This window comes from Mesorhizobium sp. C089B (assembly GCF_030323125.1).
GTDB lineage: Bacteria > Pseudomonadota > Alphaproteobacteria > Rhizobiales > Rhizobiaceae > Mesorhizobium.
The window spans coordinates 2529205-2644547 of the sequence record NZ_CP100469.1 but is presented as its reverse complement, the minus strand read 5'-3'; the positions used below and the strand labels follow the sequence as shown (position 1 = coordinate 2644547).

At 63.2% G+C, this 115343-nt stretch carries 95 protein-coding genes and 4 pseudogenes (2 of these 99 only partly in view); 65 read left to right on the top strand and 34 right to left on the bottom strand.

The window, feature by feature from the left end; genetic code table 11:
- The 11 genes from NLY44_RS13205 to NLY44_RS13155 form a co-directional block, all read left to right on the top strand.
- Positions 1-5144, top strand: partial view of an RHS repeat-associated core domain-containing protein gene (locus NLY44_RS13205; protein ID WP_286457381.1) — the 3' portion only. It extends 1054 nt beyond the left edge of the window; only the last 5144 of its 6198 coding nucleotides appear in the window; its start codon lies beyond the left edge, outside the window; its stop codon occupies positions 5142-5144.
- The gene (locus NLY44_RS13200; RefSeq protein WP_023696285.1) at positions 5144-5896 is read left to right on the top strand and encodes a tetratricopeptide repeat protein; all 753 of its coding nucleotides are present in this window, start codon (positions 5144-5146) and stop codon (positions 5894-5896) included. Before NLY44_RS13205 ends, NLY44_RS13200 begins: the two co-directional genes overlap by 1 nt.
- Positions 5897-6552: 656 nt before the next feature.
- A complete protein-coding gene (locus tag NLY44_RS13195) occupies positions 6553-7473 on the top strand; it encodes a PilN domain-containing protein (protein WP_023712159.1) in 921 nt (306 codons plus the stop codon).
- A gap of 2 nt (positions 7474-7475) precedes the next feature.
- On the top strand, positions 7476-8069 hold the full coding sequence (gene gspM / locus NLY44_RS13190; RefSeq protein ID WP_023687875.1) for a type II secretion system protein GspM: 594 nt from the start codon (positions 7476-7478) through the stop codon (positions 8067-8069).
- A complete protein-coding gene (locus tag NLY44_RS13185) occupies positions 8066-8629 on the top strand; it encodes a hypothetical protein (RefSeq protein WP_023687876.1) in 564 nt (187 codons plus the stop codon). The genes gspM and NLY44_RS13185 overlap by 4 nt, the downstream gene beginning before the upstream one ends.
- 346 nt (positions 8630-8975) lie before the next feature.
- Complete coding sequence (locus NLY44_RS13180; protein WP_050588881.1) at positions 8976-9812, top strand: hypothetical protein; 837 nt, start codon at positions 8976-8978, stop codon at positions 9810-9812.
- Positions 9809-11452, top strand: coding sequence for a GspE/PulE family protein (locus tag NLY44_RS13175; RefSeq protein WP_023804873.1), 1644 nt, complete (start codon positions 9809-9811; stop codon positions 11450-11452). The genes NLY44_RS13180 and NLY44_RS13175 overlap by 4 nt, the downstream gene beginning before the upstream one ends.
- Positions 11452-12669 carry a type II secretion system F family protein gene (locus NLY44_RS13170; protein ID WP_023804874.1) on the top strand — a complete coding sequence of 406 codons (1218 nt, stop codon included), beginning with the start codon at positions 11452-11454 and terminating at the stop codon, positions 12667-12669. Before NLY44_RS13175 ends, NLY44_RS13170 begins: the two co-directional genes overlap by 1 nt.
- Positions 12666-13136 carry a prepilin-type N-terminal cleavage/methylation domain-containing protein gene (locus tag NLY44_RS13165; protein WP_023687880.1) on the top strand — a complete coding sequence of 157 codons (471 nt, stop codon included), beginning with the start codon at positions 12666-12668 and terminating at the stop codon, positions 13134-13136. Before NLY44_RS13170 ends, NLY44_RS13165 begins: the two co-directional genes overlap by 4 nt.
- The gene (locus NLY44_RS13160; protein WP_245263733.1) at positions 13133-13477 is read left to right on the top strand and encodes a PulJ/GspJ family protein; all 345 of its coding nucleotides are present in this window, start codon (positions 13133-13135) and stop codon (positions 13475-13477) included. The genes NLY44_RS13165 and NLY44_RS13160 overlap by 4 nt, the downstream gene beginning before the upstream one ends.
- Entirely contained in the window at positions 13474-14181 is a 708-nt protein-coding gene (locus NLY44_RS13155; protein WP_023804876.1) for a type II secretion system protein GspJ, read from the top strand. Before NLY44_RS13160 ends, NLY44_RS13155 begins: the two co-directional genes overlap by 4 nt.
- A gap of 46 nt (positions 14182-14227) precedes the next feature.
- Here the strand turns inward: NLY44_RS13155 and gspG are convergent, their stop codons facing one another.
- From gspG to NLY44_RS13125, 6 genes are all read right to left on the bottom strand, one after another.
- Positions 14228-14680 carry a type II secretion system major pseudopilin GspG gene (gene gspG / locus NLY44_RS13150; protein ID WP_023712152.1) on the bottom strand — a complete coding sequence of 151 codons (453 nt, stop codon included), beginning with the start codon at positions 14678-14680 and terminating at the stop codon, positions 14228-14230.
- Positions 14680-15174, bottom strand: a complete 495-nt coding sequence (locus NLY44_RS13145) for a prepilin peptidase (protein ID WP_023804877.1) — start codon at positions 15172-15174, stop codon at positions 14680-14682. Before NLY44_RS13145 ends, gspG begins: the two co-directional genes overlap by 1 nt.
- Entirely contained in the window at positions 15171-17297 is a 2127-nt protein-coding gene (gspD, locus tag NLY44_RS13140) for a type II secretion system secretin GspD (RefSeq protein WP_023804878.1), read from the bottom strand. Before gspD ends, NLY44_RS13145 begins: the two co-directional genes overlap by 4 nt.
- A 75-nt stretch (positions 17298-17372) precedes the next feature.
- Positions 17373-17642, bottom strand: coding sequence for a hypothetical protein (locus tag NLY44_RS13135; RefSeq protein WP_286457374.1), 270 nt, complete (start codon positions 17640-17642; stop codon positions 17373-17375).
- Between the two features lie 239 nt (positions 17643-17881).
- Complete coding sequence (locus NLY44_RS13130; RefSeq protein ID WP_286457373.1) at positions 17882-18316, bottom strand: hypothetical protein; 435 nt, start codon at positions 18314-18316, stop codon at positions 17882-17884.
- Positions 18317-18602: 286 nt separating this feature from the next.
- Positions 18603-24644: an RHS repeat-associated core domain-containing protein gene (locus NLY44_RS13125; RefSeq protein ID WP_286457372.1), complete on the bottom strand. Its 6042-nt coding sequence runs from the start codon at positions 24642-24644 to the stop codon at positions 18603-18605.
- 432 nt (positions 24645-25076) lie between these two features.
- Here NLY44_RS13125 and NLY44_RS13120 point away from each other — a divergent pair, with 432 nt between their 5' ends.
- Positions 25077-26606 carry an MDR family MFS transporter gene (locus NLY44_RS13120; RefSeq protein WP_023804882.1) on the top strand — a complete coding sequence of 510 codons (1530 nt, stop codon included), beginning with the start codon at positions 25077-25079 and terminating at the stop codon, positions 26604-26606.
- A 69-nt stretch (positions 26607-26675) separates the two neighbouring features.
- Positions 26676-27512, top strand: coding sequence for an amidohydrolase family protein (locus tag NLY44_RS13115; RefSeq protein WP_023804883.1), 837 nt, complete (start codon positions 26676-26678; stop codon positions 27510-27512).
- 49 nt (positions 27513-27561) lie between these two features.
- On the opposite strand, the gene NLY44_RS13110 is transcribed toward NLY44_RS13115, so the two are convergent.
- A complete protein-coding gene (locus NLY44_RS13110) occupies positions 27562-28347 on the bottom strand; it encodes an SDR family NAD(P)-dependent oxidoreductase (protein WP_031201491.1) in 786 nt (261 codons plus the stop codon).
- Between the two features lie 83 nt (positions 28348-28430).
- On the opposite strand from NLY44_RS13110, the gene uxuA reads away from it, so the two are divergent.
- The 5 genes and pseudogenes from uxuA to NLY44_RS13085 form a co-directional block, all read left to right on the top strand.
- On the top strand, positions 28431-29615 hold the full coding sequence (uxuA, locus tag NLY44_RS13105; RefSeq protein WP_023681202.1) for a mannonate dehydratase: 1185 nt from the start codon (positions 28431-28433) through the stop codon (positions 29613-29615).
- Positions 29616-29817: 202 nt separating this feature from the next.
- Positions 29818-31107: a D-arabinono-1,4-lactone oxidase gene (locus NLY44_RS13100; protein ID WP_023729469.1), complete on the top strand. Its 1290-nt coding sequence runs from the start codon at positions 29818-29820 to the stop codon at positions 31105-31107.
- Positions 31104-32276 carry an alanine racemase gene (locus NLY44_RS13095; RefSeq protein WP_023804885.1) on the top strand — a complete coding sequence of 391 codons (1173 nt, stop codon included), beginning with the start codon at positions 31104-31106 and terminating at the stop codon, positions 32274-32276. Before NLY44_RS13100 ends, NLY44_RS13095 begins: the two co-directional genes overlap by 4 nt.
- Before the next feature lie 79 nt (positions 32277-32355).
- Positions 32356-34068 carry an aldehyde dehydrogenase family protein gene (locus NLY44_RS13090; protein WP_286457367.1) on the top strand — a complete coding sequence of 571 codons (1713 nt, stop codon included), beginning with the start codon at positions 32356-32358 and terminating at the stop codon, positions 34066-34068.
- A 103-nt stretch (positions 34069-34171) separates the two neighbouring features.
- Positions 34172-35799: pseudogene (locus NLY44_RS13085) on the top strand (FAD-binding dehydrogenase); the annotation flags it as partial.
- Positions 35800-36006: 207 nt separating this feature from the next.
- Here the strand turns inward: NLY44_RS13085 and dgoD are convergent.
- Both dgoD and NLY44_RS13075 read right to left on the bottom strand, forming a co-directional pair.
- Entirely contained in the window at positions 36007-37155 is a 1149-nt protein-coding gene (dgoD, locus tag NLY44_RS13080) for a galactonate dehydratase (protein ID WP_023804888.1), read from the bottom strand.
- Positions 37156-37162: 7 nt separating this feature from the next.
- A complete protein-coding gene (locus NLY44_RS13075) occupies positions 37163-37852 on the bottom strand; it encodes a FadR/GntR family transcriptional regulator (protein ID WP_245259915.1) in 690 nt (229 codons plus the stop codon).
- Positions 37853-38097: 245 nt separating this feature from the next.
- Between NLY44_RS13075 and NLY44_RS13070 the strand changes: the two genes are divergently transcribed.
- From NLY44_RS13070 to NLY44_RS13055, 4 genes are all read left to right on the top strand, one after another.
- Entirely contained in the window at positions 38098-39087 is a 990-nt protein-coding gene (locus tag NLY44_RS13070; protein ID WP_023668118.1) for an arabinose ABC transporter substrate-binding protein, read from the top strand.
- 70 nt (positions 39088-39157) lie between these two features.
- Positions 39158-40669, top strand: a complete 1512-nt coding sequence (araG, locus tag NLY44_RS13065) for an L-arabinose ABC transporter ATP-binding protein AraG (protein ID WP_023804889.1) — start codon at positions 39158-39160, stop codon at positions 40667-40669.
- Between the two features lie 11 nt (positions 40670-40680).
- Positions 40681-41631, top strand: a complete 951-nt coding sequence (gene araH, locus NLY44_RS13060; RefSeq protein WP_023804890.1) for an L-arabinose ABC transporter permease AraH — start codon at positions 40681-40683, stop codon at positions 41629-41631.
- Between the two features lie 24 nt (positions 41632-41655).
- Positions 41656-42435, top strand: coding sequence for an SDR family oxidoreductase (locus NLY44_RS13055; protein WP_023804891.1), 780 nt, complete (start codon positions 41656-41658; stop codon positions 42433-42435).
- Between the two features lie 62 nt (positions 42436-42497).
- Here the strand turns inward: NLY44_RS13055 and NLY44_RS13050 are convergent, their stop codons facing one another.
- Positions 42498-43445, bottom strand: a complete 948-nt coding sequence (locus NLY44_RS13050) for a GlxA family transcriptional regulator (protein ID WP_023685300.1) — start codon at positions 43443-43445, stop codon at positions 42498-42500.
- Between the two features lie 86 nt (positions 43446-43531).
- Here NLY44_RS13050 and NLY44_RS13045 point away from each other — a divergent pair, with 86 nt between their 5' ends.
- The 7 genes from NLY44_RS13045 to NLY44_RS13015 all read left to right on the top strand — a co-directional run bounded on the left by NLY44_RS13045 (position 43532) and on the right by NLY44_RS13015 (position 50666).
- Positions 43532-44239, top strand: coding sequence for a DJ-1/PfpI family protein (locus NLY44_RS13045; RefSeq protein WP_023691357.1), 708 nt, complete (start codon positions 43532-43534; stop codon positions 44237-44239).
- A gap of 121 nt (positions 44240-44360) precedes the next feature.
- The gene (locus NLY44_RS13040) at positions 44361-45095 is read left to right on the top strand and encodes a FadR/GntR family transcriptional regulator (protein WP_023668124.1); all 735 of its coding nucleotides are present in this window, start codon (positions 44361-44363) and stop codon (positions 45093-45095) included.
- Complete coding sequence (locus NLY44_RS13035) at positions 45092-46288, top strand: PLP-dependent transferase (protein ID WP_023691355.1); 1197 nt, start codon at positions 45092-45094, stop codon at positions 46286-46288. Before NLY44_RS13040 ends, NLY44_RS13035 begins: the two co-directional genes overlap by 4 nt.
- A gap of 26 nt (positions 46289-46314) precedes the next feature.
- Complete coding sequence (locus NLY44_RS13030) at positions 46315-47592, top strand: ABC transporter substrate-binding protein (protein ID WP_023804892.1); 1278 nt, start codon at positions 46315-46317, stop codon at positions 47590-47592.
- A 231-nt stretch (positions 47593-47823) separates the two neighbouring features.
- Positions 47824-48747: a carbohydrate ABC transporter permease gene (locus NLY44_RS13025; RefSeq protein ID WP_023685296.1), complete on the top strand. Its 924-nt coding sequence runs from the start codon at positions 47824-47826 to the stop codon at positions 48745-48747.
- On the top strand, positions 48747-49595 hold the full coding sequence (locus tag NLY44_RS13020; protein WP_023691354.1) for a carbohydrate ABC transporter permease: 849 nt from the start codon (positions 48747-48749) through the stop codon (positions 49593-49595). Before NLY44_RS13025 ends, NLY44_RS13020 begins: the two co-directional genes overlap by 1 nt.
- A 3-nt stretch (positions 49596-49598) precedes the next feature.
- Complete coding sequence (locus NLY44_RS13015) at positions 49599-50666, top strand: ABC transporter ATP-binding protein (protein WP_023736032.1); 1068 nt, start codon at positions 49599-49601, stop codon at positions 50664-50666.
- A 72-nt stretch (positions 50667-50738) separates the two neighbouring features.
- Here NLY44_RS13015 and NLY44_RS13010 read toward each other — a convergent pair whose 3' ends face one another.
- A complete protein-coding gene (locus tag NLY44_RS13010) occupies positions 50739-51581 on the bottom strand; it encodes an AraC family transcriptional regulator (protein ID WP_081727386.1) in 843 nt (280 codons plus the stop codon).
- Between the two features lie 247 nt (positions 51582-51828).
- Between NLY44_RS13010 and NLY44_RS13005 the strand changes: the two genes are divergently transcribed.
- The 6 genes from NLY44_RS13005 (at position 51829) to NLY44_RS12980 (ending at position 60819) form a co-directional block, all read left to right on the top strand.
- Positions 51829-53295 carry an alpha-glucosidase/alpha-galactosidase gene (locus NLY44_RS13005; RefSeq protein WP_023804894.1) on the top strand — a complete coding sequence of 489 codons (1467 nt, stop codon included), beginning with the start codon at positions 51829-51831 and terminating at the stop codon, positions 53293-53295.
- Between the two features lie 98 nt (positions 53296-53393).
- Positions 53394-55505: an ABC transporter substrate-binding protein gene (locus NLY44_RS13000; RefSeq protein WP_023725460.1), complete on the top strand. Its 2112-nt coding sequence runs from the start codon at positions 53394-53396 to the stop codon at positions 55503-55505.
- A 99-nt stretch (positions 55506-55604) separates the two neighbouring features.
- Positions 55605-56612: an ABC transporter permease gene (locus NLY44_RS12995; protein WP_023668135.1), complete on the top strand. Its 1008-nt coding sequence runs from the start codon at positions 55605-55607 to the stop codon at positions 56610-56612.
- Positions 56613-57749 carry an ABC transporter permease gene (locus NLY44_RS12990; protein ID WP_023687914.1) on the top strand — a complete coding sequence of 379 codons (1137 nt, stop codon included), beginning with the start codon at positions 56613-56615 and terminating at the stop codon, positions 57747-57749.
- A gap of 10 nt (positions 57750-57759) precedes the next feature.
- Complete coding sequence (locus NLY44_RS12985) at positions 57760-59427, top strand: ABC transporter ATP-binding protein (protein ID WP_023804896.1); 1668 nt, start codon at positions 57760-57762, stop codon at positions 59425-59427.
- A gap of 21 nt (positions 59428-59448) precedes the next feature.
- A complete protein-coding gene (locus tag NLY44_RS12980) occupies positions 59449-60819 on the top strand; it encodes an alpha-glucosidase/alpha-galactosidase (protein ID WP_031201500.1) in 1371 nt (456 codons plus the stop codon).
- 29 nt (positions 60820-60848) lie between these two features.
- On the opposite strand, the gene NLY44_RS12975 is transcribed toward NLY44_RS12980, so the two are convergent.
- A complete protein-coding gene (locus NLY44_RS12975) occupies positions 60849-62495 on the bottom strand; it encodes an acetolactate synthase large subunit (protein ID WP_023804898.1) in 1647 nt (548 codons plus the stop codon).
- Between the two features lie 275 nt (positions 62496-62770).
- Here NLY44_RS12975 and msuE point away from each other — a divergent pair, with 275 nt between their 5' ends.
- Complete coding sequence (gene msuE / locus NLY44_RS12970) at positions 62771-63331, top strand: FMN reductase (RefSeq protein WP_023744532.1); 561 nt, start codon at positions 62771-62773, stop codon at positions 63329-63331.
- Positions 63332-63491: 160 nt separating this feature from the next.
- Here msuE and NLY44_RS12965 read toward each other — a convergent pair whose 3' ends face one another.
- The gene (locus tag NLY44_RS12965) at positions 63492-64523 is read right to left on the bottom strand and encodes a hydroxyacid dehydrogenase (RefSeq protein WP_023668143.1); all 1032 of its coding nucleotides are present in this window, start codon (positions 64521-64523) and stop codon (positions 63492-63494) included.
- Positions 64524-64755: 232 nt separating this feature from the next.
- Positions 64756-65673: a pca operon transcription factor PcaQ gene (gene pcaQ / locus NLY44_RS12960; RefSeq protein ID WP_023804900.1), complete on the bottom strand. Its 918-nt coding sequence runs from the start codon at positions 65671-65673 to the stop codon at positions 64756-64758.
- Positions 65674-65765: 92 nt separating this feature from the next.
- Here pcaQ and pcaD point away from each other — a divergent pair, with 92 nt between their 5' ends.
- From pcaD to pobA, 6 genes and pseudogenes are all read left to right on the top strand, one after another.
- Positions 65766-66575 (top strand): 3-oxoadipate enol-lactonase, encoded by an 810-nt coding sequence (gene pcaD / locus NLY44_RS12955; protein ID WP_023733160.1) that lies wholly within the window; start codon positions 65766-65768, stop codon positions 66573-66575.
- Positions 66568-66981 (top strand): 4-carboxymuconolactone decarboxylase, encoded by a 414-nt coding sequence (gene pcaC / locus NLY44_RS12950; RefSeq protein WP_023733159.1) that lies wholly within the window; start codon positions 66568-66570, stop codon positions 66979-66981. The genes pcaD and pcaC overlap by 8 nt, the downstream gene beginning before the upstream one ends.
- Positions 66971-67726 (top strand): protocatechuate 3,4-dioxygenase subunit beta, encoded by a 756-nt coding sequence (gene pcaH, locus NLY44_RS12945; RefSeq protein ID WP_023733158.1) that lies wholly within the window; start codon positions 66971-66973, stop codon positions 67724-67726. Before pcaC ends, pcaH begins: the two co-directional genes overlap by 11 nt.
- Positions 67726-68256 (top strand): annotated as a pseudogene (gene pcaG / locus NLY44_RS12940) (protocatechuate 3,4-dioxygenase subunit alpha); the annotation flags it as partial. The gene pcaH and the pseudogene pcaG, both read left to right, overlap by 1 nt.
- A 99-nt stretch (positions 68257-68355) precedes the next feature.
- The gene (locus NLY44_RS12935; protein ID WP_023804901.1) at positions 68356-69408 is read left to right on the top strand and encodes a 3-carboxy-cis,cis-muconate cycloisomerase; all 1053 of its coding nucleotides are present in this window, start codon (positions 68356-68358) and stop codon (positions 69406-69408) included.
- Positions 69408-70579 (top strand): annotated as a pseudogene (gene pobA / locus NLY44_RS12930) (4-hydroxybenzoate 3-monooxygenase). Before NLY44_RS12935 ends, pobA begins: the two are co-directional and overlap by 1 nt.
- A 13-nt stretch (positions 70580-70592) precedes the next feature.
- Here the strand turns inward: pobA and pcaF are convergent.
- Genes pcaF through NLY44_RS12915 form a run of 3 tightly spaced genes read right to left on the bottom strand, consistent with a single transcriptional unit; the run spans position 70593 to position 73442 of the window.
- Positions 70593-71798: a 3-oxoadipyl-CoA thiolase gene (gene pcaF / locus NLY44_RS12925; protein ID WP_031201502.1), complete on the bottom strand. Its 1206-nt coding sequence runs from the start codon at positions 71796-71798 to the stop codon at positions 70593-70595.
- A gap of 1 nt (position 71799) precedes the next feature.
- Complete coding sequence (locus NLY44_RS12920; protein WP_023804903.1) at positions 71800-72588, bottom strand: CoA-transferase subunit beta; 789 nt, start codon at positions 72586-72588, stop codon at positions 71800-71802.
- The gene (locus NLY44_RS12915) at positions 72585-73442 is read right to left on the bottom strand and encodes a CoA transferase subunit A (RefSeq protein WP_023804904.1); all 858 of its coding nucleotides are present in this window, start codon (positions 73440-73442) and stop codon (positions 72585-72587) included. Before NLY44_RS12915 ends, NLY44_RS12920 begins: the two co-directional genes overlap by 4 nt.
- A gap of 116 nt (positions 73443-73558) precedes the next feature.
- Here NLY44_RS12915 and NLY44_RS12910 point away from each other — a divergent pair, with 116 nt between their 5' ends.
- From NLY44_RS12910 to NLY44_RS12855, 12 genes are all read left to right on the top strand, one after another.
- The gene (locus NLY44_RS12910) at positions 73559-74329 is read left to right on the top strand and encodes an IclR family transcriptional regulator domain-containing protein (protein WP_023804905.1); all 771 of its coding nucleotides are present in this window, start codon (positions 73559-73561) and stop codon (positions 74327-74329) included.
- Between the two features lie 206 nt (positions 74330-74535).
- Positions 74536-75261: a GntR family transcriptional regulator gene (locus NLY44_RS12905; protein ID WP_023804906.1), complete on the top strand. Its 726-nt coding sequence runs from the start codon at positions 74536-74538 to the stop codon at positions 75259-75261.
- A 3-nt stretch (positions 75262-75264) separates the two neighbouring features.
- Positions 75265-76299 carry an ADP-ribosylglycohydrolase family protein gene (locus NLY44_RS12900; protein WP_023804907.1) on the top strand — a complete coding sequence of 345 codons (1035 nt, stop codon included), beginning with the start codon at positions 75265-75267 and terminating at the stop codon, positions 76297-76299.
- Complete coding sequence (locus NLY44_RS12895; RefSeq protein ID WP_023804908.1) at positions 76296-77270, top strand: PfkB family carbohydrate kinase; 975 nt, start codon at positions 76296-76298, stop codon at positions 77268-77270. The genes NLY44_RS12900 and NLY44_RS12895 overlap by 4 nt, the downstream gene beginning before the upstream one ends.
- A gap of 33 nt (positions 77271-77303) precedes the next feature.
- The gene (locus NLY44_RS12890) at positions 77304-78365 is read left to right on the top strand and encodes an ABC transporter substrate-binding protein (RefSeq protein ID WP_023687931.1); all 1062 of its coding nucleotides are present in this window, start codon (positions 77304-77306) and stop codon (positions 78363-78365) included.
- Between the two features lie 66 nt (positions 78366-78431).
- Positions 78432-79301 carry an ABC transporter permease gene (locus tag NLY44_RS12885; protein WP_023804909.1) on the top strand — a complete coding sequence of 290 codons (870 nt, stop codon included), beginning with the start codon at positions 78432-78434 and terminating at the stop codon, positions 79299-79301.
- Complete coding sequence (locus tag NLY44_RS12880) at positions 79301-80089, top strand: ABC transporter permease (RefSeq protein ID WP_023804910.1); 789 nt, start codon at positions 79301-79303, stop codon at positions 80087-80089. Before NLY44_RS12885 ends, NLY44_RS12880 begins: the two co-directional genes overlap by 1 nt.
- The gene (locus tag NLY44_RS12875; protein ID WP_023804911.1) at positions 80089-81153 is read left to right on the top strand and encodes an ABC transporter ATP-binding protein; all 1065 of its coding nucleotides are present in this window, start codon (positions 80089-80091) and stop codon (positions 81151-81153) included. Before NLY44_RS12880 ends, NLY44_RS12875 begins: the two co-directional genes overlap by 1 nt.
- Positions 81154-81254: 101 nt before the next feature.
- Positions 81255-82343: a Gfo/Idh/MocA family protein gene (locus NLY44_RS12870; protein ID WP_023804912.1), complete on the top strand. Its 1089-nt coding sequence runs from the start codon at positions 81255-81257 to the stop codon at positions 82341-82343.
- A 54-nt stretch (positions 82344-82397) separates the two neighbouring features.
- Complete coding sequence (locus NLY44_RS12865) at positions 82398-83312, top strand: sugar phosphate isomerase/epimerase family protein (RefSeq protein ID WP_023804913.1); 915 nt, start codon at positions 82398-82400, stop codon at positions 83310-83312.
- Between the two features lie 16 nt (positions 83313-83328).
- Positions 83329-84423, top strand: coding sequence for a fatty acid desaturase family protein (locus NLY44_RS12860; RefSeq protein ID WP_023804914.1), 1095 nt, complete (start codon positions 83329-83331; stop codon positions 84421-84423).
- An 85-nt stretch (positions 84424-84508) separates the two neighbouring features.
- A complete protein-coding gene (locus NLY44_RS12855) occupies positions 84509-85312 on the top strand; it encodes a 3-methyl-2-oxobutanoate hydroxymethyltransferase (protein ID WP_023682254.1) in 804 nt (267 codons plus the stop codon).
- On the opposite strand, the gene NLY44_RS12850 is transcribed toward NLY44_RS12855, so the two are convergent.
- Both NLY44_RS12850 and NLY44_RS12845 read right to left on the bottom strand, forming a co-directional pair.
- Positions 85313-86821 carry an HAL/PAL/TAL family ammonia-lyase gene (locus tag NLY44_RS12850; protein ID WP_023714825.1) on the bottom strand — a complete coding sequence of 503 codons (1509 nt, stop codon included), beginning with the start codon at positions 86819-86821 and terminating at the stop codon, positions 85313-85315.
- On the bottom strand, positions 86818-87819 hold the full coding sequence (locus NLY44_RS12845) for an ornithine cyclodeaminase family protein (protein ID WP_023682252.1): 1002 nt from the start codon (positions 87817-87819) through the stop codon (positions 86818-86820). The genes NLY44_RS12850 and NLY44_RS12845 overlap by 4 nt, the downstream gene beginning before the upstream one ends.
- Positions 87820-87929: 110 nt before the next feature.
- Here NLY44_RS12845 and NLY44_RS12840 point away from each other — a divergent pair.
- From NLY44_RS12840 to NLY44_RS12810, 7 genes and pseudogenes are all read left to right on the top strand, one after another.
- Positions 87930-89362 (top strand): annotated as a pseudogene (locus NLY44_RS12840) (DHA2 family efflux MFS transporter permease subunit).
- A 272-nt stretch (positions 89363-89634) separates the two neighbouring features.
- A complete protein-coding gene (locus NLY44_RS12835; protein WP_023682250.1) occupies positions 89635-90621 on the top strand; it encodes an ABC transporter permease in 987 nt (328 codons plus the stop codon).
- A gap of 60 nt (positions 90622-90681) precedes the next feature.
- Entirely contained in the window at positions 90682-91707 is a 1026-nt protein-coding gene (locus NLY44_RS12830) for a sugar ABC transporter substrate-binding protein (RefSeq protein WP_023668177.1), read from the top strand.
- A 78-nt stretch (positions 91708-91785) separates the two neighbouring features.
- A complete protein-coding gene (locus tag NLY44_RS12825; RefSeq protein ID WP_023690776.1) occupies positions 91786-93909 on the top strand; it encodes an ABC transporter permease in 2124 nt (707 codons plus the stop codon).
- On the top strand, positions 93906-94949 hold the full coding sequence (locus NLY44_RS12820) for an SMP-30/gluconolactonase/LRE family protein (protein ID WP_023687941.1): 1044 nt from the start codon (positions 93906-93908) through the stop codon (positions 94947-94949). Before NLY44_RS12825 ends, NLY44_RS12820 begins: the two co-directional genes overlap by 4 nt.
- Complete coding sequence (locus NLY44_RS12815; RefSeq protein ID WP_023687942.1) at positions 94949-96445, top strand: sugar ABC transporter ATP-binding protein; 1497 nt, start codon at positions 94949-94951, stop codon at positions 96443-96445. Before NLY44_RS12820 ends, NLY44_RS12815 begins: the two co-directional genes overlap by 1 nt.
- Before the next feature lie 248 nt (positions 96446-96693).
- Positions 96694-97101, top strand: a complete 408-nt coding sequence (locus NLY44_RS12810; protein ID WP_023687943.1) for a carboxymuconolactone decarboxylase family protein — start codon at positions 96694-96696, stop codon at positions 97099-97101.
- A gap of 45 nt (positions 97102-97146) precedes the next feature.
- Here NLY44_RS12810 and NLY44_RS12805 read toward each other — a convergent pair whose 3' ends face one another.
- From NLY44_RS12805 to NLY44_RS12750, 12 genes are all read right to left on the bottom strand, one after another.
- Complete coding sequence (locus tag NLY44_RS12805; RefSeq protein WP_023687944.1) at positions 97147-98034, bottom strand: amidohydrolase family protein; 888 nt, start codon at positions 98032-98034, stop codon at positions 97147-97149.
- Complete coding sequence (locus NLY44_RS12800; protein WP_023804918.1) at positions 98034-99170, bottom strand: vWA domain-containing protein; 1137 nt, start codon at positions 99168-99170, stop codon at positions 98034-98036. Before NLY44_RS12800 ends, NLY44_RS12805 begins: the two co-directional genes overlap by 1 nt.
- Positions 99171-99404: 234 nt before the next feature.
- Positions 99405-100286, bottom strand: a complete 882-nt coding sequence (locus tag NLY44_RS12795; protein WP_023687947.1) for an AAA family ATPase — start codon at positions 100284-100286, stop codon at positions 99405-99407.
- Between the two features lie 7 nt (positions 100287-100293).
- Positions 100294-101298, bottom strand: a complete 1005-nt coding sequence (locus tag NLY44_RS12790) for a xanthine dehydrogenase family protein molybdopterin-binding subunit (protein ID WP_023804919.1) — start codon at positions 101296-101298, stop codon at positions 100294-100296.
- Position 101299: 1 nt separating this feature from the next.
- The gene (locus NLY44_RS12785; protein ID WP_023687949.1) at positions 101300-102667 is read right to left on the bottom strand and encodes a xanthine dehydrogenase family protein molybdopterin-binding subunit; all 1368 of its coding nucleotides are present in this window, start codon (positions 102665-102667) and stop codon (positions 101300-101302) included.
- 11 nt (positions 102668-102678) lie between these two features.
- Positions 102679-103161, bottom strand: coding sequence for a (2Fe-2S)-binding protein (locus tag NLY44_RS12780; RefSeq protein ID WP_023673043.1), 483 nt, complete (start codon positions 103159-103161; stop codon positions 102679-102681).
- A 60-nt stretch (positions 103162-103221) separates the two neighbouring features.
- Positions 103222-104016: an FAD binding domain-containing protein gene (locus NLY44_RS12775; protein ID WP_023687950.1), complete on the bottom strand. Its 795-nt coding sequence runs from the start codon at positions 104014-104016 to the stop codon at positions 103222-103224.
- A 16-nt stretch (positions 104017-104032) separates the two neighbouring features.
- Positions 104033-104476 (bottom strand): SRPBCC family protein, encoded by a 444-nt coding sequence (locus NLY44_RS12770; RefSeq protein ID WP_023687951.1) that lies wholly within the window; start codon positions 104474-104476, stop codon positions 104033-104035.
- Positions 104477-104587: 111 nt separating this feature from the next.
- A complete protein-coding gene (locus NLY44_RS12765) occupies positions 104588-105415 on the bottom strand; it encodes an AraC family transcriptional regulator (RefSeq protein WP_023687952.1) in 828 nt (275 codons plus the stop codon).
- Positions 105416-105565: 150 nt separating this feature from the next.
- Positions 105566-106336 (bottom strand): SDR family oxidoreductase, encoded by a 771-nt coding sequence (locus NLY44_RS12760; protein ID WP_023804920.1) that lies wholly within the window; start codon positions 106334-106336, stop codon positions 105566-105568.
- A 39-nt stretch (positions 106337-106375) separates the two neighbouring features.
- Positions 106376-107374: an ABC transporter permease gene (locus NLY44_RS12755; protein WP_023673048.1), complete on the bottom strand. Its 999-nt coding sequence runs from the start codon at positions 107372-107374 to the stop codon at positions 106376-106378.
- Positions 107375-107415: 41 nt separating this feature from the next.
- Complete coding sequence (locus tag NLY44_RS12750) at positions 107416-108156, bottom strand: ATP-binding cassette domain-containing protein (RefSeq protein WP_023682237.1); 741 nt, start codon at positions 108154-108156, stop codon at positions 107416-107418.
- 467 nt (positions 108157-108623) lie between these two features.
- Between NLY44_RS12750 and NLY44_RS12745 the strand changes: the two genes are divergently transcribed.
- A complete protein-coding gene (locus NLY44_RS12745; protein ID WP_023673050.1) occupies positions 108624-109613 on the top strand; it encodes a sugar-binding protein in 990 nt (329 codons plus the stop codon).
- A gap of 179 nt (positions 109614-109792) precedes the next feature.
- Positions 109793-110575, top strand: a complete 783-nt coding sequence (locus NLY44_RS12740; protein ID WP_023804921.1) for a FadR/GntR family transcriptional regulator — start codon at positions 109793-109795, stop codon at positions 110573-110575.
- 19 nt (positions 110576-110594) lie between these two features.
- Here NLY44_RS12740 and NLY44_RS12735 read toward each other — a convergent pair whose 3' ends face one another.
- Positions 110595-111533, bottom strand: coding sequence for an NAD(P)-dependent oxidoreductase (locus NLY44_RS12735; RefSeq protein WP_023690788.1), 939 nt, complete (start codon positions 111531-111533; stop codon positions 110595-110597).
- 118 nt (positions 111534-111651) lie between these two features.
- Between NLY44_RS12735 and NLY44_RS12730 the strand changes: the two genes are divergently transcribed.
- Positions 111652-112542, top strand: a complete 891-nt coding sequence (locus NLY44_RS12730) for an NAD-dependent epimerase/dehydratase family protein (RefSeq protein ID WP_023739923.1) — start codon at positions 111652-111654, stop codon at positions 112540-112542.
- Between the two features lie 118 nt (positions 112543-112660).
- The gene (locus NLY44_RS12725; RefSeq protein WP_023729409.1) at positions 112661-113437 is read left to right on the top strand and encodes a FadR/GntR family transcriptional regulator; all 777 of its coding nucleotides are present in this window, start codon (positions 112661-112663) and stop codon (positions 113435-113437) included.
- 139 nt (positions 113438-113576) lie between these two features.
- On the opposite strand, the gene NLY44_RS12720 is transcribed toward NLY44_RS12725, so the two are convergent.
- Both NLY44_RS12720 and NLY44_RS12715 read right to left on the bottom strand, forming a co-directional pair.
- The gene (locus NLY44_RS12720) at positions 113577-114683 is read right to left on the bottom strand and encodes a Gfo/Idh/MocA family protein (protein WP_023804923.1); all 1107 of its coding nucleotides are present in this window, start codon (positions 114681-114683) and stop codon (positions 113577-113579) included.
- A gap of 32 nt (positions 114684-114715) precedes the next feature.
- On the bottom strand, positions 114716-115343 hold the 3' portion of the coding sequence (locus tag NLY44_RS12715; protein WP_050588879.1) for an ATP-binding cassette domain-containing protein. It continues 209 nt past the right edge of the window; only the last 628 of its 837 coding nucleotides appear in the window; its start codon lies beyond the right edge, outside the window; the stop codon is at positions 114716-114718.

Here is a 115343-nt window from a genome sequence, read left to right as displayed (position 1 = left end):
GGTTTCATTACGAGACGCGGCCCGATACGATCCTGATGGGCAATGGGCGCGACATCTCCGAGACGACCCTACGCATCAAGTCGATCAGTGTCTGGACCAGCAACGTGCTGCGCAGTGCCTACAAGCTGACCTACGACCAGGCGCCGTTTTCCAACACCTCACGGCTCACCGCCGTCACCCGTTACGGCACCGATGCGACCGTTGTACCCGACGGCACGATCTCTGGCGGATCGTCGAAGTCGCTCGGCCAAATGGTTTATCAGAACACTGATGGCGTTTATTCAACGATCAATGCGCCAATTTACGGATCTCAGACATTACCCGGATCACATCCGCAAAGCGTTGGAGACTTGAACTTCGATGGCCGCGACGAAGTATTCGGAGAATCTGATCAGACGACGACCAGACATTCGGGAGGACATGAGGGCGACACTACGACAACCAAAACATTTTACGAAAACACATACCGTTTTGGCCCTACCGGTGCTCCTGCCGGCTCGAATTCATTGACGATAGCCGCACATTCAATCACGAATAGTCCTGACGATGACGTCGGCATCTTTGCTCAGCCCGGTCGCTTTATTGCGACAAAACCGACGGAAGATTTTGGCTTTTCGATAACGACTAGCACGATGAATGGAGCCACTGGCCATGTAACCACGTCGCGCACCCAGTCGATTGGAATCACAGATACTCTGCTTGCGTTGACAAAGGCGAATTGCGATCCATCTCCTCCAGCAGGCTATCAGGCCGTTTGCGATGGACTCCCGGATATTCCGTCCGGATCTTCACCCCGTCCCTCAGTCATCGCAGACGGTGATGGCGATGGCATTGACACCGCCAATCACGTCGGTGGCGGTGAACCCAGAACAGTAATCGGTGTCGGCGACTTCCTGGGCAACGGCAAACAGCAGCCATTCTTTTGGGGTAGCGGCGGAACGGCACGGAAGGGAACGCTTTCGAGCGGCGTCTGGCAGAAAAGCGGACCATCCTTCAGTATCAGCTGCCCGGCACAGGAATCTCAAACCTCCGGCATGTGTGTGTTTGCCGATCTCAATGGCGACGGGGCAACGGATGTTTTCCGCTTCGGCGGTAGCGGCGTCGCGGTCTGGCTATCGACGGGCGTCGGCTTCAAGAGTTACTCGATTTCCTCGATGTCGGGAACATCTGCCATCCTGCGTGACTTCGACAATGACGGGCGCACGGATGTCATCACCATAGACGGCGCGCTGAACCTCCCGCAGCAGTGGAGGGTCGACACGGTCAGGATTTTCTCGCTTCGCCCGTCTTCGACGGCGATGACGCCGGTACAGTTCACGCTGCCTGCGACAGCGAAAGCAGGTACGGTCATCGGCGATTTCAACGGCGACGGCCTGCCGGACTTCACCAACTACAGCAGCATGTTCATCTCGAATGCCGGCACCGGCAATCCGAACCTGTTGAAGCAGATTGTGACGGAGCTCGGCGGCACGGTTGCGGTCGAGTATTCGCCTTCCTCGACCTGGGCGAACAATTACCTGCCGCAGGTCGTGCACGCGGTGACGAAGCTGTCGGTCAGCGATGGCCGGGGCCAGACGGCGGTGAGCATGTACGCCTATGCCGGCGGCAAATACGATCCGGCGGCGCGCAAGTTCCTGGGCTTTGCGTCGATCGTCGAGACAAAACCGCTTGCCAATGGCGAGACGGCGCCGTCGAAGATCGAGACCACCTACCGGCAGGATCTGGCGAGCTACGGCCTGCCGTCGCTGACGGTGTGGAAGGATGGTGCCGGCACCGTGCACAAACAGGTGGCCGAGACGTACGTCGTCAACACGGCGGCAAAACCCTATACGGTGCAAAACACGGCGACCGATACGACGCTGACCGAGAACATCAGCCGCACCTTGCGGGTCCAGCGCTGGTTTGATGCTTACAACAACATCATCAGCATGAAGGACTATGGTCGCACCGATGTCAGCGGCGACGAGACCTGGACGGAGCGTTTCTTTTCGCCCAACACCAGCGCTTATATCGTCTCGGCCTTGATTGCCGAGCGCACGCATGCCGGGCTGACCAGCACCGACCCCTATGTCAGCTACAAGCACAATTACTATGATGGCAGCACCGATGTCTGGGCGGTGCCGACCAAAGGTAACCTGACGTGGGTACAGACCTTCAGCGATGTCACTACGGGCAAGACCGTCAGCCAGTATTTTGCGTATGATACCTATGGCAACAAGGTCTCTGCCGCCGACAGTCTCGGCCACAAGACCGAGTGGGACTACGACGCGACCTATCACCTCTATCCGGTAACGGAACGCGCGCCGAAGTATTTTGCGACGGGCGGGCAAACAGCCGACACGCGCTTTGTCTCGACGGCCACCTACAATACCACCTGCGGCCTGCTGGCGACGAAGACCGACTTCAACGGCCTGGTCAAAACCTTCACCTATGATCCGTTCTGTCGCCTCTACCAGGTCTCGCAGAGCGTCACCGGCGCCTATGCCAAGGCGCGCTTCGAGAACGAGGGCAATCCGGCGACCCAGGCGCTGGTCAAATACACGCCGTTGCCCAATGGCGCCGGCGAAGACTTCACCCGCTCCTACTATGACGGGCTCGGCCGGGTCTATCGTGTCGAAACCCCCGGAGAGACGGCGGCGGGCGCCAAACGCATTGCCGAGACCGACTACGATCTGCGCGGCAATGTCCTGCGCACCGCCTTCCCGCGCTTTGTCGGCGAGACCGCGCAATGGACCACCAACAGCTACGACTGGGCCGACCGGCCGGTGAAGACCGTCAATCCTGACACAAGCCAGCGCAGCTACCTCAACGAACTAGCCACCGCCGCGACCACGACGCCGCGGCTGAACGCCGTGACGACGACCGACGAGCTTGGTCATCAGACCAAGACAGCTTGGTCGACCCGCGGCGATGTCGCGGGCGTGGCTCGCGACTTCGCGGGACTTCAGCTTGCGGAAACTCGCACCTACGACGTGCTCGGCCGCCTGATCGGCGTCACCGATCCCGGCGGCTCAAACTGGACCTACACCTACGACATGGTCGGCAATCGGCTGACGGCGTCCGATCCCGATCTCGGCACATGGTCCTACACCTACGATGCCGCCAACCGGCTGGTCAGCCAGACCGATGCCAGGGGCACGGTCACGACGCTCAGCTACGACCAGATGGACCGGCTGACGCTGAAGACGGCAACGGCGCCGGGTGGCAGCCCAGTTGTGCTCACCCAGAACACCTATGACCAGGCGGCTCCAAGCTATTGGTACAATATCGGCCAGCTCACCACCTCGACCAACGCGACAACGACGCACAGCTACAGTTATGACGGGTTTGGCAAGCTCGGCTGGCACGACACGACCATTGCCGGCCTGATGCACACCACGGTCGATATCCACGACGGGTCCGGCCAGACCATCCTGAAGAATTACAAGCCGGGCGAGCTGTGGTTCGGCGACTGGGACCACCGCCTGCAATACAGCGCCGGCAACAGGCTCGTCTCCGCCCCGGGCTTCATCACCTCGACGCTCTATGAGGCCGATGGGCAGACCAGGGAGATCACCTACGCGAATGGCGTGAAGACTGCCTTCACCTATTCGCCGACCCGCCGCTGGCTGACGCGCGTCACCACGTCCAAGGGCGCCACCGTCCTGCTCGACGATCAGTATGCGCGCGACGCACTCGGCCGCATCACCACCATCACGGGGCGGACACCCTCCGACAGCTGGAATTATGGCTACGACAATGCCGACCGGCTGATCTGGAGCACCAACCTGGGCAACGCCGTGCTCAGCGAGCAATTCGTCTATGCCGCCAACGACAATCTGACCTCACGCTCGCGTGTGGCCGGCACCTATGTCTATCCCTCGGCGAGCGCGGCTCGTCCGCATGCGCCGGTCACGGTCGGCGCCAATGCCATGACCTATGACGCCAATGGCAATCTGACCTCCGATGGCAGTCGTACGCTGACCTGGGACGAAGCCAACCGGCTGAAGACCGTCACGCTGGCCGCCAACACCGTCAACCTCAGCTACGGTCCCGACGGTGCGCGGGTGAAGAAGGCCTCGGCCTTCGCCACCACGCTCTATCCCGACGCTTCGGTCGAGATCAATCCGGCGACGCCGGGCGCAGAGATATACACCAGATATCCGCATCCCGACATCAAGGTGACCGGCACGACAAAGGCCTTCCTGCACCGCGACCACCTGGCCTCGGTGCGCATGGTTACCGATGCCTCAGGCAATATCGCCGAGGCCACCAACTACGCCACCTATGGCGAGCGTCTCAACACCGGCTTCCAGACGCAGAAGAGCTATATCGGCGAGCGCTTCGATCCCGAGACCGGGCTGCTCTATCTCAACGCACGCTACATGGATCCGGTGCTCGGGCGTTTCATCTCACCCGATGATTGGGATCCGACGAAAGAGGGTGTTGGCACCAATCGATATGCGTATGCTCAGAATGATCCGGTGAATAAGGCAGACAACAACGGCCATGTTGCCGCGACACCGTCATCTGACAAAGCCGCAAAGGACAGAGCAGAGCAGAGGGCACTTGAGAAGCGTGCCGAAGCCATAAGAATGCACCGTGGTGGTTTCTTCGATCTCCACAAAGATCCGTACGAACGTTTGAATCCTAGGGTTGCTGATGAGGTGCAGCGCCAGGCTGAATTGAGCGCTTCAGGAAAGGTGGAAACTCGTGACGAGGTGTTTGCGGCAATACCGGGTGGTGCGCCTATCAGAGCAGGCGCACTACTCGGCGCCGAGGTATTTGGTGGTAAACTGGCGATTAGGGAAGGAGGAGCAATTATCGGGAGCTATACTCCATCAGTGGGCCTCAAGTTTGGGACAACACCGTTTGGCGATGAGGCGCACATCGCTGTTGGAGCGATGCTGCGTGGGAAACTAGAAGCTCAGGGTGTGACAGGTATCATTGATCGAACTGCTCCTGGTCTGAAAGGTGTGGATTTGTCGGTTGATCCCAGCTACGCGAAGCAGCTTGGCTTTGAGCATATCGAGATTAAGCCGAATACCGCTAGCGGGCTGCGAGCCTTCAGCAGCCAGGTGGGGCGTTGGGGCTACAACCCGTCTTCCGTCCGCGCGGTAACCTATGATGCTAACGGGAATATCCGAGGAGGGTTTGATTTCTAATGTCAGCACTTGATCTCCTTTTAGCGGGTCGCTTTGACGAAGCGGTCAGAGCATTTAGAGAGATAATCGTTGCAGAGCCGAATGATATCGGGTGGATCGATGGATTGGCAAAATCCTATTGCGGGACAGGAGATTATACAGCAGCGCTTCCTCTTCTATACCAAGTAGATTCCTATCAGAAGAAGAACACTCCGGATGCTCCAGGGCAACAACTACAAATAAGCGCAGCTTATTGGTGTCTTGATGATCGCGCTCGGGCGATCGAGCTCACTCGTGAGCTGTGTGCTGGCATTGTGGATCGATCAATAGGCATGGCGCCCGACCTGGCTGGTGGTGCGACCTTCGGACTTGTCCTGCACTACATGGCCCTGACGACGGGTGACGATGCCACCCGCGACTACGCGTTTGAATACCTACGCAAGCTGAACGTTAAATACAACAAGCGCCCGACGCTGTTCCGCTACCCGGTTCAGACCGTGAAACAAATGCTGGGAGAGATCGCCTTCGAGGATGCGCTGGAAGGTGCGACGAAGGAGCGAAACCTGGCTGCGGCCTTTCGGGCTGCTGATAGCAATCGTTCAATCAAGTTAGCGCTCGGAGTTGCACTGTTCCACGATGGCGCGTTGCGCCGAGTTTCGGGCGACGAGACGGGCTGCATGGAGCGGATGCAGCAGGTTTTCGATATGGGATACCAGACGGAACCCGTTCGCTGGTATCTCGCTCGGCATGAGGTTTTAAGAACCGAAAGATAAAAGCAATGGCTCACCTGCGGGGGTAAACTGTTCCCTGCTCACCATTGTTTAGGGAGGTGGCGAATTACGCTGACAGCGCACTCTAGGAATTACCGGGAACTACGGTGACAGGATTACGGTGACAGTGCACTTTTTGTTGCCTATCCGATAACACCTGTGCTCAGGTCAACCCCATGTCCCGTCTTGCCCGTATAGTCGTCTGCCGCATCACGTCACCCAGCGTGGCAACGGGTGCGCCAAGGTGTTTTTCACGGCGAAAGATTATGCGCTCTACAAGAACCTACGGGCGGCGCATTGCCGGCTTGCCGATGTCGGTATCTGGGCATGGTGCCTGATGCCTAACCATGTGCATCTGATCCTGACTCCGGCCGACCCTGATTGCCTGCGGCGTTCACACCAAGCCAACAAAAGCTGTGGCTAATCAGCCCTCCGCAATCTCGCTGATATCCCCGTCACACCAGCCCCTGTAATCTCAGTGCGAAAACCCTCGGCTTAGAATCAACCGGGGCAGGGTGGGGCGTGGCGGCATTGAGTGCGCAATGTCTGGATTTCCGGGACTGGTGGCTCGAGGAGCTGCGAGGGGCGCGGCTTTCGCCTAGAAAAAGCAAGCTTCTAGCGGCGACTGGATCGTCAGCCTGGCGGATGACGGCATTCGTGTGCGCGAGGCCGGGGCGCCGGAGTTTCAGTCGATCCCGCTGGCGCTGACCGCCTCTTCGGATGAGATCCTGGCGCTGCTGCAGGGCGGGGGCCGGGTCAGGCGGCCGCGCTTCGATGTCGTGATCCAGCCGGGGCTGTTCCTGACCCGGCAGCTGGCGCCGCGGCTTCTGCCGGTCCGGCAGGCGCGCGACATGGCCGAGCTCGACCTTCTGGCCGCGACGCCGCTCGATCCGGCGCAGGTGCATGTCGTGTTTGCCAGGGATGCCGGGGCTAGGCCTGCCAGGCAAGACAGCACCTACCACGTCGTCAAGGGCAAGACGCTTGCCGCGGTGCTGGATGCGGTGCGCCGCGCCGGCGGTTCGGTGCGCAGCCTGTCGCTGGCGCAGCCCGGAGAGACGCTGCGCGCCGATCCGCTCAGCCTGGCCGCCATCTGGCCGCCGACGGCGCGCGACCGGCGCAAGCGCAGCACCTGGATCGCCGCCTGTTCGGCGCTGGCGGCAGCGCTGCTGATCACCTTCGTCCACGCGCATTGGCTGATCTGGCAGGCCGATGGCGAACTGGACGCGCAGATTGCGGATGCGCAGGTGTTGGCCAAGACGGCACGCGCGTCGCTGCAGAAGCGCCAGGCCGGCATCGAGCGGGTCGAGAAAATCCGCCAGGAGAAGAAGACGACGGCGTCGCTGGTGCGGGTCTGGGCCGAACTCACGCATCTGCTTCCCGACACGGCCTGGCTCACCGATCTCTCGGCCAAGGGCGACGATCTGACCATCACCGGCTTTGCCACCTCGGCGGCCGAACTGATCCAGCCGATCGATGCCTCGCCGCTGTTTTCGGCGCCCGAATTCGCCTCGCCCGTGGTTAAGGTGCCCGGACAGGACGGCGAACATTTCACCATTTCGGCCAAGATCGGAGCGCTCTGACGATGCTCTCCGCCATCCTCAACACCAGCCCGCCGCTGCGCCGCCTGATCGCGCTGGCGCTGGCAGCGGTTGCGGCGTGTCTCTGTGCCTGGCTGGTGTTCGCGGCGTTGGACAGCGTCGCCTCGGCGCGGGCCGGGATCGAGGACAAGCGCGCGCTGCTCGGCCAGCTGCAAAACGTGGCGGCGCTGGCCAAGCGCCTCGACGGCGACACCGGCCCGGTGGAAGCGGCCAATCCCGAATTCCTCACCGGCGAGAGCGAGGCGATCATTCGCGGTGCGCTGCAGAAGCGGCTGAACGCCATCGCTGCCGCCAATGGCGTCAGCGTGCTGTCGGCCGGCAACGCCCCGGTGCTGAGTGAAGGCGGCGTCGATTTCATCGGGCTGCGGGTCAATCTGTCGGGGCCGCTGGAAGGCATCCACAACGCCGTGCTCGCCCTCGAAACCTCGCTGCCGGTGCTGTTCATCCGCGAGGCGACGCTGCGCACCACCGATGTCAGCCCTGCCGCGGGACGGATGGGCGACCCTGAGCTGTCTGCCGAGATCCTGTTTTACGGCCCGCTGCAGACGCAAGCTGCGCCCGGCGGGGTCAAGCCATGAGCGGGAAGTTTGCGGGCCTGGCGATTGCGGGGGGTATCGCGGTTCTCGTGCTGGTCAATGTCGCGCTCTACAACACGCCGGTCGACATCTCGCCGATTGCCTCCGGCAAGGGGCATGATGGCGGCCCGGCATCTGCTGCGGGCGCGCTGCAATTTCCCGAGGCCGGCGATTTCAGCGAGACGTTCCAGCGGCCGCTGTTCACGCCGATGCGGCGCAAGATCATACCGCCACCGCCAGCGCCGCTGCCGGTGGAGGTTGCCGTGGCACCTGTCGAACAGGCGCCTCCGCCGGTGGACGTCGCGCCGGCGGCCGCGCCATCGCTGCTCGGCATCAGCATTCAGGGCGGAGCGGGAAAAGCGCTGTTGCGCGTCGCCGGCAAAGATGAAGCGCTCTGGTATGCCAGTGGCGAGACCGTCGACGGCTGGACGGTGTCAGTGATCGACAAGGACCAGGCCGTGCTGGAGCGCGACGGCAAGGTGGCGCGCATCCCGCTGCATCCGCCATGGACGAACCCGCCGCCGGCCCCGCCGCCGCCCCCGCCACCTGAGCCGGAACTATGAGCGGGCGCATGTTTGCTGAGGTTGGCAGGGCAATCGCGTATGGCGACGCCAGCCCCCCACTCCGGCCGCTGCGCGGCCACCTCTCCCCATGTCCATGGGGGAGAGGAAACCCAAGCCTTTCGAGGCTGCGACCTCGGTGGTTAGCATTTCCTCTTCCCCCACGAATGTGGGGGAGAGGTGGCTCGGCGAAGCCGAGACGGAGTGGGGGAGCGCCATATGCGTTTGCCCTGCTCCTCCTTGTGGGGAGGGATCAAGGGCGGGGGTATTCGTAAAGCGCAAAGCTCTCCCAGCCGTAGGGGACGACAGCGCCAGCGCCGGCTTTTCGCTGGTTGCTGTACTGGTGTTCATGCTGATCGTCTCGGCCATCGTCGTTCCCTTCGCCGTCACCGCCAAAACGCGGCTGATGATTGCCAACAACGAGCTGGAGCAGGAGCGCCTGTCGCTGCTTGCCGAGGGTCTCGGCAATGTGGTGGCGAGCGAATTGACCGGCGACCAGGTCACTGAAAAGCTGCCGCTGGATTCCACGCCAGCCGCGTGCCGGTCGGGACAATACAGCTTTGTCCTGCGCGTCCAGGATCACGCCGGGCTGATCGATCTCAAGGCCGCCGACGACCGCCTGCTGGGGCTGGGCTTCGCCGCGCTCGGCTTCGAGCAGCAGATGGCGGACGAACTGGCAAAGGCCGCGATCCGGTTTCGCGACAGCGCCAAATTGTTCGCCGGCCTGCCCCAGGCCAGAAGCCCGGTCGGGCCGCCCGAGGACAAGCAGGCGCCGTTCGAATCCGTATCCGAGCTGCAGGAATTTTCTGCACTTGCGCAAATCCCGCTGCGCAGCCTGCAGGGCATTTTCACCGTCAACTCCAAGCGCGGCACGGTCAGCGCCGATCGGGCGCCGCGCCGGCTGCGCGCTGTTCTCGTCGGCGGCCCCAACGCATCGGTCGTTGCGGGCGCGAGCGATGTATCGGCCTACACGGTTGAAATTGTTGTCAGGCTAGATGGCTCCGGCATCACAGGCGAGGCCGGCTTCATCATCGAGAAATCCCAGGCAGGCCCGGTGCCATTCTCGCGCGTCTCGCGCAGCCCGGCCGGCGATGCCACAGCACTGCCGGCAGCCGCGGTCACCGTAGGCTGCGAGGCGCTGTTCGGCACTGAAGCCGCGCAATTGCTGGCGAGGTGGGGCGCATGAACGCTTCCGTCCAGGCCAAGGGGATCGAGGCGTTTCTCACCTTTCTCGAAGGCGAGAAAGTGCTGACCGCGCATGCCGCCCAGCGCGCCCTCGGCGCGTCGCGAACATCCGGCCATCCGTTCGATACGGTGATGACCGAACTCGGGCTGATCGGCGAGCAGGAGCTTGCCAACAGCCTCAGCAGTTACCTTGAAGCGCCGACGCCGGTGGATGTCCCCGACCAGGTCAGCGCCGACATGCTGGCCGGGGTGCCGCTCGCCTATCTCAAGGAAAACGCCATCCTGCCGCTGCAGATGGACGCCGAGCGGCTGGTCGTCGCCGTCGCCGATCCGTTCTCGTCGGCCACCATCGACGCGCTTGCCTTCCACTACGAGCGGACGGTTTCGCTGCGGATCTTGCCAAGGCGCGTGATTGCCGAATGCATCGACCGCATCGAGCAATCGGCGCTGGCGTCCGTCTCCAATAGCGGTGCTACCGGCGAGATCATGGATTTCGGTCCTGACGATCTCGAACGGCTGAAGGATTTCGCCCGCGAGGCGCCAATCGTGCGCTTCGTCGCCGAGACCATCCACAAGGCGGTCGATGCCAGGGCCACCGACATTCACATCGAGCCGCTCGAGGATCATGTCCGCATCCGCTTCCGCCATGACGGCATGCTGTCCACCGTCGACACCGCCTCAATTGCGATGCTGTCGGGCATCTCAACGCGGATCAAAATCCTGTCGCGGCTCAACATTGCCGAACGCCGCCTGCCGCAGGACGGGCGCATGCGCATTGCCGTGCGCGGCAGGGATATCGACCTGCGCGTCTCGGTCATCCCGTCCATCCATGGCGAAGCCATCGTGCTGCGCATTCTCGACCGCGCCGGGGTCGAGCTGAAGCTGGAGAAGCTCGGCTTCGACAGCGCCGCGCAAGCCAAGATCCGCTCCATGTCGCAATCGGCCAACGGCATCGTGCTGGTCACCGGGCCGACCGGCAGCGGCAAGACGACGACGCTCTATTCGATCCTTGCCGAACGGTCGCGGCCGGACGTCAAGATCTTCACCGTCGAGGATCCGGTGGAATACCGCATGGCCGGGATCACCCAGCTGCAGGTCAATCCGGCGATCGACCTCGACTTTGCCGCGGCCCTGCGGTCGATCCTGCGCCAGGACCCCGACATCATCCTGCTCGGCGAAATCCGCGACCGCGAGACGGCGCAGGTCGCGGTGCAGGCAGCACTGACCGGGCATCTGGTGTTCTCGACGCTGCACACCAACAGCGCGGCGGGCGCGTTGACACGGCTGCGCGACATGGGCATCGATGGTTACCTGCTGGGCGCGACGATCCGCGGCGTCATCGCGCAGCGGCTGCTGCGCCATGTCTGTCCGGCCTGCCACGGCGTTGAGCCGCCCGGTTCGCCCTGCCGCACCTGCAATGGCTCGGGCTATAGCGGGCGCACGGTGACCTACGAAATGCTGCAGGTTTCGCCGCGCATTGCCGAACTGATCGACCAGGGCGCCGGCGAAATGGAGATCGGCCGCATAGCCGCGCAAGACGATCTGGTGCCGATGTCGATCCATGCCACAGCGCTTGCCCGCTCCGGGGTTACCACGATGGACGAGGTCCGCCGCGTCATCGATCTCGCGGGGGATGGCTGATGCCGGCCTTTGCCTATCGCGCCTATCTCGTCGACGGCAGCACGGAGAGCGGCGTCCTCGATGCCTCGACCAAGCAGGAGGCCGCCCGCAAGCTGGCGCAGCAAGGGCGCCGTTCCTATCACCTCGCCCCGGTAAGCAGCGACAGACCGCAGTTGCGCCTGCCGGGGCGAAGCGCGCTGACCTTTACCCGGAAGGTCGATCTCAGCCGGCTGTTTTCCGAGCTGTCGGTGCTGCTCAACGCCGGCTTCACCGTCGACCGCGCCCTCGGCGCGGTCATCGCCGGCGAGGCGAACCGCCAACGGCGCCAGCAGCTGCAATCGGTGCTCGATCTCACCACGGGCGGGCGGCCGATCGCCGAGGCCTTTGCCGCCCTGCCGGGCATCACCTCCGATGTCGCGGCACTTCTCGCCAGCGGTGAGCGCAGCGGCAAGATGGCCTATATCTGCCAGCGGCTGGCCGACACGTTCGAGGCCACCGCCAAGCGCCGCGCGGCAATCGGCGAGGCACTGGCCTATCCGGCCTTTCTGCTTTCGGTGATGAGCGGGGCGCTGGTCATTCTGGCGACCGTGCTGGTGCCGGCGCTGGAGCCGATCTTCGAGGGCTCATCCGCGCCCAAGCCGTTCACCATGAAGATGCTGTCGGTCTTCGGCACGGTGTTCCGCGACTACCCCTTCGTCTTCCCGCTGGCGGCAGTGCTCGGCCTTTTGTCCTATCTCGTGCTGTCTCGCTCTGCCGGCGCCAGAAAACAGTTCTCGCACGCGGTGTTGAAGATACCGCTGATCGGCGCGCTGGTCAGGGATGCCGTCATCGCGCGCTACCTTGAAACGCTGGCCTTGCTGCTCGGCAATGGCGTGGCGATGACCGAGGCGCTTGGGCTCGCCGCCAATGTGTCGAGGCAGAGCTCGCTGGCAGCAAGCTTTGCCTCGATCGAGGACAATGTCGCCAACGGCGCCCGCCTGCACGGCGCGGTCGTCAAGGCGGGGATTTTCGATCATGCGACGATGTCGCTGGTGTCGCTCGGCGAAGAGGCGAACGCGCTGCCGGTGGTGCTGGATCGCGCCGCGAAAATGCTGCAGCTGACGCTGACGCGGCGGATCGACACGGTGCTGAAGCTGCTGACGCCGGCGCTGACGATTTCGCTTGGCTTCCTCGTCGGCAGCCTGGTCATTTCGGTGATGACCACGATCCTCTCGATCAACGATCTGGCGCTGCAATGACCGCCGCCGCCGCGAAAGCCAGCCAGCAGGCGGAGGCCGGATTCACCCTGGTCGAAATGCTGGTGGTGCTGGCGATCATGGCGCTCATGGCGGCCATCGCCGCACCCGGGCTGGTCAGCCACTACCGCAGCAAGAGCCTGGAGACGCTGGCCGGCGAGATCACCATGCGGCTGCGCCTGTCGCGCACCTCGGCCATTGCCACCGCGCGGCCGAGAGAGGTCCTCGTCGATCTCGGCGCCCGCACCATTCGCTTTGGCGAGCGCGATGTTTTCGCATTGCCGGATGACGTCAAACTGACGGTCGTTACCGGCCAGGAGACCGTCGTCGCCGGACGGCAAACGGTGCTGACTTTCCTGCCCGACGGCAGCGCGTCGGGCATGGATATTTCGCTGCAGCAAAAGGCGCGGACCGCGCGCATTGCGGTCAACTGGCTGACCGGGCTTCCGACATGGCGGGCATTGCCGTGACAGAGCCTTCGTCCGAAGACGGGTTTTCGATCCTGGAAATGATCGTCGCCATGACGATCCTGGCGCTGGTGCTCGGCATCGCCAGCCAGTCGATCGTGCTGGCCAGCCGCAGCATCGCCATCGCCAAGGCGCAGATCGAAGCGGCGAGGGCGGCGCGTGTCATGCTGGCGGACTACGAGGCCGGGACAAGCGGTTCAGGCGAGCGGGTGCAAACCGGCTGGCGCTTGCAGACGCGACCGATCATGGTGTCGAAGGCAAAGATGACCGCTGTGGTCATTGCCAGGACCAATGGTGCGGGCCAGCCGTTCCTGACCTTCGTGCCCGTGAAGGACTCGCGATGATCCGGCGGCTGGTCCAAGCCCATGCGCGTCGTGGGGGCCGGCCATCCGGGCAGCGTGTTCTCAAGCAAATATTCGGGACCGACCGGCGCCCCGGATCATCGGCATCGGTCGAAGGCTTCGCGCTGATCGATGTGCTGGTCGGACTGGCGATGATCGGCGTGATCTCCGCGCTGATGATCGTCTTTCTCGGACAGGCGCGCACCATGATGCGGATCCAGAAGACGACCGAGATGCAGATGGAGGTCGATGCCGCCGCGCGGTTTCTCGAAACGGCGATCGGCAGCGCCGAGCCGCTGCCGTTGTCGCAGTCGACGCCCGACATGGTGCTTTATCTCAGCGGCACCGGCGCGCGCATCGAGTTCAACGCCGTTCAGGCCATCGGCTTCAAATCCTCAGCCTTGCGCGAGGTCGCCGTTTCGCTTGGAAGTGACCTGACCATCGTGCAGAAAATCCGACGCGGCAGCGATGCCGCCAAATCGACTGGAGGCCAACCGGTGCTGCTGATCGCCGGCGTCAGCGCGGTAAGGTTCGAATATCTCGACGCCTCGGCCAAAGTCCCGTCATGGTCGGCGAGCTGGTCCGCTCCACGGCGTCTGCCTGCTGCCGTGCGGTTCACCATCTCGGTGGCGAGGGACGGCGCGACCTACTCGTCGACGGGCTTTGCCCGCCTCGACCTGGCGACTGCCGGGTCGCCGGCGAGCTGAAGAGCCTGACCCACTGCGGGTCCCGCCTCGTTTCAGCCGACGGCCATCAGTTTGTGATGTCCTGGTCCTCGCCGGTGCCGTCGGGCTTGCCGTCCTTGCCAAGCGTGCGGATGACGACGCCGCTCGCATCGGCCTTCACCTCGTAGGAATAGGGCTTGCCCCAGGGATCCTTCAGGCCGCCCTTGAGATAGGGGCCGTTCCAGCGCGCTTCGCTGGCCGGCTGTGTGACCAGGGCGGCGAGCCCTTCTTCGTCGGTCGGGTATTTCGCGTTGTCGACATAATAGAGTTCGAGCGCGCTTTCGATGTTGCGGATCTGCGCCTTGGCGGCGTTGGTGCGCGCCGAGCCGAGATAGCGCAGCACCTGGGGTGCGGCGAGCGTCGCGATCAAGGCAATGATGGCGAGAACGACCAGAAGCTCGACCAGCGTGAACCCGCTTTCACCGGTGTCGCGGTTGCGGCAGGACTTTTCGGAAGCTTGCTTAAAGCGCAGCGTGATCATCAGAGCAGTCCCATGTTCAAACCGGCGAATTGTTCCAGCACCCAGCTGGAGCCGAGGCCGATGGCGATAAACGGACCGAAGGCGACGCGGGCCCGCGCGGCTGCCGGCCCGGTCGCCACCACTTGCCCACCGACGAACAGCAGCGCCGTGGCGCTGGCGATGAACAGCAGCACCGGCAGGAGCAGAGGGTCGATCCAGCATGCGGCGGCCGCCAGCATCTTGACGTCGCCGAGGCCGAGCCCGATCCGGCCGGTCATCAGGAAATGGCCGCGCCGCAGCAGCCAGGCGGTAGCGAAGGTCGCGGCGGCGAACAGGATATGCGGCGGCAGGCTGCCCACCCCCATCTGATAGCCAAGGCCGATCGCCGCCAGAGAAAGGTTGAGCGCGTCCGGGATGATCTGGCGGCGGAAATCGGCGATCGAAATGGCGGCGAGAATTGCCGCCAGGGCGATCGTGGCAGCCAACAGGAGCGATGGGTGCGCGGCCGTAATCAATAGGCCAGCCTCTTCAAATCCTGCTGCAGCTTGGTGCCGCCGCGGCGTTTCTGGATCGGCGTCTGCAGGCTGATCTTGCCGCGGAATTCGTCGGTCACTTCGCGGGCCTCGTTGATGTCGCGCACGACATGCGGCCGGATGAAGATGATCAGTTCGGTACGCACAATCTTGTCGTTTTTCTGTTTGAACGCGTTGCCGATAATGGGGATGTCGCCGAGAATTGGCACCTGCGTGCGGCCGACACTGTTGTTCTGCTGGATGAGGCCGCCCAGCGCCAGGCTTTCGCCGTCATTGACCAGCACGCGGGTCTGGATCTTGCGCTGCTGTATGGTCGGTGAATCGATGCCGGAGCTCTTCGTCTCGGCAACGTTGCTGACCTCCTGCTGAATGTCGAGCATCACCCGGCCCGCATTGTTGATGCGCGGCGTCACCGTCAGGATGACGCCGGTGTCCTTCATCTGCACCGAGTTGATGATCGGCGCCGTGCCGCTGCCGGTATCCTGCGATTGCTGGGTCAGGATCGGCACCTGGTCGCCGACCTGCAAGATCGCCTTCTGGTTGTTCAGCGCCATGATGGTCGGCGCCGAAATGACGTTGACATCGGTGATCGAGGACAGCGCATTCAGCGTCACCTGTATGTTGTCGGTGGCATAACTCCAGTTGAAACCCGGCAAAGTGGCGGCGGCAGCCGCCTTGGCCACGTCGGTCACCGATACCTTCGTGCCGCCATTCTCGAAGAACCAGCGCAGGCCGTATTTCAGCTCGTCGTTGAGCGTGACTTCGGCAATGACGGCTTCGAGCATGACCTGCGTCGGCAAGATGTCGACCTTGGTCAGGATCTGCTCGATGCGCTCATAGTCGCGCGCCGTGGTCTGGATCAGCAGCGCGTTGTTTTCGATGTCGGCGACGACGGTGGCGTGGGCGGGCGGCTGTCCGTCCTGCTGCGGCATCGAAGGCGACGGCCCGGTCAACGGCACCGGGGTAATGCCGTCCGACTGCAGGGCGATCGGCGTCTGGTCGGGCGACACGTTCGAGCCGTCCGCGCCGCCCTCGGTCTTGACCGAGGTGCCGAGAACCGAGCTCAGCACAGCGGCCAGTTCCTTGGCCGGGCGGTTCTGTATCTGGTAGACGAAGAGCTGGTCCTCGTTGGACTCCGCCAGCCTGTCGAGCTTGTTGATCCAGCTGGCGGCGCGCGCGAGATAGGCCGGGCGCGAGGTGATCACCAGCACCGAATTCAGCCGGTCGTTGGGGATGAACTGGATGAGCTTGGCGCCCGGCCCGTCTTTTGTGCCGAAGATGGAGTCGAGTTCGGCAGCGACCGCTTCCGGCTTGGAGGTCTTCAGCGGATGCAGCGCCACCGACATGCCCCGCATCCAGTCGACGTCGAACACCGACACCGCCTCCCTGATGGCATTGAGGTCGCTGTCATTGCCGGCGACGGTGATCAGGTTGCGGGTGGAATCGACCCGCAGCACCGAACCCTGGCGGGTGATCGGCTCGAGAATGGTCCTCATCTCGTCGGCGGCGATGAACTGCAGCTGCAGCACCTGCACCTTGACGCCGGGGCCCGACGGCGACACCGAGGGCACGCTGACCGGCGGTGTGTTGGACATGATCTCGGACAGCGGCACGATCTGGTAGGTGCCGGCACGCTTGGTGATGCCCGCGCCATTCACCGCAAGTGCTGATTCCAGTATGTCGACCAGTGCATCCTTCGACACCGGCTGCGAGGTCTGCAGTGTCACCGTGCCCTGTACGCGCGGGTCGACGATGTAGTTGAGATGCAGCGCGTCACCCAGCACCGCCTTGGCCGCATCAGTGATCGGCGCGCTGACCAGATTGAGCTCGAACTGGCCGGAGCCGTCCGTCGTCACCTGGGTGACGGGGGCGCTGGACGAGACGAACTGGCCCGACCCCTGATATTGCGCGCCGTTGAAGCGCTGCCCGGCGGTTGCGGCGGAGGTGACGGTGGACGGTCCGGTGTATCCAGCCCGCAAGGGCGAGTTCTTGGCGTGCAGGCTGTCGATGGTCTCGGTAAAAAAGTCCTTGCCCGGCGTGGAATTGCAGCCGGCAAGTGCAAGCAACAGGCACAACACGACGCGATTGCTTGACCCGATTGACATACACCCGATTCCCCAAGGCCCCTAGTTTAGGACGTCCTGAGGTTGAGTGCTTAGATTGATGGGGGGATTTGGAGTCTATCCACAGGGTTGGTGGGTGGATGGGTACGACCGGGGTTGGGTTCGCATGACTGCGAGAGGCGTGGAAATCTCGTCGGTGGTCGCATGGAGCGCCAGCGGGATCGGCTGAAACTCCGGCGCCCCGGCATCGCGCACGCGAATGCGGTCATCGGCGAGGCTGACGATCCAGTCGCCGGTGGGCGCCTGCTTCTGCTTCGGCGAAAGCCGCGCCCAGCGCGGCTCCTCGAGCCACCAGAAATCCAGACATTGCGCGCCAAGTCCCGCCACGACCCACCCGCCCTGGCTGATTCTAAGCCGAGGTCCTCTAGGTTGAGATTACAGGGGCTGGTGTGACGGATATCAGCGAGAGCGCGGCGAGCGGATTAGTCACAGCTTTTGTTGGGCGAGCGCTCGCCGCGAAGCTGCGTGCTGTGGTGTGGCAGATCGGGTACGACGATGCGAGCAAGGCGAGCCATGAGGTAGATCATGAGCACACGGCTATGGAGCGGATAGCTAAACGTGCACCGTCACCGTAGTTCGTATCCTTCCAGCAATGGTATGAGGTACTTTAGCGCCCATTCTCTATTTTCAGGCCTCGGCATTTTTTCCACGTATTCGACAAAGTCGGCCTTTATTTTATCGACACCACCCCAAGCCTTATCTAACTCTCTAATTAATTCTTTCCCTCCTGAGACGATACAATACCTAATGAATATATCGCTTAATATTGAAAAATCACCATCAACAGAGGTTATTCCGACATTGTCCTTAAATCTAGCATTCATCATCCATAATCTGTTAGATGACGAGTACGGAGCCAAGAATATAATGTCTATGTCAATTTCACCAAAAGAGCTCCAATAGAAGCACTCCGTGTCAATTTTCTCAAAGAATTCATCAAATATCCTTTCATCACCATACCCATCATCCTCATCTCTTAACTCCAGATCTCCAGGAATCAAGCGATATTCGAGGATTTTGGAATTATCATTTCGCCGTTAGGGAAACTCTGAGTCGAGGCACTCTTCCGTTCATACGTATGCTTTAAGATATCTATGTAATTGTTATTCCGCTCAAGAGGTACAATCTTAACATTGTCAGGAACTTTAGTGCCGGCATACTCACGGCTTTTCAGATCGGTCTTCATTGCGGCTTATTCCTGGGTTTTGTCGTTTGGTTCTTTAGAACCGTCAGAACCGTCAGATTTGTCCTTTGTATCTTTGTTTTCAGTTTTTTCGGGCTTCGGGCTTACTCCAATTTCGTGTGTGGTTTTCTTTTACCTTTTTCTGTTGTTTTCTGAACTTCGATCGTCCTAATCCCTCTCGATTTCGATCCTGGTCTATCAACTACTGTAGTGCCATCAGGGAGGTCGGTCGCGGTTCCCGGCCCGTATACTGTTTCGATATTCTTGGTTTCAGCTCCCGGGAGCCCCTTAACCGCTGCCATATTTTTGTCAGCTTGCTCGGGGTCAAGGCCGAGATTCATTTTTTCTTTACCCGTAGCGCCTTTCGTTGCCGCGTCAACAGCATCTTGATAGCCTGCATCCGGCACGTCGTTAGCATATGATGGTAGCGGTTCAGTCAGCATTCTCAAGAATGCGCCAAGGCCCTGAGCCCGCCAGCCAGGCATATGAGTCATTTGTAACCCTAAATTTCTGACTGATTTCTCAAGCGATTTTTCGCAAGGTCTGCAGCCAGGAAGAGCGTTGCTCAACATTGCTCCTCCAGTTACACCGGACCCATCAGGAGTGGATACTATCAACTGGTGCCCATTCGGATCGCTCTTATTGATAGGATCGTTCTGCGCATACGCGTAACGATTGGTGCCAACGCCAGGCAGTGTCGGATCCCAATCATCCGGCGAGATGAATCGCCCCATTGCCGGATCCATGTATCGTGCGTTGAGATAGAGCAGCCCGGTTTCGGGATCGAAGCGCTCGCCGATGTAGCCCTTTTGCGTCTGGAAGCCGGTGTTGAGGCGTTCGCCATAGGTGGCGTAGTTGGTGGCTTCGGCGATATTGCCCGAGGCATCGGTGACCATGCGCACTGAGGCCAAATGGTCGCGGTGCAGGAAGGCCTTTGTCGTGCCGGTCACCTTGATGTCGGGATGCGGATAGCGGGTGTAGATCTCAGCACCCGGCGTTGCCGGATTGACCTCGACGGAAGCGTCGGGATAGAACGTGGTGGCGAAGGATGAAGCCTTCTTCACCCGCGCGCCGTCTGGTCCATAAGTCAGGTTGACGGTGTTGGCGGCAAGCGTGACCGTCTTCAGCCGGTTGGCTTCGTCCCAGGTGAGTGTGCGGCTGCCGTCGGAGGTCAGATTGCCATTGGCGTCATAGGCCATGGCATTGGCGCCGACCGTGACCGGCGCATGCGGACGCGCTGCGCTCGCCGCGGGATAGATGTACGTGCCGGCGACACGGGTTCGCGAGACCATATTGTCGTTGGCGGCATAGACGAAGGTTTCGTCCAGCGTGTTGTCGCCGAGATTGTCGGATGAGATCAATCGGTCGGCATTGTCATAGCCATAGGTCCAGCTGTCGGCAGCCGTCTGCCCTGTAGTGCCGGTGATGCGGCCGAGATTGTCCCTCGCATACTGATCGTCGAGCAGGATGGTGGCGCCCTTCGATGTCGTGACACGCGTTACCCAGCGCCGGGTCGGCGAATAGGCGAAGGTAGTCTTCACGCCGTTGGCGTAGGTGATCTCCCTCGTCTGACCATCGGCCTCGTAGAGCGTCGAGGTGATGAAGCCGGGGGCGGAGATCAGCCTGTTGCCGGCGCTGTATTGCAGCGGGGCAGCCAACGTGCCGAAGTCGAGCTGCACCGGCAGATATTGCGTCGCCAGCGTTTGCCCGGAGGCATCACGCACACTCGTCGTGGTATGCGTCAGCGTGCCGATGATGGCATCCTGACGCGCCACCTTGCCGAAGCCGTCATATTTGTAGGCTTGCGTGGCAGCCGGATTGGTCGAGGTTGTCAGCTGGCCGATATTGTAATAGCCGGCGGCTGCCTGATCATAGGTGTTCTGCGTCTGCGTCACCGCGCTGCCGCCGGGCGCCGTTGCCGTCTTCAGCGTCAGCCGGTCCATCTGGTCGTAGCTGAGGGTGGTAACCGTGCCCCTGGCATCGGTCTGGCTGACCAGCCGGTTGGCGGCATCATAGGTGTAGGACCATGTGCCAAGATTGGGATCGGACGCTGTCAGCCGGTTGCCGACCATGTCGTAGGTGTAGCTCCAGGTCGAGCCGCCGGGATCGGTCACGCCGATCAATCGGCCGAGCACGTCATAGGTGCGGGTTTCCGCAAGCTGAAGACCGGCGAAGTCACGAACGATCCCCGCGACATCGCCACGCGTCGACCAGGCTGTGCGGGTCTGATGGCCAAGCTCGTCGGTCGTCGTCATGGCGTTCAGCCGCGGCGTGGTGGCGGCGGCGGTGGCCAGTTCGTTGAGATAGGTGCGCTGGCTGGCATCCGGATTGACGGTCTTGGTCAGCCGGTCGGCCCAGTCATAGAAGTTGGTGGTCCACTGCGCGGCCTCGCCGACAAAGCGCGGGAAGGCGGTGCGCAGGACATTGCCGCGCAGATCGTAGTCGGTCTCGGCAATGCGTTTGGCGCCCGCCGTCGTCTCTCCGGGAGTCTCGACGCGATAAACACGCCCAAGCCCGTCATAGTAGGAGCGGGTAAAATCCTCGCTGGCGCCCCCACTCGCGCCATTGGGCAGCGGCGTGTACTTCACCAGCGCCTGTGTCGCCGGATTGCCCTCATTCTCGAAGCGCGTCTTGGCATAGGCGCCGGTGACGCTCTGTGAGACCTGGTAGAGCCGGCAGAGCGGATCGTAGGTGAAGGTTTTGACGAGACCATTGGGGTCGGTCTTCGTCGCCAGCAGCCCGCAGACAGGATTGTAGGTGGCCGTCGAGACAAAGCGCGTGTCCGCTGTCTGTCCGCCCGTCGCAAAATAGCGCGGCGCCCGCTCTGTTACCGGATAGAGGTGATAGACCGCGTCATAGTCCCACTCGGTCTTGTGGCCGAGACCGTTGGCAGCCGCGATCTTGTTTCCATAAGCATCATACGAAAAATACTGGTTGACGGTCTTGCCCGTAGTGACGTCGCTGAAGGTCTGTACCCAGGTCAAATTGCCTTTGACCGGCACAGCCCACACATCGGTTGTGTTGCCGTCGTAATAGTTGTGCCTGTAGCTGATGTAGGGAAGGTTGGTGTCGAAACCAGCTTGCGTGCGCTCGGCGATCAGCGCCGAGACGATGTAGGACGATGTGTTGGGCGAGAAGAAGCGTCCCGTCCATGTCTCGTCACCGCTGACATCGGTGCGGCCATAGTCCTTGAGGCTGATGACGTTGTTATAGGCATCGAAGCCACGCTCGACCCGCAAGCTGCGGCTTATATTCTCGGTCAGCGTGGTGTCGGTCTGCGTGTTCTGAACCGTGTAGGGTTTTGTCGCCGTATTGACGACATAGGTCTCGGCCACCTGCTTGTGGACGACACCGGCGCCATCCTTCCACAGCGTCAGCGACGGCAGGCCATAGCTCGCCAGATCCTGGCGGTAGGTGGTCTCGATTTTCGTCGGCGCCGTCTCGCCATTGGCGAGCGGTTTTGTCTCCACGATCGAGGCAAAACCCAGGAACTTGCGCGCCGCCGGATCGTATTTGCCGCCGGCATAGGTATAGCTCGACACGGCCGTCTGGCCGCGGCCGTCGCTCACCGAAAGTTTCGTCACCGCATGCACGACCTGTGGCAGGTAATCGTTCACCCAGGTCGAGGACGGCGTGTACTCCACTGCAACCGTGCCACCAAGCTCCGTCACAATCTGCTTCAACAGGTTCGGATTGCCGGAGCCGGCATTCGAGATGAACATGCTGGTGTAGTTGGTGAAGTCAGGCAGGCCATCGCCGTTGAAGTCGCCGATGACGGTTCCAACATTCGCTGTCGCGGGCATTGTGAACTCCACCGGCGTCATCGCCGTCGAGGAGGGCCGCAACGAGTAAATCTTGATCGGGCCGGTCCAAAACGGCTGGGGTGGCGATAGCTGCCTGCCGATTGTCGTGATGACATCCGTGCGCCCGTCATTGTCGAAGTCGCGCAGGATGGCAGATGTTCCCGACATCGAGGAAATAGAGTAATTCTTGAAGCCGAGGCCCGTCGATAGCCAAACCGCGACGCCGTTGCCGCCGAAGCGGAAAACATCCGTTGCCCCATCCCCATTGATATCGGCAAATACGCATGTGCCGGAGGTTTGCGATTCCTGCGCCGGGCAACTGATGCTGAAGGACGCTCCGCTCTTCTGCCAAACGCCGCTCGAAAGCGTTCCCTTCCTTGCCGTTCCGCCAGCGCCCCAGTAGAGCGGCTGCTGCCGTCCGTTGCCTAGAAAATCGCCGACGCCTATTATGGTTCTAGGCGCGCTGCCACCGACGGCGTTGACGGCGTCGATGCCATCGCCATCAGCGTCAGCAACAACGGGCCACAAGGATTTTGTAGCCCCACCAGTTGGCAGCCCGTCACAAATGGCTTGGTAACCGGCTGGTGCCGTTGGCGAACAAGGCGCTTTTGTCAACCCAAGCGAAGTGTCCGTCTTAAGAAGTGAATTTTGAGGGGTATAAGTAGAGCGGCCGGTGTGGCCGTCAGTGAAAGTATGGATCACCGAATCTGCAAAATCAGCCGTGTTTTTTCCTGCAATAAATCTTCCGGATTGTGAAAAATAATCTTCGTCTGCGTTGACGTCTTTTACAATTTCTTCAGCAAACTCTCCATTTGAACTAAATTTGTATATATGTTTTTTTCTGAAGTGGCTCGTTATTGTGTCGCCACCACTTCCTCCGGAGTGCGTTGTTGTTGTCCCCGCTTGGTCTCCAAACATTTCGTCGCGACCGTCAAAATTGAGATCACCGGTCTCCTTTGGAGCTCCTTGAAATTTGGAGGGCGCACTATTGAATGTCGTGTAGACCCCATCGGTGTTCTGATAGGTCATCTGGCCGAGGATCTTTGCCGTGCCGCCGGTGATGGCGCCGTCGACAGTACCAGTCGCATCGGTGCCATAGCGCGTGACGACGGTCAGCCGCGAGGCGTTGGAGAACGGCGCCTGGTCATAGGTCAGCTTGTAGGCGCCGCGCACCGCACCTGAGACCGTAATGCCGATCGTCTTGATGCGCTGGCTGGTCTCGGAGATATCGCGGCCATTGCCCATCAGGATCATATCGGGCCGTGTCTCGTAGTAGAACTTGACCACCGTACCATTGTAGCTGACAGCATCGGGATAACAGACCGGGCTCGCCGGACAGGTGTAGGTATAGGTTACGCTATTGCCGTTGGTGTCAGCGACCGAGGTCAGCAGCCAGCGGTAGCTCATCGCCAGATCATAGGCCGGCGTACCGGCGGTCGGCGTCAGATTGGCAACAGCAGCCACCGAACGGAAGGTCGAGACGGTGCCGTCGCGGTCGGTCACCTTCCATTCGTTAGTGGTGCCGTTCAGCGCAATGCGGCGATAGGATTCATTCTCCGTCGCATGCGTGCCGCCGGTTGCGCAGGAGGGCGACACCATGCCGGCCGCACAGGCCACCATCGCCTGGCCGTCGAGCAGATAGATGTCATTGGCGTCGTATGCTGGCATGCCATAGCCAGGCGTGGCCCGTTCGATGACATCGAAACCTTCGAGCCCCCAGGCATAGCCGAGCCAGCCCTGGTAGAGGCCACCGGTCTTGGTCTTGCGCGAAGAGTTGTAGTTCAGCGCAATCTGCGGCTCGATCCCGTGGAAGTCCGGCACGTCGATGCCGATGGCATAGCCCAGATTGCCGTTGCCGGCGGCTTTCGGCAGGTCCACCTTCGGCGTACCGACAGCTTCGGGATCGCCGCTGCCGGTTGCCGTGGCCGCTTCTACTGCCGCCGCCGCTGCGGCCGGTTCCTCCGGCGCTGCTTCCGTATCGGCCTTCTTCTCTGTGGCCTTGCCCTTCGCGTCGGTCGTTTTGGTATCGGCAGCCTTGGCGTCGCTCGCATCACCAGCCTTGGTGTCCGCCGGCTCGGCGCCGACCTTGGCCGCCGCATCGGGACTGCCGGTCGCCGGCCGGGTTGCCGCGTCGCCCGTCGCGCCCACCGGCTGCTTCGCCGAGGAGCCGCCGCCTAACGCCGCCCCGCCATTGCCGAGACCGCCACTGGCTGGCGCAGCCGGCGAGGTACTCTGCGCAAAGGCCTCTATCCCTGCGTCACCTCTAATATAAGAATAGCAAGATATATCTGCGCCGAAGACGCCAGCGGCAAGCACAGCCGCCCCCAATAGCAACCGCTTCATTGATTCTCCCCAGCCAAGTTGCTTGACGCTACTCCAACTTCACTTGGCGGATACGACACGATCCGGTCACAAACCAAATATCCGCAGGTTTATTTGCGATTTGGTAGAGCATTGCAGAAGAGGCAAGCCAGGAGGGGCGAAGCTCTGACCCTGGCCTCCAGACGCCCTTCCGCAGCATCTGCGCAATGGCTGTGTGGAGAGCCACAATCTGACGACGCTGGCGCTCGATCACACTGCCTTCATCGACAGCATCGTCGACCCGATTGCACGCGACCCCGCGGAACTGGTCGCGACGACCATCATCCACGGCTGCACGTCCGCTAAGGCTCTTCCCGTTAGCCGGACGGAATGCCTCCAGGCATGGCGTTTTCGCCTATTTGACACCTCTCGGCTGCGGGCACATAAATCGCGCCCCAAGCTACGGAGACACCGATGACTGTCGAGCAGACGCTGCCGGACACAGCGCCCGTGGAGGCCCAAGTCAGGCCCGACCTTACGACCTTGATCGTCTATTTCGGCGCGCTGATCGCCATGTTCATGGCAACCATCGACATGCAGATCGTCGTCACCGCCTTGCCCACCATTGCCGGCGAACTCGGCAATCTGCATTTGTTCGGCTGGGTCGGTGCCGCCTACCTGCTCTCGACCGCCGCGGTCTCGCCATTCTACGGCAAGCTCGGCGACATGTATGGCCGCAAGAATGTCGTGCTGACGGCGATCGGCCTGTTCCTGCTGGGCTCGCTGGTCTGCGGCATGGCATGGTCGATGGAGAGCCTCATCGCCGCGCGCGTGCTGCAAGGCATCGGCGGCGGCGGCCTGATGGTCTCGGCCTTCGCCATGATCGGCGAACTGTTTTCGCCGCGCGACCGCGCGAAATATCAGGGCTACAGTTCGGCGGTGTTCGCGCTGTCATCAGTGCTCGGCCCGTTGGCCGGCGGCTACATCACCAGCCTGTTCGGCTGGCGCTGGGTGTTCCTGGTCAATCTGCCGATAGGCATCATCGTGCTGGCGGTGCTGGCCTTCGCCATGCGCAGCCGGTTCAACGAAAAACGGCACCGCATCGACTATCTCGGCGGCGCGCTGCTCGCCATCGGCACAACGGCGGTCGTTTATTGGGGCTATCACGTGCTCGACCCCAGCGGGCCGGACCTGCTCACCTTCGAATTGCCACTCCTCGCGCTGGTCGCCATCACCTTGTTCATCATGGTGGAGCGCCGGGCCGAAGAGCCGATCGTGCCGTTGCGGCTGTTCGGCAATTCGACGGTCAGCATCGTCTCGGGCGTGTCGCTGGTCGCCGGAACGGTGACGCTGGGCATGTTCTTCTATTTCGCCCTCTACATGCAGACGCTGACGGGTCTCAGCCCGGCCGAAGTCGGCTTCCTGTTCCTGCCGGCGTCGCTGACATCGATGGTCATCTCGATCGTCGCCGGGCGGGTAATTGCCGCAACCGGACGCTACAAATGGATGCCGGTGGTCGCCATGGGTATTGGCGGGTTTCTGATGCTGGGCTTTGTCCTCACCAACCAGCACACGCCGATCTGGGTGCTGGCAACGATGATGGCTGTGTTCGGCATCAGCATGGGCCTGCAGTTCCAGGTGCTGATCGTGGCGATCCAGGCGGCGGCACCGCTGCAGGATATCGGCGCGGTGACGTCGCTGATCACCCAGGCGCGGACGCTCGGAGCATCGCTGGGTCTGGCGCTGAACGGCGCGGTGATGATCTGGGCGCTGAACCGGCAGACAGCCGAGCTTCCTGCAGACGCCGCCGCCCTGCTGCCGGGTGGCCTGAACGGGTTGACGCCGCACCTCGCATCGAGCCTGCCGGGCGCGATCCGCGAAGTGGTGCTCGACCATTACTCCAGTGGCTTCAACGTGATGTTCATCTGGGTGGCGGCGCTCTATTTCGTCGCCCTGGGGCTGACGCTGCTGCTCGAGGACAAAGAGATCCCGAAGCGGGGCTGAGCCAAAGCTTGTGCCATGCGCTGGGTTTAGGCATTTGGCGATGATCTGAAATCACCGAGGAGGACAGCCATGATCATCGACACTCATCTGCACCTGATCGACCTGTCGGCGCTGCGCTATCCCTGGCTCAGCCGCGAGCCGGCGCTCAACCGCGATTTCCCGCACGCGGAATATGCGATCCAGGCCCGCCGGGCCGGTATCGAGGCCGCGCTGCATATGGAGGTCGATGTCGATCAAGCCGACATCCAGGCCGAGACCAGCCATGTGAAGGCGCAGTCGCTGGAGAAGGGCAGTCTGTTGCGCGGGGCGATCGCCTCCTGCCGCCCGGAGGAGGCCGGCTTCGCCGCCTATCTCGGGCGCCAGCAAGCCGACCGTTTCGTCAAGGGGTTCCGCCGCGTGCTGCATGTCATGCCGGACGAGCTTTCGGACAGCGCGCTGTTTCGCGAAAACATCAAGCGGCTTGCCGGCACCGGCCTGACCTTCGACCTCGTCGTCCTGCCGCATCAGATTCCAAGGGCGGTTGCGCTCGCCGATCTGGCGCCGGATGTGCAGTTCGTGCTCGACCATTGCGGCGTGCCCGACATCAAGGCCAGTGCGGAACATCCGTGGCGCGAGCATATGACCGAGATCGCGCGGCGTCCCAATGTCATCGGCAAGATCTCCGGTGTCGTCGCCTATGCCGATGCCGGCTCATGGACCGTCGAGACCTTGCGCCCCTATGTCGAGCACACGATCGGCATTTTCGGCTGGGACCGCGTCGTGTGGGGCAGCGACTGGCCGGTGTGCACGCTTGGCGGTGGCCTTGCGACCTGGGTGGCGGCGACGCATGCGTTGATTGCGGGAGCCAGTCCCGACGAACGGGCGAAGCTGCTTTCGGGCAATGCCAAGCGGATGTGGAAGCTGTAGCGCGGTCGGACACCGATTGCCTGCAAGCGCGCAGAACGCCATCATAGCGCTACTTCACGCCAATACCTGCCGTCAGGCCGCCATCGATCCTGTAGTCCGCGCCGGTGCAGAAACCGGCCTTCGACGAGCACAGGAAGGCGATGAGTTCCGCCACTTCCTCCGGTTTGCCGATACGGCCGAGCGGATGCGCCGCGCCGAAGCGCTTGTAGGCCTCTTCGACATCGGCATCGCTGCCGCCGTCACCGCGCGCAGCCTTCTCCAGGATCGGCGTGCGGATCGAGCCCGGGCTGACCGAATTGACGCGGATGCCTGATGCCGCGTAGTCGAGCGCCAGCGAGCGCGTCAGCGTGTGGATGGCGCCCTTGGTCGTGGCATAGGCGGCGACGTTCTGCTGGCAGGCAAAGCCCTGCACCGAGGCGACGTTGACGATGGCGCCGCCTCCGCGCTTGATCATTTCCGGAATGCCGAAATGCGCGGTCAGGTAGATCGAGCCGACATTGACCGTCATCGTTCGGTTCCAGGTTTCCCAGTCGGTCGTCGTCGCGGTGCCATAGGGATGGACGGCGGCTGAGTTGACGATGACATCCAGGCCGCCGAACCTTGCGACGCCAGCCGCCACCGCGTCGCGCACCTGGTCGGAGATGGACACATCGGTTTCGATGACCAGCACCGCAGCTCCAGCGCTTTCCAGTTGCGCTTTCATCGCCGCATTGGCGCTGCGGTCGATGCCGCAGGCGATGATTGCGGCGCCACCGGCCGCAAGGCGTCTGGCGGTTGCCAGGCCAATGCCGGTCGTCCCCGTCACCAGGGCGACCTTGCCGTCGAAATCCATCATTTCTAAAAACTCTTCCATTTTCTATCGACTCCCATCGAGGTCCAACAATAAGTTGCCAACCTCTCGCAGAAGGAAAGCCGAAAATGGAACAATGCTGGCGCTGGTATGGGCCCGATGATCCGGTGACGCTCGATCATGTCAAGCAGGCGGGCGCCACCGGCGTGGTCTCGGCGCTCCACCATATCTATGACGGCCGGGCGTGGCCTGAGGCCGAAGTGCTGGAGCGCAAGCGCATTATCCAGGAAGCAGGACTGACCTGGTCGGTCGTCGAGAGCATTCCGGTCCACAATTCCTTCAAGATCGGCGCGCAGGAACGCGAGCGCTATGCCGGCTATTACCGCGATTCGATCCGCGCGCTGGCCAAGGCCGGCATCGCCACGATCTGCTACAATTTCATGCCGGTGGTGGACTGGACCCGCACCGATCTAGCCTACCGTCTGCCGACGACAGGCTACGCCCTGCGTTTTGATGCCGTTGATTTCGCCGCCTACGATCTGTTCGTGCTGAAGCGCAAGAACGGAGCTGACAGCTACACGCCGGCGCGTATTGCGCAGGCGGAAGCGCGGCTGAAGGAATTGCCGCCCGAGAAGATCGACCAGATCGAGCGCAATCTGATCGCCGGCCTGCCGGCTACAGAGCGCAAGTATGACCGCGACAGTTTTCGCGAGGCGCTTGCGGACTATGACGGGATCGGGCCGAAGGAGTTGCGCGACAACCTCGCGTGGTTCCTGCGCGAGATCATTCCGGTGGCGGAAGAGGAGGGGGTGCGCATGTGTATCCACCCCGACGATCCGCCGTTTTCGCTCTACGGCCTGCCGCGCGTCGTTTCGACCGCCGAGGATGCGCGTTTCATTCTCAATGCCGTCGACAGCCAGGCCAATGGGCTGACGTTCTGCACCGGGTCCTACGGCACGCGCGCCGACAACGACATCGTCGCCATGGTCAAGGAATTCGCCGACCGCATCCACTTCGCCCATTTGCGCAACATCACCATCGAGGATGACGGCTCGTTCTACGAGGCCGAGCATCTCGAAGGCGGCACCGACATGGCGCATGTCATCCTGGCGCTGATGCAGGAGGAGGCGCGCCGCCGCAAGGAGGGCCGCGCCGACTGGCAAATCCCGATGCGGCCGGACCATGGCCACCTGCTCGCCGACGATATCGGCAAGACAAGGATCAATCCCGGCTACTCGCTGATCGGCCGCCTGAAGGGCTTGGCCGAATTGCGCGGCATCATGCGGGCCGTGGAAACGTTTGGGCTGGCTTGAAGGGGCAACGACTGCGTTCAATGCCGACGCCGGCTCAGCGTGCGTCGCTGTAGATAATGCGGCCGGCGCGGACGCAAGACACCTCCGATTGCCAGGTTGACAGAAAGCTGACAATGTATCATATCCGGAAAAGCTGACTATGTATCATATTATCTAGCGCTAGGAGAAAGACCGGCAAAGCCGGCGTCCCAGGGAGGCAATTTTGGGAGAGGCTATCAGCCAGTGGAGCAATTGGTCGGGCTATGTCACGGCCACGCCGCAGGCTTTTGCCGAACCGCAGAGTCTCGATGAGCTGAGTGGTGCCATTCGCAACGCGCCGGGACCAGTTCGATTCGCTGGCACGGGCCATTCCTTCACGCCTCTGGTTAAGAATGACGGGACGATCCTGTCGCTTGATCGCTTCGAGGGCCTGAGGTCGCACGATCCCGAAAGGCTGACAGCACGGGTCGGCGCCGGCACCAAGATCGGCGCGCTGGCAAAGCTGTTGCACGGCGTCGGCCAGGCGCTGCCGAACATGGGCGACATCGACAAGCAGGCGTTCGGCGGGGCGCTGGGCACCGCCACCCACGGCTCGGGCATCACGCTCGGCGCTTACCATACCCAGCTCGAGGCGATGCAGATCGTCGACGGGCGTGGCGCCGTGAAAGAGTTCGACCGTGCCAAGAGCCCCGACATGATCGAAGCCATGGGCGCTTCGCTCGGCGCTTTCGGCGCCGTCACCGAAGTGACGATCCGCAACGTGGCGAGCTACCGGATGCGGCACCGCCGCTGGACGGCGCCGATCGCCGATGTGCTTGCGCAATTCGAAAGCACCATGACGGCGCATCGTTCGGCCGAGTTCTACTACGTGCCGTTTTCGGGCCAGGCGCTGCTGATTGCCAGCGACATCACCGAGGCGCCGGCGACGGTGCGTCCGCCGACGGAAGACGACGATGCGGTGACGACGCTGAGAAAACTGCGCGACTATCTCAGCTGGCTCCCTTGGCTGCGCCGCCGTCTCATCGGCTCGGCCTTCGCCAAGGTGCCAGCCGAGGATTATATCGAGGAGTGGCTGAAGGTCTTCACCTCCGAGCGCAACGTCAAGTTCAACGAGATGGAATACCACCTGCCGTTCGAGGAAGGGGCGGCCGCACTCAGCGAAATCATTGCGCTGCTCGAGACGCGGTTTCCAGAGGTCTATTTTCCGATGGAGGTGCGCGTCGTCGCGCCCGACAATGTCTGGCTCAGCCCCTTCTACAAGCGCCCAACCTGTTCCATCGCCATCCATCACGGCGTCGAGCGCGATCCGATGGCGTTCTTCAACGCCGCCGAGCCGATCTTCAGGAAGCGCGGCGGCCGCCCGCATTGGGGCAAGATGCACAGCCTGACATCAAGGGAATTGAGCGCGCTCTATCCGCGCTGGAACGATGCGATGGCGGTCCGCCGCGAGATGGACCCGGACAACCGCTTCGTGTCGCCCTATATTGCCAGGCTGCTCGGCGTCGCGGCATGAGCCTGACCGACACCTATTTCGCGGAAATGTCGGGCGCGCTGAGGGCAGCCGGGATCTTTCAGCCTTGCCTGGTGCTCGATCTCGACCGGCTCGATCACAACATCGCTGCGATCAAGGCGAAGTTCGCCACGGGCCTCGATCTGCGCCTCGTCGACAAGTCGCTGCCATGCCTGCCGCTGATCGACCATATCCGCGCGGCGTTTGCGACCGACAGGCTGATGACCTTTCATCTGCCGATCAGCGCCGAGATGCTGAAAGTGTTTCCCCAAGTCGATCTCCTGTTGGGCAAGCCGATGCCGGTTGCCGGCGCCAGGCACGCGCTGACGAAGGGCGTTCTCGCCGGGCTCGGCGAAGCTACGTCGCGCATCGTCTGGCTGATCGATGCCGAGGAGCGGCTGGCCGCCTATGGCTCGCTTGCCGCCGAGCTCGACCGCGAGCTGCGCGTCTGCTTCGAGGTCGATGTCGGCCTTCATCGCGGCGGTATCAGCGATCCCGACTCACTGGCCCGGGCAGTTTCCGCGTTGGCGAATTACCCGCGGCTGAAATGCGAAGGCGTCATGGCCTACGAGGCGCATATCGGCCATATCCCCAAACTGCTGGGAGGACCGGCCAAGGCGCGCGTCAAGGCGATCAGCCTGTTTCGCCAGTATGTCGCTTGCCTTGCCGCCGACCGGCGCAAGATCCTCAATCTTGGCGGCAGCAGCACCGCATTGCTCTATGACAGCTGGGTCGGCGCCAATGAATTGTCCATCGGATCGGCTTTTATGCTGCCGACCGATTTCGATGTGCCGAGCCTCAGCCAATTGCGGCCTGCCGCATTCATCGCGACGCCGATCCTGAAGGTGGTCGATGTCCAGGCGCCGGGCCTCGACCAGCGCTCCTGGCTGCTGCAGAAGCTCGGGCTGTTGCCGCGGCGCGGCTGTTTTCTCTACGGCGGAAAATGGATGGCCAAGCCCGTCCATCCCGTGGGGATGAAGACCGACAAGACGTTCGGCTTTTCGACCAATCAGCAATTTATGGCGCTGCCCGACGACGCCAGTGTCGGGCCCGACGACTACGCCTTCCTGCGTCCGACGCAGAGCGAATTCGTGCTACAGCAGTTCGGTTCGATCCAAGTCTATTCCGGCGGTAAGATCGCCGCGCAATGGGCCACACTGCCGTTTTCGTAGAGCAATTCCAGGAAAAGTGTGAAGCGGTTTTCCCACAGGAATTGCGTCAAACAAAGAGATCGAAGTGGAGGAGGATACGATGGTCGCCAAGGCAGTCAGAACTCAGCCCGTGCAGCCTGAATGGGCAGCCGAACTCGACCTCGCGCTCACCGATCTCGACGCCAGGAAAGACGATTGGGCGCAGACCTCGAATGGCGAGCGGATTGCCTTGCTGCGGCAGGTCAAGGATCACATCCGCGAGGTCGCCGAGGCGTGGGTCAAAACCGCGACGCGCAAGAAGGGCATCCCGACCGGCTCGCCGCTGGAAGGCGAAGAATGGCTGGCTGGCCCGGCGGCGCTGATGGATGGCTGCAACCAGTTCATCCACACGCTCAGCCTGATGGAGGGCAAGAAGTTCCTCGACAGACTGCCGGTCCGCACCTTGCCTAGCGGACAGGTGGCGGTGACGGTGGTTCCGAATTCGCTCTGGGACAAGGTGTTGTTCACCGGGCTGAAGGCCGAGATCTGGATGCAGCCCGGCGTGACCAAGGCGAACCTAGCCGCAAACACCGCATCGGCCTATGACGCGCCGCGCACCAGCCGCAAGGGCAAGATCGGCCTCGTGCTCGGCGCCGGCAATGTCGCCTCGATCGCGCCGCTCGACTGCCTGCACAAGCTTTTGGTCGAGCACCAGGTGGTTCTGCTCAAGATGAACCCGGTCAACGACTATCTGATCGATTTCCTGCGGTCGGCGCTGCGGCCGCTGATCGAATTCGGTGCGCTGCGCATCGTGCGCGGCGGCGCCGATGTCGGTGCGTATCTGTGCAACCACGATCTCGTTGACGACATCCACATCACCGGTGCCGCGGCCTCGCATGACGCGATCGTCTGGGGGCCTGGCGAGGAGGGCCGCAAGAACAAGGCGGCGGGCAAGCCGCGCAACAGCCGGCGTGTCACCTCTGAGCTTGGCGGCGTGGCGCCGACCATCGTGGTGCCCGGCCCATGGTCGAATGCCGACATCGCCTACCATGCCGAACTGATCGCCACACAGAAGCTCAACAATTCCGGTTTCAACTGTATCGCCTGCCAAATGCTCGTGTTGCCCGAAGGCTGGGACAAATCCGACGCGCTTCTGGCGGCCCTCGAAAAGGTGATGCAGAAAGCCCCGTCGCGCCCGGCCTATTATCCCGGCGCGACCGAGCGCCTCGCCGCCTTCGAGGCGCATGCCGACAGCGTACAGAAATTCGAGCGGCCCGGCGGGCCGGCCTGCGTGGTGGTGCCGTTCCGGCCGGGCACGGATACCTATCTAGAAAATGCCGAGGTGTTCGCGCCGGCGCTCAGCGTCATGCGGCTGCCGGCGGGCAATGCGGAATCCTATCTGCGCGCCGCTGTCGCCTACGCCAATGAAAAGCTGCACGGCACGCTTGCCGCCAACATCCTCATCCATCCCAGGACGATCGCCGAGATCGGCCGGCAGCGCTTCGAGGAAATCATTGCCGAACTGCGCTATGGCGGCATCGGCATCAATTCCTGGAGCGGCGTTCTGTTCGCGCTGCTGCGCCCGACCTGGGGTGCTTTCCCTGGCCACACGCTCGACGACGTGCAGAGCGGCATCGGCGTCGTCCACAACACCTATTTGTTCGACAGACCGGAGCGCAGCGTGCTCGAAGCGCCGTTCCGCATCATGCCGAAGCCGGCCTGGTTCCTGACCCACAAAAGGGCACACATGGTCGGCCGCCTGATCACCGAGTTCAACTACCGGCCGAGCCTCATGAAGCTGCCGCGCATCATCTGGAACGCGTTGCGCGGCTAGCAACGAGCATCCGATCTCAAAAACAAAAGCCGGCTCAGGAGCTACGACAATGGCTGACGCGGATGCAATCATCGTTGGCGGCGGGCTGGCCGGCCTGGCCGCAGCCGCGGAGCTCGGCGATGCCGGCAAGCGCGTGATCATCGTCGAGCAAGAGGGTGGCGGTTTTCTCGGCGGCCAGGCATTCTGGTCGCTCGGCGGCCTGTTTTGGTCAACACGCCCGAGCAACGCCGCCTGCGCATCAAGGACAGCCGCGACCTCGCCTGGCAGGATTGGCTGGGCTCTGCCCAGTTCGACCGGCCCGAGGACCATTGGCCAAGGAAAGTGGCGGAAGCCTATGTCGATTTCGCCGCCGGCGAGATGCGGCCGTGGCTCTACGCCATGGGCATGCGCTGGTGGCCGGTGGTCGGCTGGGCCGAGCGCGGCGGCGCGCTGGCCAATGGCCACGGCAATTCAGTGCCGCGCTTCCACCTGACATGGGGCACTGGGCCGGGCGTGGTCGCGCCGTTCGAAAGGCGCGTGCGCGAGCACGTCGCCAAAGGGCTGATCACGCTGAAATTCCGCCATCAGGTCAACCGGCTGGTCAAAACCAATGGTGCGGTCACCGGCGTCATGGGTGAAATGCTGGAGGCGTCCAATGTCGAGCGCGGCAAGCAGTCGAGCCGCACGGCCGTCGGCGATTTCGAGCTTTCGGCCGGTGTCGTGATCGTCACCTCGGGCGGCATCGGCGGCAATCATGAGTTGGTTCGCAAGGTTTGGCCGGTCGGGCGGCTGGGGTCAGCGCCGAAGCGTATGGTTGCCGGCGTGCCGCACCATGTCGACGGCCGCATGGTGGCGATCACCCAGGACGCCGGCGGGGCCGTCATCAACGCCGACCGCATGTGGCACTATGTCGAGGGGATCAAGAACTGGAATCCGATCTGGCCGAACCACGGCATCCGCATCCTGTCGGCGCCGTCGCCGCTATGGTTCGATGCTCTGGGACAACGCATGGAGGCGCCGTTCTTCCCGAGCTTCGATTCGCTCGGCACCTTGAAGCGTATCCTGTCGACGGGACACGATTATTCCTGGTTCGTGCTGAGCAAGACGATCGCTTCGAAGGAGTTCGTGCTGTCGGGTTCGGAGCAAAACCTAGACTTTACGGCCAAGGATTGGCGGGCCGTGCTGAAGAACCGGCGCGGCGGCAAGGCGCCACCATCGGTGGCGGCGTTCCTGGAAAAGGGCGAGGACTTCGTCGTCCGCGACAACCTGGCCGACCTGGTCGCCGGGATGAACGCGCTGTCAGGCGACAATCTGCTCGACTACGACCGGCTCAAGGCCCAGATCGTGGCGCGCGATCGCGAGGTCGACCATGCCTATACCAAGGATGCGCAGGTCACATCCATCCGCGGCGCCCGCAACTACATTGGCGACAAGATCTTCCGGGTTACCAAGCCGCACAAGATACTCGACCCCAGGCACGGGCCGCTGATCGCGGTGCGCCTCAACATCCTGACGCGCAAGACGCTGGGCGGCCTGCACACCAACCTCAATTCGCAGGTTCTCGATGGCAATGGCGCGCCCATTGCCGGGCTCTATGCGGCAGGCGAGGTGGCCGGCGGCGGTGGCGGCGGCTATCACGGCTACAATGCGCTGGAAGGGACATTTCTCGGCAGCTGCATCTTCTCCGGCAGGAACGCAGGCCGGCACGCCGCGGGCAGGTCACGCGGCTGCGGGCCAAGAAAAGGTCGATGAGAACAGGACATCCGCCATGTCCCATGGATAGCGACCGCTTTCGATCGCTTGCCGCAACCCAGGCGGTCAGCCAGTTGCGGCTTGCCGGCGCCGACGGTCCCCTGCGCTGGTGCTCGGCGCTGCGGCCCATCAGAGGCCTGCGTTACGCTGGCGCCACCGCGAAATCGAACCCGAGGTCCTGAAGGCCTGACCGCAAGGTCGGCCGGGCTACCACTCGGCGAAGGAGCCGTCCTTGTGACGCCAGACCGGGTTGCGCCAGCGGTGGCCTTCCTTGGCGCGTTCCTTGACGTAGTCCTCGTCGATTTCGACGCCGAGGCCGGGACCATCGGGGATTGCGACATAGCCATCCTCGTAGCGAAAGACGTCCTTGTTGGCGGCATAATCGAGCAAATCGTTTGCGGCGTTGTAGTGGATGCCGAGGCTCTGTTCCTGGATGAAGCAGTTGTAGCTGACGGCATCGAGCTGCAGGCAGGCGGCAAGCGCGATCGGCCCGAGCGGGCAGTGTGGCGCCACCGCAATGTCATAGGCCTCGGCCATCGCCGCGATCTTGCGGCATTCGGTGATGCCGCCGGCATGCGACAGGTCCGGCTGGATGATATCGACGGCGCCTTGCTCGAACACCGACTTGAAATCCCAGCGGCTGTAAAGACGCTCGCCGAGCGCGATCGGCGTCGAGCCCAGCGCTGCGATCTCCTTCAGCGCCTCGCGGTTTTCGCTGAGCACCGGCTCCTCGATGAACATCAGCCGGTAGGGTTCGAGCTCCTTGACCAGCATGCGCGCCATCGGCCGATGCACGCGGCCGTGGAAATCGACGGCGATGCCAATGTTGGACCCAACGGCCTCGCGCACCATGGCGACTCGTTCGACAGCCGCATCTATTCTGTCATGGCTGTCGACGATCTGCAGTTCCTCGGTGCCATTCATCTTCAGCGCCTGGAAACCGCGCGAAACGACCTCCCTGGCGCCAGCAGCCACTTCCACCGGCCGGTCGCCGCCGATCCAGGAATAGACCTTGATGCTGTCGCGCAACTTGCCGCCGAGCAGTTCGTGCACAGGCACGCCGAGCGCCTTGCCCTTGATGTCCCACAGCGCCTGGTCGATGCCGGCAATGGCGCTCATCAGGATCGGCCCGCCGCGGTAGAAGCCGCCGCGATGCATCACCGTCCAATGGTCCTCGATCAGGCGCGGGTCCTTGCCGATCAGATAATCGCCAAGTTCCTTGACCGCTGCCTCGACCGTCAGCGCACGGCCTTCGACCACAGGCTCGCCCCAGCCGGTAACGCCGGCATCAGTCTCGATCTTCAGGAACAGCCAGCGCGGCGGGACGATGTAGGTGGTGAGCGAGATGATTTTCATGCTGGTCTCAGTTGTTCTTGAGTTTCTTGGCGCTGACCAGGTCGCGCGCCGCAAGGTCGAGGATCCGGCCTGCCGCCGCACGCGCCGCCGCGGCATCGCGCATGCGCAGCGCCTCGACCACCTCACGGTGCGCCGCCACCGCTTCCATGCGCCGGGCGAGCGAAATGGTCGCCGTTGCTTCGAGCGAGAATTTCAGCCCGGTGTCGATCAGATTGCCGATCTGGCGGAAGATCGGGTTGTGGCTCGCGGCATAGACGATCTGGTGGAAGGTGATGTCCGAGCGCGAGAAGGCGGCGAGATCCTCGCCGGCATTGGCCATGCCGCGCCAGGCGGCTTCGAGATCGGCGATCTCCTGCAGCGTCGCACGAGTCGCCGCCAGTTCAGCTACCAGAGGTTCGATGGCGCGGCGCGTTTCGAGGATGGCGTCGAACAATTTGTCGTCCAGCGCATGCGGCGCGTGCCAGGCCAGCACCTGCGGGTCGATGATGTTCCAGTTGTCCTGTTCACATACAACCGTGCCGATGCGCGGTCGCGACAGCACCAGCCCCTTGGCGGCCAGCACCTTCAGCGCCTCGCGGATGACGGTGCGGCTGACGCCATATTCGACGCCGAGTTCGTTTTCGGTCGGCAGAGACGAGCCGGCGGGATAGCGTCCGGAAAAGATGTCTGAGGCTAGCGCCTTGGTCACATCGGGCATGACGCGCGGGCGGCGGGTGTCGCCTGATGCCTTCTTCGAAGTTTCGGTCACCTCAGCCCTCCTCCAAGGCGGCGAAACCACTGATCTCGCGTCCCCGGCCTTACCGGATGCGGATGATTTGCGCCAGCGATCCCTGGTCAGAGCATGTAGCTCAATTATCATACCAGATCAATTGACGAGTATGATAAAAAGAATTAGAGACTCTGCATCCGGGCTGAGCGCCCGGCCATCGCTGGGAGGTAATCATGCGACTTCTGAAGACCGCGCTCGTCGCGGGCGCCCTTGCCGTGCTGTCCGTCACGACCATCGCTGCATATGCTCAGGACACCAAGATAGGTTTTATCGTCAAACAGCCGGAGGAGCCGTGGTTCCAGGACGAATGGAAGTTCGCCGACCAGGCCGCCAAGGAGAAGGGTTTTACCCTGGTCAAGATCGGCGCCGAGGACGGTGAGAAGCTGATGTCGGCGATCGACAATCTCGGCGCGCAGGGCGCGCAAGGCTTCATCGTCTGCACGCCTGATGTGAAGCTCGGCCCCGGCATCGTCGCCAAGGCCGCCGCCAACAATCTCAAGCTGATGACCGTTGACGACCGTCTGGTCGGCGCAGACGGCAAGGCGCTGGAAGACGTGCCGCATATGGGCATTTCGGCGACCAAGATCGGCGAGGCCGTCGGCCAGGCGATCGTCGACGAAATGAAGGCGCGCGGCTGGAAGGCCGACGAGGTTGGCGCCATCCGTGTCTCCTATGATCAGTTGCCGACCGCCGTCGACCGGGTCGAAGGCGCCATCTCGGTGCTCAAGGCCAACGGCTTCAAGGCCGAGAACATCTTCGACGCGCCTCAGGCCAAGACCGACACCGAGGCTGCACTCAATGCGGCGACGGTGGTACTCAACGCCCATGCCGACATCAAGAAGTGGGTCTCCTTCGGCCTCAACGACGAAGCCGTGCTCGGCGCCGTGCGCGCTTCCGAAAGCGTCGGCATCCCGGCCGAAAACGTGATCGGCGTCGGCATCGGCGGTGCGGATTCGGCGATCAACGAGTTCAAGAAGCCGACCGCCACCGGCTTCGTCGGCACGGTGATCATCTCGCCGAAGCGTCACGGCTACGAGACTGCGCTCAACATGTATGACTGGGTCGCCAACAACAAGGAACCCGAGAAGCTGATCCTGACCGCCGGTGCGCTGGCCAAGCGCGACGACTACCAGACGGTCCGCAAGGGTCTCGGCATCGAATAATCCTCCCTGTACAAACAGGCGGCGGCTCACAGTCGCCGCCTGTTTGGCATGGCAAAAGGATAGGCGCCCCATGTCCTTTCTCGACTTCTCGGAAATCACCAAGACCTATCCGGGCGTCAAGGCGCTGTCCGGCGTCTCGTTCAGCGTCGACAAGGGCGCCGTGCATGGCTTGATGGGCGAGAACGGCGCCGGCAAATCCACGCTGATCAAGATCCTGTCGGGCGACCAGCATGCCGATGACGGCGAGATCCTCATCGACGGCAAGATGCAAGCCTATGCAACGACGCGAGATGCCTTCGACAATGGCGTCATCGTCATCCACCAGGAGCTACAGCTGGTTCCTGAGCTCACTGTTGCCGAAAACCTCAGCCTTGGCCGCTTCCCCACCAACGCCGGCATCATCGCCCGCGCCAGAATGCTGGAAGACGTCGGCGCCAAGCTGAAATCGGCGGGCATCGACATCGATATCAGCCGCAAGGTCAAGACGCTGTCCATCGGCGAACGGCAGATGGTCGAGATCGCCAAGGCGATCATGCTCGACGCGCGCGTCATCGCTCTGGACGAGCCGACCTCGTCGCTGTCGTCGCGCGAAAGCGAAATCCTGTTTGCGCTGATCGACCGCCTGCGCGGCGAGGGCAAGGTCATCATCTATGTCTCGCACCGGCTGGACGAAGTGTTCCGCCTCTGCGACAGCCTGACCGTGCTGCGCGACGGCAAGCTCGCGGCGCACCATGCGTCGCTGAAAAACGTTACGCGCGACCAGGTCGTCGCCGAAATGGTTGGCCGCGAAATCTCCGATATCTGGGGTTTTCGCCCACGCCCGGCCGGCGATGTCCGGCTGAAGGTCGACGCTGTTTCCGGAGTAAAACTGACGACGCCCGCCAGCTTCGAGGCGAGGGCGGGCGAGATCGTCGGCTTCTTCGGCCTGATCGGCGCGGGGCGCTCGGAACTGATGCGGCTGGTGTTCGGCGCCGACCCGCGCTCAGGTGGCACCATTACCGTTGATGGCAAGGTCGTGCATGCCACCGATCCGCATGACGCGATCCGCGCCGGGATCGTTTTGTGCTCGGAAGACCGCAAGCATGACGGCATCATCCAGGGCCGCTCGATCGAGGAGAACATCAACATCTCGTCGCGGCGTCATCACACACGCTTCGGAATCTTGAACCGCGCTAGCGAGATCGCCACCGCCGAGATCTTCATCAAGAAGCTCAAGGTGCGCACGCCGTCGCGCAAGCAGGACATCATCAACCTCTCCGGTGGCAACCAGCAGAAGGTCATTCTCGGCCGCTGGCTGTCGGAGCAGGGCGTGCGCGTGCTTATCGTCGACGAGCCGACACGCGGTATCGATGTCGGCGCCAAAGCGGAAATCTACGAACTGCTCTACCAGCTTGCCGAAGACGGCATGGCGATCGTCGTCGTCTCGTCCGAACTGCCGGAAGTGATGGGCATTTGCGACCGCATCCTGGTGATGTGCGGCGGGCGCATCAGCGCCGAACTCGCGCGCGACCAGTTCGCCGAAAAAGCGATCCTGGCCGCCGCTCTTCCCGATCAGAAAACCCCCGACGCGATCGCATCCTGAGGATCTTTGCCATGACCGATCAGTTGAAGAAGATCCTGCTCGGCGAACAGGGCCTCGTCGTGATCTTCATCGTCGCCTTCGCGCTAGTGTCGCTGCTGGTGCCAAATTTTCTGACCGACCGCAACATGCTCGGCCTGCTGCAATCGGTGGTCACCGTCGGCATCGTCGCTTGCACGATGATGTTCTGCCTCGCCGCGCGCGACTTCGACCTCTCGGTCGGTTCGATCGTTGCTTTCGCCGGCATGGTCGCGGTGATGGCGTCGAACTATACCGGATCGATCATCCTCGGGCTTCTTGCGGCAATCGCCTGCGGCGCCTTCGTCGGCTTCATCAACGGCGTCGTCATCGCCAAGTTCCGCATCAACGCGCTGATCACGACGCTTGCTACCATGCAGATCGTGCGCGGCCTTGCGCTGATCGCATCCGATGGCCGCGCCGTCGGCATCAACAGCCCGGATTTCTACCAACTGGCGCTGTCGAAGCTGTTCGGCATTCCGACGCCGGTCTGGGTCATGGCCGTGCTGTTCTGCATCTTCGGTTTTGTCCTCAATCGTACCGTCTTCGGCAAGAACACGCTGGCCATCGGCGGTAACCCGGAGGCTTCGCGCCTGGCCGGCGTCAATGTCGACTGGACGCGCATCTGGATCTTTGCGCTGCAAGGCGTGGTTTGCGGCATCGCCGGCATCCTTTTGGCCTCGCGCATCACGTCGGGCCAGCCCAATGCGGCGGTGGGGCTTGAACTCTCGGTCATCTCGGCCTGCGTGCTCGGCGGCGTCTCGCTTGCCGGCGGCCGCGCCACCATGTCGGGCGTCATCGTCGGGGTGCTGATCATGGGCATCGCCGAAAACGCCATGAACCTGCTCAACATCCCGGCGTTCTACCAATACATTGTGCGCGGCGTGATCCTGCTGCTTGCCGTTTTGCTCGACAATCTGCGTTCGTCGGCACTGGGCCGGCGCTGACCATCTTCCAGTGGAGTGACAGCCATGGGTGAGCGCCTGTCCGGCAAACGCATCTTCCTCACCGGCGCCGCGCAAGGCATTGGGCTTGCCATCGCTGAAGCTTGCCTCGCCGAAGGGGCAAGGCTGTTCCTGGTCGATCGCGACGGCGCGCTGCTGGACAAAGCGGTCGCCGGCCTAGCAGCGCCGCAGGGCCATGTCGGGCATGTCTCAGCCGACATCAGCGACGGTGCCGCGATTGCCGCAGCCGTCGGTCAAGCGACCGACGCGATCGGGCCGATCAACGCGCTGATCAACAATGCCGGCATGAATGTGTTCTCGACGCCGCTCGAGGCGACCGAGGAGGAGTGGAACCGCAATTTCGACGTCAACGTCAAGGGCGCCTGGAACTGCGCCAAGGCGGTGCTGCCGGCAATGATCGCAAATGGCGGTGGCGCCATCCTTAACATCGCCTCGACGCACAGCTTCACCATCATCCCTCATACCTTCCCCTATCCCGTGGCCAAGCACGCGCTGCTTGGGCTGACCAAATCGCTGGCGCTGGAATATGCCGGGCAGGGCGTGCGCGTGAACGCCCTGGCGCCCGGCTATGTCGAGACACAGAAGGCGACCGACTATTGGAACAGTTTTGCCGACCCGGCGGCCGCGCGCGCCAGGACGCTGGCGCTGCATCCAGGCGGCCGCATCGCCTCGGCGCGCGAGATCGCGCTGGCCGCTGTGTTCATGATTTCTGAGGAATGCCCGTTCATGAACGCCGCGACCCTCGTTGTCGATGGCGGGCTCAGCCAGCTACAGCATCCCGCCTGAATGCTAGAGAGGCTCTATTTCTACGGCATCGACCGCCGGCCTAATGGAGCAAGCAGTCGCGATCAGAAACGCTCGCGATAGGCGCGCGGATTGGTGCCCAGCACGCGCAGAAAGCCGCGCCGCATGGTTTCTTCCGAGCCGAAACCGCAGCGGCGGGCCGTCTGGTTGACGGGCTGGCCCCGCTCCAGCATCCGCCGCGCCGCCTCGATCCGGATCTCCTCGATCGCGCGGGCAGGTGTCCGGCCGGTGGCCTCGCGATAGCGCCGCGAGAAGCTGCGCGGGCTCATATTGGCGTGGTCGGCCAACTGCGTGAGCGACAGGTCACCGGCCAGATTTTCGAGGATCCAGCCATGCAGCCGGTCGAAGCGCCCGTCGCCTTGCTGCAGCTTGAGGGTCTGGCTGAATTGCGCCTGGCCACCGGGACGTTTCAGGAAGACCACCAATTCGCGCGCCACGCCGAGCGCCGTGTGCCGGCCAAGGTCGGCCTCGACGAGGGAGAGGGCGAGATCGATCCCCGCCGTTACGCCGGCGGATGTCCAGACATTGCCGTCGCGGATGAAGATCGGATCGGGTTCGAGCCGGACCGCGGGAAAGCGCCGGGCGAACTCCGCGCAGCGTCCCCAATGGGTCACCGCGCGGCGGCCGTCGAGCAGGCCAGCCGTCGCCAGCAGCATGGCGCCGCTGCAGACGGAAGCGGTTCGGGTGGCATCGCGCGAGCGACCGGCGATCCACTGGACCAGCACGGGATCGTCGCAGGCCGCGTTGACGCCCCATCCTCCGGGGACAAGCAGCGTGTCGATCTTACCTCCGTGGGTTGGCAGCACTGCTGCCTCCAGCACGAGACCGGCCGATGTCCGGATGCGCGGTGAGGCGGCGACGACCACGACCTCGTAAGGAGCCGGTTCGCCGGCCTGCCTTTTGAAATCATTGGCGCTGGCAAAGACCTGCAGCGGTCCGCTGACGTCGAGGAGCTGGATGTCGGGATAGGCAAGTACTTCGATACGGCGCATTGGTTTGGCCCGAAGCGAGGGATGAATGGCAATCGTGCCAAACCATGATGCCGTAGATTGCCGGAAGTCAACCCACGGAGATTTCCATGCCCCTTCGTTTCGGCATCCTCGTATTCCCCGACGTCCAACAACTCGACCTCACCGGCCCATACGAAGTCCTGGCATCGGCCAAGGATGCCGAGGTGGAACTGATCTGGAAGGATCGCAACCCGGTGACGTCATCGACGCGCCTCTCGCTGACGCCAACCGCGACCTTTGACGATTGCCGGCCCCTCGACGTGCTGTGCATTCCTGGCGGGGGCGGGGTCAACGCGCTGCTGGAGGACCAGACAGTCCTCGATTTCGTGTGGGAGCGCGCGGGGCAGGTGCGCTACATCACCTCCGTTTGCAGCGGTGCCCTGGTGCTTGGGGCGGCCGGACTGCTGAGGGGCAAGCGCGCGACCACGCACTGGTATGCGCATGATTTCCTTGAGGAGTTCGGAGCGATCCCGGTCGACGAGCGTATCGTCGAAGACGGCAAGCTCATCACCGCCGGCGGCGTCACTTCGGGGATCGACTTCGGCCTGGCGCTGGTTGCGAGGCTGCTTGGACAGGAGGAGGCCGAGATCGTGCAGCTCTCGCTCGAATACGCCCCGGCTCCTCCCTTTCGGTCCGGCACGCCCGCCGAGGCGTCGCCTGCGGTGCTGGCGCAGGCAAAAAAGCGCCTCTCTGGTTCGAGGCGGGTTCGCGAGGCAATCTTCGCTCGCTGGCGCGAGGCTCGCGCCGCCGCTGCGCCGGCCCGCATCCACGGCTGAAGCAGCAAGGCCGAAGGTGCATCCCCTGGCCCTTCGGCCTCGCTGCGTTTCCACTGTTGACAGGTCCCTTCGTCTGTGCAGAAATTGGTTGGACCATTGAACCACTTCGGTAATAGCCCCGGTGACCGAATTCAGCCTTCCGCCGATCCAGACGACGGCCCGCGACGACGCGGTGCTGAAGGCGTTGGCCGGCTTCGTCATGCGCGAGAAGCTGGAACCCGGTGAGAGGCTGCCGACCGAACGCATCCTCGCTGAGCGTCTGAAGGTCAGCCGCAACACGGTGCGCGAGGCGCTGACGCGCTGGGAAGGGCTTGGCCTGGTCGAGCGCCGGCAGGGCTCGGGCACCTATCTCAAGGCCGCCGTCTCGCTCGACATGCTGCACATGCCGCTGACGCTTGCCGGCGGCAACGATTTCACCGGCCTGATGCGCACGCTGGAAATCCGCCGCGCGCTGGAAGCGGAAGCCGCCGCCCTTTGCGCCATTCGTGCCGACAAGGACGACCTCGCCGAGATCGAGCGCAAGCTCGACATCATGGAGGAAGAGTTTCTCAGCCGCGCCGGCATGTCGTCGGAAGAGGACTGGGAATTCCATCAGGCGATCTACCGCGCCTGCGGCAATCCGCTGTTCGAGCAGATTATCGCCGCCATGCACGAACTGTTCCACCGCTTCTGGGAACATCCGCTCGGCGTGCGCGATTTCGGCCACGCAAGCTTTCCCTACCACCGCACCATGTTCGACTGCATCGCCGCGCACGATCCGGAAGGCGCCCGGGCCGAAGCGCTGAAGCTGATCGCCACGGTCGAGGACGATTTGAAGCGCGGCGCCGCCAACCTCAAACTTTCGGTCCGCACATGAACGAGCACAGCTTCGACCCAGGCATTTCCGGCAGCGACTATCTCGCCGAGGCGGCGACGCTTCTGGCGCATGACGACCCGTTCCCTGGCAATGCGGTGGTGCCGCCGATCTACCAGACCTCGCTGTTCACCTTCGCCAGCTATGCCGACATGGCCGACACCTTTGCCGGGCGCAGGAAGCAGCCGATCTATTCGCGCGGCGACAACCCGACGGTGATGGAATTCGAGTCACGCGTCGCAGCGCTCGAAGGTGCGGAAGCCGCGCGCGGATTCTCCAGCGGCATGGCGGCGATCAGCGCGACATTGCTTGCCTTTGTCGGCGCCGGCGAGCGCATCGTTGCGGTGCGCAACTGCTATGGTGACGCCTACCGACTGTTCGAGCGGTTGTTCCCGCGCCTGCACATCAAGGTCGACTATGTCGACGGCTCCGATCCGGATGCGGTGGCCGCGGCTCTTCCCGGCGCCAAACTGCTCTACCTGGAAAGCCCGACCTCGATGACGTTCGAGCTGCAGGATCTCGAACATCTGACGCGGCTGGCGAAAGAGCAGGGCATCGTCACCACCATCGACAATTCCTGGGCGACGCCGGTGTTCCAGAAGCCGATCCTGCACGGCGTCGATCTGGTGCTGCATTCCGCCTCGAAATATCTCGGCGGTCACAGCGACACCGTCGCCGGCGTGGTGGCCGGCTCGGCCGCTCACATCAAGCATATCAACGACCAGACCTATTCGCAGCTCGGCGCAAAGCTGTCGCCCTTCGAGGGCTGGCTGCTGTTGCGCGGCCTGCGCACGCTGCCGCTGAGACTGCCGCATCACATGAAGAGTGGGCTCATCATCGCCGAGCGCTTGAAGGCGCATGACAAGGTCGAGCGGGTCAATCATCCCGCCTATTCCAACCATCCCGGCAAGAAGACGCTTGCCGGCTATGCCGGGCTGTTCTCCTTCGAGGTGACGGAGGATGTCGACATTCCCGCTTTCGTCGATGCGCTGAAATTTTTCCGCATCGGCGTCAGCTGGGGCGGTCATGAAAGCCTGGTCGTGCCGGCAAAGGCCTCGCTCGAGCAGACACCGGGTCTCAATTCGATGGCGCGCTTCGGCGTCAGCCCCCGAACCATCCGCTTCAATGTCGGATTGGAAAGCGTCGAAGACCTCTGGGCCGACATCGGCCAGGCCTTCGACAAAGCAAAAAAATGACTGGGTTCAAAATGGGAGTTCTGAACATGAAAAGACTGAGCATCATGCTTGCCACCGCTGCCGGCCTGGCGATGTCCGCCAGCGGCGCATTGGCCGACACCACCCTCAAGCTGGTCGAGGTCATCACCAGCCCGCAGCGCACCGAATTCCTGAAGAAGCAGATCGCCGAGTTCGAGGCCGCCAATGCCGGCGTCAAGGTCGAGGTGGTCTCGCTGCCCTGGGGTCAGGCCTTCGAGAAATTCCTCACCATGGTGCAGGCCGGCGATACGCCCGACATCGTCGAGATGCCGGAGCGCTGGATGGGCCTCTACGCCACCAACGGCCAGCTCGAGGATCTCGGTCCCTACATGGCCAAATGGGATGATGCCAAAACGCTCGGCGACCGCGCCAAGCAGTTCGGCTCGACCGTCAACAACACCCAGTTCATGATCCCGTACGGCTACTATGTGAATGCGCTGTTCTGGAACAAGAAGCTGTTCAAGGAGGCCGGTCTCGACGGCCCGCCGGCGACACTCGACGACTTCATCGCCGACTCCAAGAAGATCTCCGCCATTCCAGGCAAGTACGGCTATTGCCTGCGCGGTGGGCCGGGCGCCTTCAACGGCATGCACATGTTCATGAACATCGCCGCTGGCAAGGGCGGCTACTTCAACGAGGACGGCACCTCGACCATCAACGAGGAGGGCTCGGTCAAGGGCCTGCAGATGCTGGCCGACATGTACAAGGACGGGCTGGCGCCCAAGGATGCGGTGAGTTGGGGCTTTAACGAGACCGTCACCGGCTTCTATTCCGGCACCTGCGCCATGCTCAACCAGGATCCGGATGCGCTGATCGGCATTGCCGACAAGATGAGTGCCGACGATTTTGCCGTGGCGCCGCTGCCTGTGGGGCCAAGCGGCAAATCCTATCCGACGCTGGGCTATGCCGGCTGGGCGATGTTCGCCAATTCGCTGCACAAGGACGATGCCTGGAAGCTGATGGCGACGCTGTTGTCGCCCAAGGACAATCTCGAATGGGCCAAGGAAGTCGGCGTCGTGCCGATCCACAATGGCGCCGACCAGGATGCCCACTTCAAGACCGAGCAGTTCAAAGGCTGGTTCACCGAACTCAGCGACACTTCCAAATATGAAATGGTGACGCCGCCGACACATCTGGAGAACCTCGGCAATTTCGTCGACCAGGTGGCGATCAAGAATTTCCAGGAAGTGCTGCTCGGCCAGAAGTCGGCCAAGGACGTTGCCGATCAATGGGCCGCGTTCCTGACCAAGGAACAGCAGGACTGGCTGGCCAAGAACAAGAAGTAGTTCTTCCACCTTCTCCCCGTTTACGGTGAGAAGGTGGCCCGAATGCATGTCGCCCAAAAGTGCGTAGCGGTTTTGGGACAACGACATGCACAGACAGGCCCGGATGAGGGGCAGCGCGAGCACCCCAAGGCTGGCGCCGCCCCTCATCTGCCTGCCGGCATCTTCTCCCCGTGAACGGGGAGAAGGGTGCTGTTGCCGCTGTCGGCACCCACCCATGATTGTTGAGCGCTAATGACTTATGCCGTGTCCGAAATACGATCCGCCGGCCGGCCGCGAAAGAAGCGGCTGACGCATGCAGCAATCGAGCCCTGGCTTTATCTCAGCCCGGCGATCGTTCTGCTGGTCGTGGTGCTGCTGGTGCCGCTGATCATCGGCATCAGCTATTCGTTCCGGAAGTTCTCCGCCTTCAAATCCGAATATGTCGGTCTAGGCCAGTATCAGGCGATGCTGACCGACCAGGTGCTGGGGCAGGCGCTGGTCAACACGCTGTGGTGGACCGTCGCCAGCCTGTTCTTCCAGTTCTTCCTCGGCCTGGGTCTGGCGTTGCTGCTCGACAAACCGTTTGTCGGGCGCAAGTTCGTGCAGGCGGTGGTGTTCCTGCCCTGGGCGGTGCCATCTTTCCTGTCGGGCCTGACCTGGGCGTGGCTGTTCAATCCGATCATCGGACCACTGCCGCATTGGCTCTTCACGCTCGGGCTGAAGGCCGAGCCGACCAATGTGCTGTCCGATCCGGCGACCGCCATGTGGGGGCCGATCATCGCCAACATCTGGTTCGGCATTCCGTTCTTCGCCATCACGCTGCTGGCGGCGCTGAAGTCGATCCCGTCGGAACTGCACGAGGCGGCCGCAATCGACGGCGCTTCGCCTTGGCAGCGCTTCACCAAGGTGACGCTGCCGTTCCTAGCGCCGACCATCGTCATCACCGTCATGCTGCGTACGATCTGGATCGCGACCTTCGCCGATCTGATCTTCGTCATGACCGAGGGCGGGCCGGCCGGCTCGACCAGCACGGTGCCGGTCTACATCTATGTCAGCGCCTTCAAGTCGCTGGACAAGGGCTATGCCTCCGCGGTGGCGGTGCTGCTACTGGTACTGCTCATCGCCTATGCGATCGCGCTGATCGCCATCCGCCGGTTGCTGGTGAGGCACGTCTGATGATTGCCGGACGCTCTACCTCCTCGCGCATCTTCAGCGGCGTCGGCCTCTACGCGGCGATTGCCGCCTATATGATCTTCGCCCTGTTCCCGATCTTCTGGACGCTGAAGATTTCGGTGACGCCGGAGCGGCTGCTCTATTCCGAGGGCATCACGCTGTGGCCGTCGCAGACGACCTTCCGCAACTTCATCACTGTCCTGGAAGCCTCTGACTTCCCCCGCTATTTCCTCAACAGCGTCATCGTCTCGGTGTCGACCGCGGCGCTCGTCACGGTCATCGCCACCCTCGCCGGTTACGCCATGTCGCGCTTCACCTTTCGCGGCAAGGCGACCCTGGCGATCATGCTTTTGCTCACGCAAACCTTTCCGCTGGTGATGGTCATTCCGCCGATCTACCGCGTCATGGGCGAGCTTGGCCTGACCAACAGCCTGGTCGGTCTGATCATCATCTACACGGCCTTCAACACCGCCTTCGCCACCTTCCTGATGCAGTCCTTCTTCGACGGCATTCCGAAGGATCTGGAGGAAGCGGCGATGATCGACGGCTGCACGCGGGCGCAGGCGATGCGCAAGGTGATCGTGCCGCTGACCTTGCCCGGCATGGGCGCCACGCTTGGCTTCGTCTTCACCGCCGCCTGGAGCGAATTGCTGTTCGCGCTGATGCTCATTTCCAGCGACGACCAGAAGACGTTTGCCGTCGGCCTGCTCACCTATATCGGCAAGTTCGCCGTCGACTGGGGGCAGATGATGGCGGCGTCGATCCTGGCGCTGATCCCGGTCTGTATCTTCTTCGCCTTCCTGCAACGCTATCTCGTCACCGGCCTCACCGCCGGCGCGGTCAAAGGATAATCGATGGCTTCCGTCACGCTGCAAAACGTCGAGAAGGACTACGGTTCGCTGCGCATCCTGCACGGCGTCGACCTCGAGATCGCCGATGGCGAGTTCGTCGTGCTGGTCGGCCCGTCCGGCTGTGGCAAGTCGACCCTTTTGCGCATGATTGCCGGGCTGGAGGAGGTGTCGGGCGGCGAGATCCATATCGGCGATCGGCTGGTCAACGATGTCGCGCCGAAGGACCGCGATATTGCCATGGTGTTCCAGTCCTACGCGCTCTATCCGCACATGGACGTGTCGTCGAATATGGGCTTCAGCCTGCTTTTGAAGAAGGCGGAGAAGACGACGATCGACGGCAGGGTAGGGGCGGCGGCCAAGCGCCTCGGCCTCGACAGTTTCCTCGGACGTCTGCCCAGGCAACTGTCCGGCGGCCAACGCCAGCGCGTGGCCATGGGCCGCGCCATCGTGCGCGACCCCAAAGTGTTCCTGTTCGACGAACCGCTCAGCAATCTCGACGCCAAATTGCGCGTGCATATGCGCGCCGAGATCAAGGCCCTGCACCAGCAGCTCAAGACCACATCGGTCTATGTCACCCACGACCAGATCGAAGCCATGACTATGGCCGACCGCATCGTCGTCATGCATGACGGCTATGTGCAGCAGGTCGGGCATCCCCTGGAACTCTACGATCGGCCGCTCAATACTTTCGTGGCCGGCTTCATCGGCTCGCCCGGCATGAATTTCTTTCCGGCGACAGTCGCCAAGGGCGGCAAGGTGGATGCGGTGCTGGCCGACAGCCAGAAGCTGAGATTGCCGGATGGATTGCCGCTCACGGATGGTGACAAGCTCACCGTCGGGTTACGGCCGGAGCACATCCAGCTCGCCGACGACGGAGGGCTCATGGCAGAGGTCGAGGTGGTCGAGCCGCTCGGCCTGTCGACGCAGTTCTATGTCCGGCTCGCCAATCAGCTGGTTTGTGTCTTCGTCATGGGACGCAGCACTATCCGGCCGGGCGACACGGTAAGACTGTCTGCCGATCCGGCGGCCCTGCATCTGTTCGATCCCGCAAGTGGCAATCGCATCGGGTGATGGCGGCCATCCGGCCTGTTTTCCGAGCATGATCTCTTCCGGAAACCGGTATCCACTTTTCGAGATCATGCTCTACTGAAGGCTGCCCAGGCTGGCATACATGCCGGTGGTGCGGAACTGCGTCGGGTTGATGCCGTAGAGCCGGCGGAAGACTTTCGAGAAATAGTTGGCGTCCTCGAAGCCGCACAGGATGGCGACCTCCTTGACTGGCAGGAAATCGGCTTTGGTTAGCAGCTTCGCCGCCCGCTGCAGCCGCTGCTGCAGCACGAACTCGGCCGGCGGAACGCCTTCGCTCTCGGCGAAGCAGCGCGAGAAATGGGCGCGGCTGAGGCCGCTGATCTGGACGAGCTCGGCCACGGGCAAGGGCTTGTCGAGATTGGCGTTGATATGATCGATGACCGGCTGCATGACGCTCTGTTTCTCAGTGAAGGCGTGCGAGCCGAAGACATCGTCGTAAAGCGCCATCGCCGCCTCATAGGCGATTGCCGAAGCAGCGCCAGGCGAAGCGCCACCCTTGATCAGGCGCAGGCTGCAATCGGCGAGATGATCGATCGTCTCCGGCTGCAGCCGAAACACCGGGCCGGAGACGCTGAGTATGGATTTGTGGACGCGCAGCGCCTCCTCGCCATTCATCGAGATCCAGAAATATTCCCAGCGGTCGCCCTTCTCCAGCCAGTAGCGATGGTTGTGTGGCACCAGCACCAGCAGCGTGTCGTTGGCCTGCAGGCGGTAGTTGCGGTTCTCGTAGCGCAGCTGGCCGGTGCCGCTGATCGTGTGCTGCAGCACGGTGAACGGTGTCTGGCCGCGCTTGCGCCCATCCCAGTCATAGGTCACGCCCTCGCGTACTTCATAGCCGGTGCTGGTTGGCATGGCATGCAGGCGCTGGCGGCCGCGCGGCAGCGAGATGGTGCGCATCAACTGTCCGTTGGCGATCAGATCATGCAGCACAAAATTACCCTCGAAAGCATAATCGTTCTCTGGCCGCGCCCTGGAATAACGGCATAATCCAAATCCTGAGAACGCGAAAGACCCGCGGTCGAGGAGCGGGCGGGGAGGAGAACGAGCCGGAATTCCGGCTCGAATGGCATGCGCGCCGAGGCGAGCCGCCATTCCCTTTCCTGTTGCTCCTTACCCGTCATTTCGAATGCATCGAGGTGAGGTGATGAGTTTCAAAATCGCTATTATCGGCGCCGGCAGCGTCGGCTTCACCAAGAAGCTGTTCACCGATATTTTGTGCGTCCCGGAATTCAGCGACATCGAATTCGCGCTGACCGATCTCAGCGAACACAATCTGCAAATGATCAAGGCGATCCTCGACCGCATCGTCGAGGCCAACAAGCTGCCGACCAGGGTGACGGCGACGACCGACCGCCGCAAGGCGCTGGAAGGCGCGCGCTACGTCATCAGCTGCGTCCGGGTGGGCGGGCTCGAAGCCTATGCCGACGATATCCGCATTCCCTTGAAATACGGCATCGACCAGTGCGTCGGTGACACGATTTGCGCCGGGGGCATCCTCTACGGCCAGCGCAACATCCCGGTCATCCTCGACTTCTGCAAGGATATATTGGAGGTCGCCGAGCCAGGCGCCAAATTCCTCAACTATGCCAACCCGATGGCGATGAACACCTGGGCGGCGATCGAATATGGCAAGGTCGATACGGTCGGCCTCTGCCACGGTGTCCAGCACGGCGCCGAACAGATCGCCGAAGTGCTCGGCGCCAAGTCGCACAGCGAACTCGATTATGTCTGCTCCGGTATCAACCACCAAACCTGGTTCATCGATTTGCGGCTCAACGGCCGCAAGATCGGCAAGGACGAACTGGTGGCTGCCTTCGAGGCGCATCCGGTCTATTCGCAGCAGGAAAAGCTGCGCATCGACGTGCTGAAGCGCTTCGGCGTCTACTCCACCGAAAGCAACGGTCATCTCTCCGAATATCTGCCCTGGTATCGCAAGCGGCCGGACGAAATCACCCGCTGGATCGACATGTCCGATTGGATCCATGGCGAGACCGGCGGCTATCTTCGCTACTCCACGGAAACCCGCAACTGGTTCGAGACGGAATATCCGCAATTCCTCGAAGCGGCGTCGAAGCCGCTCGACGTACCGAAGCGCTCGAACGAGCATGCCAGCCATATTCTCGAAGCGCTGGAGACGAACCGCGTCTATCGCGGCCACTTCAACGTCAAGAACACCGGCATCATCACCAATCTGCCGCAGGACGCGATCATCGAATCGCCCGGTTTCGTCGATCGCTTCGGCATCAACATGGCGTCAGGCATCACGCTGCCGGAAGCCTGCGCGGCCACCTGCATGGCTTCGATCAACGTTCAGCGGATGTCGGTGCATGCGGCTGTTACGGGCGACATTGACCTGCTCAAGCTCGCGGTGCTGCACGATCCGCTGGTGGGTGCGGTGTCGACGCCGGAAGAGGTCTGGCAGATGGTCGACGAGATGGTCGTCGCCCAGGCGCGTTGGCTACCGCAATACGCCGATGCCGTGCCGGCCGCCAAGGAGCGGCTTTCGAAATCGATGGTGAAAACCCGCGACTGGGCGGGTGCGGCGCGGCGCAAAGTGCGCTCGATCGAGGAACTGCGCGCCGAAAAAACGGCCCTGAAACAGGCCGGCTGAGAATGCTGGCAGGCGGACAGCGGGAGGCCGGTTCGCCAATCAGCCGTCATGAATAGATGCGGGCAGCAGCAGACGTCGAAACATCTGGGAGGAACACAATGAGGAACTTTCGTGGAATTGGCATTCTCGCCGGGCGAAGAATTGGCATTCTCGCCGGGCTGGCGCTGAGCGTCTCGGCATTGGCGCTTGGCAGTGCATACGCGTCCGAGCCGACCACGCCGCCGGCGCCGGCGGCGTTTCCCGCCGAGGGCAAAATCAAATACGTCGCCCGCGATTCCATCCTGGAGTTCAAGGCGCTGCCCGAATATCACGAGCCCGAGTGGGTCACCGAGAAATACGTCAAGACTGGCAAGCTGCCGCCGGTCAAGGATCGCCTGCCGAAGGAGCCGCTGGTGTTCAAGACCGGCAACATGCCGGACGGCATCGGCGTTTATGGCGACACCATGCGCCACGTCATTGGCGGCCGGCCGGAAGGCTGGAATTATGGCGCCGGCCAGACCCAAGGATGGGGCGGCATCGACATCGGCCTTTCGGAATGCCTGACGCGCACCGCGCCTTTGTTCCAGGTCGAGGCCAAGGACACCGAGCCGCTGCCCAACCTCGCCAGGAGCTGGGACTGGTCGAAGGATGGCCACACGCTGACCATGCACCTGGTCGAAGGCGCCAAATGGTCTGACGGCGTTGCCTTCAATGCCGACGATGTCATGTTCTACTGGGACGATGAGGTCGTCGACCCCAATGTCTCGCCGTTGAACGGCGCCACAGCGGAAACCTTCGGTGTCGGCACGACGCTGAAGAAGGTCGACGACTACACCGTCGAGTGGACCTTCAAGGACGCTTTCCCCAAACAGTATCTCTACGCCATGGCCTACGGCACCTTCTGCCCCGGCCCGGCGCATATCCTGAAGCCGCAGCATCCGAAGTACTCGAAGAATACCTACGAGCAGTTCAAGAACGCGTTCCCGCCGGAATATATGAACATTCCGGTGATGGGTGCCTGGGTGCCGGTGGAGTATAGGCCCGACGACATCATCGTCTTGCGCCGCAATCCCTACTACTGGAAGGTCGACGAGAAGGGCAACCAGCTGCCCTATCTCAACGAACTGCACTACAAGCTGTCGACCTGGGCCGACCGCGACGTGCAGGCGGTGGCAGGGGCCGCCGACTTCTCCAACCTCGAGCAGCCGGAGAATTTCGTCGCTTCGCTGAAGCGAGCGGCGGACAAGGACGCGCCGGCCCGGCTCGCCTTTGGCCCGCGCCTGATCGGCTACAATCTGCGCATGAACTTTTCCGCCAATGGCTGGGGCAATCCCGACGAACGCGGCCAGGCGATCCGCGAGCTCAATCGCAATGAGGACTTCCGCAAGGGCATCACCATGGCGCTCGACCGCAAGGCGCTCGGCGACTCGCTGGTCAAGGGGCCGTTCACCGCCATCTACCCCGGTGGCTTTTCCTCGGGCACCAGCTTCTATGACCGCAACTCGACCGTCTACTATCCCTTCGACATCGAGGGCGCCAAGGCGGAACTGGCCAAGGCTGGTCTCAAGGATACGGATGGCGACGGCTTCGTGAACTTCCCGGCCGGGACCGCCGGCGGCAAGAATGTCGAGATCGTGATGCTGGTCAACAATGACTACGGCACAGACAAGAGCCTCGCCGAAGGCGTCGTCGGCCAGATGGAAAAGCTTGGCATCAGGGTCGTGCTCAACGGCCTCAACGGCACCCAGCGTGATGCCTCGCAATATTCCGGCCGCTTCGACTGGCTGATCAGGCGCAACGAGCAGGAGCTGACTTCCGTCGTGCAGAATACCGTGCAACTCGCGCCCGTCGGACCCAAGACCAGCTGGGATCACCGCGCGCCCGAAAGCGGCGTGGTCGACCTGATGCCGTTCGAAAAGGAGCTTGTCGACATCGTCAACAAGTTCGTCTCCTCGTCAGACAATGACGAGCGCGCCAGCCTGATGAAGACGTTCCAGAAGATCTCGACGGAGCATGTCTACAATATCGGACTGACCGAATATCCCGGCGCCCTGATCATCAACAAGCGCTTCTCCAACATCCCGCAGGGAACGCCGATCTTCATGTTCAACTGGGCCGAGGATTCGATCGTGCGCGAACGCGTCTTCGTCGCCGCCGACAAGCAGCAGAAATACGAACTCTTTCCCGACCAGCTTCCCGGCAAGCCCGGCGACAAGGGTCCGACGAACTGAGTTTCCTCCCCTGGCTGACGCCCGGCCGCGCTGCGCGCGCGGCCGGGACGGAGTAAGGTCAGCGGCAACAGATTAGATCCAAGGAGGAGAAACGGTCCGATGCTGCGATTCCTGGCCATGCGCATAGCATCGGCGGTGCCGGTCATGGTCATCCTGAGCCTGGTCACCTTTGCCATCATCCAGGCGCCGCCGGGCGACTATGCCGACTATATCCGTTCGCAGCTCATCAACCAGGGCGGGGCGTCTTTTGCCGAAGCCGACGCGCAGGCGCAGGCCTATCGGGTCGAGCACGGCCTCGATAAACCGCTGCCCGTCCAGTACCTGAACTGGGTCGCCGGCATCATCACCCGCGGCGATTTCGGCTACAGCCTCTATTACAACAAGCCGGTCGCCGCAGTGGTCGGCGAGCGGCTGCCGCGCACGCTGCTGCTGGCATTGGTCTGCCATCTGCTGGCGTCGGTGCTCGGCATCACCTTCGGCATCTGGGCGGCGACCAGGCAATACACATGGATCGACTCGGTGCTGTCGGCCATCTCCTTCCTCGGCATGACGGTGCCGCGCTTCCTGATGGCGCTGATCATCGTCTATCTCCTGGTCTTCCAGTTCAACGTGTCGGAGATCGGCAGCTTCTTCTCGCCGCAATATGGCGGCGCGCCGTGGTCGTGGGCGAAATTCGCCGACCTCGTCAAGCATGTCTGGCCGGTGGTGGCGATCGCCACCTTCGGCGGGCTCGCCTACAATATGCGCGTCATGCGCGGCAATCTGCTCGATACGCTGAACGCGCAATATGTCGAGACGGCCAAGGCCAAGGGCCTGACCGGCAGCGCCGTCGTCATGCGCCATGCCGTGCCCAACGCACTGCACCCGCTCATCATGTATCAGGGCGTGGTGCTGCCCTACATGCTGACCGGCGAGATCGAGACGGCGATCATCTTTGCGCTGCCGACGGTCGGGCCCGCCATCGTCGGCTCGATGGCGGTCGGCGACGTTTATGTCACGGCGACCTTCATGATGGTGCTGTCGGCAACGCTGATCGTCGGCAACATCATCGCCGACATGCTGCTCGCGCTGCTCGATCCGCGCGTACGCCAGTTCAGGGAGAGCTAGATGCTGGCGCGCGACCCATCCCCGCCGCCGCCCCCGGCTGAAGCAACCGCGATTGCGACCCCACGCGGCAATGAGAGCTATATGGCGCTGGTCTGGCGCCGGCTGAGGCGCTCCTGGACCGGCATGGCCGGGCTGATCCTGGTCGTGCTTCTGGTGCTGATGGCGCTGTTCGCCGATTTCTTCGCGCCGATGGACCCCAAGGTGACCGATGTCGCTTTCGCCCCGCCGCAAGTGATGAGTTTTCACGACAGAGACGGGAATTTCGTGCTCCAGCCGCGGGTCTATGCGCTGGCGGATTCTGCAGACCTCGACCCGGTCACCTTCCAGCCGGTCGTCGGGCCGGATTACGAGCATCCGCGCCTGCTCGGCTTCTTCGTCAAGGGCGCCGACTACCGGCTGCTTGGCCTGATCCCCGCCAACCGGCATTTCTTCGCTTCGGCCGACGGCCAGCCGGTGCATTTTCTCGGCACCGACAAATTCGGCCGCGATGTGTTGTCGCGCGCCATCCAGGGCTCGCGCGTCTCGCTGATGATCGCGCTGACGGTGGTGTTCATCATCACCGTCATCGGCACCACGGTCGGCATGGTCTCGGGCTATTTCGGCGGCCGCTTCGACGTCTGGATGCAGCGCTTTGTCGAGCTGGTGCTCGCCTTCCCGCAATTGCCGCTCTATCTTGCGCTGACGACGCTGATCCCGGTGACCGCGCCGACCAACGTCTTCCTCGCCTTCGTCATCATCGTCATGTCGGCGCTGGGCTGGGCGCAGATGTCGCGCGAGGTGCGCGGCAAGACGCTGGCGCTGGCGCGGATCGACTATGTGCGCGCTGCCATGGCGGTTGGCGCCACCGACATGCGTATCATCATGCAGCACATTTTCCCCAATGTGATGAGCCACGTCATCGTCGCCGTGACGATCGCGATCCCGACGGTGGTACTGCTCGAAGCCTTTCTCGGCTTCCTCGGCTTCGCCGTGAAACCGCCGCTGATCTCATGGGGGCTGATGCTGCAGGACACGGCTACCTATTCGGTCATCGGCACTTATCCGTGGATCCTGTCGCCGGTCGGCTTCGTGCTGATCACCGTCTTTGCCTTCAACGCGCTGGGCGACGGCCTGCGCGATGCCGTCGATCCCTATTGAGGTGGCCGGGATGACCGTAGCGCTCGCAGCCACCTTCGCACCAGCCGTCCGGCTCGACCATGCCGGCCGCCACGACCAACCCATCATCGATGCCCGCAACATCGAGGTCGCCTTCAAGGTCGAGCACGGCGTCGTCGACGCGGTGAAGGATGTCTCGTTCCAGCTCTATCGCGGGGAGACGATCGCCATCGTCGGCGAGTCCGGTTCCGGCAAGTCGGTGACGGCGCGCGCCGTCATGGGGCTCTTGTCAAAGCGGGCCACCGTGTCGCCGAACTCCACCATCGACTATTGCGGGCAGGACATACTGAAATTCCCCGAGAGCGCTCGGCGCAAATTGCGCGGCAATCGCATTTCGATGATTTTCCAGGAGCCGATGAGCTCGCTCAACCCGATCTATACGGTCGGCAGTCAGATCGTCGAGGCGATCAGGGTGCATCGAAAGGTCAGCCGCAAGCAAGCCTGGGCGCGGGCGCTCGAGCTTTTGCGGCATGTCCAGATCCCCGAGCCGGAAGCACGCATCAAGCAGTATCCGCACCAGATGTCGGGCGGGCAGCGCCAGCGCGTTATGATCGCCATGGCGCTCGCCAACGACCCCGATGTGCTGATTGCCGACGAGCCGACGACGGCGCTCGACGTCACGGTGCAGGCGCAGATCCTCAATTTGATCCGCAATCTGCAAAAAGAACTCAGGATGGCGGTCATCCTGATCACCCACGACCTCACCGTGGTGCGGAAATTCTCGGACTATGTCTATGTCATGCAGCATGGCGAGATGTGCGAGCACAACGTTACCGAGCGGCTGTTCGCCGACCCGCAGCATGCCTATACCAAGCGGCTGCTCGCTTCAGAGCCGCACGGCAAGCCGCAGCCGCTGCCGGAAAACAGCGGCACCATCCTCGAGGCCCGCAATATGCGCGTCTGCTTCATGCTGCGCCATGGCAGCTTCCTGAAGCCGGACTGGCGCGAGCTCGTCGCCGTCGACGATCTCGGCCTGAAGCTTTGCCGCCACGAGACACTGGGGCTGGTCGGCGAATCCGGCTCCGGCAAGACCACCTTCGGTCTCGCCTTGCTCAAGCTCACCGAGGCCAAGCGCGGCGAGGTCAGCTTCGACGGCCAGCCGATCCACGGCCTGTCTCGCGCCGGGATGCGGCCGCTGCGCTCGCGCATGCAGGTCGTTTTTCAGGATCCGTTCTCGTCGCTTAACCCGCGTATGACGATCGGCCAGATCATCGAGGAAGGGCTGGTCGTCAACAGGATCGGCGCGACACGGCGCGAGCGGGTCGGTCGGGTTCGCGACGCCCTGGTCAGCGCCGGCATGCCCGGCGATATCCTGTCGCGGTTCCCGCACGAATTTTCCGGCGGCCAGCGGCAGCGCATCGCCATTGCCCGAGCCATCGCGCTGGAGCCCGAATTCATCCTGCTCGACGAACCGACATCGGCGCTCGACCTTTCGGTGCAGGCGCAGATCATCGACTTGTTGCGCAAGCTGCAGGACGAACGCGGCCTTAGCTATGTCTTCATTTCGCACGACCTCAAGGTGGTGCGCGCGCTCTGCCATCGCGTCATCGTCATGCAGAACGGCAAGATCGTCGAACAGGGACCCGTCGACGAGGTCCTCACCCATCCCAAGACCGCCTACACCGAACGGCTCGTCAGGGCCGCCTTCGACGTGGCGTAGCAAAGTGCCGGAGGTTTAATAGTGGCAAGACATCCCAGGATCACCTTCATTGGCGCGGGTTCGACCGTGTTCATGAAGAACATTGTCGGCGACGTGCTGCAGCGGCCATCGCTGTCAGGCGCGACGATCGCGCTGATGGACATCAATCCGCAGCGGCTGGAAGAGAGCGCCATCGTCGTCAACAAGCTGATCGCGACGCTGGGCGTGAAGGCGAAGGCCGAGACCTATTCCGACCAACGCAAGGCGCTCGCCGGTGCCGACTTCGTCGTCGTCGCCTTCCAGATCGGCGGCTTTGAGCCCTGCACCGTCACCGATTTCGAGGTGCCGAAGAAATACGGCCTGCGCCAGACCATTGCCGACACGCTCGGCGTCGGCGGCATCATGCGCGGCCTCCGGACCGTGCCGCATCTGTGGAAGATCTGCGAGGACATGCTGGCCGTCTGCCCCGACGCGATCATGCTGCAATACGTCAACCCGATGGCGATCAACACCTGGGCGATTTCAGAGAAATTTCCTGACATCAAACAGGTCGGCCTCTGCCATTCGGTGCAGGGCACGGCGATGGAACTGGCGCACGATCTCGACATTCCCTACGACGAGATACGCTACCGCTCGGCCGGCATCAACCACATGGCCTTCTACCTGAAGTTCGAGCACCGGCAGCCGGATGGCTCTTACCGCAACCTCTATCCGGACCTGGTCCGCGCCTATCGCGAGGGCAGGGCGCCGAAGCCGGGCTGGAACCCGCGGTGCCCCAACAAGGTGCGCTACGAGATGCTGACGCGTCTCGGCTATTTCGTCACCGAAAGCTCCGAGCATTTCGCCGAATACACGCCCTATTTCATCAAGGAAGGCCGCCCCGACCTGATCGAGAAGTTCGGCATTCCGCTCGACGAATATCCCAAGCGCTGCATCGAACAGATCGAGCGCTGGAAGGGCCAGGCCGAGGCCTATCGCTCGGCCGACCGCATCGAGGTCGAGCAATCGAAGGAATACGCGTCCTCGATCATGAACTCGGTGTGGACCGGGGAGCCTTCGGTGATCTACGGCAATGTCCGCAACAATGGCTGCATCACCTCGCTGCCGGACAATTGCGCCGCCGAGGTGCCGTGCCTGGTCGACGGCTCCGGCATCCAGCCGACCTATATTGGCGAGCTGCCGCCGCAACTCACCGCGTTGATACGCACCAACATCAATGTGCAGGAACTGACGGTGCAGGCGCTGATGACCGAAAACCGCGAGCACATCTACCACGCGGCGATGATGGATCCGCATACGGCCGCCGAACTCGATCTCGACCAGATCTGGGCGCTGGTCGATGAGTTGCTGGCGACACATGGCGACTGGCTGCCGACCTGGGCGCGTGTGAGCGCCAAGGTCCGGGCCGCCTGAGCGCTGCTGCGGCGGTATCTACTCCACCGTCAGGCCTCCGGTGGCGCCGGCAACCGGTGGCGCAGTTCCTCGACCAGCACGCGCTCGTTCTCCGAATAGTCGATCGGAACGACGACGAGATGGACGCCACCGCCGGCAAAAGCCTGTTCAAGCGTCGATTGTATTTCTGAGACGGCGCCGACCCTGGTTCCCTTGGCGCCATAGGCCTCGGCATATCTGACGAAATCGGGATTGCCGAAGGTCATGCCGAAATCGGGGAACTGGTCGACCGCCTGCTTCCAGCGGATCATGCCGAAAGCATTGTCCTCGATGATCAGCACGACCAATTTGAGCTTCAGCCTGACGGCGGTTTCCAGTTCCTGGCTGTTCATCATGAAGCCGCCATCGCCGCAGATCGCCATGACGCGGCGGCCGGGATAGAGCATCGCGGCCGTCATCGCCGAGGGCAGGCCGGCGCCCATCGTGGCCAGGGCGTTGTCGAGCAGCAGCGTGTTGGCGACGCGCGTGCGGTAGTTGCGCGCGAACCAGATCTTGTACATGCCGTTGTCGAGCGCCAGGATGCCATCGGCCGGCATCACCGCGCGCACGTCATGCACCAGACGCTGCGGCGTGAAACGGTCTTCGGTGGCGCGGGCGGCAATGCGGCTCAAAATCCCTTCGCGCAGCGGCAGTAGCGCCTGCGCGTTGGGGATCTTGCCCTCGAGGCGGTCGGCAAGCAGCCTGAGCGAAGCGCCGATGTCGCCGACCACTTCGGTCTGCGGGAAATAGACCTGCTCGACATTGGCCGGCTGGTAACCGACATGGATCACCTTCGGTCCCTTGTCGCCCATAATGAAGGGCGGCTTCTCGATCGTGTCGTGGCCGATAGTGATGATGAGGTCGGCCTGTTCGATGGCCTCATGCACATAGTCGCGCTCGGAGAGCGCGGCGGTGCCCATGTAGAGTTCGGTGCCGCCGGGCACCGTGCCCTTGCCCATCTGCGTGGTGAAATAGGGAATGCCGGTCCTGATCACGAACTGGGCGAGGTCGGACGTCGAGCGCGGCCGCGATGCGGCGGCGCCCAGCATCGCCAGAGGACGCTGCGCCTTGATCATCATCTCGGCGGCGCGGTCGAGCGCAAGCGGGCTGGCCAGCGGAAGCTCGACCGGATGCGGCGGGATCAGCGCGACATCGTCGCACTCCTCGGCCGCGATGTCTTCGGGCAGTTCCAGATGCACCGGTCCCGGACGCTCCTCTTCGGCAATCCGAAACGCTTCCCGCACCACGGCGGGAATGGTCTTCGCCGAGATGATCTGGCGTGACAGCTTGGTCAGCGGCTTCATCGCGGCGACGATGTCGACGATCTGGAAGCGGGCCTGGCGCGACGACCGGATGCCCTTCTGCCCGGTGATCATGATCATCGGCATGGCGCCGAGCAGCGCATAGGCGGCACCCGTCGTCAGGTTCAGGGCGCCGGGCCCGAGCGTGGTGATGCAGACGCCCGGCTTGCCGGTGAGCCTGCCATGGGTGGCGGCCATGAACGCCGCCGCCTGCTCATGACGGGTGAGGATGAGCTGGATCGAGGATTTGCGGATGGATTCGACGACGTCCAAGTTTTCTTCGCCGGGAATGCCGAAGATGCGATCGACGCCCTCATTCTCGAGGGCGGCAACAAGCAGGTCAGAACCTTTGGGCACGAAGCATCTCCTGGGCAAAGCGGCGGCGAACCGCGTCGGGATATGATCAGACATAGTGCTGGCAAAGTCCTACCGCGAGGCCCGGCCGCCGCCAATATCGCTCTGCTCTTGCAGACGGTTCTGTTTCTCGCGGCCTGAGTGAGCGCATCGGCCAAACGGAAAAAAATTCCCCGGCAATGGCGCTGGAGCGCCTATCCTTGCTTCTTGCGGCAGGCGCAAGCCTGTAAACATGCGGTATGAGGCGGGCCTGCCCGCCGCGCAAGAGGTGCCAGAATATGCCCAATCCAACCGTCGTCGGGTTTTCCGGCAATTTCACCCGGCCGTCCAAGACGCGCGGCTTCGTCGACCAGGTCGTGAGGGACATTGCGCGCCAGCATGGATTGTCGGCGAGTACCTACGACGTCGAAGACCTCGGCCCCTCACTTGGCGCTGCCAAATGGGCGCGCGATCTCGACGGTCAGGCGCGGGCAATCTTCGACAGCGTCGTCAATGCCGATGTGCTGGTGGTGGGGTCGCCGACCTACAAGGGCAGCTACACCGGCCTGTTCAAGCACTTCTTCGACCTCTTCGATCCCGCTTCCTTGCGCGGTAAGCCGGTGGTGCTGCTTGCCACCGGCGGTAACGATCGCCACGCGTTGATCGTCGAGCACCAGTTGCGGCCGCTGTTCGGCTTCTTCGAGGCGCTGACGCTGCCGACAGGGGTCTATGCCACGGACAAGGACTTTTCCGACGGCGTGCTGCGGGCCGAACCCATCCTGAAGCGCGTCGATCAGGTTGTCGGCGAGGTCGGGCTGGTGCTGGCCAATCGCTCGGCAGCCGGCGTTGCTGCCGGATAGCACGCAGATTTTTACGTCATCCGCAAATCAATACCCCGCCGGCCAGGCCTGGCGGGGTATCGCCGTGCAAAGGTTCCCGCGCTTGCGGTCATCCTGAGCGACGATGACAACGCGGCTTGGCCAACTCCGAAATCCATTTCAGACGGATTTATCGCGATAACTAGTTCCTGTCCGCCGGCTTCGAACGCATCCTTGACACGGTCTCGCGCTCGGCGCGCTTGGAGCGCAGCGGCGGCAGGCCACGGTCGATCAGGTCCATGTCTTCCAGAACCATGTCGCCCATGCGCTTGAAGGCGATGTCAAGCGCACCGGCGCGGTGGGCGGAGCGCAGGAAGCCGGGGATCGCACGGACCGGATGGTCCTGCGCCAGCGGTTCTTCAGGGAAGACATCGCTGGCGGCGACGATGTGGCCGCTTTTCACCGCCGCCATCAGGGCAGGGAAGTCGACGACGCCGGCGCGGCTGAGCAGGATGAAGGCGGCGCCCTTGCGCATACTTGCAAAGGCCTCAGCGCCGAGGAAACCCTGGTTCTCCGAGGTCACCGAAGCGACGACGAAGACGAAATCGCTTGATGTCAGCACCTCGGCCAGCGAGGCCGGCTCGACGCCATTGTCGATCAGGATCGACGGCGGCAGCCAAGGGTCGAAGACCTTGGTGCGGGTGCGAAAACCCGACAGCAGTCGGTTGAGCGCACGGCCGAGATCGCCGAAGCCGATGATGCCGACATCGGCGCCGGACAGAAGCCGCGCCGTCAAATTGCCGTCACCGCCCCACAGCTCCTCGCCTTTGCGGAAGGCGAGGTCAGCATCGACGATGTTGCGGGCGAGGTTGAGCGCCATGGCGAGGCCAAGCTCGGCCACCGGCTCGGCGAAGACGAGGCCGGTGGTGACGACATGGATGCCGCGCGCAAACAGCGTCTCATAGGGCATGTTGTTGATGAGGTTGGTCTCGACATTGAAGACGCAACGCAGCGCCTGCATCCGGTCCAAGGTCTCGGGCGAGATCGGCGGCTGGCCGATAATATAGCGGGCTTCGGCAAGCACGTCGGCGGGCAAGTTCGCCACGCCCTCGGCCGTCGTCTCGACGACGCGGTAATGCGCTTTGAGGCGCGCCAGCTGCGGTGAGGTGAAGATCAGGTCGAGCGTGCGTGGTTCCGGCGCGCTGATGACCAGCGGCAGGGCCTTGTTTGGCATAACGATTCCTCCCCGGCGCGATCCGTATCGCGTATTTTGCTTTGCACTTGTGGTAGTCCCCAAAACCGCTTGCCGCCGTCCGGCGGCGATAACGGCACGATTTCGATCCTCCCATCGTCACAGTGCCCTAGGTGTTTGGTTTGGTAAAATGATATTTTGCGGTGTTTCGTTAACCAACAGGTTATGGAAATACGGCTGAAGGCCCGCTCTGCGCCAGATTGGCGAAAGGTGCTCAGGCGTTCTGGCTGGCCGCCTCGCGAATGGTCTGCAGCAGGATGGTGAAGGCCGGCGAAGGCGCAGTGTCGGTCCGCATCGTCAGGCCGACCGGCCCTTTGGTTTCCTCGGTGTTGACGGGCAAGGCGACGAAGGCGCCGCTGGAGAGTTCGTTGGCGACGACGCCTGTCGATATGATCCAGACCGCATTGCTTTGGCGCAGGAAGGCACGGCCGAAGGAATCCGAGACGGTCTCGATCTCGGTCGCAGGCGCCGTCGTGCCGTTGGTGATGAACAGGCGGTCGACGAACGGGCGGATGACCGATTCCCGCGTCGGCATCAGCACCGGGAATTCATCGAGCCGGGCGAAGATGTCCTGGCCCGGCTGCAGCAGCGGATGGCCGGCCCTCACCACGAACAGCACCGGTTCGGAATAGAGATGCTCGAAGAAGAAGCCGGTCATGTTTTCCGGCGCCGCAAGCCGGCCGACGACGAGATCGAGCGCACCGACGCGCAACTGTTCGAGCAGGACCGCGTTCTCGCCGGTGACGATCTTGATCGCAGCACCGGTATTTTCACTCAGGAACAGGCTTATGGCGCGTGGCATCACCTTGGCCGACACTGTCGGGAGCGCCCCGATGCGGATCGGATGCCGGTTGATGGCGCCGTCCTGGCGGACGGAATCGACGCCGCGCTTCAGTGCCGTGATCGCCGTGCCGGCATGGCCGAGAAAGATTTCGCCAAGCCGCGTCACCCTGATGCCGCGGCCGTCGCGTTCGACGACAGCGATGCCAAGCGCCTCCTCCAGTTCGCGCAGCGTCTTGGTCACGGCCGGTGGGCTGACATGGAGAAAGTCGGCCGCCCTCGCCACGCTGCCTTGCCGCGCTACCTCAAGGAATGCCTGCAGGTGACGGAACCTTATGCGGCTTTCGGACATGTTCTCATAACCTAGCAGTTAATGAAACGGCGGAAAATATCATTTTACCAAACCAAATGCCTTGTGCAATGTGAACACGGAGGATCGAAATCGTGCAATTCGTCAACATTGGCGGCATCACGCTGCACCATCGCCATATCAAGGCGAAGGGAAATGCGCGGCCGATCGTGTTCATCAATTCGCTGGGCACCGACTTCCGCATCTGGGACGAGGTGTTGTCCGAACTGGGTGGCGAAATGCCTGCGTTGGTCTACGACAAGCGCGGCCATGGCCTGTCCGACATTGGTGGCGTCAGCTCGATCGACGAGCACGTCGATGATCTGTCGGGCCTGATCGATCATTTCGAATTGAACAATGCGGTGCTGTGTGGCCTGTCGGTCGGCGGCCTGATTGCGCAAGGGTTTTATGCCCGGCGCCCCGAAATCGTCGACGGCCTCATCCTGTGCGACACCGCCCACAAGATCGGCACGGCCGACAGCTGGAACACCCGCATCGAAACGGTCGAAAGCAAAGGCATCCAGGCCATCGCCGATGCCGTGCTCAAAATGTGGTTTACGCCTGCCTTCCACGCGGACCGTGTCGCCGAGCTCGACGGCTACTGGAACATGATGACCCGGCAAGCCGTCGCCGGTTATGTCGGCACCTGCGCCGCGGTGCGTGACGCGGATTTCACCGAGGCCGCGCAGGCGATCGCGGTGCCCACGCTTTGCGTCGTTGGCGACCAGGACGGCTCGACGCCGCCGGATCTCGTCCGCTGGCTGGCCGATCTGATCCCAGGCGCACGTTTCGAAATCATTCGCGACGCCGGGCACATCCCTTGCGTCGAACAGCCCGAGGCGCTGACCACCCTGATCCGCGATTTCGTCGCGGCGCTTCCCCTGAGAAAGCAGACCCATGGATGAACTGCCCAAAAACGAAACCAGATACCGAACCGGGCTGACCGTCAGGCGCTCGGTGCTCGGCGACCCGCATGTCGATCGCAGCGAGGATGCCGTCACCGATTTCGACCGACCGTTCCAGGAGCTGATCACCGAGGCAGCATGGGGCACTGTGTGGGCGCGTCCGGGCTTCAGCAGGCGCGAACGCTCGATCGTGACGCTGGCACTGCTGGCCGCCCTTGGCCATGATGAAGAGGTCGCCATGCATCTGCGCGCCACCGCCAACACCGGTGCGTCGCGCGACGATATCTGCGAAGCGTTCCTGCATGTCGCGATCTATGCCGGCGTGCCGGCGGCCAACCGCGCCTTCAGGATCGCCAAGGAGGTGTTTTCGGAAATGGACGGAAGCAGGGCTGGCCATGCCAGCTGATGCCGGCTCGAACCGCAGGCCCGAGAGCGGCGCCTTCTTCCAGCGCGACCGCGGCTGGCATCCGCCGGCGCTGACGCCCGACTACAAAACGTCAGTGCTGCGCTCGCCGCAAAAGGCGCTGCTGGCCTTCGACAACACGGCGTCGGAAATCACCGGTCCGGTGTTCGGCCACGCCATGCTGGGCGAACTCGACAATGACCTGATCCACAACTTCGCCAAGCCCGGCGAGAGCGCAATCGGCGAGCGTATCATCGTCTATGGCCGCGTGCTCGACGAGCGCGGCCAGGGCGTCTCCGGCGCGCTGCTCGAATTCTGGCAGGCCAATTCAGGCGGCCGCTACCGCCACAAGAAGGACGGCTATCTCGCGCCGCTCGATCCGAATTTCGGCGGCTGCGGCCGCACCATCACCGATGCCGATGGCGGTTATGCCTTTCGCACGGTGAAGCCAGGTCCCTATCCCTGGCCGAACGGGCCCAATGACTGGCGGCCGTCGCACATCCATTTCTCGGTGTTCGGCCACGGCTTCGCACAGCGGCTGATCACCCAGATGTACTTCGAGGGCGACCCGCTGATCTGGCGATGCCCGATCGTTCGCGGCATCCGCGACAGGGCGGCGATCGAGACGCTGGTCGCCGCGCTCGACATGCAGGCGACGATCCCGTTCGACGCGCGCGCCTACAAGTTCGACATCGTGTTGCGCGGACGCCGCGCCTCGCTGTTCGAAAACCGTCCGGATGGCAATTGATGGCGCAATCGCTGACCCGGCTGAAGGAGAGCCCGTCGCAGACCGCCGGGCCCTACGTGCATATCGGGCTGACGCCGAATTTCGGCGGTATCGGCGGCGTCTATCCGACAGACCTCGGCGCGACGATGCTCAACGACAACGCCAAGGGCGACCGCATCGGTTTGCGCATTCGCGTGCTCGACGGCACCGGCACGCCGCTCAGGGATGCGTTGATCGAGATCTGGCAAGCGGATGCCAATGGCTTCTACAATTCGCCGGCCGAATTGCGCGGCGATGCCGATCCGGATTTTCAGGGCTGGGGCCGTCAGCCGACCGACATGGAAACCGGCCTGTGCAGTTTTCAGACGATCAAGCCGGGACGCGTGCCATATGGCGACGGCCGGCTGATGGCGCCGCATATCAGCCTGTGGATCGTCGCCCGCGGCATCAATATCGGCCTCCACACGCGGCTCTATTTCTCCGACGAGGCCAAGGCCAATGCCGAGGATCCGATCCTGGCCCGCATCGAGCACAAGGTGCGCGTGCCGACGCTGATCGCCGAGCGGCAAGGCGACGACTATATTTTCGACGTCCATCTCCAGGGGAGAAGGAAACGGTCTTCTTCGACAGCTGACGGAGGAAACCAGCACATGACCGTATCGCCCTTCGACCATCCGCTGCTTTCCGGCCTGCTCGGCGACGAGGAGGCGGCTCGGCATTTTTCGGTGGATGCGGAAATCGCCGCCATGCTCGATTTCGAGCGCGCGCTGGCGCAAGCGGAAGCCGAAAGCGGGATCATCGGCACGGATGCCGCCGCGGCGATTGTACCTGTCCTGTTGTCATACAAGCCGGATACCGTGCGGCTGCGGGCCGGTGTGGCCAAAGATGGCGTGATCGTGCCCGAACTGGTGCGCCAGTTGAAGGCAGCGGTCGGCGCGCCGCACGACGCCGGCGTGCATTTCGGCGCAACCAGCCAGGACGTCATCGACACTGGCCTGGTTCTTCGGCTGCGCCGGCTCATTGAACATCTCGACCTGCTGCTGACTGAAAACATTTTGCGGCTGGTGGGGCTGGAAGAACGTTTTGGCAGCCGTGCATTGACAGCGATTACGCGCATGCAGCCGGCGATCCCAATTCAGGCGTCGGACCGCGTGGCGGTGTGGCGCACGCCGCTGCAACGGCATCAGCAGAGACTCTCGGAGCAATCCAAGGGTCTGCTGGTAGTGCAATTCGGCGGCGCCGCCGGCACGCTGGAAAAGCTCGGCGACAAAGGCCCCGCAGTGCGCGCCGCCCTTGCCGCAAAGCTTGGCCTTGGCGATGCGCCGCAATGGCACAACCAGCGCGATGCGCTGGCCGAGTTCGCCGGTTTGCTGTCGCTCATCACCGGCAGCCTCGGCAAGTTCGGCCAGGACGTTGCGCTGATGGCGCAAGATGGAACCGACATCAAGCTGTCCGGCGGTGGCGGCTCGTCGGCCATGCCGCACAAGCAGAACCCGGTGAAGGCGGAAGTGCTGGTGACGCTGGCGCGCTTCAACGCCACCCAGCTTTCCGGCATGCACCAGGCGCTGGTGCATGAGCAGGAGCGCTCCGGTGCTGCCTGGACGCTGGAATGGCTGCTCTTGCCGCAAATGGCGACGGCGACCGCGGCTGCGCTACGGCTCGCCGCCGAACTCGCCGGACAGATCGAAAGCCTGGGACACTGATGCGCACAAAGATCGTCATTGTCGGCTCCGGACCGTCCGGGCTGCTGCTTGGCCAGCTTCTCGGCACCATTGGCGTCGAGACGGTGATCCTCGAACGTTCGAGCCGGGAGCATGTGCTTGGCCGGGTGCGGGCAGGGGTGCTCGAACAAGGCACCGTCGAGTTGCTCGAAGAGGCGGGCGCAGCTGTAAGGCTGCATGCCGAGGGCCTGCTGCATGCCGGCATCTCGCTTGCGTTCGGCGGCGGCCTGCACCGGCTCGACCTCACGGCACTGACCGGCGGCAAGCATGTCACCGTCTATGGTCAGACCGAAGTGACGCACGATCTGATGGACAAGCGCGAGGCGGCCGGGCTGACCACCGTCTATGAGGCGGCCAACGTCGCGCTGCATGGTTTCGATGGCGAAGCGCCTTACGTCACCTACGGGAAGGACGGCGTCGGCCATCGCATCGACTGCGACTTCATCGCCGGCTGCGATGGCTATCACGGCGTCAGCCGCAAATCGGCGCCTGGGCAGGCGCTGAAAACCTTCGAGCGGACCTATCCTTCGGCTGGCTCGGCGTGCTGGCCGAAGTGCCGCCGGCCGATCACGATCTGGTCTACGCCAACCATGAGCGGGGCTTTGCGCTGTGCTCGATGCGTTCGACGCATCGCAGCCGCTACTATGTGCAGGTCGCGGCTGACGAACAGGTCGACGCCTGGAGCGACGGTCGCTTCTGGGACGAGTTGCGCAGTCGCCTGCCGGAACAGACCGCAGCCGCCGTCGTTACCGGCCCGTCCTTCGAAAAATCGATCGCGCCGCTGCGCTCCTTCGTCGCCGAACCGATGCGCTTCGGCCGGCTGTTCCTGGTCGGCGACGCCGCCCATATCGTGCCGCCGACGGGCGCCAAGGGGCTCAACCTCGCCGCCAGCGACGTGCGCTATCTCTTTGCCGGGCTTCGCGAATTCTATCTGGACAAGTCGCCGGCCGGGCTCGACGCCTATTCAGCCAAAGCGCTGGCTCGGGTGTGGAAGGCGGTGCGCTTCTCCTGGTGGATGACGACGATGCTGCACCGCTTTCCCGATACGGGCGAGTTCGGCCAGCGCATCCAGGAAGCCGAGCTCGACTATCTCGTGCATTCGCAGGCGGCGTCGACCGCGCTGGCGGAGAACTATGTCGGTTTGCCCTATTAAGGGCAGTGCGATCTCAAACCCGTTCGAGCGCCACTGCGATGCCCTGGCCGACGCCGATGCACATGGTGGCGAGCGCATAGCGGGCGCCGCGCTCGCGCAGTTCCAGTGCCGCGGTGCCAGTGATACGCGCGCCCGACATGCCCAAGGGATGACCAAGCGCGATGGCGCCGCCATTCGGATTAACGTGCTCCGCGTCCTCGGAGATGCCGAGTTGGCGGAGCACGGCGATGCCTTGGGAGGCGAAAGCTTCGTTGAGCTCGATGACATCGAATTGCTGCGGTGTCAGGCCGAGGCGGGCGCAGAGCTTTTGTGTCGCCGGGGCAGGGCCGATGCCCATGATGCGTGGCGCCACGCCGGCAGCAGCGCCGCCGAGGACGCGGGCGATCGGCGTCAGGCCGTATTTTTTCACAGCCGCTTCGGAGGCGATGATCAGCGCTGCCGCGCCGTCATTGACGCCGGACGCGTTGCCGGCGGTGACGGTGCCGCCCTGGCGGAACGGCGTCGGCAATTTGGCTAGCGACTCGACCGTGGTGCCGGCGCGGGGATGCTCATCCTTCGATACGATAATCGCATCGCCCTTTTTCTGTGGGATCGTCACCGGGGTAATCTCCTTCGCCAGCCGGCCATTGGCCTGTGCCGCGACGGCCTTGTCCTGGCTGCGCACGGCAAAGGCGTCCTGGTCGGCGCGCGACACTGAAAAATCCTCGGCGACGTTCTCGCCGGTCTCCGGCATGGAATCGACGCCATACTGTTTCTTCATCAGCGGGTTGATGAAACGCCAGCCGATGGTGGTGTCGTGGATCTCGGCGTGGCGCGAAAAGGCTGTCTCGGCCTTGGGCATGACGAAGGGGGCGCGGCTCATCGATTCGACGCCGCCGGCGATCATCAACTCGGCTTCGCCCGCCTTGATGGCGCGGGCGGCAATGGTGAGCGCATCCATGCCGGAACCGCAGAGGCGATTGACGGTCGAGCCTGAAATTTCCTTCGGCAGTCCGGCCAGGAGCAGCGACATGCGGGCTACATTGCGGTTGTCCTCGCCGGCCTGATTGGCGCAGCCATAGACGACGTCGTCGACAGCCTGCCAGTCGATGCCGGCATTGCGCTCGACCAGCGCCTTCAGCGGGATGGCGCCAAGATCGTCGGCCCGCACCGACGACAGCGAGCCGCCGAATCGGCCGATCGGGGTGCGGATGTAATCGCAGATGAATGCCTCGGTCATGTCATGCGGCCTTTTCTTTACCGCTTCCCTCATGCGCCGCCTTGGTGTGGGCCTGCAGGTCGCGCAATGTCGTCAGCTCGAGTTCCGTCGGCGCCGGCGTTTCGTCAAGCGCCTCGGCGAACTTTACGATCCAGCCACAGCTGTCCTGCACCTGCTGCCGCGTTGCGCCGGGATGCAACGACACCACGGTGAATTCCTTGCTCACCGGATCTGGCTTCCAGATGGCAAGGTCGGTGATCAGCAGCGTCGGCCCTGATGTCTCGATGCCGAGGCGCTGGCGATGGTCGCCGCCATCGCCATGGCCGAAGGAGGTGAAGAAGTCGATCTTCTCGACCATGCCGCGCTTGGACTGCGCCATGGTGATGTAGATCTCCTTCGACGAGGTGGCGATCTCCGGCGCGCCGCCGCCGCCGGGCAGGCGGGTCTTGGGATGCGCATAGTCGCCGATGATGGTGGTGTTGATGTTGCCGAACTTGTCGAGCTGGGCGGCACCGAGGAAACCGATCGAAATGCGGCCGCCCTGCAGCCAGTAACGAAACATCTCCGGCACCGAGACGGTCGTGACGGCGGTGTCGCAAAGTTCGCCGTCACCGATCGACAGCGGCAAAACATCGGGCGCGGTGCCGATGGTGCCGCTTTCATAGATCAGCGTGATGTCGGGCGCATGCGTCAGTCGCGCGACGTTGCAGGCGGCTGACGGCGCGCCAATGCCGACGAAGCAGACATCGTCGTTTTTCAGGGCTCGGCTGGCGGCAATCGTCATCATCTCATTGGGAGTAAAGCCGCTCATCCCGCGCTCCTCAGATGCTTTACGCGGCCGGCGAAATCGTCCGCCGTGCGATCGAGGACATTGGCCTGCATCCAGGTCTGGAATTTTTCACGGTCGGCGGCGATGTCGTCCCATTCGAGATAGGCGGCGTTGTCCCTGGCATAGTAGCCGTGCGCGTAGGAGGGATGCGAACCGCCTGATACCACCGAGATCGCAGCGATGGTCCAGCGCGGCAGCACGGTGAGGTTGGGATGCAGGTCGTCGAAATTGTCGACGACTTCCTCTACCGTCACCACGGCGCGCTTGGCCGCGAGCACCGCTTCCTTCTGGATGCCGATAATGCCTTCGACCAGAACATTGCCTTTTTTGTCGGCCTTCTGAGCGTGGATGAAGGTCACGTCCGGGCGGATGGAAGGAACGGCGGCAAGCACCTCGCCGGTGAACGGGCAGGTGACCGAGCGGATGTTGGGATTGACTGCCGCCAGCCCGGCGCCGCGATAGCCGCGGAACACCGCGCAAGGCAGGCCGGCAGCTCCCGCCTCGTAGGCGTTGGCCATGCCGGCATGGCTGTGCTCCTCGATCTCGATCGACCGGGGGAAGCCGTTCTCGATGGCGTCGCGGGCGCGGCGCAGCAGGCCGACGCCGGGATTGCCGACATAGGAGAAGATGATCTTCTTGGCCATGCCCATGCCGATCATCTGGTCGTAGACCAGGTCGGGGGTCATGCGGATGAGCGTCAGGTCGCGAAAGCCCTGGCGGATGGCCTCATGCGCCGCCGCCGTCGGGATCAGATGCGTGAAGCCTTCGAAGGCGACCGTGTCGCCATCGTGCAGGTTCTCCGCCACGGCCTGTTTGAGGGGCAGGAATTTGACCATCGCCAAGAACTCCGAAGTTCAAAAAGTTCGTATTGCGAACATTTGTTTTGTATGAGATATTTTTACATCGCGCCGCCGAGACGAGTCAAGGCGGCGCATTGTCTTGCGGAGGCCGCATGGAGGACGAGGCAACGACGCGCGACCATGTCGGCTCGCTGGAGCGCGGCCTCGCAGTCATGGAGATACTGGCCCGGCATCCGGCCGGGATGACGCTGACCGAAATGGCGGAGGAGGCGGGGCTGACCCGCGCCGGCGCGCGTCGCTTCCTGCTGACGCTAACCGCGACCGGCTATGCCACGCAATCCGGCCGGCAGTTTTCGCTGTCGCCGCGCCTGCTCACCATCGTGCGCTCTTGGCTCGGCGGCGCCTCGCTGTGGACATTCGCGGCATCCATCATGCGCGACGTCGCGGGCCAATTCGACGAGGCCTGTAACGCGGCGGTGCTGTCGGGCGAGGAAGTCGTCTATGTCGCGCGCATTCCTGGCCGCCGCATCCTCAGCGTTTCGCTCGATGTCGGCACCAGGCTGCCGGCGCATTGCACCTCGATGGGGCGCGTCCTGCTTGCGGGGCTGGGCGCGGATGAGCTGAGGGCCTTGCTTGCAGAGGCGAGGATCGAACGGCGCACGCCGAAGACGATCACCAGCCGCGCCGCGCTGGCCAAGGCCATCGACGCGGCGAGGGCGGATGGCTTTGCCGTCGTCGATGAAGAGCTGGAACTTGGCCTGCGCTCGATAGCGGTGCCGATCTATGACCGCGCCGGCAAGACCGTGGCGGCGATCAACGTCTCGACGCAGTCGGCGCGGTTCTCCGTCGAGGCGATGGAGCGGGATATCCTGCCAGCGCTGCGAACGGCCAAGCAACGGATTGAGGAATTTTTCTTCGTGTGAGCGCAAGGCTAATCGCCTGAGGGAAGCGCTGCCCCCGCTCTGTCTCGGAGACGGGACGCCCTGCGCGGTTAGCGTCGCCATGCGAACAAACGATGCCCGGGGCACCTGAGCACAACGCATATGCGTGAATCCAAATATATCGTTGACGTCGCCCTTCAACTCCAATATCGAACAGGACTATACAGGTTTACTGAACAGGTACCCATATGAAGCGGCGCGCGGTTCAACTTTCTCCCGGCACGGGCAAGCCCGAGCAGATCGCCACCGTTCTCGAACATGAGATCCGCTCCGGCGTGCTTGGCTTCGGCGACCGCCTGCAAAGCGAGAACGAACTCGTCCAGCGCTTTTCCGTCAGCCGCAACACGGTCCGCAAGGGCCTCGAGGAGCTGTCCAGCCGTGGGCTGATCACCACCAAGGTCGGTATCGGCTCCTTCGTCACTTTCGACGGCAAGCCGGTCGATGACAGCATTGGCTGGTCGCGGGCGCTTGCCAATGCCGGCGCCAATGCCGAGACCCGGACGCTGCGGCTTGAAGTGATCGAGGATGCCGATCTTGCCGCGCTGCTTGGCATCGAAAGCCCGTTCTTCATCGCCGTCGACCGGGTGCGCACCAATGCCAGCGACGGCCATGCGATCTCCATCGAACGCAGCCGCCTGCCGCTGTCGCCCGAACTGGAGGACGTGCCGCTGCGTGGCCTGCGCGAAGGCTCGCTGCACCAGACGCTGCGCGCCGCCGGCCTCATCCCAGACCATGGCGAGGAATGGGTGGGCATCGAGATGCTCAACCCCGAAGACGCCGCCATTCTCGGCTGCCCGCAAGGCACGCCGTTCCTGCGCGGACGCCGGCTGACGCGTGCGGCTGACGACCGGCCGATCGAATATGTAACCAGCCTGCTCAACCCGGCGCATTTCGCGCTGCATATGAGGTTTTGAGCGATGCCGGACAGAACCAACGACACGCTCGATCGCGCCATGGGCGCGCTTGTCGGTGGGGCGCTCGGTGATGCGCTGGGCATGCCGACGCAGCTTCTGTCGCCGGCGCGGATCGCCGAGCTATACGGCCATGTCGAGGATTTCGTGGCGCCGTTTGCCGATCATCCGGTGTCGAAGGGGCTCGTTGCCGGCACCATCACCGACGATACCGAACAGACGCTGCTGCTTGGTCGCATTCTCGTCGAGTCCGGCGACCGCTTCGATCATGCGCGCTGGGTGAACGCACTGCTCGACTGGGAGCGCGAGGTCAAGGCGCGCGGCAGCTATGACCTGCTGGGACCATCGACCAAGCGCGCCATCGACGCCATCAATGACGGCGTGCCGGCGGAAGAGGCGGGAAGCCGGGGCGACACCAATGGCGCGGCCATGCGCATCGCGCCGGTCGGCATCATGATGCCGCTGGAACCGCTCGACGCTTTTATCGCCAAGGTGGCGGAGACCTGCCGCGCGACGCACAACACCTCGATCGCCATTGCCACGGCTGCCGCCGTCGCCGCCGCCGTCAGCCGTGGCGTCGCCGGCGGCGACTGGCGTGCCGCTTCCGACAGCGCGGTAGCAGCCGCGCGGCGAGGCGCCAGGCTCGGACATTGGGTGACTGGTGGCGATATCGCCGCGCGTATCGCCTGGGCGCAGGAGCTCGTGCGCGGCAAGACCATGCGGGATGCGATCGGGCTCATCACCGATCTCGTCGGCACCGGTGTGGCCAGCCAGGAGTCCGTGCCGGCAGCTTTCGCCGTGCTTGAAGTCGCGCAGGGCGATCCCTGGCAAGCGGCAATCATCAGCGCCAATCTCGGCGGCGACACCGACACGATCGGCGCGATTGCCTCAGGCATGGCCGGCGCCTGCGTCGGCTTTTCGCAACTGCCGCAACAACACATTGCCGGGCTCGTCGGCATAGATATGGGGGAGGTGCGCTCGCTTGCCGAAGACCTCGTCGCGGCGCGCACGGCAAAGGCCAGCAAGGATGCCGCGGCATGAGTGGGCGTCTGGTCCATATCGGCAGCGCCGTCGTCGACTATGTCTACCGCATCGACGCCTTGCCGGCGCCGGGCTGCGAGAAGACCGCGTCGAGCTTTGCGCAGGTCGCCGGCGGTGGCTTCAACATGATGGTCGCGGCCAGCCGCACCGGCATGATGGTGGTGTTCGGCGGCCAGCTCGGCAGCCGACCGAATGGCGATTTTTTGCGCGCCGCGTTTGCGGCCGAAGGCATCATAACGCTGACGTCGCCATCGCCGGTCATGGACAGCGGCAATTGCGTCGCCATGATCTCCGGGGATGCCGAGCGCACCTTCGTGTCGTGGCCCGGTGCGGAGAGCATTCTCAGCCTCGAGATGATGAGGCCCGTGGTGGTCGCGCCTGATGATTGGGTGTTCACGTCGGGCTATACGCTGAGCTATTCCGGCAGCCGCGACGCGCTGACCGACTGGATCGAGGCGCTGCCAGAAAACATTCCCTTCGTTTTCGATCCAACGCCGGTCATCGCGGATATCCCACGTCCCATCCTGTCGCGGGTGCTTGCCCGTACGACATGGCTGAGCTGCAACATGACGGAAGCGGTCGAGATCGCTGGGCAAGGCGATGTCGAGGCACTCGCCGCCCGGCTGCTCGCCGACCACTGCCCAAAGGCCGAAGGCGTCGTTATCCGCGCCGGCGCCAAGGGCTGTTTCGTGAGGTTGGTCAATGGCGAGACGCAGACCATTGCCAGCTTCAAGGTCGATGCCATCGACACCAATGGCGCCGGCGACACCCATATCGGCGGTTTTGTCAGTGCACTCTCGCGCGGCGTGCATCCCTTCGAGGCGGCGCGCTATGCCAATGCGGCGGCAGCACTTTCCGTCACCCGCCATGGCGGCTCATCGGCGCCGACCGACAGCGAGATCCAGATTTTCCTGAGCCAGGCCGCCACGGGCGAGCCGGGCCAGAACCAGAAGGCCCATCAGACAGCCTGACCCGCCAAGCGGGCAAACAAGAGAGGAACGAACATGCGCATGCCAAGACTGACTGCCCTGCTGACGGCGACCGCCGTCATCACCTCCGCGCTCACGCTGGCCGCCAGTGCCGCCGAAGTGCATGTGCTCAACTGGAAGGGCTACGGCGCCGACGAGCCGTGGGCGATCGAAGCCTTCGAAAAGGCGACCGGCAACAAGGTCGTCAACGACTTCTTCAATTCCGAACAGGAAATGCTGACCAAGATCCGCACCAATCCGGGCCTCTATGACGTGGTCATGATCAACGCCGCCTTCAACGATCAGGCGATGGCGGAAAAGCTGATCCAGCCGATCGATGTCTCGAAGCTGCCGAACTATGCCGACATCAGCAAGGACAAGGCGCAATCGCCGATGCTCGACCATGACGGCAAGGTCTATGGCGTGCCGTGGGTGTGGGGCCTGACGGCGCTGGCAATCAACGAAAAGTCCTTCGACAAGCCACCGACCTCGATCGCCGAAATGTGGGACCCAGCGCATAAGGGCCGGGTCGTCATTCGCGACGACGCTGTCGAAGCGGTGCAGTTCGGCGCCATCGCCACCGGTCAGAATATCAACGACATCAAGGATATGGAAGCGGTCAAGGCGAAGCTGACCTCGCTGATGCCGCAGATCAAGACGTTCTGGAGCTCGGAGAACGACTGGAACCAGATGGTCGCCTCCAACCAGATCGACATCGGCACCTATTGGAGCGGCTCGGCCGATCGCGCCAAGACCCACTTCAAGCTGCCGGTCTCGCTGGTCGTTCCGCAGGAAGGCGCCGTCGCCTGGCTCGACGCGTTCTCGATCCCGGTGGGCTCGAAGAATGTCGAAGGTGCGCAGGCCTTCATCAACTGGATGATCGATCCGAAATTCTATGTCGAATGGGTCACCAAGGTCGGCGCTCCGGTGTCGGCCAACACCAAGGCGGTGGAAGCGCTGCCTGAAGACTCCTTCAACCGCAAGGTGATGGGCGATCCCGAGGTGGCCAAGCGCATCCAGTTCCAGGCGCCGATCACCGACGCGCAGCGCGAGGCCTATCTGGCGCTGTGGCAGCAGCTCAAAGTCGACGTGAAGTAACGCTCACGTCCGGACCAGCCGGCGGTTGGCGCCGGCTGGCCCTTCAATCCTGGGGAGGAGGGTATCATGGCAGTACAGGGTGCGGTCGCGTCGCGCGGCGGGCTGAGATCGGCCCTGCCGCTGCTGGCGCCGGCCTATCTCTGGCTGACGGTGGCGATCTTCCTGCCGCTCTCGGCCATGGTATTCTTCTCCTTCATGACCGACCTGCCGCTGTCGGGAAAGCCGTGGGCGTTCACCCTTGGCAATTACGCCGCCTTCTTCTCGCAGAGCCTGTACCTGACGCTGCTGCTCGCTTCGCTGCGGCTCGGCCTCGAAGTGACTTTGTGGTGCGTCGTCATCGGCTACCCCGCCGCCTATGTGCTGGCCAAGGTGCTGAAGGGGCGCAGCCGCGAGGCGATCTTCCTGCTGGTCATCCTGCCGTTCTGGTCGAACGGGCTGGTGCGCATCTTCTCCTGGGCGATGGTGCTGCGCGAGGGCGGCATCCTCGACACGGCGCTCAACGCCGTGCTGCCGTTCAAGATCAACATCGACCTGATGTATTCCTATCCCGCAATCATCATCGGCCTGGTGCACTCCTACGTGCCCTATATGGTGCTGACCTGCTATCTCGCGCTGCAGGCAATCGACGACTCGCTGATCGAGGCCGGGCGCTCGCTCGGCGCCTCGCGGCTGCAGGTGCTGAAGCGGGTGATCATCCCGCTGTCTATGCCCGGCCTGGTGGCAGGTGCGGCACTGATCTTCGTGCCGGTCGTCGGCTCGTTCATGGAGCCGCGCATTCTCGGCGGTCGCACCGGCACCTTCTACGGCACGGTGATCGAAGACCAGTTCGTCGCCGTGTTCAACTGGCCGCTTAGCGCGGCATTGTCGTTCATCCTGCTCGCCGTCGTGCTGGTCATCCTCGCAGTTGCCTCGCCGGTGCTGAAGAGGGCCGCGTGATGAAGACCACCCGCATCCTCCAAGGGCTGGGCCGGTTTTACATCTTCCTGCTGCTCGCCTTCCTCTATCTGCCGATCATCATCATGGCGCTGATGTCGTTCAACGTCTCGCCCTTCTACCAATTGCCGTTCGAATGGACGACGGAATGGTATGCCTCGCTCTGGCAGAACGACCAGCTGATCGCGGCCACCTGGAACAGCCTCAAGATCGCGGTCATCACCACGCTCATCTCAGTGGTGCTTGGCTCGGCCGCTTCGCTGGCGCTGTTCCGCTATGATTTCCGCGGCAAGAAAGTGCTGCAGGCGCTGCTGTTTCCGCCAATCGCCATTCCGTGGCTGATCACCGGCACGGCGATGCTGATCTTCTTCTTCGGCGTCGGCATTGGCCGCGGCCTGTTAGCCATCCTGCTCGGCCATGTGGCGCTAGCGCTGCCCTATGTCATCGTCGTCGTCTCGGCCCGGCTGCAGACTTTTGCACCGGAGCTGGAAGAGGCGGCGCGCTCGCTCGGCGCCAACCAGTGGCAAGTGACGAGGCGTGTGACGCTGCCGTGGATCATGCCCGGCGTCATTGCCGGCGGCTTGTTCGCATTTGCCGTGTCGTTCGACCAGTTCGTCGTCTCCTACTTCCTGGCGACGCCGGGCCAGACGACGCTGCCGGTCGAAATCTACGCCGCGATCCGCAAGGGTTTCACGCCCGAGATCAACGCGGTCTCGACCATCATCATCGTCGTGTCGATGGCGCTGATGCTGCTCACGGCGCGCTTCTTCAAATTCGGCGGAGAGAAATAATGGCCGGCGTGCAGGTATCGAACGTCTCCCGCAGTTTTGGCGCGCACAAGGCGCTGGACGACGTCTCCATCGATTTCGCCGATGGCGGTTTCTATGGGCTGCTTGGCCCCTCGGGCAGCGGCAAGACCACGCTGCTGCGCCAGATCGCCGGCTTCGACTTTCCCGATACTGGCCGCATCACCATTGGCGGTGAGAGTGTGGAACGCGTGCCGGTCGAAAAGCGACGCATCGGCATGGTGTTCCAGAACTATGCGCTGTTTCCCAATATGAGCGTCGCCGATAATGTCGCCTTCGGCCTGTCGGTGCGCGGCGAAACGAAAGCGACGATCGCCACCGAAGTGCAGCGCGCGCTCGATCTGGTTCAGCTCGGCAAGCTCGGCGAGCGCCGGCCGCACCAGCTCTCCGGCGGCCAACGCCAGCGTGTGGCGCTGGCGCGCGCCATCGTCACCAAGCCGCGCGTGCTGCTGCTCGACGAGCCGCTCGGCGCGCTCGACAAGGCGCTGCGCGTCGACATGCAGATCGAGCTGAAGCGCATCCAGCGCGAGATCGGCATCACCACCATCTTCGTCACCCACGACCAGGAAGAGGCGCTGACGATGAGCGACCGCATCGGCATATTGCGGGACGGCAAGCTCGTGCAGGAAGGGCCGCCGGAGGAAATCTACGACCGGCCGAAGAGCGAATTCGCCGCCACCTTCCTCGGTGACGCCAATATCCTTCGCGGCGATGCGACCGGCAACGGCATCCGGCTGCCTGATGGCACGGCGATTGCCGCCGGGGTGGGTGGTCGGCTTGCCGCCGGCACAAAGGCCAGCTGCGCCGTGCGACCCGAACGCATTCGTATCGCCACCGATGCCGGGGCATCGAGCGGCAATGCCAACACGCTGAAGGGGCAAGTCTCCAAGCGCATCTTCGCCGGCAACAACAGCACCTATTTCGTCGAGCGCGCCGGCCAGACGTTGAAAGTCATCGTCCAGAATACCGGCAGTGACCGGCTGGCCGAGGGCCAGAATGTAATGCTCAGCTGGTCGCCGGAAAGCACTGTGCTGATTGCCGCTAACTAGTTCGCACCGTCACCCCGGCATCGTTCTGATGGGAATTGATGGAGCGGACCTTGGCTGATCGACGGGCCATGGCGTTATATCCGTCCTCCAGGGAGGAATGGATGGCAGGCCAGGGTTTCGAGCCGGATGTGAGGGTTCGCACTAGCGGATACCGGATCGGTTGCATCGGCGCCGGCATGATCATGGCCGAATGCCATCTTGCCGCCTATGCGCAGGCCGGTTTCCCAGTCGTCTCCATCGCTTCGCGCACCAAGGCCAGCGCCGAGAAGGTAGCTGCACGCTGGAGCATTCCGACCATCCACGACACGCCGGAACAACTGATCGAGAATCCCGAGATCGAGATCGTCGACCTTGCCTTTCCACCCGACCAGCAGCCGGCATTGATCCGCCATGCGCTGAAGCAGCCTCACATCAAGGCGATCCTGGCGCAGAAGCCGCTGGCGCTGTCGGTCGATGAAGCCGTGAAACTGCGCGACGAAGCCGCAAAGTCCGGCAAGATCCTCTCGGTCAACCAGAACATGCGCTACGACCAGTCGATGCGCGTCCTGAAGCAGATCATCGACAGCGGCGCGCTGGGCGACATCGTCTTCGCGCAGATCGACATGCATGCGATCCCGCACTGGCAGACCTTCCTTCAGGACTACGACCGGCTGACGCTCGCCAATATGAGCGTGCATCATCTCGACGTGCTGCGCTTCCTGTTCGGCGATCCCTCGGAAATCACCACGCTGACACGCAAGGACCCGCGCACGACATTCGAGCATTGCGACGGCATCACCGTCTCGACACTGCGCTTTCCCTCCGGCGTGCTCGCCGTGTCGCTGGAGGATGTCTGGTCCGGCCCACGTCAGGAGGGCTATCTGGACGACCAGCACATCAACTGGCGCGTCGACGGCACCAACGGTGTCGCCAAAGGCACGATCGGCTGGCCGAAAGGCGTGGCCTCGACGCTGACCTATGCCTCGACCGAGACGACGGATGGCAAGTGGGTCAGCCCGAGCTGGGACACGATGTGGTTCCCGCATGCCTTCATCGGCGTCATGGAGCAACTGCAGCACGCCTTGAAGACCGGCACGCCGCCGGCATTATCGGTGGCCGACAACGTCAAGACGATGGCGCTGGTCGAGGCGGGCTATCGCTCGATGGCGCAAGGCCGCACCGTCAAACTGTCCGAGATATCGATCGACTGAACATGCCCGCCGAATAGTGTGGCGGCTGAATCGCTTACCGGGAGGAGTCACATCATGATGCAGGCAGGTATATTCACCGGCTATTTCCCCTACGAGCTCGCGGAGGCCGCCCGCCGCATCCGCGCACTCGGCTTCAACACAGTGCAGCTCGACATGCATTTCAGGGATGTCGATCTCACGGCCGGGCAGATCACCGGGGACAAGGCGAGGACAGTGCGCGACACGTTTCGCGACCACAATCTGCCGGTCTGCTGCATCTCGGGCTACACCAACATCATTCATCCCGACAAATCCGAGCGCGACAAGCGCGTCGGCTATCTCAAGGAAATCATCCGCAATGCGCGCGCCTTCGGCTCGCCCTACGTGATCTCGGAGACCGGAACCTACAACACCGAATCCGACTGGGTGCATCACCCCAGGAACAAGACCGAGGAAGGCTTCGAGGAATGCCGCAAGGTGATCTCGGACCTTGCCCAGACGGCTTACGACCACGGCGCGGTGTTCCTGCTCGAAACCTATGTCAACAATGTCGTCGGCTCGGTCGAGGAGACGGTCAAAATGTTCGCGCAGGTAGACCATCCGGGCCTGGGCCTGCTGATGGATCCGACCAATTATTTCGAGGCGCACAATATCGACCGCATGGACCAAGTGCTGAACCAGGTGTTCGACACGCTGGCCGACAAGATCCGCATCGCGCACGCCAAGGACGTCAAGCGCTCAGGCAGCGACAAGACCGAGAAGCATGCCGATATCGGCGACGCGGACGCGCATGAGGGGCTGACCTTCCGCGGCGTCGGCGAGATCGAGCTGCCGGCGCCCGGGCTGGGATCGCTGAATTACGATCTCTATCTGCAGCGGCTCAGTGAGAAGCACCCGAACATCCCTGTTATCATCGAGCATCTGACCGAGGACGACGTGCCGCGGGCGAAAACATTTCTCGACGGGAAGTTCCGCGCCAACGGGCTTTGAGGTAGGCGAGACGGTGATGGCGACGGCGGCCAAGACAAAGCGCGATTACGGCCTGGTCGGCGAAAGCACCCGCCGGGCGATCGAGACCGGGCTGGCCTCGGCCGAGTGGTATCACACCGACGTGCCGCGCAAGGCAATGAAGGAACTGATGCAGCGCTCCGACGGGCCGGCGATCCGCGATACCATCATCTGGATCGCAGCCATCCTGGGCTCGGCCGCCGGCATCATCTGGTTCTGGGGCACGTGGTGGGTGGTGCCGTTCCTGCTCGTCTATGGCGTGCTCTATGGATCGTCGAGCGACTCGCGCTGGCACGAATGTGGCCATGGCACCGCCTTCCGCACACGCTGGATGAACGATGCGATCTACGAAATCGCCAGCTTCATGGTGGTGCGCAATCCGGTGCAATGGCGCTGGAGCCATGCGCGGCATCACACCGACACGATCATCGTCGGCCGTGACGCCGAGATCGCGGTAATGCGGCCGCCAAATCTGGTCAAGGCGGCGCTTGCCTTCACCGGCATTCTCGATTTCCGTTATTCGCTGCCGATCCTGGCGCGCCAGGCGTCGGGCAAGCTGTCGGACGACGAAAAGAGCTACATTCCTGAGACCGAACAGGGCAAGGCCATCACGGCGGCGCGCTGGCATGTCGCCGTGTACGTTGCGACGATCGCCCTCGCGATCGCGCTGGGTTCATGGCTGCCGCTGGTGCTGATCGGCCTGCCGCGTCTTTATGGCAGCTGGCACATGGTTCTGACCGGCCTGCTCCAGCATATCGGGTTGGCCGACAATGTCGTCGACCACCGGCTGAACACGCGCACCGTCTACATGAACCCGGTCAGCCGCTTCATCTACTGGAACATGAATTACCACGTCGAGCATCACATGTTTCCGATGGTGCCCTACCATGCGCTGCCGAGGCTGCACGAGCTGGTCAAGCACGACCTGCCGGCGGCGAACCCGTCCATGTGGCATGCCTATCGCGAGGTCTGGCCGGTGCTGCTGAAGCAGCTGCGGTACGAGGATTATTTCCTCAAGCGCGAATTGCCGCCGACGGCGCGGCCCTATCGCGGTGAATTTCACGAGCTCGATATGTCGGCGGCGGCCGAGTAGCGAATAAACCACCCGCCTTCTATCCGGCCTGTTACGGGGCCGGTAAGGTGACCGGGAAAAGCAACCAGCCAACAGGGACATCCCGATGAGCCGAAAGAGACCGACCGTCGCCGATCTGCGCGCCATGAAGGGCAAGCGCCAGCTGACCATGCTGCGCGTCCTGACCATGGACGAGGCCGAGGCTGCCGAGCGGGCAGGGGTCGATATCGTCTCGGTGCCGCCCGAGCTGGTGCTCAACCCTGAGTATCGCGATGCGGCGCCCAGCCTGTTCACCATGCCGGGCGAGAATTTTTATGAGATCGGCACGGCGGACGATTTCCTGCGCTGGGCGTTCCGGCTCTACAAGGCCGGCGCCGACGCCGTTTATTGCAGCGCCGGTTTCGCCACCGTGAAGCGGCTCGCCGACGACGCGATCCCCGTCATCGGCCATGTCGGCCTCATTCCGTCCCGCGCCACCTGGACCGGCGGCTTCAAGGCCGTCGGCAAGACCGCCGACACCGCCATGCAGATTTTTGAGGCGGTCAAGCAGTATGAGGCCGTTGGAGCTCTCGGCGCCGAGATCGAAGTGGTGCCGATCGAGGTGGCGAAGGCGATCTCGGAACGGACCTCGCTGATCATGCTGTCGATGGGTGCGGGCACCGGCTGCGACGCGCAATATCTGTTTGCCGACGATATTCTTGGCCAGAACCGGGGCCACATGCCGCGTCATTCCAAGGTCTACCGCAACTTCGCCGCCGAGTACGATCGCCTGCAGGCGGAACGCGTCGCGGCGTTTTCCGAGTACGTTGCCGACGTCGATAGCGGCGCCTATCCGGAAGACAGGCATGTCGTGCGCATGGATCCGGCCGAGCTCAGCCTGTTCATGAAACGGGTGGACGCAAAGGGCTAACTACTCGGCCTCCTTGCCGATCATCGCTGCACCTTGCCATGTTCCGTCGGCGAGCATGGCATGGAGCACCTCGGCATCCGTTCCCAGCGGCCGGTCCTCCCTGAGCATCGCTACATGCGCGCGCACCGCGGTATGGACCGCTGCTGTGCCGGGCGCCAGCTTGAGACCGTCGCGCAGGTCCACGGCCTGTGCGGCGGCCATCAGTTCGAAGGCGATCAGCCGTCGCCACAGCGCGATCATCCCGGCGCATTTCGACACGGCAAGCGGCGTCTGCGTGGCGTGGTCCTCTACGCCTTCGGACACGGCCAGGAAATCCAGCATCACCGGATTGGCCTTGTGGCGGATGCCGGCCAGGATTGCCGTTGCGGTCTTTTGCAGCGGCACGAAACCGGCCGAGGCGCCGCCGACCGGCGACAAATATCTGGGCAGACCGTTGCGGCCGGAGCCGGCGAGCTGGATGAAGCGGGCAACGCTTGCCGCGGCACATTGCGCGATCGCCAGGCCGAGCGTCTCGAAGGCAAGCGCCAGCGATGCGGTGTGGAAATTGCCGGTCGACAGGACCAGCCCGTCATCGCCCAGCACCAGCGGATTGTCGGCGGCGGCATTGAGTTCGATCTCCAGCGCCAGCCGCGCCTGGTCGATCGCCTGGATCAGCGCGCCATGGATCGACGGCATGCAGCGGATCGACAGCGGGTCCTGCAAGGTGGTCGGCGTCGGCTCCTCGTCACGAGCAAGCAGGTCGCGCAGGCCCTTGGCCGCGAGTTGCTGGCAGGCTGCCGGCCGCGCCAGATGCAGGCGCGGATCGAGGATGGTGCGGTTGGCGCCAAACCCTTCCATGGTCAGCGCGCCGGCCTGCTGCTGTTGCGCAAAGGCCGACAGCGCGTCGGCCAGTACCAACGCGCCAGTGCCGGCTGATACCGCCGAGGCGTTGATCAGCGACAGGCCGTCTTTCGGCGCCAGGCTGATCGGAGCCAACCGCGCCATCATCAACGCCTTGGCCGCCGGCATGCGCCGACCCTGATAGTCAGCTTCGCCGTCGCCGGTCAGCAGACGGGCGAGCGCCGCCATCAGCACGAGATCGCCGGCGCCGATCGAGCCCAACTGCGGCATTACCGGATGCACGCCTGCATTGAGCGCATCGACAAGGGCGGTGAAAGCCGCCGGCGAAATGCCGGAGCCGCCGACTGCCAGCATCGCTGCGCGCGCAAGCATGGTCGCCCGCACCGCCTCTTGGGGCAACGGTTCGCCGACAGCGCCGCTTCGCCCTTCCAGCAACTGGCGCTGGAAGGCGCTGGCATCGCCCTCGACCGATGTGCCGAGATTGGCGCCGAGCCCGGTGTTGAGCCCATAGATTTGCTGACCGGACGCGGCGACCTGATCGAGCACTTTTCGCGCTTTGTCGAGCCTCTCGATGACAGCAGGCTCAACCTCCACCTTGCGGCCGGCGCGGGCGACCGCCGCGACATCCTCGACGCTGACGCCGGCGCCGGTGAGGACGAGCGCGCTCATGCGAAGCGCAGCCTCTGGCCGATGCCTTTATCAGCAGCCTTGGCCAGCATCGCCTTGCCCAGCGCAATGTCGGACAGCGACAGGCCGCGATGCCAGAACAGGATCGTCTCGTCGTCGCTCTGGCGTCCCGGCTTGAGACCGGCAGCGATCTGGCCGAGCTCGGCGTGCAGCGTCGCTTCGCTCAGCCGCCCGGTCTCGACATGGGCGCGCAGCGAGCCGAACTTGCCGCCTTTGCACTGGCCCCAGTCGTCGACGACCATTTTCTGCATGATGTCGGTCAATGACAGCTCCACCGCGCTCATCGTACCATAGGGCACGACCAGCGCACCGGGCTTGATCCATTCGGTCTTGAGCAGCGGCTGCGGCTCCGGCAGCCGCGAGGCCTCGACGACGATGTCGGCGCCCTTGACGCAGCTCTCCCAGTCGGCGACCGCCGTGACGGTCTTGCCGAGATCGGCGGAGAGTTTGGCGGCGAAGCCGTCGCGGCTTTTCGGGCGGCGCGAATGAACGCGGATCTCGTCGAAGTCGAAGAGATGGTCGAGCAGGCGCACGTTCCAGTAGGCGGTGCCGCGCGCGCCGATATGGGCCAGCACCTTGGAATTCTTGCGCGCCAGATGCTTGGCGCCAATGGCGGTGACAGCGCCGGTGCGCATGTCGGTGATGACGGTGGCATCGAGAATGGCGCGCGGCGTGCCGGTGCGCGGATCGAACAGATTGAGGATGCCGAATTCCGAGGGCAGGCCGTGCAGATAATTGTCGACATAATCGCCGACGATCTTCACGCCGGCCGTATCGAGCGGCGCGACGTAGCCGCGCAGCACATTGAAGTGGCCGTGGAAGGAGGGATCGGGCTCGAGATGGACGCGGGGCTCTATCACCGTCTGGCCGTTGCCTTGCGCGACAAGCCCGGCTTCGACGGCGGCGATGATTTCGCCATCGCTCATCTCAAGGGCTTCGATATCGAGAGCATTGAGGTAGTCGATATAGATAGGCTTCATGCAATGTCCTTGGCCACCCCGCCCATCCATAACAGGCCGCGGCGCGACACGGAAGTTTGTTGGATAAGCTCTGGACTGGGCCAGCCATATGCTGTTCAACGCGGTTCGCCATGACTGCCGTTCCCGACACCGAGGCCTCCGCCGTAACCGCCAGCAATGCGCGGCGCGTGGCGCTGATCGTCGCCATCGCGTTTTTCATGCAGCTGCTGGATTCGACGATCATCTCGACCTCGCTGCCGCAGATGGGACAATCCTTCGGCGTGCCGGCGGTGGCGATGAGCATCGGCATCACCGCCTATATGCTGACCATGGCAGTGTTCGTGCCGCTGTCGGGCTGGCTTGCCGACCGCTTCGGCGCGCGCAACATCTTCCTGCTGGCGATCGTACTGTTCACGCTGGCCTCGCTGGCCTGCGGCTTCTCGCAGAGCCTTACCCAGTTCGTCGCGGCCCGTGTCGTGCAAGGCCTTGGCAGCGCGCTGATGACGCCGGTCGGGCGCATTCTGGTGCTGCGCAATGCGTCGAAATCGGAGCTGCTCAACGCCACGGCGCTGATCACCTGGCCGGCGTTGTTTGCGCCCGTGGTCGGGCCGGTGCTTGGCGGCTTCATCACAACCTATCTCTCCTGGCACTGAATTTCTTCATCAACATCCCGCTTGGGCTCGTCGGGCTGGCGCTGGTCGCGCGCTTCATTCCGGGCGACCGCGCGGCCGATCCCAAGCCGCTGGATTGGCCGGGGTTTTTCCTCACGTCGCTGGGGCTCGCGCTGCTGCTCTACGGCCTTGAGCGCATCGCACATCCGGAAGACGGCGCCTTGCCCGCCGTGCTGCTGGTTGCCGCCGGCATCGTCATCGGCTGGCTGGCGGTGCGGCATCTCCGGCGCGCGCCGCATCCGCTGCTCGATCTCAGCGCGTTCAGGGTGCAGACCTTCGCCATCTCGACGCTTGCCGCCGGCACCATTTTTCGCGTGGCGATCAACGCCACGCCGTTCCTTTTGCCGCTGCTGTTTCAGGTCGGCTTTGGCCTTTCGCCGGTCGATGCCGGCTTGATGATCCTGGCCTACTTCCTCGGCAATCTCGGCATGAAGACGGTGACGACGCCGACGCTGCGACGCTTTGGTTTTCGCACGGTCATGGTCGTCAACGGCCTGATCGCCTCGGCCTCGATCATGGCCTGCGCGGCGATCTCGCCCGAAACGCCGCAGGCGCTGGTAGTGATGCTGATGCTGATCGCCGGCCTGACGCGCTCGATGCAGTTCACGGCGCTGAATACTCTGGCCTTCGCCGACATCGATGCCGCGCAGCGCAACTCGGCGGCGACTTTGTCCTCCATGCTGCAGCAGATATCGATGCTGTTCGGCGTAGCGGTGGCGGCTGCCATCCTCAACCTGTCGCAGATCGTCAGGGGCCGGCCGGCGCTCGACCTCGTCGATTTTCGCATCGCCTTCCTGGTCATCGGCGCCATCGGGCTGGTGGCGGCGTTGCGGTTCCTCGTGCTGCCGCCCGGTGCAGGCGCCGAAGTTTCAGGCCACATGACCAGGACCTGAATTCGCGATTTTCGCCGCTCAGGCGGCAATTAATTCCGCCTTGTGCTTTCGCCTCAGAACGGCACCTTTGCGCATACGCGCAATGGCGCAACGGAATGCCAAAAGCGCAGCCTTTTCCTAGGATTGCGCCAGTTCTAGCAATCGGTGCGTCCACTGGAAGATTATCACTGCCAACGGGCGTTCCGAGCGCGGATTCATTTGACGAAGCGGCGCCGAGCCGATTAGCTTTCTTCGGAAGGGGTGGCAGAGCTGCCATCGGGGCGAATGCAGACATGAACACGATTGGCTGGCCAAATGTCAGGAGCCTGAATCAGGAAGGCATTGTCTTTGCCATCGCCGTGGTGCTGTTCGTCGCCGCTGCCATTGGGCTGCCTGGTTTCATCGCTGCCAACAATCTCGTTGCCATCATCCGCTCGGTGTCGGTGCTAGGCATTTTGGCGCTCGGCATGGCGGTCGTCATAATCGGCAGGGGCATCGACCTGTCGGCGGTGGCGATCATGGCGATGTCGGTCGCCTGGTATCTGCAATTGCTCAACGCCGGAACGCCTGATGGGCTCGCCTTCGCCTATGTGCTGGCAGGCGTGCTCGCCATCGGCCTGCTCAACGGTTTTCTCGTCGCCTATGCCGACGTGCCGGCGATCTTCGTGACGCTGGCGACCGGCTCCTTCGTCTTCGGCTATGTCCGCTCGCAACTGATCACACAGGATGCGGTGCCGGTGCCTCAGGGCCATTGGGTGGAGTTGCTCGGCGGCCTGCGTTTCCTCGACATTCCGATCGAAGTGTTCGTCTTCGCCGGGCTCGCCTTCCTGTTCTTCCTGTTCCTGCGCTACACCAAATGGGGCCGCTACATCTATTTCGCCGGCGACAATCCGGTCGCCGCGCGCAACATCGGCATTCCGGTGCGGCCAATGCTGGTGCTGCGTTATGTGGTTTCGGCCTTCGTCGCGCTGATCGCCGGCCTGCTGACGGCGTCGAGCCTGCACTCGATCAACACCCGCGTCGTCAACTCGACGCTGCTCTATGACATCGTGCTGGTGGCGGTGATCGGCGGCATCGGCCTTTCCGGCGGGCGGGGCGGGGTGCGCAATGTGCTGGTGGGCGCTGCACTTATCGGCATCCTGTCGAACGCGATGACCATCATCGACATTCCGCTGCTCTATCAAAACCTGATCAAGGCGGCGATCCTGCTCGGAGCCATCATCGTCGACGGCATCATCAATCCGCGTGACGAACAGACCGCGCAGCAGGGCGACATCTAAGGGGTACCCGACCGGGTCATGCCGACCGGCCGGCAATAAGTGAAAAACAGAGGATGTGACATGAAACTGATCAGAACACTGATGGCGGCCGCCACGGCGCTTGCCGCTACCGCCTTCGTCGCGCCGACCTTCGCCGCCGACGATCCGGGCCCGGCCGCATACGCGCAGGCGCTCAAGGGCAAGCGCGTCATGCTGGTGCCGCTGGCGATGGGCTTCGACCTTGCGCAGGGCTGGTCGCACTATCTGAAGACGGAAGTCGAGGCCTGGGGCGGCACCTTCGAAACACGCGATCCGAACTGGGTCGTCGATGCCGGTGCACAGGCGATCACCGACGCGATCTCGTCCGACACAAGGCCGGACGTGTTGATCATCCATGCGCCGGACCTCAACTCCTATTCCAAGCTGATGAAGAAGGCACAGGCCGCCGGAACCTACGTCATACTGGTCGACAACCCCGCCAACTTCCCGGCCGACGCCTTTGTCGGCAGCGACTGGGACCGGCTTGGCCAGCTCGAAGCCGAAGCGGCGATCAAGGGCTGCGGCGAGAACTCGTCGAAGAAGATCGGCCTTGTGCAGGGTGATCAGGCCAACTCGTCCAGTCTCTACCAGTATGCCGGCATCATGAAGGTGCTGGAGAAGCACCCCGACTTCAAAGTCGTGGCCAAGCCCGACTCCAACTGGGATCCGACGACGTCGCGCAACGTGACGACGACAATGCTGCAGCAGAACCCCGACATCTGCTCGATCATCGACTTCTGGGATGGTGACGCCACCGGCGCATCCGCCGCCATCCGCGACGCCAAGCTCGACGGCAAGGTCTTTTTGGTCACCACCGGCGGCGGCGAGAAGGCGGCCGATTGCGACAAGCTGCAGGACGGCACCTATGGCGCCGTTGTCATGACAGACCTTGCCCGCCAGTCCGGCGACATGAACGCTATCATCAAGTTCCTGCTGCAGAGCGGCCAGCCGGCCGGCACGTCGCACACCTACATCTACACGCTGGAGAAGGCTACGACCAAGGCCGACCTCAAGCCCGACAGCTGCTGGGACCTGAAGGCGCTGCAGGCCGAAGCGGCGGCGAAGTAAGCCGCGCTTTTCGACTGAAATAAACGAGGTGACTGGACAATCCGGTCACCTCGTTCCCTCATGGAATAGCAGCCGCCGATGTCCTTTCGCGAACGCCTCCAGTCCTGGCGCTACAATCTCGTGCCCGACCATCTGGTCGGCGAGATCCTGACAAAACGCTGGACCGACAACGCCATTCCGTTCCTGGCGCTGGTGGCGACGCTCAGCGTGTTCGGCTCGATCATTCCCGGCTTCTTCAAGCTGACCTCGCTGCAGGAATCGACCCGCCAGCTCGGCGAGTTCTCGATGGTAGTCACCGGCATGACGGTGGTGATGCTGGGCGGCGGCATCGACCTGTCCGTCGGCTCGATCTTCGCGCTGTCCTGTTTCTCCGCCGTCTATGTCTTCTTCATTCTCGAACAGTCTATCTGGCTGGCGCTGGCGGCATCGCTCGCCACCGGCCTGATCTTCGGCGCCGTCAACGGCTACCTCGTCGGCTACCTCAGGCTGCGCGCCTTCCTCACCACCCTGGTGACGTTCATCTTCGGCCGGGCGCTGTTCGATATTCTCGTCACCACCTATGCCGCCGACGTGCAGCTTTCCCAGGCGACATCGGATGTGCTCGACTTCATCGGCGACAGCACCTTCTGGGGGCTTTCGGTCTCGGTGTGGCTGGCGATCATTCTTGCCATCGTCACCCATATCGCGCTGACGCGCTCACGGCCGGGCTGGCATGTGCTGGCGGTCGGAGGCTCCAGGCGCTCGGCGCACAATGCCGGCATTCGCGTGCGCCGCACCGTGTTCATGACCTATGTCTTTTCCGGCTTCTGCGCCTCGATCGGCGGCTTCCTGATCGCTTGCCGCCTGAGTGGGGCAGGGCCGGGCACCGGCCTCAACCTTGAGATCATGGCGCTGACGGCGGCGGTGGTCGGCGGCGTCAGCTTGGGTGGTGGCCGCGGCTCGGTCATCAAGGGGCTGATGGGCGCCATCATCGTGCTGACCATGACCAACGGGCTGATCAGGCTGGGCTATGGCACCGGCACCAACCAGATGGTGCTGGGCATCATGCTGGCGGTGGCGGTGACGATCGACATCCGCTGGCTGAAGAACCGCCATAAGGTGCTCAACGAAGTCTATGTCGCGCCGGTCTATCTCAAGATGGGCGAGACACAGTCTGCGGTGCCGGGCTCAGGCACGCCCTACGCGCTCGACAACCGGCTGTCGGCGGCCGACCATATCGGGCTCGGCGAGTTGGAAGGGCCGGAAGACGTCATCCTCGACCGCGACGATCACCTCTATTGCGGCACGCGCCATGGCGAGATCGTCCGCTTCTTCGCGCCGGACTATATGAAATCGGAGGTGTTTGCCCATATCGGCGGCTTTCCGCTGGGCCTGGCCTTCGACAAATCGGGCAATCTGATCAGCTGCGTCGGCGCCATGGGGCTCTATTCCGTCTCGCCGGATCGGGATGTGAAACGCCTGTCGGCGGAGACGTCGCGTTCCTGGACCTCGATCGTCGACGATGCGCGGCTGCGCGACCCCAACGATTGCGACATCGCGCCGGACGGGCGGATCTATTTCACTGACTCCACCAAGCGCTATGACGCCCACGATTGGGCGCTGGACTCGATCGAGAACCGCGCCACCGGCCGGCTGCTGGTTTATGACCCGAAGGACGGTTCGACGAAGACACTGCTCGACGGCTACCGCTACACCAATGGCGTGTGCATGGCGCATGACGGGAAGTCGCTGTTCTTCGCTGAGAGCTGGGCCTGCCGTGTGCATCGATACTGGCTGGAAGGGCCGAAAGCAGGCACCGCCGAATGCGTCATCCGCGACATGCCGGGCTATCCCGACAACATCAACCGGGCGTCGGACGGCAATTACTGGATGGCATGGCTCGGCATGCGCACGCCGAGCTTCGACCTGTCGCTGCGCCATCCCGATATGCGCAAGCGCATGACGCGCCGGCTGCCGCAGGACGAGTGGCTGTTCCCCAACATCAACACCGGCGGCGTGGTGAAATTCAACGACAAGGGCGGCATTGTCGAGGCGATGGGCGACCTTACCGGCGGCGCGCATCCGATGGTCACCTCGATGCGCGAGCACAAGGGTTTCCTGTTCGTCGGCGGCATCCTTAACAACCGCATCGGCCGCTACAAGATTGCGGGCGCCGACCCGAACTGGACCAGTTCCGCTTCTTATTGGGGAGCGAAGCCATGATCCTCGATCCTATCTTGGACATGTTTCGCGGCAAGGCCGTCACCATCCCGCCGCTCGACGGCGCCTTCCGGCCCAACACGCGGCTCGATGATGCGCCGGTTTTTGCCGGACTGATCGAACCCGACAATCTGCTGGTTGCCGATGGCCGGCTGCTCGCTTCCAGCGGCAACGCCATCTATTCGCTTGCCGCAGGAGTGGAGCCGAAGGTTGTCGAGACCTTTCCTTCCCCCATCACTGCGCTGGCTCTATCACTGTCGGGAGAACTGACAGTCGGACTTGAGAGCGGCAAGCTGCTGGTCGCCGGCAAGGAGGTTTCGCTGCCGTCTGGCGTCAGCTGCATCACCGCGCTTGCCTATGCCGAGGACGACACGTTGTGGCTGGCCAATGGCTCGGCTGAGCATGCGCCGTCGCTATGGGCCGCCGACCTGATGAAGAAGGGCGCGTCCGGATCGCTTTGGAGGCGGGACGCAGCCGGCGGCGGGTTCCGCAAAGTGGCCGGCGAGATCGCCTTTCCCTATGGGCTCCATCCCACGGGGCGGGATGTGCTGGTCAGCGAAAGCTGGCGTCACCAGCTCGTTCGCTTCGATGGTGCAACCGGTAGCCGCTCGACCGTGCTGACGCATCTGCCCGGCTATCCCGCGCGCCTTGCGCCGGCCGGCGATGGCGGCGCGTGGCTGGCCCTGTTCGCGCCGCGCAACCGGCTGATCGAATTCGTGCTGCAGGAAACGCATTACCGGCGCGACATGATCGACCAGGTGCCGCCGGCCTATTGGATCGCGCCGGCGCTGGCCTCCAACCGCAGCTTCCTCGAACCGCTGCAATGTGGCGGCATCCGCACCATGGGCATCCACAAGCCCTGGTCGCCGAGCCGCTCCTACGGGCTGGTGGTGAAGCTCGACCGGACCATGCAGCCGCAATTCAGCCTGCACAGCCGCGCCAACGGCACGCGCCACGGCATCTGCAGCGTGGCGGAGAAGGACGGACTTCTATTCATCGCCTCCAGGGGCGGCGATTATGTGCTCGACGCGGGAGGTTTCTGATGGAACCGATCGTGCGCCTGGAAAACGTCACCAAAAACTATCGCGGCGTGCCCGCGGTCAGACAAGTCAGCTTCGAACTGCGCAAGGGCGAAATCCACGCGCTGCTCGGCGAGAATGGCGCCGGAAAATCGACCCTGACCAAGATCATTGCCGGCGTCGTCGACGCCACTTCCGGCAAGATGTTCCACAAAGGCCGCGAGATCGCCTACGCCTCGCCGCATGCGGCGCTCGAGGCCGGCATCGCCATGGTGTTCCAGGAGACCAGCCTGGTGCCGTCGATGACAGTGGCGCAGAACCTCTATCTCGGCACCGAAAAGTTTCTCAACCGGCTGCGCGGCACCTACATTTCGGCGCAACAGTTTTTGCAATCGCTGAACTTCCCGGTCGACCCGAACGCCATGGTGGCAACGCTCGGCGCGGCCAAGCGTCAGATGGTCGAGATCGCGCGCGCCGTTCACCACAATGCCGAGATCATCATCTTCGACGAGCCGACGGCGACGCTGACGCCGGAGGAGAAGCGGCACTTTTTCGCACTGATCCGGCGGCTGAAGGCGAACGGCGTCTCGATCGTCTTCATCAGCCATGCATTGGAAGAGGCGCTGATGATCGCCGACCGCATCACAATCCTGCGCGATGGCGAACTGGTGATCACCGACGACACATCGGCCTTCGACCGCGACAAGATCGTCGCCGCCATGGTCGGGCGTACGCTGTCGGGACAGATCTACCGCCAGCGCGACGAGGCCAGGCTGCGCAAGGCCGGCAAGAAGGTGCTGTCGGTGCAGGACATTTCGATGAGCAATGTCGTGCGCAACACCTCCTTCTCGATCTTTCAGGCACAGATCACCGGTGTGTTCGGGCTGATCGGCTCCGGCCGCACCGAGACCTTCAAGATCGTCTCCGGCATCTACAAGCGCGATTTCCTGCGCGGCGGCGCCATCGAGCTGGACGACCGGCCGGTGCGCTATATCGTGCCGAGCGAAGCGGTCGCCGACGGCATCGTCTATGTTACCGAGGACCGCAAGAGCGAGGGCATTTTCGAGACGATGGGCGTTGCCGAGAACCTGTTCGGCGGGCTCCTGGCGGCGGGCCGCGAAAAGGCCTGGGTGATCAACCAGCAGGAGATGCGCACGCTTTCCGCTGAATGGACGAAGACGCTGAACATCAAGGCGATCAACGACAATGCCCGCGTGGTCGAGCTTTCCGGCGGCAACCAGCAGAAGGTGGTGATCGGCAAGGGGCTGGTGCAGCAGCCGCGTATCGTGATCTTCGACGAGCCGACGCGCGGCGTCGATGTCGGCGCCATCGCCGAGATCCACCAGATCATCAACCGGCTGGCCGACGAGGGGTTGGCCGTGGTGGTGATCTCGTCCTACCTGCCGGAAATCATGAACCTGTCGGATCGGATTCTGGTGTGCCGACAGGGGCGCATCGTGGAGGAGTTCTCGCCGGCGGAGGCGACGGAGGAGAAGATCATGTATGCGGCAGTGCACTAGGTTGCCGGTCGGTGTTTGACGGTGCGCATACGTCACCAATTGGCCAAGGCCTCAGCGCCTTCGTCATGCTCGGGTCTCCGCGACGGCGCTTCGCGCCTGCTTCGCCCCTGAATGACGAAGCTGAGATGCTTCGGCCAATCGCCATGGTTCTGTCAGCATCAAAAACTGAATCGGAATAGCCGGTTAGCCGCCCTTGCTCGAGACCTGATTCAACCACCTGATCCACCGATTCAACGAAAGGAAACGCCATGGCCGCCACAAAACTCCTCAGCGATGCCGAGGTCGAAAAAATCCCGGTTGCGAAGGCTGTGTTCGACGACATCCGCGCGACGCGCAAGTCGGACTTCGTCAACAATTTCTGGCGCGGGCTGGCCAACGATCCGGCCTTGCTGAAACGGACATGGGACCAGGTGAAAGTGGTGATGGCTACGGAAAGCGCCATCGATCCGCTGACCAAGGAGATGATCTACATCGCTGTGTCGACCGCCAATGGCTGCTCCTATTGCGTCCATTCGCACACGGCTGCGGCGCGGGCCAAAGGCTTGACCGATGCGCAGCATGGCGAGATGGTGTCGATCATCGGGCTGGCCGGGCAGACCAACCATCTGGTGACTGCGATGCAGATTCCGGTCGATCCTGAGTTTGAAGTGAAGTGAGGGGCGGCTTTCGCTTCTCCCCTGTGGGAGAATGGAAAGCGTGCGCTATGCCGGTCTGTAAACCTTCTCTGCTGTATTCCAAAAGATATCCGCTTCCGCCACCGGACCGTGCTTCGCCACGGCTGCACGATGCGCCTTGATCAGTTCGGCGTGGCTGGTCCAGAGCTTCTCTATCGGGAAGTTGGAGCCGAACATCAGGTGGTCAGCGCCCAGAATGTCGATCGCATTGTCGACGATGTAGGCAATCAACGCCGGATCGTTGCGGTGGGCGAAGGTGCCGAGGCCCGACAGCTTGGCGTAGAAGTTCGGCGCTGTTGATAGCGTACTCAGGCCGGCTTTCCAGGCCTCGGTGGTTTCCGGCTCCATGCCGGTCAGCATGCCGGCATGGGTGAGGATGAAGTTGATCTGCGGGTTCTCGCCGACCAGCGTCAGCCCGTCCTTCATCTGGGCAGGGAAAAGCTGCAGGTCGAAGGACAGGCCATAGTCTTTAAGCCGCGCGACATTGGCCCGCACCTTGGGGTCGATGACCTGATCGGCCGAGGCAGCGAAGCGGAAGGCCGGCGTCTCGTGCCAATGCAGCTGCATGCGCACGCCGCGCAGCAGCGGGTACTTTTTCAATCGATCGATCTGGGGCCGGACATCGTCGACAGTCATATCGGTATAGCCGACGATAGCGTGCGGCCAGCCGGTCTCGTCGGCAGTCTTCTGCAGGAAGGCGACTTCTTTTTCGAAATCCTCCTTGGCCCAGTTGGTCTGGACATAGACGGCCTTCTCGACACCTGCGCCTTGCTGATCGGCGAGAAATTCCTCGATCGGATAGTCGCGGCGGATCGGCTCGTAGGGGCCGAAAATGCGCGGCACCATCGGCCCGACCAGCCAGGGCTGATCCTGCTGGCGCCAGATGTGGAAATGCGCGTCGATGGCTTTCTGCATCACGATACCCTTTTCCAGATTGCGGACGCCGCCGTGGCCGGGCGGGCGAGCGACAGGATGAAATCGGTGAGACTCCCGAGCGACGAGCCGTCGATGAGATCGTCGAGATCGGGCAAGATGGCGCGCAACGCCGCCGTTGCCGGCTGGAAGCGCGGATCGCCGGCCAAAGGTGTGGCCAGCGACAGGCGAAAGGCGCGGGCGCTCAGGCGGCGTATCGCGGTCTCGAGATCGGCATGGTCGCCGCGCTCCAGCGCGTCCGACAGGATGATCACAGCAGCGCCGCGGGCGAAGGCTGAGAAACGGGGCACCGAGAGGAAGGCGAGCAGGGTCGGTCCCATGCGCGTGCCGCCGTCCCAGTCGTCTACGAGTGCCGCCGCTCGGGCGAGAGCCTGGTCGCGATCGCGGATACGCAGTGCGGACGTGATTCGGGTGAGCTGCGTGCCGAAGGTGAAGATTTCGGCACGGTCAGCACCTTGTACGGCGGCGTGAGCCAATTTGAGATAATCCGATGTATGCAGCTTCATCGAGCCGGAGACGTCGATCAGGATCAGCAGTTTGCGCGGCACCGTCTGGCGGCGGCGGAGCTGCGGCGAGGGGATATCGCCATCGGCGGTGACGATTTCCCTGAGCGAGCGGCGCAGATCGAGCTTGCCACGCGAATGGGTGCGCACGGTGCGGAATGAGCGGCGCGCGGGGAGGGCTGAAGCGAGCTTGCGGCGAAAGGCGGTCAGCCTGTCATCGTCACGCTGAAAATCGCGCGTGCTCAGTTGCTCCAGGCCCGACGACAGATCGCCGCCTTTCTCCTGGCGCGTGGTCTGTTTCTCCTCCTGGCGCGTGCCGTGATCGTCTTTGATGCGGGTTTCCTCGTCTTCCTCGCCTTCGATCGAGGGTTGGCCATCGCCATGGAAGTGATTGCGAAAATGCGCCTCGAATTCGCCGCGGCGATCGGGCGGGGGGGCAAGCGTTGCGAGCGCCGCCTCGCGGATGTCGGCCATCGAGCGGGGACCGAGCAGGGTGACCGCCTGCATGAAGCTGGAGACCTGCTCGGGGGCGACGGCAAAGGCGTGGCGGCGCAGCAGCCGGGCGAAGTGGAGGAAGGGCGCGGAGGCGAGAGGAAGGGTTCCCTGACGCATCATTCCTTCGCGCCCCCCTCTGTCCTGCCGGACATCTCCCCCACAAGGGGGGAGATCAGCAGCTTTGGCGCTTCGGTTCTTTCTGCGCCGCTGGAGATTGGCGAAAGCCAGGATGACGGCTGATCTCCCCCCTTGTGGGGGAGATGTCCGGCAGGACAGAGGGGGCGCTGTCCCGCCAGCGTTGCACAGTGCCCAGGTGAGGCCACCTCGCTATGAACGAGCTGTTGACCTCACACGTCACCCCAGCGCCTCCTCGACAATCTGGCCAAGCTCCGGCGCGATTGCGGACAAATCCTCCTCGTCCTTGATAAGCACACCGATGGCTCGGCGGAAGGCTTGCGGCCATGGGCTGCCGCCTTTCTCCAGTATGGTGGCGGCGTTGGCCCATTCGACGGCCTCGGAGATGCCGGGCGGCTTGGCCAGTGGCCGCGCGCGGATCGACTGCACGGCATTCGCCACGGCGCGCGCGGTGGTCTCGGCGACATTGCCGGCGCGCAGCATGATGATGGCGGCTTCGCGCTCGGCGTCGGGATAGCCGATCCAGTGATAGACGCAACGCCGACGCAGCGCCTCCGCCAGTTCGCGGGTTCGGTTCGAGGTCAGGATGACGATCGGCTGCGCCTCGGCGCGGACCGTGCCGCGCTCAGGAATGCTGATCTGGAAGTCGGAGAGGAATTCCAGCAGTAGCGCTTCGAATTCGTGGTCGGAGCGGTCGATCTCGTCGACCAGCAGCACGCGCTGCTCCGGCGCCCGCAGCACCTGCAGCAATGGCCGCGCGATCAGAAAGCGGTCGTCATAGATGTCGATCTCGTGCTCGCCGGCATGGCGGATGGCGAGCAACTGGCGCTGGTAGTTCCATTCATAGAGCGCGTGTGCTGCGTCGATGCCTTCATAGCATTGCAGCCGCACCAGATCGCGGCCCAGCAGCTGCGCGATCGCCTTGGCCGCTTCGGTCTTGCCGACGCCGGGCGCGCCTTCGAGCAGCAACGGCTTGCCCAGCCGTATGGCCAGGAAGATGGCGGTGGCCAGGCTGTCGTCGGCGAGATAACGCGAAGCGGCGAGACGGGATGCCACCGCCTCCGGTGAGGTCGCGACAGTCTCTGCGTTCGGCTCCTGCATGTCGTCCTCAGTTCGCCGCTTGCGCCTTCAGCGCGCGCAATATGCGCTCCGGCGTGATCGGCAGCGTGTCGATGCGCACGCCGACGGCGTCGAAGACGGCATTGGCAACCGCGGGGATCTGCGGGTTCGCGCACATTTCGCCTGGCCCTTTGGCACCGTAAGGACCATCCGCCGACGGCCGCTCCAGCACGATGATCTCGGTTTGGGCGAGATCGCCCGGTCCCGGCATCAGATACTGGTTGAAGTCGGTGCCGCCATGGTCGCGGTTGGGATAATAGGGCTCGGTCGTTTCGTAGAGCGCGTGGCTGATGCCCATCCAGGAACCGCCGACCAGTTGCTGCTCGACCATTTTCGGGTTCAGCGCGCGGCCGATCTCAAAGACGTTCTTGACGGTCAGCACCGTAACCTCGCCCGTCTCGTCATCGACCTCGACCTCGGCCACCGTGCAGGCATGGGCGTAGCAGGTCGACGGCTTCATCGCGCCGGTCTCTTTCTCCGGATAGGAGCGCGGGATCAGGAACATGCCGCGGCCTGAGATCGAGCGGCCACGCTTGAAATGAGCCGACAGCGCGACATCGAAGATCGAGATCGACTTTTGCGGCGCGCCCTTGACCAGAATGTTGCCCTCGCCATCAGTTTCGAGATCGGAGGCGTTCACCTCCAGCTCTTCCGCCGCCACTTCCAGCATCACCTGGCGCGCTTCCTTGGCCGCCTGGATGACGGCGTTGCCGGCGCGGTGGGTGCCGCGCGAGGCGAAGGTGCCCATGCAGTGCGGACCGGTGTCGGTGTCGGCGGTGTCGATGGTAACCCGGTCCGTCGGCACGCCGATGGTCTCGGCGCAGATCTGCGCCATGATCTGCTTCAAGCCCTGACCGAGATCGACGCTGGAAAGCGTCACCATGAAATTGCCGGTCGGCGTCGAATGCACCAGCGCCTGCGTCGGGTCGCCGCCAAGGTTCATGCCCGTCGGATAGTTGATCGCGGCGACGCCGCGTCCGCGCTTTAGCCCCATCTCAAGCTCCCTTCTTGTAGGAGGACATCGCCATATACTTCTCCGCCACAGGCCAGTTGGCGGCGCGCGACGCCTCCTGCATACACTCGATCAGCGCCGCTCCTTCGGTCGGCTGGCGATGCGCCTTCATGTCGCCATCGCGATAGGCGTTGATGAAGCGGAATTCGAGCGGGTCCATGCCGATCAGCCGCGCCAGCTTGTCCATCTGCACCTCAAGCGCGAAGTCGCCGATGGTGACGCCGAAGCCGCGCATCGCGGAGGAGGGTGTGCGGTTGGTGTAGACGCAGTAGGTGTCGATCCAGACATTGGGGATGGTGTAGGGGCCGGGATAGTGCGCGGCACCCTTCTGCGCCCCATAAGGCGAGTGGCGCGAATAGGCGCCGGCATCGGTATAGCCGGTCACCTTGCGCGCAACGATGCGGCCATCGTTCATCACGCCGTCCTTGATGATTATCTTTTCGGCGGCGCGGGGTGAGGAGATCTGCATCTCCTCTTCGCGGCTGTAGATGAAGGAGACGGGACGTCCTGTCAGCTTGGCGCCAAGAATGGCGATCGGCTCGACGATGACGTCGACCTTGCCGCCAAAGCCGCCGCCGACAGTGCCGCCGACGAAATGCAGTTTGGAGCCGGGCATCTGCAGGATGATCGACGCGTTGTCGAGGGTGAAGAACATCGCCTGGGTGTTGGTGTAGCAGGTGAAGCGGTCATTGCCTTCGGGCACCACGACGCAGCCCGTGGTCTCGGTCGGCGCATGCTCGATCGGCGAGGACTGGTAGCTCTGTTCCAGGATGTGGTCGGCGCCAGCGAAGCCCGCCTCGACATCGCCGAAGCGCACCTTGCGGCATTCGCCGCTGTCATAGAGGTAATAATTCTGGCCGTGATATTCGTTGACCAAAGGCGCGCCGGGCTTCAGCGCTTCTTCCATGTCGAAGACGGCCGGCAGCACCTCATAATCGACCTTGACCTTGGCTGCCGCTTCCTGAGCCGCGCGCTCGGTCTCGGCCAGCACCGCCACCACGGCCTCGCCCTTCCAGCGCACCTTGCCGTCGGCCAGCACCGTTTCGTCTTCCGGTCCGACCTGGATCAGGATCAGGATGGTGTAGACATTGTGCGGCACATCCTTGGCGGTGAGGATTTTCACCACGCCGGGATGCTTCTCCGCTTCGGAAGTGTCGATCGAACGGATGCGGGCATGGTGGTGCGGACTGCGCACCATTTTCAGGTGAAGCATATTCGGGAAGTTGCGGTCGGCGAAATAGGCGGTCTTGCCCGTCACATGTCCCGGCGAATCCAGCCGAGGCCGCCCATGGCCGATCTCGTGCAGGCCGTCCTTGCGCTGATCGGCGAAATAGTTTTTGCGCAGTTCCATTCTTTTGGTCCTTAGGCCGCGTTCTGCGAATTGGCTCGGGCCGCGGTCAGCACCGCCTGGATGATCGGCTCGTAGCCGGTGCAGCGGCAGATATTGCCGGACAGCGCCTCGACCACATCCTCGCGGCTCGGATTGGGCGTGTGGTCAAGCAGCACCTTGGCGGCCATGATCATGCCCGGCGTGCAGAAGCCGCATTGTGTGGCGAAGGCGTCGAGGAAGGCACGCTGCAGCGGATGCAGGACGCCGGCCTCAGCGAGGCCCGATGTGGTGCGAATGTCGGCGCCGCCGCAGGTCTCGGCCAGCGTCAGGCAAGAGAGCCGGAGTTCGCCGTCGATGATGACCGAACAGGCGCCGCAGGTGCCCTGGTGGCAGCCGCCCTTGGGCGAGGTGTCGCCGATCTTGTCGCGCAGCGCGTGCAGCAGCGTCGTGCCGCTGTCGACAAATTCGGCCTTCTCCGAGCCGTTGAGCGTGAACTGAACCGGAACCTTTGCCATGTTTTCCTCCCAGCGCGCCTGCCCGGTTGATCGGACAGACGCGCGCCCCCCCAGCGGTGGTTAAGTAAGCAGCAGCCGGCCGAGATGGACCGGCAGAACCTCGGCGCGATACCAGGCGCTGGCGATCGGGTCGGTGATTGGCGAGGTGCCTTCACCGGCTGCAGCCAGCGCCGCTGCGACGCCGTCCTGCTCGAGCCTGCTGCCGATCAGTGCCTTTTCCGCAGCACGGGCGCGCATCGGCCGGTCTGCCATGCAGCCGAGCGCGATCCGCGCCGAGGAGACAGTGCCGTCGCCGGCCTGTTCGAGAACGGCGGCGATGCTGAGCACGGAGACGCCCTTCGGCTTGACCCGCGACACTTTCAGGAAGCGGAAATTCTCGGCCTTCGGCAACGCGAAGGCGACTGATGTGACGATGGCGCGGCTGTCGTCCCGCCTGGCCAGAAAATCCTCGATAGGCAATTCCCCATCATCGGTGCCGACCGTCGCATCCAACGCCAGCAGGGCGACAGCGAAATCACCGTAGGGCGCGGGTGCGAACAGATTGCCGCCGACAGTCGCCATATTGCGGATTGCCGGGCCGCCGACGGCGCGTGCGGCCTTGGACAGCGCCGCAAGCTCCGGATGGCGGGCGATAGCCGCCATCGTCACCGAAGCGCCTATGCGGACCTTGCCGCCGGCAACGGTGATCCCGGAGAGGGTCGGATCGGTCGAGCGGACGAGGCCGGTGACGGAGACATCGCCTTCATTGGCGGCGCGCACGACCAGCGTGCCGCCCCCGAGATAGCGGGTGCCGGGCGCCTTCAGCGCCGCGTTGGCATCCCTGACGGCCGAAAAGGTCTGGAGGGCAAGCGCCATGGCAGTCTCCCCTGACTCAGCTCTGGCCAGAAAAATGGCTCTTCAACGCATTGAAGCCACCCTGGAAGACATTGGCGGCCATGCCGGCGGCGATCTTGTCGGCCTCTTCGGGCGCCGCGTCGAAAGTTGCGGTCCATTCAGCATAGGTGCGGTCGCCGTCGGTCACGCGGCGCAATTGCAGCGTTGCCTTGTGATTGGTCAGCGGCTGGGGCGTCTCCAGGATGGAGTAGCTGACGCGGAAATTCGAATCGGAGAAGTCGAGCAGTTTCTCGCGGATACGCGCGCCGCTGGCGAGCTCGAAATTACGCACGCAGCCGATGGTTTCGGCGCTCTTGCCGTCTTCGATATGGCTCTTGACCATGCGCGGATGCCAGCCCGGCAGGCCGTTGAAGTCGCGTATGCGCGCCCAGACCTTTTCGACCGGCGCGTCGATGACGCTGGAGACGGTGACTTCAGCCATATGATCATTCCCCTACGAATTCGATACGCTGCAGGGTAGGGCGGCGGCCGGCGTTGCGCTTATCAATGGGTCTTGCGGCCCTATCAAGGAGTCTGAAAAAGAACGGCCCGTTCAGGCCATGGCACGCGCCGCTTCGCGGTAAAGCGTCGGCGGCACGCCGACATGGTCGCGGAAGAAGCGCGAGAAATTGCCCTGGGTGGTGAAGCCGAGATTGCAGGCGACCGAGATCAGCGGCTCCTGCGACCACTGCAGCTGCCGCACGGCTTCCTCCATGCGCAGCGTGTTCCAGTAGACATTGGGCGTCAGATTGGTCTGTTCCTTGAATAAAGCAAAGAAGTGCGGCCGCGACAGGCCGACGCTGCGGGCGACGTCGTCGAAGGAGATGCGTTCGCAGACATTGGCCTTCATCAGCTGGATTGCCTTGCGGACGCGGAAATCCTGCATTGTGTTGACCCGGATGCGCGCCTCCCGCGGCGCCGAGGCGTCGGCGGCGTCGAGCAGGCTATCGATGAAGCGCTCGATCTCGTAATTGGCGACGTCGTCGATGCTTTCATTATCGCTCAAATGGTCGAGCAGGTTGGCGGCGGCCTGGTGCAGCCAGGGTTCGAGCGTGATCGCAGCCTGTGCAAACAACGGCGCCGACGAAGGCAGGTCGCGGCGCCGGCGCGCCCAATCCGGATCGATGTAGAAAGCGAGGAACAGGCCGGGCCTGCCGTTCTGCGACAGAATGTGGCTGTGCGGCTGGTAGGAATTGATGCCGGCGGCGGTGCCGGGACCCAGCGGCACCGTCTCGCGGCCGACGGTCATCTCGCCGGCCGTGCCCTCCAGCCAGATGATGATGTGGGCCTCGACATGCGCATGGGTGACGAAGTCGCTGGCGACATTCAGGACAGAAACATGTCCGAACCGGCCCCAATAGAGCCTGATCGCGTCCGTCATGGGTTATACCTCCCGCAGACGACTGGCCTCCCTTCGCCTGCAACGGGATTGTGCGGCTGAGTTCGGGGTCGCGTCAAGGCGCGGGGCGAAAGCCGCTGTGTGCTGCCGGCGGCAGTGGTGGATTTTCAGACTGAGCGATAGGGTTTCCCGTCAAACCGAGGCCGTCATGCCGCCGTCGACATAAAGCGTATGGCCGTTGACGAATGATGAGGCGTCGGAGGCGAGGAACACGGCGGCGCCGATCAGTTCGTCGACATACCCCCAGCGGCCGGCCGGCGTGCGCTTTTCCAGCCAGGCGGAGAATTCCTGGTTGTCGACCAGCGCCTGGTTCATCTCGGTGCGGAAATAGCCGGGGGCGATGGCATTGATCTGCAAGCCGTATTTCGCCCAGTCGGTGCACATGCCCCTGGTCAAATTGCGGATTGCGCCCTTGGTCGCCGTATAGGGCGCGATGTTGGGCCGGGCGAGTTCGCTCTGCACCGAGCCGATGTTTATGATCTTGCCTTTGCCGCGCGCGATCATATTGCGGGCGACCGCCTTGCCGGCATGGAAGGTGCCGGAGACATTGGTCTTGAACAGCCGCTCCCACTGCTCCTCGGGAAAGTCCTCGAGCGGAGCGCGGAACTGCACGCCGGCATTGTTGATCAGGATGTCGATGGCGCCGATCTCGGCCTCGATGCGGGCGACATCGGCATCGACCGCGCGAAAATCCGTCACGTCGAAGGTCGAGGGGTGCGCTTTGAAGCCGGCGTCGCGCAAGCCGGCGACAGCACCGGCAACCTTGCCGGCATCGCGGCCGTTGAGCACGACACTTGCGCCATGCTCGGCAAGGCCGCGCGCCAGCGCCAGGCCGATGCCCTGGCCGGAGCCGGTGATCAGCGCCAGCCGGCCGTTGAGCTCGAACAGGGATTTCGATGTCAAGGCAACGGTTTCCAGCCGAAAGGTTCAGTCCAAAAACATTCAGTCATTGCGCCTGAAGTTGCGGATCCGGTCGAACAGCACCGCGAGCAGGATGGCGCCGCCGATGAACACGCCTTGCCAGAAAGCATTGATGCCGAGCAGACCAAGGCTGTTGCGGATCACTTCGATGAGCGCGGCACCGACAATGGCGCCGAAGGCGGTGCCGACGCCGCCGGCGAGATTGGCGCCGCCAATGACCGTGGCGGCGATGACCTGCAGTTCCATGCCGGTTCCGAGATTGGTGGTGACGGCGCCCAGCCATCCGGTCTGGATGATGCCGGCAATGCCCGCCGCCAGCGCCGAGATCATATAGACGGCGACCTTGATCTGCTTGACGGGAACGCCGGTCAGCGTCGCCGCGTGCTCATTGCCGCCAATGGCGAAGATGTGGCGGCCAAACTTGGTCCAGCGCAGCGTGAATCCGGTGATCAGCGCCAGAAGGATCATGTAGAGGACCGGATTGGCGATGCCGAACACCCAGGCGCCGCCGCCCAGCGCCAGAAGCTTGTCGTGATCCGGGCCGAACTGGAAGACGACAGTGTTGTTGGAGGCGACCATGGCGAGGCTGCGGGCAATCGACAGCATGCCGAGCGTCACCACGAAGGGTGGAAAGCCGAGATAGGCGATCATGATGCCGTTGAAGGCGCCTATGGCGAGCGCAGTGGCGATCGAGGCGAGGATGCCGACTTCTATGGAGTAGCCGGCATGCATGGTGACGGCCAGCACCATCGACGACAGGCAGAGCACCGAACCGACCGACAGGTCGATGCCGCCGGTGATGATGACGAAGGTCATGCCGAGCGCGATGATGGCGACGAAGGTGATGTTGCGGGTGATGTTGTACAGGTTCTTCGACGTGGCGAAGGCGTCAGTGGCAAAAGACAGGAACAGGCAGGCCAGGATGACCGCGATCACCACCCAAAAGGTCTGGCTGGCAAACAGTCTTGCCGGCAAGGATTGCTGCTTTTGTTCGATCGGCTGGTCAATTGTCAGTGCCATCGTCGACCTTCATGTGCTGTGCGTGGTGAAATTCGCTGAGATCAAACCTGTTCGATGGCGCCGGTGATCAGCCCGGTGACTTCCTCGGGCGAACTTGACGCAATCGTCTTGTCGGCGACCTTGCGGCCGCGCCGCATGACGATGACGCGGTCGGCGACGGTGAACACGTCAGGCATGCGGTGGCTGATCAGCACCACTGCGATGCCTTGGTCGCGCAAATGGCGGATCAGGTTCAGCACTTCGGCGACCTGGCGCACCGAGATCGCGGCCGTCGGTTCGTCCATCAACACGATCTTGGCCTGCGACAGCATGGTGCGGGCAATCGCTACTGCCTGGCGCTGGCCGCCCGACATCTGCTTGACGAGGTCGCGCGGACGGGTCTCGGACTTCAACTCGGCGAAGAGCTGGCCGGCGCGCTTGTACATGGCGGCATAGTCGAGGATGCGTAAAGGGCCGAGGCCCCGGCGCAATTCACGGCCGAGATAGACATTGGCGGCGGCGGTCAGATTGTTGCACAGCGCCAGGTCCTGGTGGACGATCTCGATGCCGTGCTGGCGAGCTTCCGCCGGCTTGTGCAGGATCAACTCCTTGCCGTCCATGCGCATGACGCCATGGCTGGGGCGGAAATTGCCGGCGATCATCTTGACCAGTGTCGACTTGCCGGCGCCGTTGTCGCCCATCAGGCCGACCACCTGTCCGGGCTCGATCGACAGCGATACGTCGTTGACCGCCTGGATGGCGCCGAAATGCCTCGAGATATTGGTGAGTTCGAGAACCGCCACCAGTCTTTGCCTCCCCGTGTTTTGCGACCCGCTGCTGTTCCCGGCGTGAATGCCGGCGCTGCTTTGGCCCCGCTCCTCCCCATCTCCTCCCGGAAACAGCGTCAGCGTTCTTTTACGCAAAAGCCGGCGCTCGTCAATCAATTGTCGGACGAATTGAAGCGTTGGTTATCCAAAAATCCGTTTTGTAGGACAAATAGCATTGACGTTGGCCGCAAGGCGATATTAGCTAAGCGTCGGAGGAGATTATGCCGATGCCGCTGGCGGTTAGCCGGGCGGAATCGGCGGAGGTTTATCGGTCGAGGTTGCGGCGCCACCCTTGTGTTGAGCCGGGCCAATGCCGCATCTGGAAATGCTTATCGATCTGTCTTGGCGACACGAGTGCTCGTGAAACGAACCTCGGTCATTAAGCATCCGGTCGATCTGTGTGGCGGGCACGCCGTGTCCGTCTGTTTCAAGGGAGGACTGACATGAGGAAAACACTTTTGCTCGCCGCCGTTGCCGCCATGGCGCTGGGCGCCGGGCCGGCTTTGGCCAAGAAACAGCTCGTCATCGTGGTGAAGGGTCTCGACAATCCATTCTTCGAAGCCATCCACCAGGGCTGCGAGAAATGGAACAAGGAAAATGCCAGCTCGGAATATGAATGCTTCTACACCGGCCCGGCATCGACCTCCGACGAGGCCGGCGAAGCGCAGATCGTTCAGGACATGCTGAGCAAGGCCGACACGGTGGCAATGGCGATCTCGCCATCCAACGCGCCGCTGATCGCTCAGACGATCAAGACCGCCAATCCGACGATCCCGATCATGACGCTCGACGCCGATCTCAGCAAGGAAGATGCCGCGCTGCGCAAGACCTATCTCGGCACCGACAACTATTTGATGGGTCACAAGATCGGCGAGTACATCAAGAAGGGCAAGCCGAACGGCGGCACGATCTGTACCATCGAAGGCAATCCCGCGGCCGACAACATCCTGCGCCGCGCGCAGGGCATGCGTGACGCGCTGTCGGGCAAGGAAGGCCTGGCGGCACTTGCCGGCGAAGGCGGCTGGACCGAAGTCGCCGGTTGCCCGGTGTTCACCAATGACGACGGCGCCAAGGGCGTGCAGGCGATGACCGACATCCTCGCCGCCAATCCCAAGCTCGACGCCTTCGGCATCATGGGCGGCTGGCCGCTGTTTGGCGCACCGCAGCCCTATCGCGACCTGTTCGGGCCGCTCAAGGACCGCATCGCCAGCAACGACTTCGTCATCGGCGCCGCCGATACGATCGGCGATGAAGTAGCGATCGCCCGTGACGGCCTTGTGACTGCTCTGGTCGGTCAGCGGCCGTTCGAAATGGGCTACAAGGCACCGTCGGTGATGATCGATCTGGTCGAAGGCAAGGCCGTCGCCGATCCGGTGTTCACCGGCCTCGACGAATGCACCAAGGACACGGTCGACACCTGCATCCAGAAGTAGGTTCTCGATTTCGGGGCGCCCTTTGACGGGCGCCCCGTCTCTTCCCGGACGGACGCAACGGTTGGGGCAGCAGGCTCCGGCTTTGACGCGTCTGTAGTTTGGATTTTCGGCAACGAGATCGGCGCGCCGTGCAGGTTCGGACCAGTCCGGACGCAGACGGCCGACGCATTGGAACGTGAATGCCGGACGAGAAATCAAAGAAGCGAACCGAGCGGGCCAAGGCACAAGCCAGCCGCGGTCCGGCTGTCATGCGCAGAGCCGGTGCCGCGCATTTTCCGGGAGCGAGCGTCCATGTCTCGCTGGCCGGCGAGATCGGCCTCAGGATCGTGCGCGGCGATTATCCGCCCGGCACCATTCTGCCCAACGAGGCTAAATGGGCCGAGATCTTCGATGTCAGTCGTTCGGCGGTGCGCGAAGCCATCAAGATGCTGATGGCCAAAAGCCTGCTGGCTTCACGGCCCAAGATCGGAAGCTGGGTCGAGCCCAGGGAACGCTGGAACCTGCTCGACCGCGATGTGCTGGCCTGGTACGCGACCGGGCCGGACCGGGAGGCCTTCCTGCGCACGGTGCAGGAGTTCCGTCACATCATCGAGCCGGAAGCGTCGGCCTTTGCCGCCACGCGGCGCAACGACGAGCAGATGGACGAGATCAGCCAGGCCTGTCGTGAGATGGGCGAGGCTTTGAACCTGCAGGAGCGTATCCGCGCCGATACGCGTTTTCACCTCGCCATACTGCGCGCCTCGGGCAACGATCTGCTGGTGCCGCTTGGCGTTCTGATCGAGTCGGCGCTCGATCATCTCTTTGTCTTCGTCACACGCGAGACCAGCGATCAGCGGCGGGCGCAGGCGCTGCATGAGGCGATCGAGAAGAACATCCGCCTGCAGCGTCCTGCGGGCGCCCGCAATGCGGTGCACAGACTGCTCGCCAACACCGACGATGTTATCGGCCGGTCGAGGCGCTGACACAGGCTTTTCGCCGCCTTCAAATCGTCTGCTTCTTGCCGTCCTTGCTGGGCATCAGGTCGACGCCGTTGACCTTGCCGACATATGTCGCCAGCATCGGCACGAATTGCTCGGCCGGGCCAGTGGCATGGGCACCGGCGAAGGAGTTCTTGGTGGCGTTGCCGAGCGGGTTGGCGATGCCGGCCGCACCCGCCATCGATTCCAGATAGGTCAGGTCCTTGAAGGCGTTGGCGATGGTGAATTTATGCGCGTCGCGGTCGCCCTCCAGCGTCCAGCGCATGAAGGTCTGGTAGAAGCCGCAATCCATGCGGCCGTTGCGGATGACGCTGTCGAAACGCGGTGGCGAGATGCCGACCTTTTCGGCCAGCGCCAGCGCCTCGGAATAGATCGCGGCATAGCCCAGCGAGATGAAGTTGTTGAGCAGCTTCATGCGGTGGCCGTCACCTGTATCGCCAATATGGACGATGCGGCCGGCCCAGGTTTCGATGACCGGCTTCACACGGGCAAACAGCGCGTCGGGCGCGCCGACCATGGCGTCGAGCGTGCCTTCCCAGGCTTCCTTCGGCGTGCGGCTGAGCGGTGCATCGACGAAGTCGACGCCGATCTCCTTCAGTTCCGCCGCCAGCGCCACGGTCGAGACCGGATCGGCGGTCGAGCAATCGACGACAACCGAGCCTCTTTTCAGACCCTCCTTGAGGCCGCCGGGGCCACGGATGATGGCTTCGACCTCGCGCGAGCCGGTGACGCAGATGAAGACGATATCGGATGCCGCTGCCACCTCACGCGAGGTGGCCACTTCCTTCGCACCCCGGCCAGCCAAGTCTTCCGCCGGCTTGCGGTTCTTGCGGCCGAGGAAGGTCAGGCCATAGCCCTTGTCGACGATGTTCTTGGCAATGCCGTGCCCCATCAGGCCAAGGCCGATAAAGCCGATCTTTTCGCTCGCGGCGGTCGTGGTCATGTCTTGAAGTCCTGTTGCGATGATTGATATTGGGCGGCGCCGTCTTGCGGGCGAAGGGTGGTTGCAGAATGCCATATTGTCTGACAATACACAGAAATCCTAGGCATTGGAGACGAAAATGACGAAGCGGATCATGTTCACCGGCGGCAGCGGCAAGGCCGGTCGCCATGTCGTGCAATATCTGGTCGAACAGGGCTGCCAGGTGCTCAACATCGACACCAAGCCGCTCGACAATCCCAAGGTACGCACGCTGATCACCGACATCACCGACAGCGGCCAGGTGTTCAACGCGCTGTCGAGCTATATGGGCCTGCATGAATTCGATCCGTCGCTGCGCCCGCAGCCGGTCGATGCCGTGGTGCATTTCGCCGCCATACCGCGCATCATGATCACGACCGACAATGAGGTGTTCCGCACCAATGCGATGGGCACCTACAACGTCATCGAGGCGGCGGTGAAGCTTGGCATCCCCAAGGTGGTGATCGCGTCCAGCGAGACCACCTATGGCGTGGTGTTCGCCAATGAACCGCGCGACCCCAAATATTTTCCCCTCGATGAAGAATACGACGTCGATCCGATGGACAGCTATGCTCTGTCCAAGGTCGTCAACGAGCACACGGCGCGCGCCTTTGCGCAGCGCAACGGCACCGATATCTATGCCTTGCGCATCGGCAACGTCATCGAGCCGCACGAATATTCGCTGTTTCCGAAGTGGTTTGCCGATCCGGGCTTTCGCAAGCGCATCGCCTGGAGCTATGTCGACGCGCGCGATCTCGGCCAGATCGCGCTGCGCGCCGTTGAAACGGACGGGCTCGGCTTCCAGGTGTTCAACGCCGCCAATGACGATACCTCGTCCGACCTGCCGACAGCGGAACTGTTGAAGCGGTTTTATCCCGACGTGCCGGTCAAGACGAAGCTCGGCGAATATGAAACGCTGCTTTCCAACCGCAAGGCCAGGGACATGCTCGGCTTCCGTCCCGAGCACAGCTGGCGCAAATACGTCAAATAGGTCTGGCAAATTGGGCTTTGGGGCAAGGTTGTAACCTGATCTGTGCACAGCCACAGGCTTTGCCGCCTGCGCCCGACCCTCTGCTTGACAGCTTTCGAAATCCGGACTTTGTGGATGCATGAGGGACGGAAAGCCGAATAAGGGAAAGAAGTCTGACAAGACTGAGACAGCCGAGCGCCCGGCTGCCGTTCGGCGGGCTGACGCCACCCGGATGCCCGGCACCAGCGTGCATGCCTCGCTGGCCAGCGAAATCGGGCTTCGGATCGTGCGCGGCGACTATCCGCCGGGCACCATCCTGCCCAATGAAGCCAAATGGTCCGAAACCTTCAACGTCAGCCGCTCGGCGGTGCGTGAGGCGATCAAGATGCTGATGGCCAAAAGCCTTCTGGCATCGCGCCCCAAGATCGGCAGCTGGGTGGAGCCCAGGGAGCGCTGGAACCTGCTCGATCGCGATGTGCTCGCCTGGTACGCGACCGCGCCCGACCGTGAGGTGTTCCTGAAGACGGTGCAGGAATTCCGCCATATCATCGAGCCGGAAGCGACTGCCTTCGCCGCCATGCGACGCACCGAAGAGCAGATGGCCGAGATCAGCCAGGCCTGCCGAGAGATGGGCGAGGCGCCGAGCCTGCAGGAGCGCACGCGCGCCGATACGCGTTTCCATCTGGCCATCCTGCGCGCCTCCGGCAACGATCTGCTGGTGCCGCTCGGCGTGCTGATCGAATCCGCCTTCGATCATCTGTTCACCTATACGACGCGCGAACTCGACGATCTGCAGCATGCACAGCAACTGCACGAGGCGATCGAGAAGGCCATCCGCCTGCAGCGGCCGGAGGCGGCCCGCAACGCGGTGCGCAAGCTGCTCGCCAATACCGACGGCGTCATCAACACCCGGTAGGATATGCTGATATTCAGGTGAGGCCGGCCTGCAAACGCCGGCTTTCGCGCTTCACGTACTTAAGTACGCTCCGCTCCGGTTCTCGAGCCCAATGTTTTCGGCGCGGCCTGACCTGAATCTCAACACATCCTGCGAGCGCTCAGCCGGCCTGCGAAGTGGCCAAATGCTGCCTGGTCAGCGCGATCAGCAGCGCCTGGTCGCGCGCGGCGTGCTCGGGGCGGTTGACCACCTCGTCGCCATTGACGATCGCACCCCAGAAGCCGCGCAGTTCCTCGACGAAGGCTTCGCCGTAGCCGGCGCGTAGATCCTTCCTCGACAGTGTGTGGCCGTCCGAGGTCTTCACAGTCAGCCGGGTCGGGTGATGGTTGAGCCAGGGCGAGGGGAATTCGAGCTCGAAGCTGGCAGCGTCGAAGAAGAGCGTGATGCGTTCCTTGTAGTCGGCGAGCTTCGGCACGGTGAGATGCGTCATCGTCCACAGCGCCTGGCCGTCGAGCAGTTTTACCGCGCCCTGGCCGCCATCGCCATTGGCGAAGATCTGCGCGCCGACAACCTCGCCCTCCGGCACGCCGAGTGCGTCGAGCAGTCCGTGCACGGCATTCACATCGTGAATCAAGGCGGAGCTGTAAGCGCCAATAAATCCACGGAAAGCCAGATCGTTCAAAGGCTGGCCGATGGCGCGTTCGACCTGTTGTTTCTGCTTGCTTTGAGCGGCGGCAATCAGGTCCTTGGGAATATCGTTGCCGCGGATATAGCGCTGGTGGGCGATGAACGGCCAGGCGTCGGGATCGTTGACCTCGACCGAGACGGACCGCAGCGTCTTTGCCGTGCCGGGCAGCGAGGCCAGCGCCAGCCGGTAGCTCGGATCGAAGCGCTTCATATAGCCGACCTGCATGACCTTGCCGGCCTTGTTGCGCGTGGCGATGATCTCGGCGATTTCCGCCGGGGAATAGCAGAGCGGCTTTTCGCAGAAGACATGCAGGCCGCGCCCCAGTGCGGCCAGCACCTGCTCGTGATGCAGCGGGTCGGGCGAGCCGATCACGACGGCGTCGAGCTTATGGTCGAACAGTTGCTCCGGCGTTTCGAAATTGGCGATGCCGTGAACTTCGCTGACATATTCCCGCGAAATCCTTGACGGGTCGGCGACGCCGACCAGTTCGAACAGGTCGCCGAGCCGCAACAGATTCGGAATATGCTCGACCTGCGAGATCATGCCGGCGCCGATAACGCCAACCCGTATCCTGCTCATGCTGCTAAAACTCTCTGCAAAGTGTTCCAGGCTCAGGGTGCGGCGGCCGGCCGGTTGCCGATCTGAGCCAACAGCCCGGCAATCTCAGCTTCCACCGCCTTCAGATCCTCGCCGCCCGACATGATGGAAATCACCTCGTCGCGCGAGATCTCGGACTTTGCGTATGTGCCGCGATTGCGGCCGCGGTTGAGCAGCGTGAAAGTGTCACCGACAGGGTAGGCGTGGTGGATGTTGTGGCTGATGAAGATCACCGCCAGCCCGCGTATGCGCGCCTCGATGATGAATTTCAGCACCATGGCCGCCTGATGCACGCCGAGCGCCGAGGTCGGCTCGTCAAGGATCAGCACCTTTGCGCCGAAGTGGACTGCGCGCGCGATTGCCACCGATTGGCGCTCGCCGCCCGACAGCGTGCCGACTGCCTGTGTCGGGTCGCGCACGTCGATGCCGATATCGGCCATCGCCTGGCGGGCAATTGTGTTGGCGCGCTCCTTGTCGAAGCGCGAGAAGGGCAGGCGGCTTCTGGTCGGCTCGCGGCCGAGGAAGAAGTTGCGCGTGATCGACATCAGCGAGATCATGCCGAGGTCCTGGAAGACCGTCGCGACGCCGAGGTCCTGCGCGTCGCGCGGGCTGCGGAACGTGACGGGCTTGCCGTCGACGAAA

Bases quoted from the DNA above. Each gene is read 5' to 3' on its own strand.
- NLY44_RS13200 (WP_023696285.1), top strand. From the start codon at position 5,144: ATGTCAGCACTTGATCTCCTTTTAGCGGGTCGCTTTGACGAAGCGGTC.
- gspM (WP_023687875.1), top strand. From the start codon at position 7,476: ATGCTCTCCGCCATCCTCAACACCAGCCCGCCGCTGCGCCGCCTGATC.
- NLY44_RS13185 (WP_023687876.1), top strand. From the start codon at position 8,066: ATGAGCGGGAAGTTTGCGGGCCTGGCGATTGCGGGGGGTATCGCGGTT.
- NLY44_RS13180 (WP_050588881.1), top strand. From the start codon at position 8,976: ATGCTGATCGTCTCGGCCATCGTCGTTCCCTTCGCCGTCACCGCCAAA.
- NLY44_RS13175 (WP_023804873.1), top strand. From the start codon at position 9,809: ATGAACGCTTCCGTCCAGGCCAAGGGGATCGAGGCGTTTCTCACCTTT.
- NLY44_RS13170 (WP_023804874.1), top strand. From the start codon at position 11,452: ATGCCGGCCTTTGCCTATCGCGCCTATCTCGTCGACGGCAGCACGGAG.
- NLY44_RS13165 (WP_023687880.1), top strand. From the start codon at position 12,666: ATGACCGCCGCCGCCGCGAAAGCCAGCCAGCAGGCGGAGGCCGGATTC.
- NLY44_RS13155 (WP_023804876.1), top strand. From the start codon at position 13,474: ATGATCCGGCGGCTGGTCCAAGCCCATGCGCGTCGTGGGGGCCGGCCA.
- gspG (WP_023712152.1), bottom strand. From the start codon at position 14,680: ATGATCACGCTGCGCTTTAAGCAAGCTTCCGAAAAGTCCTGCCGCAAC.
- gspD (WP_023804878.1), bottom strand. From the start codon at position 17,297: ATGTCAATCGGGTCAAGCAATCGCGTCGTGTTGTGCCTGTTGCTTGCA.
- NLY44_RS13125 (WP_286457372.1), bottom strand. From the start codon at position 24,644: ATGAAGCGGTTGCTATTGGGGGCGGCTGTGCTTGCCGCTGGCGTCTTC.
- NLY44_RS13120 (WP_023804882.1), top strand. From the start codon at position 25,077: ATGACTGTCGAGCAGACGCTGCCGGACACAGCGCCCGTGGAGGCCCAA.
- NLY44_RS13115 (WP_023804883.1), top strand. From the start codon at position 26,676: ATGATCATCGACACTCATCTGCACCTGATCGACCTGTCGGCGCTGCGC.
- NLY44_RS13110 (WP_031201491.1), bottom strand. From the start codon at position 28,347: ATGATGGATTTCGACGGCAAGGTCGCCCTGGTGACGGGGACGACCGGC.
- uxuA (WP_023681202.1), top strand. From the start codon at position 28,431: ATGGAACAATGCTGGCGCTGGTATGGGCCCGATGATCCGGTGACGCTC.
- NLY44_RS13095 (WP_023804885.1), top strand. From the start codon at position 31,104: ATGAGCCTGACCGACACCTATTTCGCGGAAATGTCGGGCGCGCTGAGG.
- NLY44_RS13090 (WP_286457367.1), top strand. From the start codon at position 32,356: ATGGTCGCCAAGGCAGTCAGAACTCAGCCCGTGCAGCCTGAATGGGCA.
- dgoD (WP_023804888.1), bottom strand. From the start codon at position 37,155: ATGAAAATCATCTCGCTCACCACCTACATCGTCCCGCCGCGCTGGCTG.
- NLY44_RS13075 (WP_245259915.1), bottom strand. From the start codon at position 37,852: ATGCCCGATGTGACCAAGGCGCTAGCCTCAGACATCTTTTCCGGACGC.
- NLY44_RS13070 (WP_023668118.1), top strand. From the start codon at position 38,098: ATGCGACTTCTGAAGACCGCGCTCGTCGCGGGCGCCCTTGCCGTGCTG.
- araG (WP_023804889.1), top strand. From the start codon at position 39,158: ATGTCCTTTCTCGACTTCTCGGAAATCACCAAGACCTATCCGGGCGTC.
- araH (WP_023804890.1), top strand. From the start codon at position 40,681: ATGACCGATCAGTTGAAGAAGATCCTGCTCGGCGAACAGGGCCTCGTC.
- NLY44_RS13055 (WP_023804891.1), top strand. From the start codon at position 41,656: ATGGGTGAGCGCCTGTCCGGCAAACGCATCTTCCTCACCGGCGCCGCG.
- NLY44_RS13050 (WP_023685300.1), bottom strand. From the start codon at position 43,445: ATGCGCCGTATCGAAGTACTTGCCTATCCCGACATCCAGCTCCTCGAC.
- NLY44_RS13045 (WP_023691357.1), top strand. From the start codon at position 43,532: ATGCCCCTTCGTTTCGGCATCCTCGTATTCCCCGACGTCCAACAACTC.
- NLY44_RS13035 (WP_023691355.1), top strand. From the start codon at position 45,092: ATGAACGAGCACAGCTTCGACCCAGGCATTTCCGGCAGCGACTATCTC.
- NLY44_RS13030 (WP_023804892.1), top strand. From the start codon at position 46,315: ATGAAAAGACTGAGCATCATGCTTGCCACCGCTGCCGGCCTGGCGATG.
- NLY44_RS13025 (WP_023685296.1), top strand. From the start codon at position 47,824: ATGACTTATGCCGTGTCCGAAATACGATCCGCCGGCCGGCCGCGAAAG.
- NLY44_RS13020 (WP_023691354.1), top strand. From the start codon at position 48,747: ATGATTGCCGGACGCTCTACCTCCTCGCGCATCTTCAGCGGCGTCGGC.
- NLY44_RS13015 (WP_023736032.1), top strand. From the start codon at position 49,599: ATGGCTTCCGTCACGCTGCAAAACGTCGAGAAGGACTACGGTTCGCTG.
- NLY44_RS13010 (WP_081727386.1), bottom strand. From the start codon at position 51,581: ATGCGCACCATCTCGCTGCCGCGCGGCCGCCAGCGCCTGCATGCCATG.
- NLY44_RS13005 (WP_023804894.1), top strand. From the start codon at position 51,829: ATGAGTTTCAAAATCGCTATTATCGGCGCCGGCAGCGTCGGCTTCACC.
- NLY44_RS13000 (WP_023725460.1), top strand. From the start codon at position 53,394: ATGAGGAACTTTCGTGGAATTGGCATTCTCGCCGGGCGAAGAATTGGC.
- NLY44_RS12995 (WP_023668135.1), top strand. From the start codon at position 55,605: ATGCTGCGATTCCTGGCCATGCGCATAGCATCGGCGGTGCCGGTCATG.
- NLY44_RS12990 (WP_023687914.1), top strand. From the start codon at position 56,613: ATGCTGGCGCGCGACCCATCCCCGCCGCCGCCCCCGGCTGAAGCAACC.
- NLY44_RS12985 (WP_023804896.1), top strand. From the start codon at position 57,760: ATGACCGTAGCGCTCGCAGCCACCTTCGCACCAGCCGTCCGGCTCGAC.
- msuE (WP_023744532.1), top strand. From the start codon at position 62,771: ATGCCCAATCCAACCGTCGTCGGGTTTTCCGGCAATTTCACCCGGCCG.
- NLY44_RS12965 (WP_023668143.1), bottom strand. From the start codon at position 64,523: ATGCCAAACAAGGCCCTGCCGCTGGTCATCAGCGCGCCGGAACCACGC.
- pcaQ (WP_023804900.1), bottom strand. From the start codon at position 65,673: ATGTCCGAAAGCCGCATAAGGTTCCGTCACCTGCAGGCATTCCTTGAG.
- pcaC (WP_023733159.1), top strand. From the start codon at position 66,568: ATGGATGAACTGCCCAAAAACGAAACCAGATACCGAACCGGGCTGACC.
- pcaH (WP_023733158.1), top strand. From the start codon at position 66,971: ATGCCAGCTGATGCCGGCTCGAACCGCAGGCCCGAGAGCGGCGCCTTC.
- NLY44_RS12935 (WP_023804901.1), top strand. From the start codon at position 68,356: ATGACCGTATCGCCCTTCGACCATCCGCTGCTTTCCGGCCTGCTCGGC.
- pcaF (WP_031201502.1), bottom strand. From the start codon at position 71,798: ATGACCGAGGCATTCATCTGCGATTACATCCGCACCCCGATCGGCCGA.
- NLY44_RS12920 (WP_023804903.1), bottom strand. From the start codon at position 72,588: ATGAGCGGCTTTACTCCCAATGAGATGATGACGATTGCCGCCAGCCGA.
- NLY44_RS12915 (WP_023804904.1), bottom strand. From the start codon at position 73,442: ATGGTCAAATTCCTGCCCCTCAAACAGGCCGTGGCGGAGAACCTGCAC.
- NLY44_RS12910 (WP_023804905.1), top strand. From the start codon at position 73,559: ATGGAGGACGAGGCAACGACGCGCGACCATGTCGGCTCGCTGGAGCGC.
- NLY44_RS12905 (WP_023804906.1), top strand. From the start codon at position 74,536: ATGAAGCGGCGCGCGGTTCAACTTTCTCCCGGCACGGGCAAGCCCGAG.
- NLY44_RS12900 (WP_023804907.1), top strand. From the start codon at position 75,265: ATGCCGGACAGAACCAACGACACGCTCGATCGCGCCATGGGCGCGCTT.
- NLY44_RS12895 (WP_023804908.1), top strand. From the start codon at position 76,296: ATGAGTGGGCGTCTGGTCCATATCGGCAGCGCCGTCGTCGACTATGTC.
- NLY44_RS12890 (WP_023687931.1), top strand. From the start codon at position 77,304: ATGCGCATGCCAAGACTGACTGCCCTGCTGACGGCGACCGCCGTCATC.
- NLY44_RS12885 (WP_023804909.1), top strand. From the start codon at position 78,432: ATGGCAGTACAGGGTGCGGTCGCGTCGCGCGGCGGGCTGAGATCGGCC.
- NLY44_RS12880 (WP_023804910.1), top strand. From the start codon at position 79,301: ATGAAGACCACCCGCATCCTCCAAGGGCTGGGCCGGTTTTACATCTTC.
- NLY44_RS12875 (WP_023804911.1), top strand. From the start codon at position 80,089: ATGGCCGGCGTGCAGGTATCGAACGTCTCCCGCAGTTTTGGCGCGCAC.
- NLY44_RS12870 (WP_023804912.1), top strand. From the start codon at position 81,255: ATGGCAGGCCAGGGTTTCGAGCCGGATGTGAGGGTTCGCACTAGCGGA.
- NLY44_RS12865 (WP_023804913.1), top strand. From the start codon at position 82,398: ATGATGCAGGCAGGTATATTCACCGGCTATTTCCCCTACGAGCTCGCG.
- NLY44_RS12860 (WP_023804914.1), top strand. From the start codon at position 83,329: ATGGCGACGGCGGCCAAGACAAAGCGCGATTACGGCCTGGTCGGCGAA.
- NLY44_RS12855 (WP_023682254.1), top strand. From the start codon at position 84,509: ATGAGCCGAAAGAGACCGACCGTCGCCGATCTGCGCGCCATGAAGGGC.
- NLY44_RS12850 (WP_023714825.1), bottom strand. From the start codon at position 86,821: ATGAGCGCGCTCGTCCTCACCGGCGCCGGCGTCAGCGTCGAGGATGTC.
- NLY44_RS12845 (WP_023682252.1), bottom strand. From the start codon at position 87,819: ATGAAGCCTATCTATATCGACTACCTCAATGCTCTCGATATCGAAGCC.
- NLY44_RS12835 (WP_023682250.1), top strand. From the start codon at position 89,635: ATGAACACGATTGGCTGGCCAAATGTCAGGAGCCTGAATCAGGAAGGC.
- NLY44_RS12830 (WP_023668177.1), top strand. From the start codon at position 90,682: ATGAAACTGATCAGAACACTGATGGCGGCCGCCACGGCGCTTGCCGCT.
- NLY44_RS12825 (WP_023690776.1), top strand. From the start codon at position 91,786: ATGTCCTTTCGCGAACGCCTCCAGTCCTGGCGCTACAATCTCGTGCCC.
- NLY44_RS12820 (WP_023687941.1), top strand. From the start codon at position 93,906: ATGATCCTCGATCCTATCTTGGACATGTTTCGCGGCAAGGCCGTCACC.
- NLY44_RS12815 (WP_023687942.1), top strand. From the start codon at position 94,949: ATGGAACCGATCGTGCGCCTGGAAAACGTCACCAAAAACTATCGCGGC.
- NLY44_RS12810 (WP_023687943.1), top strand. From the start codon at position 96,694: ATGGCCGCCACAAAACTCCTCAGCGATGCCGAGGTCGAAAAAATCCCG.
- NLY44_RS12805 (WP_023687944.1), bottom strand. From the start codon at position 98,034: ATGCAGAAAGCCATCGACGCGCATTTCCACATCTGGCGCCAGCAGGAT.
- NLY44_RS12800 (WP_023804918.1), bottom strand. From the start codon at position 99,170: ATGATGCGTCAGGGAACCCTTCCTCTCGCCTCCGCGCCCTTCCTCCAC.
- NLY44_RS12795 (WP_023687947.1), bottom strand. From the start codon at position 100,286: ATGCAGGAGCCGAACGCAGAGACTGTCGCGACCTCACCGGAGGCGGTG.
- NLY44_RS12790 (WP_023804919.1), bottom strand. From the start codon at position 101,298: ATGGGGCTAAAGCGCGGACGCGGCGTCGCCGCGATCAACTATCCGACG.
- NLY44_RS12785 (WP_023687949.1), bottom strand. From the start codon at position 102,667: ATGGAACTGCGCAAAAACTATTTCGCCGATCAGCGCAAGGACGGCCTG.
- NLY44_RS12780 (WP_023673043.1), bottom strand. From the start codon at position 103,161: ATGGCAAAGGTTCCGGTTCAGTTCACGCTCAACGGCTCGGAGAAGGCC.
- NLY44_RS12775 (WP_023687950.1), bottom strand. From the start codon at position 104,016: ATGGCGCTTGCCCTCCAGACCTTTTCGGCCGTCAGGGATGCCAACGCG.
- NLY44_RS12770 (WP_023687951.1), bottom strand. From the start codon at position 104,476: ATGGCTGAAGTCACCGTCTCCAGCGTCATCGACGCGCCGGTCGAAAAG.
- NLY44_RS12765 (WP_023687952.1), bottom strand. From the start codon at position 105,415: ATGACGGACGCGATCAGGCTCTATTGGGGCCGGTTCGGACATGTTTCT.
- NLY44_RS12755 (WP_023673048.1), bottom strand. From the start codon at position 107,374: ATGGCACTGACAATTGACCAGCCGATCGAACAAAAGCAGCAATCCTTG.
- NLY44_RS12745 (WP_023673050.1), top strand. From the start codon at position 108,624: ATGAGGAAAACACTTTTGCTCGCCGCCGTTGCCGCCATGGCGCTGGGC.
- NLY44_RS12740 (WP_023804921.1), top strand. From the start codon at position 109,793: ATGCCGGACGAGAAATCAAAGAAGCGAACCGAGCGGGCCAAGGCACAA.
- NLY44_RS12735 (WP_023690788.1), bottom strand. From the start codon at position 111,533: ATGACCACGACCGCCGCGAGCGAAAAGATCGGCTTTATCGGCCTTGGC.
- NLY44_RS12730 (WP_023739923.1), top strand. From the start codon at position 111,652: ATGACGAAGCGGATCATGTTCACCGGCGGCAGCGGCAAGGCCGGTCGC.
- NLY44_RS12725 (WP_023729409.1), top strand. From the start codon at position 112,661: ATGAGGGACGGAAAGCCGAATAAGGGAAAGAAGTCTGACAAGACTGAG.
- NLY44_RS12720 (WP_023804923.1), bottom strand. From the start codon at position 114,683: ATGAGCAGGATACGGGTTGGCGTTATCGGCGCCGGCATGATCTCGCAG.